110 protein-coding genes, 1 tRNA gene, 1 riboswitch and 2 other annotated features (2 of these 114 cut by a window edge) are annotated in these 115,343 nt (G+C 35.9%); of the genes, 8 read left to right on the forward strand and 103 right to left on the reverse strand.

All coding sequences use genetic code 11. From position 1 onward, the window contains the following. From xseA to miaA, 13 genes are all read right to left on the reverse strand, one after another. Positions 1–1,044, reverse strand: partial view of an exodeoxyribonuclease VII large subunit gene (xseA, locus tag RZ78_RS03715; protein ID WP_054608172.1) — the 5' portion only. The gene continues 297 nt to the left of window position 1, outside the view; 1,044 of the gene's 1,341 nt are visible here — the first part of the coding sequence; the start codon lies at positions 1,042–1,044; its stop codon lies off the left edge, out of view. Then, positions 1,037–1,894, reverse strand: a complete 858-nt coding sequence (locus tag RZ78_RS03720) for a bifunctional 5,10-methylenetetrahydrofolate dehydrogenase/5,10-methenyltetrahydrofolate cyclohydrolase (RefSeq protein ID WP_053791772.1) — start codon at positions 1,892–1,894, stop codon at positions 1,037–1,039. Before RZ78_RS03720 ends, xseA begins: the two co-directional genes overlap by 8 nt. A 100-nt stretch (positions 1,895–1,994) precedes the next feature. Beyond that, positions 1,995–2,396: a transcription antitermination factor NusB gene (gene nusB / locus RZ78_RS03725; protein ID WP_034531062.1), complete on the reverse strand. Its 402-nt coding sequence runs from the start codon at positions 2,394–2,396 to the stop codon at positions 1,995–1,997. After that, a complete protein-coding gene (locus RZ78_RS03730; protein ID WP_034531061.1) occupies positions 2,396–2,833 on the reverse strand; it encodes an Asp23/Gls24 family envelope stress response protein in 438 nt (145 codons plus the stop codon). The genes nusB and RZ78_RS03730 overlap by 1 nt, the downstream gene beginning before the upstream one ends. Before the next feature lie 45 nt (positions 2,834–2,878). Beyond that, positions 2,879–3,442, reverse strand: coding sequence for an elongation factor P (gene efp, locus RZ78_RS03735; RefSeq protein ID WP_034531060.1), 564 nt, complete (start codon positions 3,440–3,442; stop codon positions 2,879–2,881). 172 nt (positions 3,443–3,614) lie between these two features. Further along, positions 3,615–3,911, reverse strand: coding sequence for a 50S ribosomal protein L27 (gene rpmA / locus RZ78_RS03740; RefSeq protein WP_034531059.1), 297 nt, complete (start codon positions 3,909–3,911; stop codon positions 3,615–3,617). Between the two features lie 21 nt (positions 3,912–3,932). Further along, positions 3,933–4,277, reverse strand: a complete 345-nt coding sequence (locus RZ78_RS03745) for a ribosomal-processing cysteine protease Prp (RefSeq protein WP_053791773.1) — start codon at positions 4,275–4,277, stop codon at positions 3,933–3,935. Between the two features lie 14 nt (positions 4,278–4,291). Continuing rightward, positions 4,292–4,600: a 50S ribosomal protein L21 gene (rplU, locus tag RZ78_RS03750; protein ID WP_034531057.1), complete on the reverse strand. Its 309-nt coding sequence runs from the start codon at positions 4,598–4,600 to the stop codon at positions 4,292–4,294. 18 nt (positions 4,601–4,618) lie between these two features. Next, positions 4,619–4,695: a sequence feature (ribosomal protein L21 leader region), on the reverse strand. A gap of 98 nt (positions 4,696–4,793) precedes the next feature. After that, positions 4,794–4,867: transfer RNA gene (locus tag RZ78_RS03755), tRNA-Arg, on the reverse strand. Positions 4,868–4,942: 75 nt separating this feature from the next. Beyond that, entirely contained in the window at positions 4,943–5,455 is a 513-nt protein-coding gene (locus RZ78_RS03760) for a hypothetical protein (RefSeq protein ID WP_054608173.1), read from the reverse strand. 91 nt (positions 5,456–5,546) lie between these two features. After that, positions 5,547–6,890 carry a type I glutamate--ammonia ligase gene (gene glnA / locus RZ78_RS03765; RefSeq protein WP_034531055.1) on the reverse strand — a complete coding sequence of 448 codons (1,344 nt, stop codon included), beginning with the start codon at positions 6,888–6,890 and terminating at the stop codon, positions 5,547–5,549. A 36-nt stretch (positions 6,891–6,926) separates the two neighbouring features. After that, positions 6,927–7,295: a MerR family transcriptional regulator gene (locus RZ78_RS03770; RefSeq protein WP_053791775.1), complete on the reverse strand. Its 369-nt coding sequence runs from the start codon at positions 7,293–7,295 to the stop codon at positions 6,927–6,929. Positions 7,296–7,372: 77 nt separating this feature from the next. After that, a complete protein-coding gene (gene miaA, locus RZ78_RS03775; RefSeq protein ID WP_054608174.1) occupies positions 7,373–8,302 on the reverse strand; it encodes a tRNA (adenosine(37)-N6)-dimethylallyltransferase MiaA in 930 nt (309 codons plus the stop codon). A 135-nt stretch (positions 8,303–8,437) separates the two neighbouring features. Here miaA and RZ78_RS07440 point away from each other — a divergent pair, with 135 nt between their 5' ends. Then, on the forward strand, positions 8,438–8,614 hold the full coding sequence (locus RZ78_RS07440; RefSeq protein ID WP_034531052.1) for a DUF3042 family protein: 177 nt from the start codon (positions 8,438–8,440) through the stop codon (positions 8,612–8,614). 50 nt (positions 8,615–8,664) lie between these two features. On the opposite strand, the gene RZ78_RS03780 is transcribed toward RZ78_RS07440, so the two are convergent. From RZ78_RS03780 to RZ78_RS03810, 7 genes are all read right to left on the reverse strand, one after another. Next, positions 8,665–9,045, reverse strand: a complete 381-nt coding sequence (locus RZ78_RS03780; RefSeq protein WP_054608175.1) for a rhodanese-like domain-containing protein — start codon at positions 9,043–9,045, stop codon at positions 8,665–8,667. A gap of 20 nt (positions 9,046–9,065) precedes the next feature. Next, positions 9,066–10,034, reverse strand: a complete 969-nt coding sequence (locus RZ78_RS03785; protein ID WP_034530854.1) for an ROK family glucokinase — start codon at positions 10,032–10,034, stop codon at positions 9,066–9,068. A 24-nt stretch (positions 10,035–10,058) separates the two neighbouring features. Next, positions 10,059–10,256: a YqgQ family protein gene (locus tag RZ78_RS03790; protein ID WP_034530853.1), complete on the reverse strand. Its 198-nt coding sequence runs from the start codon at positions 10,254–10,256 to the stop codon at positions 10,059–10,061. Between the two features lie 30 nt (positions 10,257–10,286). Continuing rightward, positions 10,287–10,913, reverse strand: a complete 627-nt coding sequence (locus RZ78_RS03795; protein ID WP_054608283.1) for a rhomboid family intramembrane serine protease — start codon at positions 10,911–10,913, stop codon at positions 10,287–10,289. A 34-nt stretch (positions 10,914–10,947) separates the two neighbouring features. Next, on the reverse strand, positions 10,948–11,490 hold the full coding sequence (locus RZ78_RS03800) for a 5-formyltetrahydrofolate cyclo-ligase (RefSeq protein WP_081006894.1): 543 nt from the start codon (positions 11,488–11,490) through the stop codon (positions 10,948–10,950). Positions 11,491–11,543: 53 nt separating this feature from the next. Next, positions 11,544–11,693, reverse strand: a complete 150-nt coding sequence (gene rpmG, locus RZ78_RS03805; protein ID WP_034530852.1) for a 50S ribosomal protein L33 — start codon at positions 11,691–11,693, stop codon at positions 11,544–11,546. 135 nt (positions 11,694–11,828) lie between these two features. After that, positions 11,829–13,892 carry a peptidoglycan D,D-transpeptidase FtsI family protein gene (locus tag RZ78_RS03810; RefSeq protein WP_054608176.1) on the reverse strand — a complete coding sequence of 688 codons (2,064 nt, stop codon included), beginning with the start codon at positions 13,890–13,892 and terminating at the stop codon, positions 11,829–11,831. 113 nt (positions 13,893–14,005) lie between these two features. On the opposite strand from RZ78_RS03810, the gene RZ78_RS03815 reads away from it, so the two are divergent. Next, a complete protein-coding gene (locus RZ78_RS03815) occupies positions 14,006–16,603 on the forward strand; it encodes a YfhO family protein (protein ID WP_054608177.1) in 2,598 nt (865 codons plus the stop codon). Positions 16,604–16,646: 43 nt separating this feature from the next. Here the strand turns inward: RZ78_RS03815 and greA are convergent, their stop codons facing one another. The 8 genes from greA to RZ78_RS03855 all read right to left on the reverse strand — a co-directional run bounded on the left by greA (position 16,647) and on the right by RZ78_RS03855 (position 24,395). Continuing rightward, on the reverse strand, positions 16,647–17,123 hold the full coding sequence (gene greA / locus RZ78_RS03820; protein ID WP_034530847.1) for a transcription elongation factor GreA: 477 nt from the start codon (positions 17,121–17,123) through the stop codon (positions 16,647–16,649). 22 nt (positions 17,124–17,145) lie between these two features. Next, positions 17,146–17,820 carry a uridine kinase gene (gene udk, locus RZ78_RS03825; protein WP_034530846.1) on the reverse strand — a complete coding sequence of 225 codons (675 nt, stop codon included), beginning with the start codon at positions 17,818–17,820 and terminating at the stop codon, positions 17,146–17,148. A gap of 21 nt (positions 17,821–17,841) precedes the next feature. Then, positions 17,842–18,966 (reverse strand): endolytic transglycosylase MltG, encoded by a 1,125-nt coding sequence (gene mltG, locus RZ78_RS03830; protein ID WP_054608178.1) that lies wholly within the window; start codon positions 18,964–18,966, stop codon positions 17,842–17,844. A 22-nt stretch (positions 18,967–18,988) separates the two neighbouring features. Next, a complete protein-coding gene (pheT, locus tag RZ78_RS03835) occupies positions 18,989–21,400 on the reverse strand; it encodes a phenylalanine--tRNA ligase subunit beta (RefSeq protein ID WP_054608179.1) in 2,412 nt (803 codons plus the stop codon). A gap of 12 nt (positions 21,401–21,412) precedes the next feature. Beyond that, positions 21,413–22,453, reverse strand: a complete 1,041-nt coding sequence (gene pheS / locus RZ78_RS03840; protein ID WP_054608180.1) for a phenylalanine--tRNA ligase subunit alpha — start codon at positions 22,451–22,453, stop codon at positions 21,413–21,415. 39 nt (positions 22,454–22,492) lie between these two features. Continuing rightward, positions 22,493–22,711: a binding site (T-box leader), on the reverse strand. 35 nt (positions 22,712–22,746) lie between these two features. Next, positions 22,747–23,094, reverse strand: a complete 348-nt coding sequence (locus RZ78_RS03845) for a winged helix-turn-helix transcriptional regulator (RefSeq protein WP_034530839.1) — start codon at positions 23,092–23,094, stop codon at positions 22,747–22,749. Continuing rightward, a complete protein-coding gene (locus tag RZ78_RS03850; RefSeq protein WP_034535299.1) occupies positions 23,073–23,600 on the reverse strand; it encodes a hypothetical protein in 528 nt (175 codons plus the stop codon). The genes RZ78_RS03845 and RZ78_RS03850 overlap by 22 nt, the downstream gene beginning before the upstream one ends. 24 nt (positions 23,601–23,624) lie before the next feature. Further along, positions 23,625–24,395 carry a TrmH family RNA methyltransferase gene (locus RZ78_RS03855; protein ID WP_054608181.1) on the reverse strand — a complete coding sequence of 257 codons (771 nt, stop codon included), beginning with the start codon at positions 24,393–24,395 and terminating at the stop codon, positions 23,625–23,627. A 102-nt stretch (positions 24,396–24,497) separates the two neighbouring features. On the opposite strand from RZ78_RS03855, the gene RZ78_RS03860 reads away from it, so the two are divergent. Together RZ78_RS03860 and yidC are read left to right on the forward strand one after the other, a co-directional pair. Continuing rightward, positions 24,498–24,773, forward strand: coding sequence for an acylphosphatase (locus tag RZ78_RS03860; protein ID WP_054608182.1), 276 nt, complete (start codon positions 24,498–24,500; stop codon positions 24,771–24,773). A 75-nt stretch (positions 24,774–24,848) separates the two neighbouring features. Continuing rightward, the gene (yidC, locus tag RZ78_RS03865) at positions 24,849–25,778 is read left to right on the forward strand and encodes a membrane protein insertase YidC (protein ID WP_054608183.1); all 930 of its coding nucleotides are present in this window, start codon (positions 24,849–24,851) and stop codon (positions 25,776–25,778) included. A gap of 45 nt (positions 25,779–25,823) precedes the next feature. On the opposite strand, the gene RZ78_RS03870 is transcribed toward yidC, so the two are convergent. The 13 genes from RZ78_RS03870 to RZ78_RS03930 all read right to left on the reverse strand — a co-directional run bounded on the left by RZ78_RS03870 (position 25,824) and on the right by RZ78_RS03930 (position 38,895). Continuing rightward, on the reverse strand, positions 25,824–26,699 hold the full coding sequence (locus tag RZ78_RS03870) for an aldose 1-epimerase family protein (protein ID WP_237756980.1): 876 nt from the start codon (positions 26,697–26,699) through the stop codon (positions 25,824–25,826). Positions 26,700–26,766: 67 nt separating this feature from the next. Beyond that, positions 26,767–27,678 carry a tyrosine recombinase XerC gene (xerC, locus tag RZ78_RS03875; protein WP_054608184.1) on the reverse strand — a complete coding sequence of 304 codons (912 nt, stop codon included), beginning with the start codon at positions 27,676–27,678 and terminating at the stop codon, positions 26,767–26,769. Positions 27,679–27,744: 66 nt separating this feature from the next. Further along, on the reverse strand, positions 27,745–29,853 hold the full coding sequence (gene topA, locus RZ78_RS03880) for a type I DNA topoisomerase (protein ID WP_054608185.1): 2,109 nt from the start codon (positions 29,851–29,853) through the stop codon (positions 27,745–27,747). A gap of 52 nt (positions 29,854–29,905) precedes the next feature. After that, positions 29,906–30,784: a DNA-processing protein DprA gene (gene dprA, locus RZ78_RS03885; protein ID WP_054608186.1), complete on the reverse strand. Its 879-nt coding sequence runs from the start codon at positions 30,782–30,784 to the stop codon at positions 29,906–29,908. 40 nt (positions 30,785–30,824) lie between these two features. Continuing rightward, a complete protein-coding gene (locus RZ78_RS03890) occupies positions 30,825–31,589 on the reverse strand; it encodes a ribonuclease HII (protein ID WP_054608187.1) in 765 nt (254 codons plus the stop codon). Positions 31,590–31,591: 2 nt separating this feature from the next. Beyond that, positions 31,592–32,449, reverse strand: coding sequence for a ribosome biogenesis GTPase YlqF (ylqF, locus tag RZ78_RS03895; protein ID WP_054605602.1), 858 nt, complete (start codon positions 32,447–32,449; stop codon positions 31,592–31,594). An 82-nt stretch (positions 32,450–32,531) separates the two neighbouring features. Next, on the reverse strand, positions 32,532–32,750 hold the full coding sequence (locus RZ78_RS03900; protein ID WP_034530821.1) for a YozE family protein: 219 nt from the start codon (positions 32,748–32,750) through the stop codon (positions 32,532–32,534). Positions 32,751–32,760: 10 nt separating this feature from the next. Beyond that, on the reverse strand, positions 32,761–33,351 hold the full coding sequence (locus RZ78_RS03905) for a YpmS family protein (protein WP_053792735.1): 591 nt from the start codon (positions 33,349–33,351) through the stop codon (positions 32,761–32,763). Positions 33,352–33,362: 11 nt separating this feature from the next. Continuing rightward, on the reverse strand, positions 33,363–34,217 hold the full coding sequence (locus RZ78_RS03910; RefSeq protein ID WP_191978838.1) for a GDSL-type esterase/lipase family protein: 855 nt from the start codon (positions 34,215–34,217) through the stop codon (positions 33,363–33,365). Positions 34,218–34,303: 86 nt separating this feature from the next. Next, the gene (locus RZ78_RS03915) at positions 34,304–34,795 is read right to left on the reverse strand and encodes a dihydrofolate reductase (RefSeq protein WP_053791792.1); all 492 of its coding nucleotides are present in this window, start codon (positions 34,793–34,795) and stop codon (positions 34,304–34,306) included. 21 nt (positions 34,796–34,816) lie between these two features. Then, complete coding sequence (locus RZ78_RS03920) at positions 34,817–35,767, reverse strand: thymidylate synthase (RefSeq protein WP_054608189.1); 951 nt, start codon at positions 35,765–35,767, stop codon at positions 34,817–34,819. Positions 35,768–35,777: 10 nt separating this feature from the next. Next, positions 35,778–37,682 carry an ABC-F family ATP-binding cassette domain-containing protein gene (locus RZ78_RS03925; protein ID WP_054608190.1) on the reverse strand — a complete coding sequence of 635 codons (1,905 nt, stop codon included), beginning with the start codon at positions 37,680–37,682 and terminating at the stop codon, positions 35,778–35,780. 4 nt (positions 37,683–37,686) lie between these two features. After that, positions 37,687–38,895 (reverse strand): CCA tRNA nucleotidyltransferase, encoded by a 1,209-nt coding sequence (locus tag RZ78_RS03930; RefSeq protein ID WP_054608191.1) that lies wholly within the window; start codon positions 38,893–38,895, stop codon positions 37,687–37,689. Between the two features lie 128 nt (positions 38,896–39,023). On the opposite strand from RZ78_RS03930, the gene RZ78_RS03935 reads away from it, so the two are divergent. Then, the gene (locus RZ78_RS03935) at positions 39,024–39,845 is read left to right on the forward strand and encodes a phage integrase N-terminal SAM-like domain-containing protein (RefSeq protein ID WP_054608192.1); all 822 of its coding nucleotides are present in this window, start codon (positions 39,024–39,026) and stop codon (positions 39,843–39,845) included. Here RZ78_RS03935 and RZ78_RS03940 read toward each other — a convergent pair. The 17 genes from RZ78_RS03940 to dnaE form a co-directional block, all read right to left on the reverse strand. Further along, positions 39,842–41,104 carry a tetratricopeptide repeat protein gene (locus tag RZ78_RS03940; RefSeq protein ID WP_054608193.1) on the reverse strand — a complete coding sequence of 421 codons (1,263 nt, stop codon included), beginning with the start codon at positions 41,102–41,104 and terminating at the stop codon, positions 39,842–39,844. The two genes, RZ78_RS03935 and RZ78_RS03940, sit on opposite strands and share 4 nt — an antisense overlap. 80 nt (positions 41,105–41,184) lie before the next feature. Then, a complete protein-coding gene (locus RZ78_RS03945; protein ID WP_034530808.1) occupies positions 41,185–41,460 on the reverse strand; it encodes an HU family DNA-binding protein in 276 nt (91 codons plus the stop codon). 173 nt (positions 41,461–41,633) lie between these two features. Next, positions 41,634–42,941 (reverse strand): ribosome biogenesis GTPase Der, encoded by a 1,308-nt coding sequence (gene der, locus RZ78_RS03950; RefSeq protein WP_034530806.1) that lies wholly within the window; start codon positions 42,939–42,941, stop codon positions 41,634–41,636. A gap of 80 nt (positions 42,942–43,021) precedes the next feature. Next, a complete protein-coding gene (gene rpsA / locus RZ78_RS03955; protein ID WP_054608194.1) occupies positions 43,022–44,239 on the reverse strand; it encodes a 30S ribosomal protein S1 in 1,218 nt (405 codons plus the stop codon). Between the two features lie 77 nt (positions 44,240–44,316). Continuing rightward, on the reverse strand, positions 44,317–44,997 hold the full coding sequence (gene cmk, locus RZ78_RS03960) for a (d)CMP kinase (RefSeq protein WP_034530802.1): 681 nt from the start codon (positions 44,995–44,997) through the stop codon (positions 44,317–44,319). Positions 44,998–45,018: 21 nt separating this feature from the next. Beyond that, on the reverse strand, positions 45,019–45,585 hold the full coding sequence (locus RZ78_RS03965; RefSeq protein ID WP_054608195.1) for a LysM peptidoglycan-binding domain-containing protein: 567 nt from the start codon (positions 45,583–45,585) through the stop codon (positions 45,019–45,021). Positions 45,586–45,635: 50 nt separating this feature from the next. Continuing rightward, positions 45,636–47,081: a RecQ family ATP-dependent DNA helicase gene (locus tag RZ78_RS03970; protein ID WP_054608196.1), complete on the reverse strand. Its 1,446-nt coding sequence runs from the start codon at positions 47,079–47,081 to the stop codon at positions 45,636–45,638. Beyond that, entirely contained in the window at positions 47,071–48,108 is a 1,038-nt protein-coding gene (locus tag RZ78_RS03975) for a helix-turn-helix domain-containing protein (protein WP_054608197.1), read from the reverse strand. The genes RZ78_RS03970 and RZ78_RS03975 overlap by 11 nt, the downstream gene beginning before the upstream one ends. Before the next feature lie 3 nt (positions 48,109–48,111). Then, positions 48,112–48,693, reverse strand: a complete 582-nt coding sequence (locus tag RZ78_RS03980; RefSeq protein WP_054608198.1) for an ECF transporter S component — start codon at positions 48,691–48,693, stop codon at positions 48,112–48,114. Between the two features lie 82 nt (positions 48,694–48,775). Then, a riboswitch (FMN riboswitch) is annotated at positions 48,776–48,896 on the reverse strand. 58 nt (positions 48,897–48,954) lie between these two features. After that, positions 48,955–49,680, reverse strand: a complete 726-nt coding sequence (locus tag RZ78_RS03985) for a pseudouridine synthase (RefSeq protein ID WP_034530795.1) — start codon at positions 49,678–49,680, stop codon at positions 48,955–48,957. After that, on the reverse strand, positions 49,649–50,209 hold the full coding sequence (gene scpB, locus RZ78_RS03990) for an SMC-Scp complex subunit ScpB (protein ID WP_034530792.1): 561 nt from the start codon (positions 50,207–50,209) through the stop codon (positions 49,649–49,651). The genes RZ78_RS03985 and scpB overlap by 32 nt, the downstream gene beginning before the upstream one ends. Then, positions 50,210–50,965 (reverse strand): segregation and condensation protein A, encoded by a 756-nt coding sequence (locus RZ78_RS03995; RefSeq protein WP_054608199.1) that lies wholly within the window; start codon positions 50,963–50,965, stop codon positions 50,210–50,212. Further along, a complete protein-coding gene (locus tag RZ78_RS04000; RefSeq protein ID WP_034530791.1) occupies positions 50,946–51,314 on the reverse strand; it encodes a hypothetical protein in 369 nt (122 codons plus the stop codon). Before RZ78_RS04000 ends, RZ78_RS03995 begins: the two co-directional genes overlap by 20 nt. A gap of 23 nt (positions 51,315–51,337) precedes the next feature. After that, positions 51,338–52,225 (reverse strand): site-specific tyrosine recombinase XerD, encoded by an 888-nt coding sequence (gene xerD / locus RZ78_RS04005; protein ID WP_054608200.1) that lies wholly within the window; start codon positions 52,223–52,225, stop codon positions 51,338–51,340. Between the two features lie 14 nt (positions 52,226–52,239). Further along, positions 52,240–53,124 carry a CvfB family protein gene (locus tag RZ78_RS04010; protein WP_054608201.1) on the reverse strand — a complete coding sequence of 295 codons (885 nt, stop codon included), beginning with the start codon at positions 53,122–53,124 and terminating at the stop codon, positions 52,240–52,242. A gap of 108 nt (positions 53,125–53,232) precedes the next feature. After that, positions 53,233–54,993 carry a pyruvate kinase gene (pyk, locus tag RZ78_RS04015; protein WP_053796641.1) on the reverse strand — a complete coding sequence of 587 codons (1,761 nt, stop codon included), beginning with the start codon at positions 54,991–54,993 and terminating at the stop codon, positions 53,233–53,235. A gap of 142 nt (positions 54,994–55,135) precedes the next feature. Next, a complete protein-coding gene (dnaE, locus tag RZ78_RS04020) occupies positions 55,136–58,513 on the reverse strand; it encodes a DNA polymerase III subunit alpha (protein WP_081006897.1) in 3,378 nt (1,125 codons plus the stop codon). Between the two features lie 105 nt (positions 58,514–58,618). On the opposite strand from dnaE, the gene RZ78_RS04025 reads away from it, so the two are divergent. Further along, a complete protein-coding gene (locus tag RZ78_RS04025; protein ID WP_225349239.1) occupies positions 58,619–58,810 on the forward strand; it encodes a DUF2929 family protein in 192 nt (63 codons plus the stop codon). Between the two features lie 36 nt (positions 58,811–58,846). On the opposite strand, the gene clpB is transcribed toward RZ78_RS04025, so the two are convergent. The 15 genes from clpB to rpsU all read right to left on the reverse strand — a co-directional run bounded on the left by clpB (position 58,847) and on the right by rpsU (position 75,143). Beyond that, entirely contained in the window at positions 58,847–61,429 is a 2,583-nt protein-coding gene (gene clpB / locus RZ78_RS04030) for an ATP-dependent chaperone ClpB (RefSeq protein ID WP_054608203.1), read from the reverse strand. A 105-nt stretch (positions 61,430–61,534) separates the two neighbouring features. After that, a complete protein-coding gene (pepT, locus tag RZ78_RS04035) occupies positions 61,535–62,770 on the reverse strand; it encodes a peptidase T (protein WP_054608204.1) in 1,236 nt (411 codons plus the stop codon). A gap of 11 nt (positions 62,771–62,781) precedes the next feature. Continuing rightward, complete coding sequence (locus RZ78_RS04040; RefSeq protein WP_054608205.1) at positions 62,782–63,585, reverse strand: Nif3-like dinuclear metal center hexameric protein; 804 nt, start codon at positions 63,583–63,585, stop codon at positions 62,782–62,784. Beyond that, a complete protein-coding gene (locus RZ78_RS04045; RefSeq protein WP_034533938.1) occupies positions 63,586–64,281 on the reverse strand; it encodes a tRNA (adenine(22)-N(1))-methyltransferase in 696 nt (231 codons plus the stop codon). It abuts the gene before it with no gap. 88 nt (positions 64,282–64,369) lie between these two features. Further along, a complete protein-coding gene (gene rpoD, locus RZ78_RS04050) occupies positions 64,370–65,482 on the reverse strand; it encodes an RNA polymerase sigma factor RpoD (RefSeq protein WP_034530776.1) in 1,113 nt (370 codons plus the stop codon). 16 nt (positions 65,483–65,498) lie between these two features. After that, positions 65,499–67,340: a DNA primase gene (gene dnaG, locus RZ78_RS04055; RefSeq protein WP_237756981.1), complete on the reverse strand. Its 1,842-nt coding sequence runs from the start codon at positions 67,338–67,340 to the stop codon at positions 65,499–65,501. Positions 67,341–67,451: 111 nt separating this feature from the next. Continuing rightward, a complete protein-coding gene (gene glyS, locus RZ78_RS04060) occupies positions 67,452–69,530 on the reverse strand; it encodes a glycine--tRNA ligase subunit beta (RefSeq protein WP_054608206.1) in 2,079 nt (692 codons plus the stop codon). Next, a complete protein-coding gene (gene glyQ, locus RZ78_RS04065) occupies positions 69,530–70,462 on the reverse strand; it encodes a glycine--tRNA ligase subunit alpha (RefSeq protein WP_034530772.1) in 933 nt (310 codons plus the stop codon). Before glyQ ends, glyS begins: the two co-directional genes overlap by 1 nt. A gap of 280 nt (positions 70,463–70,742) precedes the next feature. Beyond that, entirely contained in the window at positions 70,743–71,504 is a 762-nt protein-coding gene (gene recO / locus RZ78_RS04070) for a DNA repair protein RecO (RefSeq protein WP_034533945.1), read from the reverse strand. Positions 71,505–71,531: 27 nt separating this feature from the next. Continuing rightward, complete coding sequence (era, locus tag RZ78_RS04075) at positions 71,532–72,443, reverse strand: GTPase Era (protein WP_371416538.1); 912 nt, start codon at positions 72,441–72,443, stop codon at positions 71,532–71,534. A gap of 15 nt (positions 72,444–72,458) precedes the next feature. Next, positions 72,459–72,854: a diacylglycerol kinase family protein gene (locus RZ78_RS04080; protein ID WP_081006898.1), complete on the reverse strand. Its 396-nt coding sequence runs from the start codon at positions 72,852–72,854 to the stop codon at positions 72,459–72,461. Continuing rightward, positions 72,832–73,311, reverse strand: a complete 480-nt coding sequence (ybeY, locus tag RZ78_RS04085) for an rRNA maturation RNase YbeY (RefSeq protein WP_053791815.1) — start codon at positions 73,309–73,311, stop codon at positions 72,832–72,834. The genes RZ78_RS04080 and ybeY overlap by 23 nt, the downstream gene beginning before the upstream one ends. Positions 73,312–73,335: 24 nt before the next feature. Further along, positions 73,336–74,304 (reverse strand): PhoH family protein, encoded by a 969-nt coding sequence (locus RZ78_RS04090; RefSeq protein WP_034530763.1) that lies wholly within the window; start codon positions 74,302–74,304, stop codon positions 73,336–73,338. A 120-nt stretch (positions 74,305–74,424) separates the two neighbouring features. Continuing rightward, positions 74,425–74,868, reverse strand: coding sequence for a GatB/YqeY domain-containing protein (locus RZ78_RS04095; protein ID WP_054608207.1), 444 nt, complete (start codon positions 74,866–74,868; stop codon positions 74,425–74,427). Positions 74,869–74,948: 80 nt separating this feature from the next. Continuing rightward, a complete protein-coding gene (rpsU, locus tag RZ78_RS04100; RefSeq protein WP_034530758.1) occupies positions 74,949–75,143 on the reverse strand; it encodes a 30S ribosomal protein S21 in 195 nt (64 codons plus the stop codon). 177 nt (positions 75,144–75,320) lie between these two features. On the opposite strand from rpsU, the gene RZ78_RS04105 reads away from it, so the two are divergent. Further along, complete coding sequence (locus RZ78_RS04105) at positions 75,321–76,133, forward strand: pyruvate, water dikinase regulatory protein (protein ID WP_054608208.1); 813 nt, start codon at positions 75,321–75,323, stop codon at positions 76,131–76,133. A 30-nt stretch (positions 76,134–76,163) separates the two neighbouring features. On the opposite strand, the gene RZ78_RS04110 is transcribed toward RZ78_RS04105, so the two are convergent. The 7 genes from RZ78_RS04110 to hisS form a co-directional block, all read right to left on the reverse strand. Next, positions 76,164–77,069, reverse strand: coding sequence for a deoxyribonuclease IV (locus RZ78_RS04110; RefSeq protein WP_081006899.1), 906 nt, complete (start codon positions 77,067–77,069; stop codon positions 76,164–76,166). Beyond that, positions 77,059–78,273: a CDP-glycerol glycerophosphotransferase family protein gene (locus tag RZ78_RS04115; RefSeq protein WP_054608288.1), complete on the reverse strand. Its 1,215-nt coding sequence runs from the start codon at positions 78,271–78,273 to the stop codon at positions 77,059–77,061. Before RZ78_RS04115 ends, RZ78_RS04110 begins: the two co-directional genes overlap by 11 nt. 38 nt (positions 78,274–78,311) lie before the next feature. Next, complete coding sequence (locus RZ78_RS04120) at positions 78,312–79,121, reverse strand: ABC transporter permease (RefSeq protein ID WP_034530755.1); 810 nt, start codon at positions 79,119–79,121, stop codon at positions 78,312–78,314. Between the two features lie 16 nt (positions 79,122–79,137). Further along, positions 79,138–80,304, reverse strand: coding sequence for a CDP-glycerol glycerophosphotransferase family protein (locus RZ78_RS04125; RefSeq protein ID WP_191978839.1), 1,167 nt, complete (start codon positions 80,302–80,304; stop codon positions 79,138–79,140). 65 nt (positions 80,305–80,369) lie between these two features. Continuing rightward, positions 80,370–81,248 (reverse strand): YitT family protein, encoded by an 879-nt coding sequence (locus RZ78_RS04130; protein ID WP_034530752.1) that lies wholly within the window; start codon positions 81,246–81,248, stop codon positions 80,370–80,372. Between the two features lie 90 nt (positions 81,249–81,338). Next, positions 81,339–83,120 (reverse strand): aspartate--tRNA ligase, encoded by a 1,782-nt coding sequence (gene aspS, locus RZ78_RS04135; RefSeq protein WP_054608209.1) that lies wholly within the window; start codon positions 83,118–83,120, stop codon positions 81,339–81,341. Positions 83,121–83,143: 23 nt separating this feature from the next. Continuing rightward, positions 83,144–84,433, reverse strand: a complete 1,290-nt coding sequence (hisS, locus tag RZ78_RS04140) for a histidine--tRNA ligase (RefSeq protein WP_054608210.1) — start codon at positions 84,431–84,433, stop codon at positions 83,144–83,146. A 348-nt stretch (positions 84,434–84,781) separates the two neighbouring features. On the opposite strand from hisS, the gene RZ78_RS04145 reads away from it, so the two are divergent. Continuing rightward, positions 84,782–85,630 carry a fructosamine kinase family protein gene (locus RZ78_RS04145; RefSeq protein WP_054608211.1) on the forward strand — a complete coding sequence of 283 codons (849 nt, stop codon included), beginning with the start codon at positions 84,782–84,784 and terminating at the stop codon, positions 85,628–85,630. On the opposite strand, the gene RZ78_RS04150 is transcribed toward RZ78_RS04145, so the two are convergent. The 23 genes from RZ78_RS04150 to RZ78_RS04265 form a co-directional block, all read right to left on the reverse strand. Next, on the reverse strand, positions 85,627–86,256 hold the full coding sequence (locus RZ78_RS04150; protein ID WP_054608212.1) for an HAD-IA family hydrolase: 630 nt from the start codon (positions 86,254–86,256) through the stop codon (positions 85,627–85,629). The genes RZ78_RS04145 and RZ78_RS04150 overlap by 4 nt on opposite strands. Before the next feature lie 42 nt (positions 86,257–86,298). Then, complete coding sequence (gene dtd / locus RZ78_RS04155) at positions 86,299–86,745, reverse strand: D-aminoacyl-tRNA deacylase (protein WP_054608213.1); 447 nt, start codon at positions 86,743–86,745, stop codon at positions 86,299–86,301. 10 nt (positions 86,746–86,755) lie between these two features. Then, a complete protein-coding gene (locus RZ78_RS04160; protein ID WP_054608214.1) occupies positions 86,756–88,984 on the reverse strand; it encodes a RelA/SpoT family protein in 2,229 nt (742 codons plus the stop codon). 43 nt (positions 88,985–89,027) lie between these two features. Continuing rightward, positions 89,028–89,771, reverse strand: coding sequence for an RsmE family RNA methyltransferase (locus tag RZ78_RS04165; RefSeq protein WP_054608215.1), 744 nt, complete (start codon positions 89,769–89,771; stop codon positions 89,028–89,030). Further along, positions 89,772–90,656, reverse strand: a complete 885-nt coding sequence (gene prmA, locus RZ78_RS04170) for a 50S ribosomal protein L11 methyltransferase (protein ID WP_054608216.1) — start codon at positions 90,654–90,656, stop codon at positions 89,772–89,774. It abuts the gene before it with no gap. A 75-nt stretch (positions 90,657–90,731) separates the two neighbouring features. Next, positions 90,732–91,061 carry a hypothetical protein gene (locus RZ78_RS04175; RefSeq protein WP_034531650.1) on the reverse strand — a complete coding sequence of 110 codons (330 nt, stop codon included), beginning with the start codon at positions 91,059–91,061 and terminating at the stop codon, positions 90,732–90,734. A 178-nt stretch (positions 91,062–91,239) separates the two neighbouring features. After that, complete coding sequence (locus tag RZ78_RS04180) at positions 91,240–91,980, reverse strand: hypothetical protein (protein WP_054608217.1); 741 nt, start codon at positions 91,978–91,980, stop codon at positions 91,240–91,242. Between the two features lie 359 nt (positions 91,981–92,339). Continuing rightward, positions 92,340–97,379 carry a bifunctional glycosyltransferase/CDP-glycerol:glycerophosphate glycerophosphotransferase gene (locus tag RZ78_RS04190; RefSeq protein WP_054608219.1) on the reverse strand — a complete coding sequence of 1,680 codons (5,040 nt, stop codon included), beginning with the start codon at positions 97,377–97,379 and terminating at the stop codon, positions 92,340–92,342. A gap of 151 nt (positions 97,380–97,530) precedes the next feature. Further along, positions 97,531–98,781, reverse strand: coding sequence for a uracil-xanthine permease family protein (locus RZ78_RS04195; protein ID WP_054608220.1), 1,251 nt, complete (start codon positions 98,779–98,781; stop codon positions 97,531–97,533). Between the two features lie 176 nt (positions 98,782–98,957). Next, positions 98,958–100,796: a translation elongation factor 4 gene (lepA, locus tag RZ78_RS04200; protein ID WP_054605632.1), complete on the reverse strand. Its 1,839-nt coding sequence runs from the start codon at positions 100,794–100,796 to the stop codon at positions 98,958–98,960. Positions 100,797–100,923: 127 nt separating this feature from the next. Next, positions 100,924–102,081: a molecular chaperone DnaJ gene (dnaJ, locus tag RZ78_RS04205; protein ID WP_054608221.1), complete on the reverse strand. Its 1,158-nt coding sequence runs from the start codon at positions 102,079–102,081 to the stop codon at positions 100,924–100,926. Between the two features lie 81 nt (positions 102,082–102,162). Further along, positions 102,163–104,022, reverse strand: coding sequence for a molecular chaperone DnaK (gene dnaK, locus RZ78_RS04210; protein WP_054608222.1), 1,860 nt, complete (start codon positions 104,020–104,022; stop codon positions 102,163–102,165). A 26-nt stretch (positions 104,023–104,048) separates the two neighbouring features. Next, positions 104,049–104,621, reverse strand: a complete 573-nt coding sequence (gene grpE, locus RZ78_RS04215; RefSeq protein WP_171819660.1) for a nucleotide exchange factor GrpE — start codon at positions 104,619–104,621, stop codon at positions 104,049–104,051. Between the two features lie 14 nt (positions 104,622–104,635). Further along, positions 104,636–105,676: a heat-inducible transcriptional repressor HrcA gene (gene hrcA, locus RZ78_RS04220; RefSeq protein WP_054608223.1), complete on the reverse strand. Its 1,041-nt coding sequence runs from the start codon at positions 105,674–105,676 to the stop codon at positions 104,636–104,638. Positions 105,677–105,780: 104 nt separating this feature from the next. Beyond that, the gene (gene ribF, locus RZ78_RS04225) at positions 105,781–106,719 is read right to left on the reverse strand and encodes a riboflavin biosynthesis protein RibF (protein ID WP_054608224.1); all 939 of its coding nucleotides are present in this window, start codon (positions 106,717–106,719) and stop codon (positions 105,781–105,783) included. Positions 106,720–106,736: 17 nt separating this feature from the next. Further along, positions 106,737–107,648 carry a tRNA pseudouridine(55) synthase TruB gene (gene truB, locus RZ78_RS04230; RefSeq protein WP_054608225.1) on the reverse strand — a complete coding sequence of 304 codons (912 nt, stop codon included), beginning with the start codon at positions 107,646–107,648 and terminating at the stop codon, positions 106,737–106,739. Between the two features lie 115 nt (positions 107,649–107,763). Further along, positions 107,764–108,117, reverse strand: coding sequence for a 30S ribosome-binding factor RbfA (rbfA, locus tag RZ78_RS04235; protein WP_041152352.1), 354 nt, complete (start codon positions 108,115–108,117; stop codon positions 107,764–107,766). A 14-nt stretch (positions 108,118–108,131) separates the two neighbouring features. After that, entirely contained in the window at positions 108,132–110,372 is a 2,241-nt protein-coding gene (gene infB, locus RZ78_RS04240) for a translation initiation factor IF-2 (protein WP_054608226.1), read from the reverse strand. A gap of 20 nt (positions 110,373–110,392) precedes the next feature. Next, positions 110,393–110,695 carry a L7Ae/L30e/S12e/Gadd45 family ribosomal protein gene (locus tag RZ78_RS04245; protein ID WP_054608227.1) on the reverse strand — a complete coding sequence of 101 codons (303 nt, stop codon included), beginning with the start codon at positions 110,693–110,695 and terminating at the stop codon, positions 110,393–110,395. Further along, complete coding sequence (gene rnpM, locus RZ78_RS04250) at positions 110,685–110,984, reverse strand: RNase P modulator RnpM (protein WP_034531674.1); 300 nt, start codon at positions 110,982–110,984, stop codon at positions 110,685–110,687. Before rnpM ends, RZ78_RS04245 begins: the two co-directional genes overlap by 11 nt. 26 nt (positions 110,985–111,010) lie before the next feature. Further along, a complete protein-coding gene (nusA, locus tag RZ78_RS04255) occupies positions 111,011–112,099 on the reverse strand; it encodes a transcription termination factor NusA (RefSeq protein ID WP_053792782.1) in 1,089 nt (362 codons plus the stop codon). Positions 112,100–112,118: 19 nt separating this feature from the next. Continuing rightward, positions 112,119–112,592, reverse strand: a complete 474-nt coding sequence (gene rimP, locus RZ78_RS04260; RefSeq protein WP_054608228.1) for a ribosome maturation factor RimP — start codon at positions 112,590–112,592, stop codon at positions 112,119–112,121. 115 nt (positions 112,593–112,707) lie between these two features. Further along, positions 112,708–115,343, reverse strand: the 3' portion of a protein-coding gene (locus RZ78_RS04265; protein WP_054608229.1) for a PolC-type DNA polymerase III. The gene runs 1,690 nt beyond the window's last position; the window shows 2,636 of its 4,326 coding nt (coding positions 1,691–4,326); its start codon lies beyond the right edge, outside the window; its stop codon occupies positions 112,708–112,710.

The following is a 115,343-nucleotide window of genomic DNA, read 5'->3' on the forward strand; positions in this document are numbered from 1 at the left end:
TGAATTGATTTTTAGATTATATACTAAGTCATTTAGCTTTCTATCGGACTGGTTGATTGTTTCCTTTAGGGCGTTCATCAATCTTTCGTTTAGCATGTCAATCTTTTGGACGTATGAATCATACAAGCGTTCAGGTTGCTTGAAAATGTATGATTGTTGGATTTTAGCTAAACGTTGTTGTAATTGATTTAATTTGTTTCTAAAAGCATTAAAAATTCGTACTTGGTCATTTTTAATATCAGTCATGACATCAGTCAATACTGGTACCGCTAGTTCGGCAGCGGCAGTTGGTGTCGCTGCTCTTACATCCGCTACTAAATCAGCAATTGTTGTGTCGGTTTCGTGTCCCACTGAAGAAATCACTGGAATCTTACTATCAAAAATTGCTCTGGCAACGATTTCTTCGTTAAATGGCCAAAGGTCTTCAATCGAACCTCCACCACGTCCGATAATTAATGTGTCAAAATCACCGCGTTCATTAACACGGTTAATTTGTCTAACAATATCACCAGCTGCTGCATCACCTTGCACGACGGCAGGATATAAAACGATTTGAGCAATTGGATATCTTCTTCTAGTGGTTGTAATAATATCTCTAATAACAGCTCCACTAGGTGAAGTAACTACCGCAATTCTCTTTGGATACTTTTCCAAGGCCTTTTTAGGAGCATTGAATAATCCTTCAGCAGATAGTTTTTTCTTTAATTGTTCATAAGCTTGATACAAGGCACCAACACCATCTGGTTCCATGTGATCAATATAAATTTGGTAGTTACCGGTTGCTTCATAGACTGAAATTCTACCAGTAACTAATACTTTCATTCCTTCTTCGGGTTTAAACTTAACCTTATCGAAAGCGGATTTAAACATGATAGCGCTAATCTTGGCGTTATCATCTTTCAAGCTAAAGTATTGATGTGCCGGTCTCAATCTAAAGTTAGAAATTTCACCAGTTAAATAAACCTTATCTAAATAAGGATCACGATCAAACTTTTTCTTAATATAGCTTGTTAAATCGCTAACACTTAGGTAATCATTACCCATTAATATCACTCCACTTTGATAGTTCTACGGTTTGTCTCATCAATGTAGCGATGGTCATTGGACCAACACCACCAGGTACAGGAGTTATGTATGAGGCTTTTTTAGCAATACCATCATAATCAACGTCTCCAACTAATTTACCTTCATCATTCACGTTTTGACCAACGTCAATTACAACTACGCCATCTTTTACATCACTTTCTGTTACTGTATTAACCTTACCAGTAGCAGATACGATAATATCCGCGTCTAATGTGTATTCTTTAATATTTGCATAATGATTTAACACTGTTACTTCTGCACCAGCATTGATTAATAAAGCTGCCATTGGTCTACCAACGATGGTACTTCTACCAATTACAACTGCTTTTTTACCCTTCAAATCAATACCATATTCTTCAAACATAGTCATGACACCCTTTGGTGTACATGCCACGGGATAATTACTTTGTTCATTTAAGAATAATTTACCAGAATTAATCACTTGGAATCCATCCACGTCTTTATCTGGGTTAATTTGACTCATAACGTATTTTTCGTTGATGTGTTTTGGTAGTGGTGATTGAATCAAAATAGCATCAATATCATCGTCATGGTTGTAGTCGTTCAATATGTTCAATAATTCGTCTTCAGTGGTTTCTGCAGGAAGAGCCTTAACGATTGACTTAATTCCTAATTGTTGAGCTTTCTTATGCTTGCTTCTCACATAGCGGTGGCTAGCTTGATCATCGCCGACGATAATCACAGCTAGACAAGGGTTCTTACCTTGTTCGTTTAATTCTGAGACCATATCTGCAGTCTCTTGATTAACTTTCTTTGCTAAAGATCTTCCATCAATAATATTGCTCATCGTAAAACCTCCAAAGGATTATTTAATTCTCTTTTATTTTAGCATATAAAAAAATGTTTATGTAATAAAAAAAGACTCGCTTTTACGCGAATCATTTTTCTTAAGCAATTGTGTTTGATAAAACTCCATTAACAAATTTTCTCGAGTGATCATCACTGTATTTCTTTGTTAATTCCAACGCTTCATTGATTGCCACCTTTGTAGGGACATCGTCAACGTATTTAATTTCAAAAAACGCAAGTCTTAGAATTGCAAGGTCTGTCTTAGCAATTCTGTTAATGGACCAACCGGAAACAAGATATGAGATTATACTATCGTCTAAGCTATCCTTATTTTCGATAACTCCATCTACTAAAGTGTTGTAGTATGATGGAATTTCTGTTTCTTCATCGGTTCTTGAGATAGCATGAAAAAATAGTTCTTTATCGGTTGTATCATTTGCATTGATAGCAAACAATGTTTGAAATGCATACTCTCTTATTTTATGTCTAGTAAATTCCACTATTTTTCACCCTTATCGCTACTATTGCCGTTTAATAAACTTTTTGAATTAGCTCTTTTATCTTGTTTTTCATGAACGACACCTTCTACATGAACATTAACTTCACCTAAATCAAGTTCGGTCATGAATAGAAGTTGTTGTTTTACTTGTTCTTGAATTTCTAGAGCAACTTTAGGAACAGAAACCCCGTAATTTAGATATACGTAAACATCAACGATTAATTTTTCATCTTTAAAATTAAGTCTAATGCCCTTACCCATTTCTTTACGACCGAATAGTTCATTAACACTTGTTGCCAATGAGCCACGCATGCGCTTTACGCCCTTTACTTGGACAGAGGCAATACTTGCGATTACTTCCAATACGTTTGGTGAGATTTGAATATCCCCAAACTTTGAACTAGCCTTTGGTAAAGAAATATTTGTTTGTTCTGCCATAAAAATTACCCTCCAATCAAAATAAAAGCATCAATTATTTATTAATTAAGCTCTTGAGATGTATGTTGCATCATTGGTGTTAATAACTAGCTTGTCACCAGCGTTAACAAAGAATGGTACTTGTACAATTAAACCAGTAGTCATAGTAGCTGGCTTGCTTCCACCTGAAGCAGTGTTACCTTTGATACTTGGTTCAGTTTCTGCAACTTCTAGAGTAACAGTGTTTGGTACTTCGATACCGATAACTTCATTTTCGTATTGAACGATACTTACGTCCATGTTTTCTTGTAAGTAGTTTAAAGCATCCTTGATCTTATCACCAGGTACAGTAATTTGTTCGTATGAATCCATATCCATGAATACGTAACCTGCACCATCTTCGTATAGGTATTGCATGTTTCTAGTGTCAATTTGTGCTTGTTCCATCTTAGCACCGGCACGGAAAGTCTTGTCTTGAACAGCACCTGTTCTTAGGTTCTTAAGTTTAGTACGTACGAACGCACCACCCTTACCTGGCTTTACGTGTTGGAAGTTGATGATACGCCAAATTGCGTTATCTACTTCAATAGTTAATCCTGTTTTAAATTGGGCAGTTGAAATTGTTGCCATGATTAAAACTCCTCCTAGTATTACTAATATGTTTTATATGATAGCAATGTTAGTGCAGCGATTGCAATCGTAATCGTTACTACCATTGTATCATGTTAGCTTTATTTAAATAAGTCTTTGGTAATAAAAAAAGCCTGAAAATAAATCAGGCTTTTTCTACATTATTCACTAATTACTTAGCAACTGCTTCAGATACTGGGTATACTGAAACTTGGCGCTTGCTGCGGCCCATACGTTCGAAACGTACAACACCATCAACTAAAGCAAATAAAGTATCATCACCGGCACGCTTAACGTTTTTACCTGGGTAAATGTGAGTACCACGTTGACGGTAAATGATTGAACCAGTAGTAACTTTTGATCCATCAGCAGCCTTTGTACCTAGACGACGACCTGCAGAGTCACGACCATTGGCTGTTGAACCTCCCCCTTTATGGTGAGAGAAGAATTGTAAATTCATTTCTAACATTGGATTACACCTCCGTACAATTTAATCTATTGTAATATCTAATTTAATATAATCAGCATAACTTTGAGAAATATCCCGCATTCCATTTTGGAATGTTGATAAAATTGCTTGAGCAGCAATCTCATCTTCGGAAGAATTAGCCTCAGGAACTGTAACTTCCATAAAACCACCTTCGATGTCATCACTGACAACTTTAGGTTCTAGGTTAGCAACTTCGGTTAACCCATTTACAGTAGAAATGGATAAAACAGAAACCGCAGCGCATACAATGTCCTTACCATACTCACCTGAATCAGCATGACCGGATAAACTAAAACTAGTAATTCGATCACTTTGCTTATCATGAATAATATTTGCTAATATCATTTTTAATCCTCTAATTAAGCCTTGATTGAGTCAATCATAACCTTAGTGTATGGTTGTCTATGACCCTTCTTAGAACGAGAACCCTTCTTAGGCTTGTAACGAAGAATAGTAATCTTCTTACCACGGCCTTGCTTTTCAACAGTACCTTCAACTGAAGCACCGTCTACAAGTGGAGTACCAACCTTAGCTGAGTCACCACCAACGAAAACTACTTGATCAAAAGTAACCTTTTCACCTTCGTTTGCGTTTAGCTTTTCAACGTAGATTGCTTCACCTTCAGCAACTTTGTATTGCTTTCCGCCTGTTACGATAATTGCGTACATAATGTGCACCTCCTTGAATAATATGCTTAGACTCGCCGAACATAAGCGCTTCAATAAGAAGACTTAATACTCAGTCCGTGCGGTTGTAGCTGTGAAAGTCCACAAATACAACAAAGTAAGTATACATATTTTGAATAATTTAGTCAAGAAAAAAAGCATATCATAAGTGATATGCTTCAACAATTTATTCAAATGTCGCGAGAGAGATTCGAACTCTCGACCTACGGTTTAGAAGACCGTTGCTCTATCCAGCTGAGCTATCGCGACATCAAAACTCAACAAAAAACATTATATCGGATAATCGACATGGTGTCAATATCATTTTTAAATCAATTAAAATTTTTATAATGAATTAATTTCACTAAATTGAGCTGACAATGATTTATCATCAACGCCAAGGTCTACTATACCAAATTTTAGGAACATTTTCCAGGAAAATTGGAAATCTTTTTTAGAATGATTATAAAAACCGTTAAACATCATTCGTTTAATTGATAAATATACTTGGTTAAAGTCACGATCAGCATCAATGTTTGTGATTTTGTTGTAATCTTCTTCATCAATAACGATTACGTCCAACCAGTTATGAACGCTAGCAAACAACAAGTAATACTTCATTACGTTGGCAACGTCTTTAGTAATCATTTCCTTATAGTTTTTTACATCAATATTTTCTTGATCTTTTTTGTATACAGAGAAACGCTTTGAATCCTCTGCTAATTTAGCTAAAGATAAATCCAATTGGATAAATAGCTTTTGTTGCTTATTATTGCCGTTTAAGAGCAATTGTTGCTTTTGCCCCATGTTATTGAACTTGGCAACAGCTTGTTGAATCATTTCGTCAAATTTTAGCAATCTAAACACCTCACATTCTATTTTATCATTATGACAAACGTTTGAAAAATAAAAAAGAGCCGGCAAAAAGCCGACTCTTTTTAAATTGTTATTAGTATTTTTCCATGTATTGGTTACGTTCCCAATCAGAAACTTGAGCACGGTAAGCATCGTATTCTAAATGCTTAGCAGCTAAGTAACTGTTGAAGATCTTTGAACCTAATGCATGTTTCATTGTTTCATCAGCAGATAATTCTTCTAGAGCATCTAGTAAGTCATCTGGTAAGTTAACAATTTCGTTTTCTTTTCTTTCTTGAGCATCCATTCTGTAGATGTTACGGTCAACACTCTTAGGAGGTACGATACCGTTCTTCAAACCATCTAGACCAGCTTCTAGAACAGAAGCAATTGCTAGATATGGGTTTGCTGAAGCATCAGCACTTCTTAATTCAAGACGTGTAGCTTGTCCACGAGCATTTGGTACTCGGATAAGTGGAGATCTGTTTGAACCAGACCAAGCAACGTAAACTGGTGCTTCGTATCCAGGAACAAGACGTTTGTATGAGTTTACTAATGGGTTACAAATTGCAGTGTAACTCTTCGCATGTTTGATTAAACCACCTAAGAAGTGGTAAGCAGTTTCTGATAACTTCAAGTCACCATTTTCGTCGTAGAATACATCACCACTGTCGTCAAATAATGACATGTTTAAATGCATTCCAGAACCATTGATACCACTTAGTGGTTTTGGCATAAATGTAGCGTATAAGCCGTATTTTCTTGCGATTGTTTTAACAACTAATTTAAATGTTTGAATATTATCAGCAGCGTTTAGAGCATCTGCATATTCGAAATCAATTTCATGTTGACCAGGAGCAACTTCGTGGTGAGCTGCTTCAACGTCAAATCCCATTTCTTCCAAAGTTAGAACGATTTCACGACGACAGTTACCACCTAAGTCAAGTGGTGCCATATCAAAGTAGCTACCTTCGTCATTTAATTTAACAGTTGGTTTGCCATCTTCATCCATCTTGAATAGGAAGAATTCAGGTTCAGGTCCAATGTTAAATGATGTAAATCCAGCATCCTTCATGTCCTTTAGAACACGGATTAAGTTATTTCTTGGATCACCTTCAAATGGTGTTCCATCAGTCTTGTAAACTTCACAAATAACTCGAGCAATCTTACCGCGTTCTGAACTCCATGGGAAAATCATCCAAGTTGATAAATCAGGATGTAAATACATGTCACTTTCTTCGATTCTTACGAATCCTTCGATTGATGATCCATCAAACATAATCTTGTCATTTAATAAATCATCTAATTGACTGATTGGAACTTCAACATTCTTTAAAGTTCCTAAAACATCAGTAAACATTAAACGTAAGAATTTTACGTCCTCTTCTTTAACAATACGACGAATGTCGTCTTTTGAATAATCATGCTTTGTAGCCATATACACCTACTCCTAACGTATTCAACATTAAATTAGTTAAAAAGAATTATTTGCAGCATCATGTGAATTTAATCCACCGATGTTCAAAAGTTCATCAGATAAAATTTTACGTGCTTCTTGATCAGTTAATTCCTTCGTATCGTTATTCTTGTTATCTTCTTTACGCTTCTTGTAGATTTCTTGAATCTTAGCAATATTTAAACCTTCGTCTAAATAATCCTTAATTTCTAAAATCACATCGATATCATTCAAAGAATACATACGGCGGTTACCATCATTTCTTTCAGGTGAAACCAATCCCTGTTCTTCGTAATATCTAATTTGTCTTGCGGTCAAGCTAGTTAACTTCATAACAGTTCCGATTGGAAGTACTGAAAGCGAACGTCTTAAATCCTTTTCTTTCATATCTAACTCCTTCTAACAACATTATAATAACATTATATTTTAATATGTCAACATTTAATGTAACAACTTCTAACATATTATGGCACTTTTTTATCATTTAGCCAATTAAATACATCTTTTTCGATGTTTTTTACAACTTCCATGTTAGATATTATGTCATACCAGTTAACTTTCATCTTATTTCTAAACCAAGTTAGCTGTCTTTTAGCATAATGTCTAGAATCTTTCTTAATTAATTCGGAAACATCCTCTAAGTCTAAATCACCATGGAAATAGTTGATGAATTCCCGGTAACCAATTCCCTTATATGCTGGTAAGGATATGTCACCTTTTTGATTCAACCATTTCGCTTCGTCGATTAAACCTTCTTTAAACATAATATCAACACGTTTATTGATGCGATCATACAATACCTTTCTATCGGTATTAAGTGCAATAATATATGGATCAATTGATACGGCATTATTGGTTTGTTCTGAGAATTTAATACCTGTGTTGTGATAAACTTCTAGAGCTCTAATTACTCGGCGTTCATTTTCTTCACCAATCTTTTTGGCGGATACTTCATCAACGCTCTTTAATTTAAGCCACAATGCATGCTTGCCGTTTTCTTCGGCAAACGCATGCATTTGATTTCGATAGGCTTCATTATCATAGTGATCACCGCCAAGGTTCAATCCATCGACAAGTGATTGAATATAAAATCCAGTTCCTCCCACAATAATTGGAAGTTTTCCCCGTTTATGAATATCATCAATTAATTTATTAGCCGATTCAACAAAATCAGCCGCTGAATATCTTTTGTCGACATCAATAATATCGATTAAATGATGAACAATTCCCTCTGATTCTTCTTTTGTCACTTTGGCTGTTCCAATGTCTAAGTGTTTGTAAACCTGCATAGAATCACCAGAAATAACTTCACCATTTAATTTCTTAGCCAACTTAATTGATAAACTTGTTTTTCCGACCGCTGTTGGTCCGACAATTATTAGCACTTTTTGCATATTATCCCACCATTTCTGCCTATATAAGTTTAGCATATAAAATATTGAATTAAAATATACTTAAGACTGGATAAATAAATAAAAAAACATCATAATGGTAAGTGTAAAGCAAATTATTATATAGGAGGACTTAAAATGAAAAAATTCGCTAAAGGATTCTTTGTTGGTGCATTAGCAACTTCAAGCGCAGTTGCTGGAGCATTATTCTCTTTCAAGAAAAAAGTTGTAGACCCTGTTGAAGGTCAAGCTGATAAACTAGAAGAAAACAGAAAAAGAGTTGTTCGTAAACAACGTTCCGCTCATTTAAACTAATATGAAATAATAAAAAAAGCACTTTACGAATTGTAAAGTGCTTTTTTTATTTACTTCTTAGTCTTTCCATTCCAGTTTCTAAAACCTGATTTTAGGATATAAATATCTTTGTATCCATTCTTACCAAGTAAAATAGCTGTCTTAATACTCAAAGTCTTACCTTGGTCGTATAAGTACACTGGCATGTCTTTTCGAATGTTCTTATAAAACATCTTGATTGTTGAGTAAGGAATACTTCTGGCACCTAAAATGTGACCAGATTCAAAGTCTCTGTTTTCTCTTAAGTCAACAATTTGTCCCCTGTGACTACCTTGCTTGAATTCTTCTTCATCAACAAAAGTAGCAACACGGTTTGCTCTCATTCTAGTAATGCTGTTATAGATTAGGATTGCTAATAGAATAACAACAATTAAAAGCATGGATGGAATCATGTGTTATTACACCCCTAATGTTATTTGTTAATGTTTCTTAAAGCTAATGAACCAGCACCAATTACCCCAGCATCGTTACCTAATTGAGCTAGACGAATCTTGGTAGAATCTCTAACAGGTCTAAATGCATTTTCTTGGAAGTACTTAGTTGTTGGTTGTAATAATGTGTTTCCAGCGTTTGAAACACCACCACCGATAACAATGTTGTCAGGGTTCAATGTGTTACCAACGTTAGCTAATGCGAGACCTAAGTAGTAACATACGTGATCTACGACTTGGTTTGCAAAAATATCACCGTTGTCAGCTAGGAAGAAGACAACCTTTGAAGTTACTTCTTCACCTGAATTAATCATTTCCTTTAGTCTTGATTGACCAGTGAATTCGCTTGAAAGGTTCTTAGCAACCTTAACAACACCAGTAGCTGAAGCGTATTGTTCTAGACAACCGCGCTTACCACAAGTACATTCGAATCCACCTGGTTCAACAGTAATGTGACCAATTTCACCAGCACCACCGTTAACACCGTGAGCTAATTCACCGTTAACGATAACACCTCCACCAACACCAGTTCCTAGTGTTACGAATACAACGTCTGAGTCCTTACTTCCGGCACCCTTCCAGTATTCACCTAGTGAAGCAACGTTAGCATCGTTATCTAAAGCAAATGGTAGGCCTAATGCTTTTTCGATTTGATCCTTAATATGTTGGGTAGTCTTCCAGTTTAGGTTGTAAGCCCCAATTACAGTACCTTCCTCACGGTTTACTGAACCTGGAGTTCCCATTCCAATTCCAATAAAGTCGTCAATTTTATGATCAGAGTCCTCCATCTTTTTTGCGATAGAGTTAATGATATTTGGAACAATATTTTCTCCGTTAGCGCTTACATCGGTGGTAATAGCCCACTTATCTAAGATTTCACCGCTATCAGTTAGGAATGCCAACTTAGTTGTTGTACCTCCTAAATCGATTCCAATTAACTTACGTACCATTTTAGTTTCCTCCTAAAAATTGTATTATTTCTTTTCTTCGATTCCATGTTCATGTTTTAATACAAGCTTTGCCTGTATGAACTCTTCTTTAGTTACGAGTCCAGCATCATGTAGATGATCAAGCTCTAATGCCATAACCTCTATATCCCACAATCTTTTGCCAACGTAAACATAGATTCCAAATTTTTTTAAAAGTTGTTGAACATCGTACAACGTCTTCATTTTCCCACATCCTAACGAAAAATGCACTAATTAATTTGCAAAATAACCAGTTTTTAAGCAAAAATATGCAAATACTAGCAATACAATTAATGCCAATATTTTCTTTACCATTGGAATTTTAAACTCTGATGGTAGTCCTACTACGTAAGGCAATAAGAACCCAGCAATTAAACCACCAATATGACCTATTATATCAATATCTGGTGACATTAAGTCGAATCCAATGTTCAAGACGATTAGTAATAGAAAACTTTGTGACATTCTTCTGACATACATATTATCATGAAATGTTTCACCTAACATCAAAAATACACCGAACAATCCAAAGATAGCGGTACTTGCACCAGCACTTGCTCCATTTGAGAATGCAAATCCGGCAATGTTACCAAATATTCCTGACAACATGAAAATCACAAGAAATCTAATGTGTCCAAAAATCTTTTCAAGCTGAATCCCTACATAGTATAAACTAATTCCGTTCATTAAAATATGTAGAAATGATAGATGAATAAATATTGGTGTGATGAATCTCCACCATTGACCAAATTGGACTAGTGGACGATACATAGCACCATAATTAATAATTGCATCCGTTGAATTTGTAACGATACCAAATAAATATACGAATATAATTATTGCTAAAATTCCTTCAGTCATAAAAGGAACATCATCTATTTTTCGATATAAACGATTATTTGAAATTTGAGTGAATAATTGTTTCAACTTGTTGATCAAACTCATCTACTTTCCATATTGATTTTTCATACATTCTAATTCTATCAGCAAGTGCAATAGTATTTCCAGGATAATCAACTAAAACTCGGTCATAGTATCCACCACCATAGCCAAGTCGATTATTATTAGACATATCAAAAGCCATTCCCGGAACAATCAACAAATCAATATCATTGACGTCGACGCCTTGACCATCAACTGGTTCAGAAATCCCCATTTTATTAACAAACAACTTGGTTTCATGGTTGTACTCAATGAAATCCATATCGCTCTTATTAATCACCTTGGGAACATATACTCTTTTGTTATCACTTAGTGCTTTTTCAATGATTGGATCAGTATCAATCTCGATATCAGTACTAAGGGTTACTCCAATTGAAGTTGCCGCAATCCACTCATTAGTTTCAAACAACTGATTATATAAATATTGTACATCTTCTCTATTATCTAAATTTTTAAGTTTATTTAAAATTTCACTTCGAGCTGCTGATTTATCCATCTATTCACTTCCCAGAATATAAAAAAAGGATTTGGGCCTTTAAACCCGAATCCTTATTTTGTTTCACGATGTAATGTAACTTTTCTTTCACGTGGACAGTATTTCTTTAATTCCAAACGATCAGGGTTGTTACGACGACTCTTAGTTGATAAGTAATTACGTTCGTGACATTCTGTACATTCTAAAGTAATGTGTACTCTCATCTTAGTTACACCTCCAAGTTAGTTGTATTTTTAATTTTTATATAAACAACTTTCAACTCTTAATATATTATCATTTTTTCTTTGATTTGACCAGAGTTTATATAAATATTGTTAAGGAAAATTACTTAACAGCAATTATTTCAAGCCACTGTCGGATTGAACGTACTTCCAGTATGCTTGATAAATCTTTTGAGCTAAGTCAATATTATTGCTTTCTGCGTTACTTGGCAAGTTTGGAATTGCAACTACAACTACCACTTGTGGATTATCTGAAGGAGCAAATGATCCCAAACTCAAAGTAACAGTTTCAACTGGTTTTGAACCCTTCTTTCCACTTGAGTAGAATGTTTGGGCAGTACCAGTCTTAGCTGAAATTGAAGGTTTAACAGTATTTAAAGTAATACCGGTTCTGTATTCGTTAGTACCATGAACCACCTTGTAGAAACCATCAGTAACAACTTTTCTTTGTGCAGCTGTCATATCAATCTTGTTTAGTACAGTTGGTGTAACAGTGTATTTAACTCGACCTAACTTACCACTCTTATTTGAAGCACGGATGCTTTGAACGATGTGAGGTTCAATTCTGTATCCACCATTAGCAATTGTAGAAATGTATTGAGCAACTTGCATTGGTGTGTAAGCATCATAGTTACCGTAAGATAAATCAAGTGCCTTACCAATGTTTGCTGAACCACTAGGACCTTGAATACCCTTTGTTTCACCAGGTAAATCAATTCCAGTGTATACACCTAAACCAAATTGGTTGAAGTAACCTCTCATAATATTGAAGACATCTGGATTCATTGTTAATGCTCCACCTTCAACGTAGTTGAACTTAGCTTCTTTCATTGCTAATTGCATCATGTAAGAGTTAGATGAAACTTCAAGCGCTGTTGAAGCATCGAGTGCAATATCATGATTACCATTTTGGTTAAACCATGATGCCTTTCTGATTCCACCAGTTAAAATTGGCTTATCAGTTAAAGTAGAGTTAGTTGGTGTAATAACCTTGTCCATTAAAGCACCAGAAATCATGGCACCTTTAACAACAGAACCCATAACGATTGAACTGTTAATTGTTCCAAGAGCATTTGGAGTTTCTTTTCCAGTTTCTGGATCACGACTAACCCCAGCTAAACCGATAATTCCACCAGTATTAGGGTTCATAACAACTGCGTATGCACCTGTTGAATTACCAGTACCTTGATCAGCTTCTTCAACTAGTGATTGAATCTTCTTTTCGAATTCAGAGTTAATGGTTAATTGAAGGTTATCACCCTTTTGACCACCATATTGTTTAACAGCTTTATCTAAGCTACCACCCTTGATTAAGGTTTGTGATTTTGAACCACGTAAAGTAGCTTCGTATTTTTCTTCTAGGTAACTTTGACCAACACTATCATTTCTGGAGTAACCTTCTGCTAATAGTGTATTGATTCTGTCACTTGGCAAACCAACCTTTTCAGAAGAAACAGTTCCAACAATACTTTGAATGGCGTTACCGTTTGGATATTCTCTTGTCCAACTATCACCAATTTGAACACCAGGCATTTCATCTAAATGTTCACCAATTTCGGCAATTTCCTTATTAGTAACATTGGTTGTCTTGATGTATGTAGTTGATAATTGGTAAGAACCACTCATCTTTTGGAAGATTGATGCAGCATTCTTAGTTGCTTTATCTGTGCTGTATAGCTTGTCATTCATAACTTTTTGAAGTTCTAGAGCGTATTCTTCACTAGTACTTGCGCCCTTAGGAAAAGTAATACTAGAGCTTACTTTCTTAAGGTTATCGGCATTAGCTAAGTAAAAATCAGCTTCTTGTCTAGGAGTTAATGCTGAAGTGTCAACAGTTAAGTATTTGCCTAATGTGTTGGCAATCTTATATAAGTCAGCACTAGTTACTGATAATCCCTTAGTGTATTGAATAGCTTGGTGGGCTTTATTTCCAACAAGTACACGACCGGTAGAATCGTAAATCATCCCTCTTTGCACATTTCCATACTTAACGGAATTATCAGATCGGCTAACTTCAGCCTTATATTGGTTTCCATTAATAACTTGTAAATAACCCAACTGGATTATTAGAATGGCAAATAAAACTCCGACAACTGTCAGAATAATATTTAATCTAAATGGTACCTTTGAATTTTCCCCACGATCACTGTGGTGGAATATTTTTTGCAAAAAACTATTCAAAACAATCTAACTCCTTAATTATTATATGTTAATCAGTCATTTAGTCTGGTTTATTGTATACTATAGTTGGTTACTTTATAAGTAACAATCAAAATACATAGGAAGTATTAACTATGATTAATTCAATTAAAAAAATCATAAAAAAACACCGCTTATACTTATTAAGCTTTTTTATTCCATTTATTATTATGTCATGTTATTTTGCTTACCGCAATATGTTTCCATTTGGAAATAGTAGCATTTTAACTGTGGATCTAGGTCAACAATATGTAGATTTATTCGCATATTTCCGTCGAACAATTCTATCTTTAGACCTACATAGCATATTATACTCATTTTCAAACGGATATGGTGGAGAAATGATTGGAATTTGGGGATATTACCTATTAAGTCCGCTTAATATCATTTTATTAATCATCCCTGCTAAGTTTATCAACTTTTCAATTCTTTTGATAACACTATTTAAATACGGTTTATCAGGATTAACTTTCAGCATTTTTCTAAAACATAAAGGTATCAAAAAAGACCTAATTATTTTATCAATGGCAATTACCTATGCTCTTAATGGATGGATGATTGCTAACCAATTAAATGTAATGTGGTTGGATGGTGTTATCCTACTACCAATTATCATTATGGGTATTGATCGAATTTTTAAACACAACAAATATAGTCTATTCATTATTAGTTACACGGCAATGTTAGTCATTAACTACTACATTGCATACATGATTACGATTTTTTCTGTTATCTATGTAATTGGCAAGTTAATCAATGATGACCATTCGTTAAAAATGCGTCTTGGTAGATTAATCTCGATTGGTGTTAGCTATTTCGTATCATTACTGCTTTCAGCATTCATCTTTTTACCAAACCTAATCGAACTTAAAAACGGTAAAGGTGCATATACTCTATCAACATTTAAGTGGAAGGTTGAATATAGCCCATTGAAAATGATAAGTAAACTTTTTGATGGTAGCTTCAACTTTTCTCAAATGCCAAGCGGTTACCCTAACATCTTTATTGGTGCGATTGCCGTAATTGGTTTCATAATATTCTTCTGCAATAAACAAATTCAGTTAAAACGAAAAATCACTGCACTTGCCATCACAGTTATCCTAATTGTTTCGATGTTCTTTGAACCATTAGATTTACTATGGCACGCAATGCAATTTCCAATTTGGTATCCTTACCGTTTTTCATTTATTTTTTGCTTTTGGATTATATATATCGCTGCAATTGGTTTGGATAAGCAAGCTGGACACATTAACATCAAAGAAATTATCATCTCCGGGGTTATTTTAATTGCTGGTTTAATTTATACAGCTTTAAACATCAATAGCTTTAACTACTTATCACTAACCAAGTATTTAATTTCATTGGCATTTGTTGCCATTAGTTTTATCGTTATCCATGTATCAAACAAGTACAATAAGTACTACCTACTTTGCTTGGTAGTTATTGCAATTGGTGATACGGGACTGAACGCGTTTAATTCCTTAAACGCCATTAGTTATGTATCAAATGATGATTATATGAAGTACACAGCAACATTAAATCGTCACGTGAATGATATTAAACAAAAGGATAATAGTTTCTATCGAATCAGTAAAGATTTCTATCGAACTAGAGATGATCCAATCGAATCAAACTTTTACGGTGGTTCGACATTCTCATCGACACTTAGAAAATCAACACCGGATTTCAACCAAAAGATTGGTAATGCATATACTACCGGATCAATTGATTATTCAAACGGAACCATCGTAACTGACTCATTACTTTCATTTAAGTACTTCATTAATACGATTAACTACAATAAGACATATCCGATGATTCAAAAGAGTAGCAATCGTTATGATATCGTCAATAATGATGTGCAAAAGATAGATATCTTCCAAACCTTTAAATCAAACAATGCATTCCCACTTGTTTACACAGCATCTGATAATGTATTTTCAAAAATCATTGCATCAGATCCTATTAAGTACCAAAACTCGATGGTTAAACAAGTCACTGGTAATAATAGCGACGTGTTCAATGAAAACATGCACTACACTATTCTTTCTGAAAACACTAATGCATTAACTGGCTTAAACAACCAAGTAATCGCTAAAAACAATCTTCTAAAAGATGGCGAAATCGTAATCAAGTATAAGCACCAAAATAACAAGGTACCTTACATGATAGTTCCAGCTTCAATGAATCAACAAAAATGTAGCATTAAGGTTAATGGTGAAGAATTAAACCTTCCAAGCGAATTTCAAAGTACTTTCGTTGTAAGCTTGCCAAACAACAAGGATAATAAAATTACCATCAAGCTATTAAACGGCAAAGTATACACTAACGAGTTTAATATCGCTTCCTTAAACCTACCTAAATTCCTAAGTGAAACAAAGGCAATTAGAAAACAAAACAACAATATTAAACTTAACGGTAATACCGTTTCTGCTGATATTAACGTATCTACAAAGCGTCAAGCCGTTGCAACCTCAATTCCATACTCCAATGGATGGACGTTGACTGTCGATGGTAAGAAACACCCTATTAAGGTGATCAATGATGAATTCATTGGTTTTAATAATCTTTCAGTCGGCAAACACAAAATCAAGTTATCATTCTATCCTTCAGGATTAAACGCTGGAATAACAATCTCAGTACTAACCTTGCTGTTTGTAGTTGGATTTTATATTTACAAGAAAAAAAGATAATAAAAAAGGACTCGTCTAAACGAGTCCTTTTTATTTTATAAAGTTATTCAACAGAAATAATCTTAACTTTCATGTCACCGGCAGGAATTTCGATAACTACTTCATCGTTAACCTTGTGGCCTAATAGCCCTTTAGCAATTGGTGAATCGTTTGAAATTTTACCTTCCAATGGATCTGCTTCAGCAGCACCAACGATTTGGTAAGTTTCTGGGTCTTCATCTGGTAGTTCTTTAAAAGTAACCTTCTTACCAACGTTTACCATATCACTTTCAACGTCATCGTTATCAACAACGTCAGCGTATTGTAGCATGTGTTCTACAGTTGTAATACGGCTTTCTAGCATACTTTGTTCGTTCTTAGCTGATTCATATTCAGAATTTTCTGATAAATCACCATAACTTCTGGCAATCTTGATTCTTTCAATGATTTGTGGACGTTGATTTAATCTTAAATCTTCCAATTCAGCTTCAAGTTTTTGTTTACCTTCGACTGTCATTGGGTAGCTTTCATCTTTAGCCATTATAAACTCTCCTTTAAATTAATTAGATTGTTGTATCAATATTATTGAAAACCTTGTTGTTACCGTGTTTTACCAAGATTGATTGAATCTTAGTTGTTAATAAATCAATCGCAACTTGGTTCTTACCACCTTCTGGAACGATGATATCTGCGTAACGCTTACTTGGTTCAACAAATTGGTTGTACATTGGGCGAACAGTTTCCAAGTATTGTTGGATAACTTCATCCAATGTTCTGCCACGTTCCTTGGTATCTCTTTGAATTCTTCTTAAAATACGAATGTCGTCGTCAGTATCAACGAACACCTTAATGTCCATTAAATCTCTAAGACGCTTGTCGTCTAGGATTAAGATTCCTTCTAGGATGATAACATCACGTGGTTCTTGAGTAACTGTTTCAGTACTACGATTTAATTTAGTGTAGTCATAAACCGGTTTTTCAATTGCTTCATAGTTTAGAAGCTTATTCAAATGTTCTAGTAATAAGTCACTATCAAAAGCTAATGGATGATCGTAGTTAGTTTCTTCTCTTTCAGCCATTGTCTTATGTGATTGATCCTTGTAGTAAGAATCTTGTTGCAAAATCATAATTGAATGACCCAATAGTTGGTTAAAGATGGCACGACTAACAGTAGTTTTACCACTACCTGAACCACCAGTAACACCAATAACAACGGGACGCTTTTTCTTTTCTACCATAATAATCTCTCCATAACCGATTTATCTCATAACACTATCATTGCCGATTAAGTCATCGACATCTTTATCTGAATTATAATACTTAACCTTCTTATCATTCATATTAACACTATATGCTAAATAAAAAGTAGTCATATCCTTTGGATTCAAAATTGAATCTAGTGACTTAACCGTTGGGTTATTAATTGCACTAGGTGGGAATCCAATATTCTTATATAAATTATAAGGGGTATTAGCATCATAATCTTTCTTTGAAAGTTTTTGTCCAGAAACTTTACCATTAGCATACCTAATAGAAGATTGCACTTCAAGAGGTAAATTACTATTTAGACGATTATATAATATTCCCGCAATCTTTTCTTGATCTTTTTTATCAACATGATTGTGTTCAATAAATGAAGCCAAAGTAATTGCTTCATCGACTGTTAGGTTTTGTTTCTTTATTTCCTTGAAATATGGACTAAATTCATAATTAGTCTTTGCAACCATTTGGTTAACAATTTGTTTCAAGGTGACGTTCTTTTGTGAATTGTATGTGGCTGGATATAGGTATCCTTCTAACACATACTTTCTATTCTTAGCCTTAAATGCTGAATCTAAAAGCTTAGGATATTTTTTCTTCAATTGATTCAAGAAATCAGTATCCTTCATTAGCTTTTTGAAGTCAGCACTTGAATATTGACTGCTTTGTTCTACTGATTGGGCAATTTCATCGATGTTATCACCTTCACGAACAAGCAAGCGACCATATTTACCTTGTAGCGGTTGAGCTGTTCCACCCTTTTTCAACTTGTCAGCAATCTTTTGTAAACTCATTGAAGGTGAAAGTTCATAATAACCCGCCTTTAGACCAGAATAGTTATGACTATTAACAAAATAGTCGAATACTAAACCACTTTTGACAATTTTACTTTCTTGTAAGATTGATCCAATTTTCTTATCGGAAGCACCCATTGGGATTTGAACTTGAATTAATTCTTTATCCTTAGGATTCAATGGTTTTAGTGATTCTTTAACGTATTGATGTCCAAGAATAAATATAAAAATCCCCAAAACTATTAAGATGGCGATAATACTTAGTGAAATCTTTTTGCCTAAATTAGTGTGCTTCTTTTCGAAATCATTGGAGTTCTTTTCTTCATTCAAATCCATTTCCTCCATTTAAAAATTAACGTATTTCTACATTGAATTCTTTTTCAAGATTTCTTTGCACTTTGTCCATTGCATTATTTACATCATCATCAACCAAAGTATCATGCTTGTTTTGGAATGTTAATGAATATGCTAATGACTTCTTGTCTTCAGGAACATGTTCACCTTCGTATAAGTCAAACAACTTAACATCTACTAAGTATGCTCCACCACGTTTTTCAATTACCTTAACGATTGAATCGTTTTCAACATCCTTATCGATTAACATTGCGATATCACGCTTGATTGAAGGATATTTTGAAACTAATTCGTAGCTTTGTTCTTTCTTAGGTAAGTCAATGATTGTTTGTAGGTTTAGGTCAAAGACATAAGTCTCATTAATCTTAAATTGCTTTGCAATCTTTGGATGAACTTGTCCCACAAAACCAACATAGTGACCGTGAACAAAGATATCAGCAGTTCTACCTGGGTGCATTTCTGGGTAAGATTCGTTAGCAACATAGCTAATTTCACCGTTTAGACCAATTGTTTCCAAGTATTCGTTAACAATTCCCTTAATTTGGAAGAAATCAACGTTCTTTGCAGGTTGGTTCCATGAATTATCAACTAGTGAACCAGTCATTGCACCAGCTAAATGTTCAATTTCATCTGGTTTAACAACATCTGCATTTTCCTTATGGAAAACACGGCCTTGTTCGTATAAGGCAACGTTATCAACTTTTCTAGCCTTGTTGTAAGCAATGTCATCTAAAAGTCCTGAAACTAGGTTCATTCTTAATGTAGTGTGATCACTGCTCATTGGGTAACTTAAATCAGTTTGTGCTGATTCACCCATCATGAACATCTTAGCTTTTTCTTCAGTAGTTAAAGCATATGAGATGGCATGAGTTAAACCTAAACCTTCTAGAATATGACGACTGTCTCTGATTAATTGTTGTTCAGCATTTAAACCACCAGTTGTCATAGTAGTTGTTGGTAAGGTGCTTGGTAGGTTATCGTATCCGTAAATTCTAGCAACTTCTTCAATTAAGTCAGCTTGAATATGGATATCACCACGTCTAGTTGGAATTGTAACAACTAAATCATCACCATTAGCCTTAACTTCGAAACCAAGTCTTTCAAAAATATCTGTCACATCAGCGGCACTTAATTCCATACCTAGGACATGGTTAATACGAGAAACTGAGATTTCAATAACAGCCTTCTTGGCATCGTACTTGCTACCAACTAAAACATCACTTGTAACTGAACCGTTGGCAATTTCTCTTGCCATTTCACTAGCTGAAGATAAAACATCTTCAACAGCCATTGGATCTACACCACGTTCGAAACGTTGAGATGCTTCAGTATGAATAACGTGTTTTCTAGCCATTTTTCTAACTTTAATTGGGTCAAAGATAGCACATTCGAACAATACGTTCTTAGTATCAGCAGTAATTGAACTATCCATACCACCAATTACACCAGCCATTGCGATTGGGCCGTTGTCATCAGCAACTACTAAATCGTTTGAATCTAATTCAACTTCGTTTTCATCTAAAGTAGTAATCTTTTCACCATCATTAGCGTATCTAACTGATACATTTCCTGAAAGTTTATCTAAATCATATGCGTGCATTGGTTGACCAAATTTAAGCATTGAGTAGTTTGTGATATCAACAATGTTATTTACTGGTTTAATTCCGGCATTCCAAAGTCTAACTTGCATCCATAGTGGACTTGGTTTTACTTCAACATCATTAACAACACGGTTTAGGTATGTCCAAGCAATTTCTTCGTTAACATCACTTTGAACTTGATCAGATGTCAATTTATCTGAAGTTTCGCTAACCTTATCTAAATCAAACTTAGCTGACTTATTGTAGATAGCAGCTAAATCATGAACAGTACCGTAAATGCTTAGCATGTCACCACGGTTAGGAGTTACATCTAAATCAATTAGTGCGTCATCCATACCAAGATACTTGTAAACATCGTCACCTAAGGTAGCATCTTCTGGTAAGAAGTAAATACCGTCGGCCCATTCCTTTGGCACAACATCTTTAGGGTAACCAATTTCATCTAGTGCACAAAGCATCCCATTGGATTGAACTCCACGCATCTTTGATTTTTTAATCTTCATGTTATCAGCAACTCTGGCACCAGATAATGCTGTAATAACATTCTTGCCTACTTGAGCATTTGGAGCTCCACAGACAATTTGAACTGGTTCGTCTTCACCAACATCAACTTGGCAAATGTGTAAGTGATCTGAATCTGGATGGTTTTCCATTTCCACAATCTTACCTACAACGATTTTTTTAAGTCCATCGCTAGGTTTGATAACAGAGTCAACTTCGACTGATGAACGTTCAATTTTTTCGGCTAATTCGTCAGCAGGAATATCTAAGTCAATGTATTCCTTTAGCCAATTGTATGAAATTTTCATTAGTATCTCTCCTTAATTAAATTGCGATAAAAATCTAACATCGTTTAGGTAGAAATCACGAATATCTTCTACACCGTATTTCAACATTGCAAAACGATCTGGACCTAGTCCAAATGCGAAACCACCGTATACGTCAGCATCTACACCGGCCATCTTCAATACGTTTGGATGTACCATTCCGGCACCTAGGACTTCAATCCATCCTGAGTGCTTACATACATCACAACCCTTACCATCACACTTGAAACAAGTAACGTCTGCTTCAACTGATGGTTCAGTGAATGGGAAGTAACTTGGTCTCAAACGAATATCGTACTTGTTACCAAATAATTGGTGTAGTAAGTATTCAAGAGTTCCTTTTAAGTCACCCATTGTAATGTTCTTATCAATCACGATTCCTTCTACTTGGTGGAATTGGTGTGAATGAGTAGGATCATCTGTATCACGTCTGTATACGACACCTGGTGAAATCATCTTCAATGGACCATTACTGAAGTCGTGTTTTTCAAGAGTTCTTGCTTGCATAGGAGAGGTTTGAGTTCTCATCAAGATTTCTTTAGTAATGTAGAAAGTATCTTGCATATCTCTGGCTGGATGATCCTTTGGTAGGTTCATCATTTCAAAGTTATACTTGTCTTCTTCTACTTCTGGACCACTTTTAACTTCGTAACCCATACCGATGAACATGTCACAAATTTCATCAATAATTGATTGGATAACATGTGGATGTCCCTTAGCCACTGGAGTACTTGGAAGAGTAACATCGATTTTTTCAGCAACTAGTTGTGCTTCTAAGGCCTTGTTTTCTAATTCTGTTAACTTTGCATCCAAGGCATTTTGAATTTCATCTCTGATTTCGTTGGCATAACTACCAACTTCAGGTCTTTTTTCAACTGGTAAGTCCTTAATACCTCTTAGTGCCTGAGTAATTGGACCTTTTTTACCAAGTAAATTAACTTTAATTTCTTTAGTAATTTCGTTAACGTCGGTTGCTTGATTTATTTGAGCAATTCCATCATCACGCAACTTGGTTAAATCATCTTTTAATGACATAGTATTCTCCTCTCATTTCAACAAAAAAAGCCTCATCCCAAAAGGGACGAAGCTTCGCGGTACCACCCTAGTTTATAAATTGCGGTTCGCAATTCATACACTCTAAATCCATAACGGTGGAATACCGGATTATTTTTCGTTAATTGTAACTCCCAATATCAGTTCAGAAAATGAATTCAGCTGACTTGTGACTACTCTCATCAAATGCAGTCTTTCTGTATTGTTTGTCGCCTACTAATTTTTCTTCAACACATTTAATTAAATAATATCTTAAAAACATTAGTCGGTCAAGATTAATCGTTAATATCACACCATTGATCTGACCAGTCATGAATTTGTTCCATGATTGGACCCAATGCTTCTCCTTTTTCAGTTAATTCATATTGAATTAATGAAGAATCGCAAAATGTTTTACGAGTAATGATACCGTCTTCTTCAAGTTCCTTTAGTCTTTCAACTAATACACGATCACTGCACTTAGAAACTACGTTTGCGATACATTTGAAACGTTGTGGTCCATTGACCAATAGTGTTTCAATAATTAAACCATTCCATTTCTTACCTAGCATTTGAAAAGTTTGTTCAAACTTAGGACACAAATGAAAATCGATTGTGGTGCTCATTTGACTTTCTTTTGCCATGAACTAACCTCCTTTTTATAGTGTCTATTTTTAATTTTGTTTTTTAAATTTTGGTATTTTGGTGCGAAATATTCTCGAATAGCATCGTAATCATCGATAAGTGAAACGACCACACTCTCAGCATACTTGGGCTTGGTTAAAGTCAATCCCCACATATGCTTAGTGATAATATCTCTTTCCTTATCGTTTAGCTTAGTTATTTTTTCAGCATTTCTAAGCGCCACTCTTGGGTGCATATAAGCATGGGAACCCAAGCGGAACTTGCTTACTCGCCAATCGTAGAAAAACAGGTCATGCAGTAATCCTCCACGGGCTGTGGCTTTAGCATCTAAACCGAATTTCTTAGCGATTAAATAACTTTCATATGACACATGAATACAATGTTGTAAACGAGTTGATGAATGATGTTGGATATAGTTATCTAGTCTCAAGACTTCTGGACTGCTTAGTAAATCAGAAACATAGCTAACATATTCTTTATCATTTCGCCATGCATCTTCTTTCAATATACTATCTCCTAACTCAATAATTTATTTTTTAAGATGGAACATTGCGATTCCAGCAGCAATCGCTACATTAAGTGATTCTGCCTTTCCCTTGATAGGAATATATAAATTTTTAGTGGTTTGGTCAAGTATTTTATCTTGCATACCACTACCTTCATTTCCCATTACTAAGGCAAAAGCATCCTGTTTTTCAATCTGATCATAACTCACTGCTTGAGGATTTAATTCTGTTCCATAAACCGGCACATTGTTTTCCTTAAACTTGCCAATCCAATCAAGTAGGTCACCTTCCAGTAACTTCAAATGGAATTGACTGCCTTGCATTGAACGTAATACCTTTGGATTAAATTGACTGGATGTTCCTTCACCAAAGATAACGCCGTCGAAACCGGCAGCATCTGCAGTTCTAACCATTGTTCCGATGTTACCTGGATCTTGAATTTGGTCTAGCAATAGCCAAGAACCAAACATGTCTAATGAATCAAAATGATCCTCTTTTGGTAATTCAACAATTCCAAAGATTCCTTGTGGAGTTGATGTTGAACCCAATGCCTTTGAAACATCGTCGGTAATTTCAATTACTTCACCGTTAAAAGCATCAATTTCAGCTTGATGTAGTTCGTATTGCTTGTTTGTAGTTAATACAACTTCAACGTTTTGGTTAGCATTAATCGCTTCAGATACTAGATGCCAACTTTCCAAAATGTATTGGTTACTATTTAAACGGCCCTTTTTAGTTTTTAACTTTGACCATTTTTTTACTCGTTCATTTTTTGCAGAAACAATTTTTTCCATTACTGGATATGACCCCTTTAAATTATTTATCTTTCCTATTATTTTAGCATAATAATCGAATAAAACATATATGTTACTATTGTTTAGTAAGGAGGAATCAATATGACCAATAAAAATATTGAAATCATTGTTTTAGGAAGAGTTCAAGGTGTTGGTTTTAGATACAGTACCAAGAAAGTCGCAGATAGAATGAATCTAAATGGTTTTGTCCAAAACTTAAGAGATGGAAGCGTCTTGATTCACGTTAACGGCGAAACATCCATAGTTGATGAATTCGTTTCTAAAATTAAAGATTCACCTACACCTTATGGACGAGTAGATAATATGAAAATAACTAATATCAATGAAATTCACGATAAAGGGTTTATAATAAAATAATTCGGGTTTTTATCTGATATAATTCCAATTTTCTGGTATTATTGTAAATGAAATTTACAGGAAAGGTTTTTTGTAATGAAAAAATTAAAGAGATTCAGTGCCCTATCTTTGATTGGAGTAATGGCTTTAGTCTTATCAGGATGTGTACGTGTGGATTCAAACGGTAAACCATATGGTCTTACATATGAATACCTTGCTCTACCAGGTCAACACATTCTAGACTTTATTGCTAGATTCTTCGGTGGATATGGTTGGGCGATTATCATTTTAACTATCATTGTTAGAATGATCTTGCTTCCTGCAATGATTAGTCAAACTAAGAAGTCTACTATCATGCAAGAAAAAATGAGCTTCATCAAGCCTAAGATGCAAGAAATTCAAGAAAGACAAAAAAATGCTTCTTCAAAAGAAGAACAAATGAAGATTCAACAAGAAATGATGCAACTATATAAGGATAACAACATTAGCATGGCCGGTGGTATTGGTTGTCTACCATTAATCATTCAAATGCCAATTTACCTTGCCTTATATAACGGAATTCGTTTCTCACCAGAAGTTTCACACACTATGTTCTTAGGTGTAAAACTTGGTGACAAGAGTTTAATCTTGGTTGTATTGTCATTCTTAGCATACGTTCTTCAAGGATACTTGATGACTTTAGGTCTTCCAGAAGATCAAAAGAAACAAATGAAGATGATGGCATACTTCACACCAATCATGATTGTATTGGTAACATTCAGTGCTCCTGCCGGATTAGGTATTTACTTCTTCATTAGTGGTTTGTTTGCTTGTTTACAAACATTAATCATTAACATGTACCGTCCAAAGATTAGAGCAGAAGTTGCAGCACAAGCAGCTGCTCAAGCGCAAAGCGATGAAAAAGTCATTCTACACGATGTAGAAGAAGAAGATTCATCAGATGAACCTGAACAAATCGAAACAGTTGATGAACATGATACTCATGACGATTTGAGAAAACGTAATTCAGGAAAACAAAATAGATAAAACAAAAAACACCTTTTAAAAAGGTGTTTTTTTGTTACATATTTTTTAGAAGAATAATAAATCATACTTAGCAGTGAACTTTTTGTCTGGGCTAATCTTATTAATGCCGACTTTATGTTCAATCTTTCCATCTGTATGAACATCGTCTGCAATTCCCCACCATGGTTCAAGACAAACGAATGGTGCGTCTTTTGCAGACCATAATCCACCGTATTCAATATCGTAGGCAGTCATAGATACTCCATGATCTGAAACGTCGTTAGATAGAATAGTGGTAAACTCTTTATTCTTAATTTCAACCACTTTAGCATCATCATAAAACAATTCATGCGATAGTTTAATTGGTTGATCTAATTGAATTTTTTCGACTTTTTCAAGGTTGGCATATGGAACATCAAATTGAATTTGATCATATGTTCCTTTGTTAGCGAACTTAACTGAATAATCGTCATATTGTTCACTTCCATCCTTCACCAATGGCACGTTGAATGCTGGATGGGCACCGACTGAAAAGTACATTTCTTTAGTGTCGGTATTAAACACGTTAATGTTAGTAGACAACTTATGATCATCCAATTGATAGTGAATAACTAATTTGAAAGCAAATGGATACATCTTCTTAGTTTCTTCGTTACTAACAAGTTGCAAGTCAATCCAATCACTACCTTGGTCTAAAACATCAAATTCCATATCCCTTGCGAATCCATGTTGACCCATTTCATAAGTCTTGCCGTCATATGTGTATTGATTATCCTTTAGACGTCCAACAATTGGAAACAAAATTGGCGCATGACGAGCCCAATACTTTTTTTCACCGGACCAAATGTATTCTAATCCATGAGTACTTTTAACGCTGTTAATTTCAGCACCATGCGTATTAATTTTCACTTTTAGGTATTCATTACTAATTGTTTTAATCATAGTCTCCCCCCTAACAAATTTATAACTATATTTTACAATAAAGCGCTTTCATTATGCAATTATTATGTTAAGATCTTGGAAAAAACTTATTATAATCACGCAATAAATGTTCATTAGAAACGTGAGTATAGATTTGTGTCGTTGACAAACTGCTATGTCCTAATAATTCTTGGACTGTTCTTAAATCAGCACCATTATTAAGCATTTCGGTAGCAAAAGTATGTCTTAACATATGCGGATGAATATTGGTTGTTAAAGATGTTTGTTTAACAATCTCATCTAAGATGTATTCTACTCCACGACTCGTTAATTCGTCTCCGTATTGGTTTACAAAAACATAATCATGGTGTTTGTGATACTTATTAACTAACAAATCACGACAGTTAGTTTGATATTGCTTTAACGCTTTAATCAAATAGCTACCAAATGGTAAGTATCTTTGTTTATTTCCTTTACCAATTACCTTAATAATCCGATTATCAAAGTCGATATCGCTAAACTGTAAGTTCACACATTCGCTTACACGCATCCCCGTATCGTATAGGATTTCAATAATTGCATAGTTTCTGTAACTAAGCATCTCATTTTTACCATGCTTCGCTGCTTCAAATAGCTCATATAGTTCCTTTTGATAAAAGAAACGAGGCAAATGATTAGGATGCTTTTTTAAGTTCACCTGATCAAACGGATTTTGTGAGACGACATCATTTCGTTCCAAAAAATGGAAGAAAGAACGAAGTGATGAAATCTTTCTGATGACAGTATTTCTACTTTCATCGCGTTTCTTCAAAATCGTAAGATAATTACTAACATCCAAATCATCGGTTTGCTGTAGGCTACGATCTTCTTCCTCTAATGTTTTTACAAATTCATTGATATCAGATTGATAAGCAATTGCTGTATTATCAGAATATTGACGTTCATTGATTAAATATTCCATGTACCATTCAATTAATTCTTCATCTTGATATTTTTTCATTGGCTATCTCTCTTATCTTATTAAACTAATAGCCCCTAAGAGTTTTAAATCTTTAGGGGCTATTAACTATTTTTGTACGGCTTCTTCGTAATCACCGTTAGGACATACCACTTGGGTACCACCTTTAATCTTCTTTTCTACCAAGAAGTTTCCATCCTTAGGACAGTCTCTTCCGATTGGTTTATCCCATGTAACAAAATCACATTCAGGGTATCTTGAACAACCATAGAAGATTCGATTCTTCTTTGATTTACGTTCAATAACATCGCCCTTCTTACATTTTGGACATGTAACGCCAATCTTTTTAACGATAGCTTGTGTGTTTCGACAATCTGGGAATCTGGAACAAGCATAGAACTTACCATATCTTCCCATCTTGATAACCATTGGAGCACCACAGACTTCACAGTTGTAACCAGCTGGTTCGTCTTTAATTTGAACATCTTCCATGTTCTTTTCGGCGTTCTTAACTTCTTTTTCAAATGGTCTGAAGTACTTATCGACCACTTCAACCCAGTTTTGCTTAGCTTCTTCGATTTCATCTAAGTTATTTTCAAGGTCGGCAGTAAATTCAATGTTAACGATGTCAGGGAAGTATTCTTCGATGATGTTATTAACGATTTCACCTAATTCAGTAGGTTCGAATCTTCTACCAACTAACTTAACATAGTATCTCTTTTGGATCGTACTCAAAGTTGGAGCGAAGGTAGATGGTCTACCTACACCGTTTTCTTCAAGTGTTCTGATTAGCTTAGCTTCACTGTATCTGGCAGGTGGTTGAGTGAAGTGTTGATCTGGATTGTTCTTAGCCATCTTCACTTCGTCACCCTTGGCTAGGTCAGGTAAGATATTGTCTTTTTCTTTTCCCTTGTTGTAAACCTTTAGGAAACCTTCGAACTTAAGCTTTGAACCGTTCGCTCTGAAATCAACACCGTTTTGTTCCATGTCTACTGTCATGGTGTCCATGATAGCAGGTGTCATTTGACTAGCCATGAATCTTGACCAAATCAAGTTGTATAACTTGTATTGATCATTAGTTAAGTATTGCTTTAAGCTCGCCGGTGTTCTCTTAACAGAAGTTGGACGAATTGCTTCATGGGCATCTTGGGCACCTTCTGGTAACTTACCCTTAACTGGCTTAGTTGCAGCAAACTCTGCACCGTACTTATCATGAATAAATTCGGATGCTTCGTGCTTAGCTAAAGCAGAAATTCTAGTTGAATCAGTTCTCATGTAAGTAATCAAACCTTGGTTACCATCTTTACCAATATTGATACCTTCATACAATTGTTGAGCCGCCATCATTGTCTTACCTGTCTTGAAGTTCAACTTAACGTTGGCGTCTTGTTGCATTGTACTGGTAGTAAATGGTGGTTGAGGTTGTCTCTTACGTTCCTTTTTAACAACGTTTTGAACCTCAAATGGTTTGCTCTTATCGAATTTAGCTAACACAGCTTTAACTTCATCATTACTGTTTAGTTCAGCCTTCTTAGCGTTCACTCCGTAAAAACTAGCCTTGAATGCTTCTCGACCCTTCTTCATGTCGGCGTCAATGGTCCAGTATTCCTTTGGAACGAATTCTTTGATTTCACGTTCTCTTTGGATGATCAACCATAAAGCGATTGATTGAACACGTCCAGCACTTAGACCCTTTTTAACCTTTTTCCATAGTAATGGAGAAATGGAATAACCAACTAAACGGTCTAAAACACGACGAGCTTGTTGAGCATCAACTAAGTTCATGTCAATTTCTCGAGGGTTCTTAAATGCTTCCTTAACGGCATCCTTGGTAATTTCATGGAAAGCAACACGATTCTTATCGTCTTCTTTCAAGCCAAGTAAGTGTGATAGATGCCATGCGATAGATTCTCCTTCTCTATCCGGGTCAGATGCAAGGTAAACATTTTTGGCTTTTTTAGCTTCAGCCTTTAGTTCCTTGATTGTTTCACCCTTACCACGAATAGAGATGTAGTGAGGTTCAAAATCGTTGTCGACGTCTACACCCATCTTACTCTTTGGTAAATCTCTAACGTGACCCTTACTAGCAATAACACGGTAGGTTCTACCTAGGTATTTTTGAATGGTTTTAGCCTTGGTTGGAGATTCGACAATCACTAGTTTCTTTTTTGCCGACTGTCTTTTTTTCTTTGTTGTTGATTTTGTAGTAGTCGCCATTTACATCCCTCGTCATTTTATTTCTTTTTTAATATCTCCCAAAGGCTAATTATTAATATTTATATTCTTCTAATATGTCTTTGGCAGTAATTACTGGTTTGGCACCAGCTTGAATTAAATCATTACAACCAACCGATAACGGACTATCAATCCTCCCTGGGACTGCTAAGACGTTTCGGTTATTTTGTAGTGCTAAATTAGCGGTGATTAAACTACCGGATCTATACTTGGCTTCCGTTACCAGTATAGAACGTACCAATCCAGCTATAATTCGATTTCTTTCCGGAAAATGGTATCTAGCTGGTCGACAGCCAACTGGATATTCGCTTATCAACAAATGATTTTTGGCAATTGTTCGTTGTAGCGATTCATTTTCTCTTGGATAATATTGATCTAAACCGGTTCCAATCACAGCAATCGTTTTACCATGATTGGCAATTGCTGCCAAGTGAGCAAGTCTATCAACCCCCTTGGCTAGTCCAGAAACAATCGTGATTCTGTTATTAATAATATCAGGCATTAAGCGCTTAATTACCTTAACAGAATATTCAGTATTATTTCTAGAACCAACAATTGCTAATGCTTTATTTTCTAAAAGCCTTAAATCACCAAAGTAAAATAACACAATTGGTGGCAAATATGCTTCTTTTAAATTCTCCGGATATAAGTCATCTATAATGGTTATCCATTTAACATGATTTATATGATGATCAAGTTCACTATTTAATTTATCACTATTATAGAAATTAATAAATGTTTTTGATTTATTTTTAGATAACATTAATGTTTCTGCAATCTCTTCAGCAGTCATATTTAACTCGTCAGGAATTACGTCGTAAGCGCTTTTTAACCATCGATAAAATCGATATTCAGATTTAATACCGATGCCCTTAGCTAATTTTAGTTTTAATAATAATTCTCTTGTTTTCATATATACCTCCACTTTTACAAGGTATATACGATAAAAGTGACTACAATAAATCAGAAACTGGTTTAAAACTTCTTCGATGAATTGGGGTTGCGCCGTACTTGTGTAAAGCGTCTAAGTGCTTCTTGGTACCATAACCGGCATTGTTAGCAAAATCGTATTCTGGATATTGCTGATCATATTCTTTCATTAAGTCATCACGATAGGTCTTAGCTAAGATGCTGGCAGCAGAAACACTAGCACTCTTTGCATCCCCCTTGATCAATTTAAGTTGATGGATATCAACATCAATTTGCATCGCATCAACGATGATTTCCTGTGGTAATTCCTTTAATCCTAATACCGCTTCTTTCATCGCTACCCTAGTTGCTTCATAGATATTAATATCATCAATTAACTTGTTATCAGCAATTCCATATGAATAATCAATGGCCTTAGCTTTAATTTGGTCAGCTAATTCATATCTTTTCTTTTCAGAAAGTTGCTTTGAATCATTAACTTCGTAGACATCAAAGTCATGGGGTAATACCACTGCACATGTAACAACCGGTCCAGCGAGTGGTCCTCTTCCAACTTCATCAACTCCCGCAATGACATTAATTCCTTCATTCCAAAATTCATGTTCATACTTTAATCGTTGGTGAAATTCCTCTATTTCATGATTTCTTTTCTCAATCTGTTTAACACGCTGTTTGATTAATTTTTGAACGCCGACTCTACTATCATCTTGATATTTTTGCAGTAGTTTGGATTTTACATCATCAACAGATTTTAAAATTTCTTTGATATCTTTGATTGATTCAGCCATTTTTATTCTTCCTCTTCTGTAGATAGGTCGTTAACATCATCTAGAGTAAAACGGCCAATTTTACCTTTTCTGGAATCTAAAATAATTCTCATTGAAGCTCTTTCGTAATCATCTTGCATGCCGACTTTTTTAGTAATCTTTAGTAGTAAATCAACATCAGATAATTCCATATCATCTTCTGATAGATGGTAACGATCGATTAACTCTTTTGGATTAGTGGTTCTAAAGAAATGAAGAGCAAACAAACCAACATCATCACTGTGGTAAATGCTGTCCTTAATTGCTCCTGTCATCGCTAGCTTGTTAGCAATGTCATCATTTTGGAACTTAGGCCATAAGATACCTGGTGTATCCAATAGTTCTAGTTCATCACTAGATTTTAACCATTGTTGACCCTTAGTAACACCGGCACGGTTACCAACTTGAGCAGCACGTCTCTTAACGATTTGGTTCAATAATGTTGACTTACCAACGTTTGGAACACCAACACAAATTGCACGAATGACCTTCTTATCGAATCCTCTTTCCTTAGCATCATCAATCTTATCAGCTAAGAGGTCCTTAACTACCTTAGTGATGTATTTACCTGTGGTGTTTTTCTTTGAATCAATTGCAATTGCCGCATATCCTTGGTTCTTAAAGTATGATAACCATTGGTTGGTAATGTTTGGGTTTGCCAAATCTGCCTTTGTAAGAATCATTAATCTAGGCTTACCTTGACTAATTCTTGCTACTTCCGGGTTGATTGAACTAAATGGGCATCTTGCATCCACTAGTTCAAATACAATATCTACTAAATGAATATTTTCTTCAAATTGACGAATTGCTTTCGCCATATGTCCTGGAAACCATTGAATCATATTTTATCCGCTCCTAACTTATATATATTAATTGTACTATATTAATCACCAAAAAATGAACCTAAATTCATAGGTTCATTTTTTAGTGTTTACTATTTTGAAAATCCATCCAAGCATCATCGAAAATTGTCATACTTGGTAAATAACTAGCATTTTCTTCCAAGTATTCTGAAATTTCATCATAATCAGTTGATTGCTTGGGAAATGATTGATCGTAAAATGCGTTGTTTGCAAATTGAGCAACCGCTTCGGTACTCTTAGGATTACGTTCAGTCATTAAATACTGGTAAAAACTTTTCATAGTTGCTCCTTTATTGATTAGGAATTAAGACTTTAAATTCAAAGTCACCGTCACCATTCATATCAATCTTATTAGCTTGGTATGAAAGTTCTTTCTTACCACCTAATTTGTTGACATGTAAGATAATGCGACTGTTCTTACTATCTAATTCAACCCACTTTGGAATGTTGTAATGCTTACCAACGTAACCAATTACAAAACGAGGTGGTACGTTTAGCTTACCAACTTCAAGCTTACTTGCGGTTAGTTCCACATCACCATTACTTAATAGATGTGGATCCAAACTTAATAGGTAGCCAACTTTGGAACCTAAGATGGTAATCTTACCATAAACGTAGGCTTGTTTGTCTACCCAGAACTTGTAGTCCATGTTTTTTTCTTTCTTTTCGAACTTTTCTAGGTAGTAACTTGATAATGCGTTAATTTGTTTTTTATTCAAACTAACACTAATTGGTGTATTGTTTTTTGACGCTGTTCCCATTTGTGGATTTACGGTTTCACTATTCATTTGTTTCCAAGCATAGAATGCACCACCAAGTAGTACGATGACTAATAAAATGAATAGGTACTTAAATAGTTTTTTCTCTTTTGCTTTTTCCATTACAATTGCCTCTAATTCCAGTCATTAAATCTAAATAATTGTGATACAAGTCTGTCGGTCATGTAGTTATATCCCTTATCATTTGGATGGAAATGATCATCTGGGGAAATATAATTATTTAACTCACCCTTAGTATCGTCTAATTTTAATATGTCCAATGGATTAAAAGTTACTTCGTCACTTGATTCAACTAACTTTTCTTTTTGAGCCTTACTCTTATATTGTCCATATGATAACGGTGTGATGTCAACAAAATGTGCTTTTTTATTTCTTAGCACAACACCAGAAGTAATTTGATTATACTTCTTAACGTATTGATTAATCACATCAACGTTTGCAAAGTATACATAGATTGGATTATAGATACCAAACACATAGATTGGTGCTTTTTTATTTTCTTTTCGAATATCATTCATTAATCTATTCACTTTGGCTTGATAAGTGATAGAAGCTTGCTTCATCCTGCTATTAAACTTAGTTTTACCATCAACTAAAGCGTTACTTTGTAAGCTTTGTAGTAAGTCATTACCACCAACGGTTAGAACAATAATGTTGGCCTTTTTCAAACTACTTGAAAGACCTTTAACATTGTTTTGAACACGCTTATCGATTTGATCACTACGTTGTCCCGCAATTCCATAGTTAACTGTTGTGACGTGCTTATAACCCTTTGTATTCAATGCCTGTTTAGTTCTTGAGACATACCCACCGGCCTTTTTAGGGTCACCAACTCCTTGTGTTAATGAATCACCTAAAGCAACGATTGATACTTTTTTGTTCTTGCTAACATTCGTAATTTTGGCCTTATGTCTAACGTTTGAATAGACCTGGTAGCTCACACCGGCAATTCCAAATACTACGATCAAAAATAGTATGAATTTAAATATTTTTTTCATAATAATCACCCCATAAAAAAAGGTTATGTAGCAATCCATAACCTTTCTTTATTATTTTATTTACGTTCAAATATTTCAAAACGGTATGGATAAATGTTCTTATCATCAATGATTCCTTCTTTGGTTGATACCAAATCAAATTGACTGTAATCAATTTCTGGCATTTGGGTATCACCTTCAAAGTCGTGGTCGATTACTGTCTTGTATAAACGATCAACGTATGGAAGTAATTCAGCAAAAATCTTAGCACCACCAACAACGAAAATTTCCTTATCGCTAAACTTTTTAGCAAAAGCAAGGAACTCATCTAGAGTGTTAAAGACAACAACGTCGTTGGGATATTCACTTTTATCATGACTAGTCAATACGGTGTTTAAACGGTTTGGTAGTGGGCGCTTAAAGCTTTCGTATGTTGTTCTTCCTGCCATGATAATTTGATGTGTGGTAGTTTCCTTAAAGTACTTCATATCAGCTGGTAGATGCCATGGCAATCCACCATTTAAACCAATAATATGATGATCTGATTCAGCCCATAAAAATGAAATCATTAGTAATATCCCCTTTATTATTTATACAGCAACTGGTGCCTTGATTGGATCATGGTGCTTATAATCGATTACCTTAATGTCGTCCATATCGTAATCAAAAATACTTTCCTTATCAGGGTTTAACCATAACTTAGGAGCTTCGTATGGTTCTCTACTCAATTGTTCTTCAATTTGAGAAACGTGGTTTGAGTAAATATGAGCATCCCCTAAAGTATGGATAAATTCACCAGGTTCTAATCCACATTCCTTAGCGATTAGTGAAGTTAACAATGCGTAACTTGCAATATTAAATGGTACTCCTAAGAAGATGTCACCAGAACGTTGGTATAATTGGCAGCTTAACTTACCGTCGTTCACGTAGAATTGGAACATTGTGTGGCAAGGTGGTAACGCTACAAATGGAATGTCTTCTGGATTCCATGCTGAAACAATTAATCTTCTTGAATCAGGATTTGTCTTGATTTGATCAATTACGTTTTGAATTTGGTCGATGGTGCCACCAGTAGTGGTCTTCCATTTACGCCATTGGCTACCGTAAACAAGTCCTAAATCACCGTATTTCTTGGCAAAGTCATCATCTTCAACGATTCTTTGACAGAATTTTTTCTTTTCAGCTAGGTATTGTTTCTTAAATTCTGCATTCTTTTCAGCTCTCAAACCGAAATCGGTCATGTCTGGGCCAGTGTATTCATCTGATTCAACCCAGTTTTTAAAAGCCCATTCATCCCAGATATGGTTCTTGTGCTTTAGTAAGAATTGAATATTAGTGTACCCGCGTAAGAACCATAATAATTCACTCTTGATTAATCCAAAAGGAACCTTCTTGGTAGTTAATAAAGGAAAACCTTCTGATAGATCAAAACGCATTTGGTAGCCAAATGTACTAATTGTCCCTGTTCCTGTTCTATCTTCCTTACGATGGCCATTTTCTAAAACGTACTTGGCAAGATTTAAATAAGCATCTTCTAACATGTCATTACCCCTATTCAACATATTCGCTTAAATATTCCCAGCGACTAATCTTTTCGTCGGACTGTTTATTTAAGTCGTCAATCTTTAATTGTGTTTCAGCTAGTTTATCATAATCATTTCCCAAATGGGTCATTTCTTCTTTTAATTGACTGATTTGTTGATCTAAATCATCAATGTCTTTTTCTAACTGATCGTATTCCATTTGTTCAGCATAAGTTAGTTTCTTCTTGGTAGTCTTTTCTTCTGCTGGTTTTTGTTCTTCTTTTTTCTTTGCAGCATGTTCAACATGTGCTTGTTTCTTCTCTGTCTTGTTTTGTTCGGCTGCTTGCTTCAAGTAGTCAGTGAACAATCCGACATGACTTTCGATATCACCATCACCGTTAAAGATTAATAGACGGTTTGCAACCTTATCTAAGAAGTATCGGTCATGAGAAACAGTAATTACAGTTCCACTAAAGTGTGAAATATAGTCTTCTAGAACCGTTAATGTGGAAATATCCAAGTCATTGGTTGGTTCATCAAGTAGTAAAACGTTTGGTTGTTGCATCAATAATTTTAATAAATACAAACGACGTTTTTCACCACCAGACAACTTACGAATCAATGTTCCGTGCATGAACTTTGGAAATAGGAATTGTTCCAATAAGTCGGTAACACTAATCTTATTTCCAGTGTTATCTGTAACGTGTTCACCAACATCTGTTAAATAGTTAATTACACGCTTGTCTTCTGGAATTGGTTCGGTTTGTTGTGTATAGTAAGCCATCTTAACGGTTTCACCAATTTCAATGGTTCCACTGTCTAGTGGTAACTTCCCGGTAATTACGTTTAGTAGTGATGATTTACCAGCACCATTTTCACCTGAAATACCGATTCTTTCGTTTCGTTGAACCAAATCACTGAAGTTCTTCAAAATCGTCTTATTGTTTAGGGTTAGGTTAGCATCCTTAATTTCGATAACCTTTTTCCCTAGTCGTTGTTGGCCTAGGTTGATGTCGATATCTTCTTCTGTTTGTAGGTTACCAACATTTTCCTTTAGGTCATTAAAACGATTAATTCTGGCTTGTTGCTTGGTGGTTCTGGCCTTAGCACCCTTTTTCATCCAAGCTAATTCTTGTTTGTAAAGCTTTTGCTTTTTGTGTTCGGCAGCAACTTCTAGGTCAACTCGTTCGGCCTTTTGTTCCAAGTAATCTTGGTAGTTACCTGTGTATTCGTAAAGACTTCCAAATGATAGTTCCCAAATCTTGTTAGCAATTTGATCTAAGAAGTATCTATCATGGGTTACGAATAGTAAAGCACCCTTATACTTAGCTAGGTATTCTTGTAACCATTCGATTGAGTCAAAATCTAAATGGTTGGTAGGTTCGTCTAAGATTAACAAATCAGGTGATTGAATTAATACTTGGGCTAAACCAACACGTCTCTTTTGACCCCCTGATAGTGTGCTAACCACTTGGTTAACGTCATCAATCTTTAGTTGGGTCAAGATGGTCTTAACGTCGTTTTCAGCATTCCATGCATCTTCTTCGTTCATCTTGGCTTCGGCATCAAGATATTGTCTTTCTGCCTTTGGATCATCTGGATGATTGGAATAGTTTTGTAAGGTTTGTTCATATCTTCTGATGGTGTTAAAAATATCCTGACTTCCGGCAAACACAGCTTCTAAAATGGTTAATGATTCGTCCAACCTAGGTTGTTGTTTTAAGTAACCAATTGTGTATGTCTTTGAGGTAATAATTTCACCAGTAGAATCAATATCTTCCTGTGATAAAACATTTAAAAGTGATGACTTACCACTACCATTGGTCCCAATTAAACCAATTCGATCTTGTTCGTTGATGATGAAATCTAGATCCTTGAATAAGGTCTTTTCACCATATGTTTTAGTTAAGCCTTCCGCTCTTAACGTTTGCATGTAATCACTCTTTCACAATTTTTTTCGCAGCTTCAATTAATTCAGCTTTTTCGTTTTGGAATTCTCCGTTCACGATTCCAGTTTCAATTGCATATAATATTTTACCCAATGCTGGACCCGGTTTGACAATACCGTTCTTAATTAAGTCGCCACCATTGACTGCAATTTCTTTTTTGTTTTTGATTGGTAAAGCATCGTATTGAGATACTAAATCTTCTTCGGATTCGGAAAAACCATACATTTTAGCAATGTGGTTAGCCAAAACTAGAAGTTCCTTACCAGTTTCATACATCGCCCATTTGTCTAAAGAATCATCCCTTAGCTTTTCTACGGCCTTTGTACAAATTTCTGTATTCTTAATGATGTCATTAGAAGCCTTCCATGACTTTAGAAAACTGGTAATACCAGTTCTATCAAGGCCAAATTCAAAAGATAGCAATGACCATACTGAAACTTCATCGGATAAGTCTAAATCATCAATCTTAGCAATTGCTTCTAATTCGTTTTGATGACTAGCAAATCCGGGAACGTATTTATACATGTCTGTATTAAGCATGTCTGAGATACCTTGCTTAGGTCTTTTGGCCATCATCATCTTAACAAATTCGGTATAAATTCGTTCTACCGCAATTTTTTCTAACAACGCACTGTTTGATTTGATTGCCGCTAGCGTTTCTGACTCGATATCAAAATCTAGTTTGCTGGCAAATCTCACCGCACGCATCATTCTTAATGCATCTTCATGGAAACGTTCATTGGGGTTGCCAACCGCTCTAATTAGATGATTTTTTAAGTCGGTTAAACCATCGAATAAATCAGTAACATCCCCGTTTTCTCTCATCGCGAATGCATTAATTGTAAAGTCACGACGCTTTAAGTCTTCCGCTAGTGATCTTACAAATTCAACTTTGTCCGGGCGTCTATAGTCTTGGTATCCTGACTCAGTTCTAAAGGTTGTAATTTCATAACCATTTTTTTCATGAATTACCATTACAGTACCATGTTCAATTCCGGTATCCACAGTTTTTTTGAATATCTTTTTAATTTCTTCTGGGTAAGCACTCGTTGCGATATCAACATCATGAATGTCTAGTCCTAATATTGTGTCACGAACACTTCCGCCAACAAAATAAGCTTCAAAACCAGAATCTTCAATTTTTTGCATCACTGGACGAGCTTTTTCAAATTCGTTCGGTAAGTTTTCTATCTTCATCTTTATACCTACTCTCAATACAATCTATATTAAATATTAACAGATTAGCATTACAATTTACAGATTGAAGTTTGCTAACTTTAGTGCTGTAATAGGAATAAATAACTATTAGGAGTTGAACTAGCCAAATGTTTAATGATTATCCATATCAAGATACTTTTGAGATTGATTTACAGAATAAAGGATTAGCAAAAGTAACTATTAACGAATACACCAAAATCCTTTCTGACATGTTTGACTACCTATCCGATTTCAATAAGGGCTATCAAGAAAATCATAAAGTTAGTAACTTGTTTAATCGTGATATTGAAGAATACCTTCAAATGCTTTTAGACGAACGCAAAATCAACCATAACACTTATAACAAGGTCCTATCACACATTAATGTCTATTTTAACTACCTGTTCACCCATCAATTGAATAATAATTTACCGACAATTGATATTAAGGGCTTAAAACACGAACCTAAGAGTGAATTAGATACTTCCTGGTTAGATAAGCTAAATGACATTCTAACTGACGCAAACGTCCATTTTTACGCTAGAATGACCGTTTTATTAATTAGTAAGGGATTCAAATCTGAGGAGTTCCTCCAACCTGGTTTTTATCGATTATTTAATCAGATTACATTCTCTGATGAAGAAAAAGTGTTCATCAACTTATTTGATAAGTTCATTGAGCCAATTCAGTTAAAGCAAAACAGTCAAGATATCTTTTTAAAACAACGACTTACTAAGGATCCACACATCACTTCTGCTGGATTGCATAAATACCTAACCCCTAGTGAACAATATCTAGGATTTTCACTTAGCCCATCTGAACTATTCAAGAGTTATGTCGTTGATTTTATCAAAAAAAATCCAGACCTAAGTGACTCAAAACTATCAAGTCAATTAAATCTGGATTTATCATCGATTAATTACTACAAAGGATTAATCAAAAAAGACTAATCATCCATGTATTCATCAAGCATAAATGCAGCTTCATCATCATTTGGTTGAAGTTGAACATACTTTTTAAGAAGTTCATACGAATTATCGCGATCACCGTATTCACGGAAGAATAATGCTGCTTGTTTTAAGAAACTAGCATTATCAGAGAAATATGGCTTGGCTGCTAGGTAATTCTTGTGAGCTTCTTTTAGTTTATCTAACTTGTCGTATGAAACGGCTAGGTTCCAGTAGAATTGTGGATCCAATTCGTGGTTTTCAATGTAACTATTCAACAATTTAATGTTTTCTTCATAGTCTTCCTTGGCAACCAATAGGTTAGACATTTCCAAGACAATTTCAATATCGTCTGGATCAATTTCGTTTCCTTGTTGTAGGTATCCCAATGCTTCATCGTTTTCGGAAAGCTTAAGTGCTTCACGGGCTGTCGCTAAGAATAGCTTTTCGTTGTATTGGTCAACGCTTAGCCCTTCTTGCAATACACGATATGCTTCTTCTTGTTTATTTACGGCATCTAATGCTTGTCCCAAGTATGGGTAAAGTGTTGCGTATTGAGGATCTGAATCACGAAGTTCTTCAAATAAATCAATTGCTTCGTCGTATTCCTTTAGTTGTAGGTAAGTGAACGCTGTTTCGAACTTAACGTCTGAAGACATATCAATTGTCTTAATTTGCTTTAGGTATCCAATTGCATTTTCAAAGTTACTGTCATTAGCGTATGAAATCCCAATTCTTTCAACAATGTTAACAGCTGATAGATTGGTAATTCCCTCTTTGATCAAACTTAAATACAAAGGAATAGCCTTATTGTATTCACCCATTGTGTAATACAATTCCGCCAACGCAAATGTGATTACTTCCTCGTCAGGTGCTAATTTTTTAGCTTCTAGCAGCTTTTCACGGCTAACTTCAAATAACTCCTGAGTTTGGTATAAGTCGGCTTGAACCATCAAAGATTTAAGATAAGCAGGTGAATCTTTGCTAATCTTGCTTAATTGTTCCAAAGCTTCATCAGTATTACCTTCACTGATTAAAATATCAGCGATGTCGGTTCTTAGTTCGTCTTCATCAGGGAACTTCTTCAATAGCTTTTCATATAGTTCCTTGGCTTGGTTGGTGAAACCATATGAGTATAGTTCTTCAGCAAGTGAGTACACCATTTCATCGCTATCATGGTGTAATGCTAGATTATATTGTTTATTAAATTCATCGATTTTTCCTTCTTCAAGGAATTCTAGTGCTTTTTGTGAGTAGCTCAAAAATCTCGCTCCTATCATTTAAAACATATAAAAAAAGGCCAGCCCGTAAAACGGACTAGCCTAATTATAGCATACTGTTATTATTTAACAGCATCCTTTAAAGCCTTACCTGGTTTGAATGCAGGTACTTTGCTTGCAGGAATTTGAATTTCTGCACCAGTTTGAGGGTTACGACCCTTACGAGCAGCACGTTCACGTACTTCGAAGTTACCGAAGCCGATTAATTGTACCTTTTCGCCCTTAGCCAAACTACCTTGGATTGAATCAAATACAGCATCAACTGCTGCAGTTGCATCCTTCTTAGTTAAACCAGTTTTAGTAGCAACACTACTTACTAATTCTGCCTTGTTAGCCATGTGTGTTTCACCTCCCACAATGTTCGGAAAACAATCTATGCTTTTCGACTTATGTAATCACAACAAATTAATGTCATTACAGTTATTCAAGATATCACATAAATGCCCGCAATTCAACGATTTTTAATATTTTTTAGCATAAAACATTAAAATTTTTTGCTAAATAACCTTTATTACTTACGTTTTCTAGAAATGATTTTAATCGGAGTCCCAGAAAAGTCAAAGTGTTCTCTAATTTGATTTTCGATATATCTTCTATATGAGAAATGCATTAGTTCTTCATCATTTACAAAGATAACAATGGTAGGTGGTTCACTAGTAACTTGGGTTGCGTAGTAAATACGTAACTTTCTACCATTGATACTTGGTGTTGGTGTCATGGCAATTGCATCCATCAATACATCATTTAGCATTGATGATGAAATACGCTTAGCGTGGTTGTCATAGACACGTTTGATCAAGTCAGGAATTTGGCTTAGACGTTGCTTAGTCTTAGCTGAAACAAACAAGATTGGAGCATATGATAGGTATTGGAATTGACTTCTAATCCCTGCTTCAAATTCTTGTTGCGTCTTACTGGTCTTCTTCAAAGTATCCCATTTGTTAACAATGATAATGACACCTTTCCCACCTTCGTGGGCATAACCAGCAATACGCTTGTCTTGTTCACGAATACCTTCTTCAGCATTTAAAACGATTAAGGCAACATCACTATTATCGATGGCTTTCATCGCTCTCATTACTGAGTATCTTTCAGTATTTTCGTAAACCTTACCACGTTTTCTTAATCCGGCAGTATCCACCATGGTGAATTCTTGACCGTCTTGTTCAAATTCAGTATTAATGGCATCTCTAGTTGTTCCGGCAACGTTTGAAACGATTACTCTATCTTCACCTAAAATGGCGTTAACAAGTGAAGATTTACCAACATTAGGACGTCCAATCAAACTAAACTTGATGTTGTCGTCATTTTCTTCTTCTGTTTTTTCATCGAAGTTCTTAATAACTTCGTCCAATAAGTCACCTAGACCTAATCCATGGGCACCAGAAATTGGATATGGATCGCCAAATCCTAAGGAATAGAAGTCATAGATGTTAGCGCGACTTTCAAAGTTATCAACTTTGTTAACTGCTAAAACGATTGGCTTATTGGTTCTGTATAAAATTCTGGCAATATTATCATCAGCGTTAGTAATTCCTTCTTTTCCATTAACCATGAAGATAATTACATCAGCTTCATCAATTGCGATTTCTGCTTGTGCAGTGATTTGTTTAACGAATGGTTGATCACCGATTTCAATACCACCGGTATCAATCATACTAAATTCGTGTCCTAACCATTCACCGTGAGAATAAATTCTATCTCTGGTAACACCAGGAGTATCTTCAACGATAGAGATTCGTTCCCCAGCAATACGGTTAAAAATTGTTGACTTTCCAACGTTTGGTTTTCCAACAATTGCAACTGTAGGTAAACTCATTTAATATTCACCCTTTCTTTCATAATGAAAAAAATATCCTTCACAAAAAAATGAAGGATATTTTTAAAGATTATAATATATTATTGATTATCTTCGTCTAATCCTTTACCAACAATGTCACCTAAAGTGAATCCATTTTCTTCTTCAGGAGCATTTTCAGTAGCATTATCAGTAGCTTCGACATGTTCACTTGAATCTTGAGCATTTTCTGGTTCAGGTTCAAGAGCACGTAATGATAAAGCTAAACGATGTTCACTTGGGTTAACATCTAAAACTTTAGCATCAACAGTTTGACCAACCTTTAATACATCAGAAGGTGTATTAACATGTTTGTGTGAAATTTGAGAAATGTGAATTAACCCTTCAACACCAGGAATTACTTCAGCAAAAGCACCAAAATCAACTAATCTCTTGATAGTTGCCTTTACAGTACTACCTTGAGGAGCTTTTTCTTCAATTTCATCCCATGGTTGTGGCTTAGTTTGCTTGATTGAAAGTGAAATTCTTCCACGTTCCTCGTCCATAGCAATAACCTTAACTTTAACGTCTTGGCCATTTTCTAGAACGTCAGCAGGCTTGTTTACACGTTCGTATGAAATTTCTGAAACGTGAACTAGTCCGTCGATACCACCAAGGTCAACGAAAGCACCGAAATCAGTCATACGTGCAACTTTACCTTCAACAACATCACCAACATTTAGCTTGTCCATAACTTCTGAACGAGCTTCTTCTTGGTTCTTAGCTACAACATCACTGTGTGAAAGAACTAATCGGTTCTTTTCAGGAACGATTTCAACAATCTTACATTCGAATTGTTGACCGTTGTATTGGTTTAAGTTTCTTACAAAGTGGTTAGTGATCATTGATGCAGGGATAAATCCACGTACACCAGCGTCTACTACTAAACCACCACGTACTGCGTTTTGAACAGTAACAGTAATAGTTTCATTGTTTTCAGCTTTTGCCTTTAATTCGTCCCAAACCTTACGTTCTTCTAAACGACGAATTGATAGAAGGAAGCTTCCACCTTCTTTATCATCACCGATACGTGAAATTACACCAAATTTACCTTTGTCGCCAACTTTAAATTTGCTTTCAACGTCATCAACAGGTTGTGAGGATAGTTCACGACGAGGAACAACTCCTTCAACCCCGGTGTTGTCAATACCAATAATTAATTGATGATCCTTGTCAAAGGCCAAAATTTCACCACTGACAACATCGTTAATATTAACTTGGTCCACACTATCCAAGGCTTCTAATAAATCTTTGTTTGTTTGTTCATCTGATTCACTCATCTGATATTTCCTCCTTGAGACTACTATAACTTACATTCTAGACTATGTTATTAATAAAATCTAGTTTAATGATTAAATTATAGTGTTTGTTTTTTTGTTATTTCATCAGAGATGGCATCAACCACTTGATCAATTGACATCGAAGTAGTGTCAATTTCCTTTGCATCAGCAGCTTTTGTCAATGGAGACACGGCTCTATGAGAGTCTTTGTAGTCTCTTTCTTCAATTTCTTTTTTCAATTGTTCTAGTGGAACATGAATACCCTTTTCGGCATTATCTTTAAAACGACGATCAGCTCTTTCATCAACACTAGCAATCAAGAAAATTTTAACTTCAGCATCTGGTAAAACTGTTGTTCCGATATCTCTACCGTCCATAACAATACCACCCTTAGCTGCAATATCTTGTTGTCTTTGAACAAGTTCTTTTCTAACTGCACCTAGACTAGCAACAGTTGATACGTTATTAGTAACATCTTCTTGTCTAATATCGTTAGTAACTTCTTGTCCATCAAGGAAAACCTTTTGTTGTTTTTCCCCAGGTTCAAAAGTAATTTCAGTATCATTTAACATGTCTAAAATCACTTTTTCGTCATCCAAAGGATATCCTAATCGTAAGGCCTTTAGAGTAGTTGATCTATACATTGCACCAGTATCACAGTAAATGTATGAAAATCTTGCTGCAACTAATTTGGCAACTGTACTTTTTCCAGCAGATGCTGGTCCGTCAATCGCTACTTGTAACTTACTATTATTCATAAACTTAAACACCACTTAATTTTATTTTACTAGAATCTTTTGGCCGTTTCTAACCTTGTTAGAATCAGCAATACCGTTAATTCTCATTAGACTTTGAACACTTGTACCGTACTTCTTAGCAACACGGTATAAATCAGTCATACCATCTTGGCCAATAACAGCGTATCCACTGTTGTTAGCAGTTGTTGATTGGTTGGTAGTTGTTGTTTGGTTTTGTGTGTTATTGCCATTAGTTTGACCTTGAGTATTATTGTTTGAGTTATTCATTGTGTTGTTCATGCTTGATGAACTGCTCATTGCTGAAGAACTACTCATTGAACTTGAGCTAGACATCATTGAACTTGAACTTTCTTTATCATTATCACTTGATTTCTTCTTTGAAGACATTGAAGAAGATGATGAAGAATTAGTTGTTGTAGAGTCAACATTGTTGCTACCACTTGGACTACTAATCATTCCGTATACTAGAGCAAATAATCCAATTACTACTAGGATTGTGATTAAAACGATTGCAACTGTCTTATGTCCTCTATGTTTTCTTCTACTTTCTACTCTTGAAAAATTACTGTAATCGTCGTTATTATTCAAAATAATGACCTCCTAATAATATCTTATGTCTTAATTATACATGAATTTTACTATTTAGAAAAAAGAGTTTGAATAATACTTTGCCATTTGACATTCTGTGGCCGCGAATTCAAGCTTTTGCTTTCTTGAACTAAATCCATCTGTTCTAATTGTAATTGGGTGTCTTCTCCATTACAACAATTTTCATCGTGTTCAGAAAAAATTTCGTTAAAGTATCTAAGTAAAAATGCACGCTTACATCCCTTTGTTTTCACATAACCCAACATTTGGTTTAAGGATGTTACTAATTCGTTTCTTCTTCCCTCAAATATATTAATTACTTCGTTTTTCGTAAAACCACTTTGAAAATAATAGTTAATGAGATTGGCTTTTTCGTCCAATTCATTGTTTTTCAGTTGTTGATAATGATCATAAAAGAAGTTAATCATATCCTCACTTGGAATTGTGTCATCAATAAATCGATATTGTAAAATTTCGTCTTTTTCTTTATACAAAATAACTGAGATGCTTTGTTTACCATCCCTACCAGCTCTTCCCATCTCTTGGACGTATGATTCCAAATTAGCGGGCATGTGGTAATGAATGACAAATCTGATGTTATCCTTATCGATTCCCATTCCAAATGCACTTGTGGCACAAATTATATCAATTTGGTCACTAATAAACTGATGTTGAATTCGATATCGACTATCAGCATCTAAATCAGCATGGTAAACCTCAACGTTTAATTTGGTTTTTTCTTTTAACCACTCACAAACTGCGTTAGCAACCTTCTTACTAGAGAAGTAAATAATCCCTGGCTTCATCAATTTATTCACTAGGTATAGCAAGTGATCATTTTTATCCTCATTACTAGTAAACGTATCAACGGCCAATGCAATGTTAGGTCGATTCGTCGAGTACTTAATCGTTTCTACGTTTGGTAAACCAATTTTTTCTTTAATGTCTGAAACGACATCATTAGATGCGGTAGCAGTCAGCATTAAGGCAGTCGGATGATTTAAACTGATGATTATCTCCTTTAAGTTTAGATACTCAGGTCTAAAATCTGGTCCCCATTGATTAATACAGTGCGCCTCATCTACCACAAATAAAGAAATTTTGTGCTGCTTAAAAGCATCTAATACATCTGAATTAGACAACATCTCTGGTGAAACGTAAACGTACTTGTAGTTATTTAAATTATTGATGACTCTTTTGCGATCAACCCAAGAAAGATTAGATGTTATCGCGACCGTTTGTTTTTCACCCAGGTACCTCATTCTATCAACTTGATCTTGCATTAATGAAATAAGCGGAGATACCACGATTACCATCCCATTAACCATCTTACCAACGTATTGATAAATAAGGGTCTTACCCGTACCTGTTGGCAACACGCCTAATGTATCCTTACCATCTAGGATTGATTGGATAACCTCTTTTTGCCCAGAACGAAAGTCATCAAAGCCAAACCATTTCTTTAGATGTTTCTTTAATTCTTCATCACTTAACATCTTGTTTGCTCCTTAATATTTGATAGATTCTGAACTCAAAAAAATTGATATCTGTGCTTTCACTGATCTGACGATATTGCCAATCATCAATTGGCAGGTTATCAAAAGATCGGCGTAATGTTCTTTCATCTTCAGCACTAACGATTTTAGTGTAAGGAAACTTACTTTCCGGTAACCAAATTGCCATCTCTAATAGATGTTCTCTCACAGTTGATAACTTTACGCTTAGGTTATTAGCGATTTGATCTAGCGTATTACCACTAACAAATTGTTTATACGTTTGAATCGCATGATGGTTCATCTTTAAAGTTCGCACGTCGTTTATCAATGGTAATAATAACTGATCATCATCATTAATAATATAGTTAATAAAATCGACCCAACCATCGTATTCCATGAAGAATGCTTCAACATTTGAAATGCCCAGGCTATCCGCCAATTGACAGTTTGTCATTCCATAAACATCATGGCCAATCATTTGTTGAGCAATGATATTAGCCTTCTTCTCATCGACTTGTGATAAGTACTTGGTTAAATAATCTTCTAGTCGACTTACGATTTCTGCCTTATTTTGAATAAACCATCTTTTAACAATCATCGCGCTCTTCATATCTGTTTTAACTGGATAATAGTTCTTATTTTGATAGCTATATTCTGAAACAGATTGAATGGCCAATAATATTCTTGCCTTAAACTCATTTACATCATAATCATATTGATACGATGTGTTCTGTAATATGTAAAAGGATTCCTTTACAGAATCCTTTTTAATTTGACCCTTTGTGGTCAATTGATACTGAAATTCATCAACTTGTTTTGCTAGACCGTCAATGATTAACTTTTTGAGTGATCCGTTGATAGAATTTAGATCATATGTTTTTAGAATTGCTGAGTATTGTAAGATACCGTAACGCATTGCCCAGAAAAGTGTTGAAACGGTTCTTTTCCCGTTTAGCAAGTTTTGAATTAGTTTAATTCTTCTTGGTTGCGTCGATGATAGAAGCAATAACAGCAAATCTTTGTTCATTGTTTATCTCTTTTCTTTATATTTTTCCCATGCATTGCTTCTGTTATATACAATCACGAAGACAATACCAATGAATAATCCCTTGATAATGTTAAATGGTGCGACTGTGTATAACACAGAATCCAATAGGCTAAAGCTCAATTTAAACCCAGTTAAATTGATGTATAGTGGTGTAATCACAAAATAGTTCAATACACTCATAACTAGAGCTAACATGACTGTTTCAAACAGAACCATAATAACGTATTTAGCGTGGTTTTGAACTAATTTATTAACCAATGTAACTGATAACACGATTGTTAAACTAGCGACTAATAACGCTGAAATTCCAATCAGATTAATCAAAGAAACACCGGTAAAGACGAAGTATAGTACCGCTCTTAGCAATGCTACGATCAAACCACTACGAGTTGATAATAACACAGTTGCTAAAAGAATTGGGATATCACCAAAATCTAACTTCATGTATGGTGCCATTGGTAAGATAGGCACTGAAAGATAGGTCAATAGATATGCCAATCCTCCTAAAATAGAAACCTGAACCAGGTTCTTCAAACTAAAACGACTACTTGTACTACTTAACATAATAAATCCTCCATATGAGGAATATCTTCAAAAAAAGCCCATTGATCCATCGAAGACCAATGAGCTTTTTGCGTACTCAAAAAGAGATCTTCTTTATACCAGACTGTACTGTCGGCTTTGGAATTTCACCAAATCAACTATCAAACGATAGGTAGCGGGCTGTAACCGCCGGTCGGGAATCTAACCCTGCCCTGAAGATAAACCAATTTTTATTTTTTCAAGAACGATTATAGCAAAAAAGGCCTGTTTTAAACAAGCCTTTTATCTCTTTTCAGTCATTTCGTATAGCTTTTCAACTTCGAATTTCTTTAATGGACGGTAATCACCTGGTTGTAATCCCTTTAAGTTTAGGAAAGCAAATGATTCACGTTTCAACTTTTTAACCGGATGACCGATTGCCTTGAACATGTTCTTAACCTCATGGTTTTTACCTTCATGAATTGTTAATTGTACAACAGCGGTCTTCTTACCATTATCGGTTTCTAAGACGTTTGTCTTGGCAGGTGCGGTCTTCTTACCGTTAATCTTAACACCTAGTCTTAGTTGCTTTAATTCGTCGTTAGTTGGAATTCCTTCAACCTTAGCTACATAAGTCTTTTCAACTTCGTACTTAGGATGAGTTAAACGGTTATCCAAGTCCCCATCATTAGTCATTAGTAAAAGACCGGATGTATCGTAGTCCAATCGACCAACTGGATAAATTCTTTGTTCAACATCTTCGAAAAAGTCTAGAACAGTCTTTCGATCCTTTTCATCAGACACTGAAGTGATAATTCTTCTTGGTTTGTATAACAAGTAATATACCGGTGCTTCCTTGTTGATTGGCAAACCATCAACTTGCACTTCATCAGAAACTTTAACCTTTGTTCCTAGCTCAGTAACAACTTGACCGTTTACCTTTACGCGACCGGCTAAAATAATTTCTTCTGATTTACGTCTTGAAGCTACCCCGGCTTTAGCCATTATCTTCTGTAGTCGTTCCGCCATTTTCTTCCTCCTGAAGTAAAATTTCATTATCAATTTTTGGTAATTCGTTTAAGCTCTTAATTCCAAACAACTTCAAAAAGTTATCAGTTGTTGTATAAAGCTTTGGATGACCCGGTACCTTCTTGTAACCGGCAGTGGCAATTAGACTTTGTCTCAACAATCTTTGGACTGTCTTACTGCTGTTCACACCTCTAATGTCATCCACTTCAACCCTCGTAATTGGTTGATTATAAGCAATAATCGTAAGTGTTTCTAGCGCTGTTTGAGTTAAAGAAATGCTTTCATCACTTTGTAAATATCCCTTAATTAGATCGTTTAGTTCTTCCTTTGTGGCAAGTTGAACCTTATCAGAATATTCCATCAACGTAAATGGTGAGTCTTCGTGTTCAAAAGACTCCTTTAGTTGATTCATTAATGTTTCTAGCTCACTAGTACTTAGTTTCAATAATGTGCTTAGATTGTCGTATGTTATTCCATCTTCACCAGATATATATATTAGGCTCTCTAGCTGCGCTAACTTACTAACCAATTACTCTTCACCTTGCTTTACGATTTTTTCTAAATATAGTTTGTCGTCGATTTGTCCGACCTTGACCTTTTGTTCCTTAACAAGTTCTAGTAGTGATAAAAATGTAGTAACTACAAATTCAACGTTACTAGTCTTATCAAATAAGGAATCAAACTCAACTGATTGCTGTTTGGATAATCTATCCATAACATATGTTGATTGGCCTTTGACAGTGTATTCCCATTCAATCACTGAGTGTACATATGGTTCATTTGATTTAATCTTTTCGATAATTCGATCAAACGCTTGTTGAATTAAATCGATACTGAATTTTTCGTTATCGTTAAAATCAATCATCTCATCGACACTTGGTAAAACGGGATCAACGCTGTGATATTGACTAGTCTTAGTCTCCATCTTTTTCAACACTTTTGATACTTCTTTATATTCTTGATAAATCAAAAGTTGATTTACTAATTCATCCCTTGGATCTTCGTAATCATCATCTTCGTTAATTTCATCATTTCTAGGCAACAATAGCTTAGACTTGATTGCCATCAAATTGGATGCCATTACAAAGTATTCACCTGCGATATTAACATTTAGGTTTTTCATCTCAGTCAAATATTCAACGTATTGTCTGGTAATCTTTTCAATTTGGATGTCATATATGTCCATTTCAGATTGCTTGATCAGATGTAATAGTAATTCTAAGGGGCCATCAAAATCATCAATGTGAATATTTATGTTGTTAGAGTTATTGAACTCTGGTTCCATTACGTTTCTCCCAAATTTCACAGATTGAAGTGGTATCCATTGTTCCGACAATCTTTTTACCCATGTATAGGTTATTTAAATCATCAATCATTGAACAGCAGTTATTAATGTTCCAAGAATCGGGTGTTAGGACTACTCTTCTTAGAACTAATAAATCATTTTTTTGTTCAATTGCGACTAATCCAGCCCAATTGTCATCTTGATTTTTCCATAAGTAAATAACACGGTTATCACTATCTTCATACCAGTTCATTTCATCTTCTAAATGATTACCCTTATTCATGTCTGGTAATAAAGAAAGCATATCCATAGCGATTTTTTTATATTCTGTTCTATATTTTAGTAGCATCCCAAATTCCTCCAATCTGTGCTTTAGGCGTGTGGATGAAAATCATCAAACGCCTTATTTAGATGTTCATGGGAAACATGTGTATAGATTTGAGTCGTCGATATATCCGAGTGCCCCAATAGCTCTTGTACAACTCTCAAATCCGCTCCATTTTCTAGTATATGAGTAGCAAATGAATGACGTAAAGTATGTGGCGTAACCTTTTTCTTAATACCAGCTAAACCAACATAACGTTTAAGCTTTTGCCAAATACTTTGTCTACTTAAACCAGATCCATGAGCATTTAAGAATAGATAATCACAATGTCTTCTTTTTAGCAAAAGATTGCGACTGTTTTCCATATAAGTATATATCCACTTGATGGCCTGAGAGCCAATCGGAATAATTCTTTCCTTGTCTCCCTTACCAATCGTTTGAATAATTCCCATATCCAAATGTAAATTATCCATCTTCAAATTAACTACTTCGCTAACACGCAATCCTGTGGCATACATAACTTCTAATATCGCCCTATCTCTAATGCCATATTTGTCGTTTGTATCAGGAACTGCCAGCAACTTATCAATTTCCTTCATCGTCAATACATCTGGTAAATGATTGGCCGATTTAGGAGTATCTACATTGACCATCGGATCTTCGATGATGAAGTGATATCTTTGTAGGTACTTAAAAAACTTTTTCATCGTTGAAACAAAACGGATTATGGAATTTCTTGCCTTTCCACAATCCTTCATGTACTTCATATAATCTAAAATTATCTTTGAATCGACTTTTTTAAATTCACTAATATGATTGTCTTTTAAGTAATTGATAAATCCTTTAATGTCTTGATGATAGCTCTTAATCGTATTATCTGATAATCCGCGTTCAATCACCAAATAATGTAAGTAGTCCTTAACTTCGGAGTCCATAATATCACCCGATTTTATTCAATATCAGTTTCTTTACCCTTTTCAGTTAACAACATTTCGCCATCTTTTTGTTCAATCAGACGGTTCTTCAAAAGATTACCTACCGCACGTTTGAATTGTCCCTTACTGATACCAAAGAAAGCCTTGATGTCTTCAGGAGTACTCTTGTCGGTATAAGCAATCTTTCCATCTTCTGCTCGCTTCAAAACAGCAAAAATCATTTTTGAATCGTCACTAATTGCTTCGTATGCACGAGGCTTCATTGAAAGGTTCAATGTTCCATCTCGTAAAATTCCGATTACTCTTACGTCAACTTGTTGACCTAAGCGTGGTTCCATTTCACGTTCGCTCGGATGGATAAATCCTAGTCGATAGTCATCTGTGATAACACGAGTTCCGGCTAGCTTTAATCTGTAAGTTGTCGCCTTCATGTTACGGTTCTTTAGCTTGGGATTAGCTGGGATCGAAATACTCTTGAAGATTTCTTCGTCAGCTAATTCACCCCAAATTCGATCTTTTTTATCGATTTTCAAGGCAATCATGACTTTATCACCATGTTGAGGCCATAACTTTGTTAATTCAGGAAGATCATCGATTGATACGGCGATGTCCTTGTTAGGTAATCCGATATCAACAAAAATTCCCAATCCATACTTGCTTTGGACAACCGTTCCAAATGCATAGTGATCCACTTGGACATCTGGAATGTTTCTTGTTATTTGCATCTTGTGATTTTCATTTTCATATGCAAATCCCTTAAAGTTACTACCAATCTTTAGTGGCTTTAATATTTCGTCCTTATCCAATAGGAATGTTGTTCCTTCAATTTGAACAAAATAGTTTTTGTCATTTTCGTCAGTTACTTTACCAGAAACAACACGGCCTAAAAAGTTATTCATTAATATTCCTCATTTCGAATCGTTATATGTCAATTCTACACTAATTTACATAATATTTCGATAAAAAAAGAGGATGCATTTAAAATGCACCCTCTTTTCGAGTAAATATTATAGTGAGTTAGCAGCGCCTGCGTAAACAATTCCGCGACGTGCATCTACTGTAATAGTTTGACCGTCTGAGATGTTTTCAGTAGCACCCTTAGCGCTAACAATAACAGGAATTCCTAGTGAAATACCTAATACTGCAGCATGTGATGTCATACCACCATCTTCAACGATAATTGCGCTTGCCTTCTTAATAGCTGGCAAGAAGTCTTTGTTGGTATTCTTAGCTACCAACACGCCACCGTCAACAGCCTTGCTGTTTGCATCGGCAGCGTTACTTGCTAAAAAAGCTTTACCGATAACAGTCTTGTCGCCAACACCTTGTCCTTGAGCAAGTTCTGAACCGATCAACTTAACGCTCATTACGTTAGTTGTACCCTTTTCGCCAACAGGTAAACCTGCAACTACAAGGATTAAGTCGCCTTCCTTAGCTAAGCCAGTTTCAACTGCCTTCTTAGCTGCAAAGTCGAACATACCATCACTGTTTTCTGGCTTGTCAACAACGATTGGTTGAACACCCCAGTTAACCATTAGACCACGACGTACACGGTCATCAAAAGTTAATGCTAAGATATCAGCATTTGGATGGTACTTAGAAATCATACGAGCTGAGTAACCAGTTGAAGTAGTAGTTACGATAGTCTTGATGTCAAGATCCTTAACCATTTCAGCAACTTGCTTACCGAATGCTTCAGTAACGTCACCGTTGTTGAATGCAGGACGAGCGTCACCGTATTCAGCGTAGTGGTTTTCAGCCTTAACGTCTAACTTAGCCATAGTAGCAACTGCTTCTGCTGGGTAGTCACCGTTAGCACTTTCACCTGAAAGCATAGTAGCATCAGTACCGCTTAATACAGCGTATTCAACGTCTGAAGCTTCAGCACGTGTAGGACGTGGGTTTTCAATCATTGAGTCCAACATTTGAGTTGCAGTAATAACTGGTTTACCCATTTCGTTACATCTGTGGATTAAGTGTTTTTGAACGATTGGAACATTTTCTGCTGGAATTTCAACAGCCATGTCACCACGAGCAATCATCAAACCATCAGAAACCTTCATGATTTCTTCAAAGTTGTCGATACCTTCTTGTGATTCAATCTTAGGGAAGATTTGAACGTCTTCTTTATGTTCGTCTTCAAGTAATTTACGGATGTCTAAAACATCTTCTGGTTTTCTTACAAATGAAGCGGCGATGAAGTTAATGTGCATTTCTGAAAGGCCAAAACGAATGTCGCTTGAATCCTTTTCAGTAATACCTGGTAAGTTAATTGAAACACCAGGTGCAGTAACAGTTTTACGTGAACCTAGAGTAGCGTTGTTTTGAGCAACAACAACTAGTTCTTTGTTAGCTTCATCGATTTCTTTGATAACTGAGTCTAGGATACCGTCATCAAATAAGATGTGGCCACCAACGTGAACGTCAGCTAATAAGCCAGGGTAAGTAACGGCGATCTTTTCTTTAGTACCTTCAATAGATTCGTCCATTGAAATTCTAAATTCGTCGTTAGTGTGGAATTCAATCTTACCATCTTTTTGGATAGTAGTACGGATTTCAGCACCCTTAGTATCAAGCATAAGACCAACAGTCTTACCAGTTCTCTTTTCGGCTTCATGAACTTTGTTTAAACGATCAAAGTGTTCTTCATGGTCACCATGTGAGAAGTTAAATCTGAAAACATTAGCGCCAGATTCGATTAATTTGACAATAGTGTCAACATCGGTACTAGCAGGTCCTAATGTACTTACGATTTTTGTTTTCTTCATAAGTAAAAATCTCTCCTTTTATTTTGTATGATAAATCATCCCTAAAAGATGACTATCATGCATAACTAGGTTTCATCTAGAATTGTATCACTTTTTAAAATTTATGTCTTTTATTTTTGCGCAATTTTTTAATAATTCAAAATTATTTATAAACTACATTGCCATTGCCTAATAATTGAATAAGTTTATCGTGCAATTCCTTGCTATTATTCAAATTATTGTCCGTACTTAACAGCTTTTTGGTACCGTTTTGTGAATTATATATAACGACTTGATGATTTCCATGATTTTGTTTCATCAATGCATAAACATTTCTCAATACTTGATTGGAATTGTGGGCCTCATCAATCTTCAAATACCATTTTTCACTAGGCATTTGCTTTTTGATTTTACTCAAAACGTTTGCTGCAGGATACATCTTATCGGCAATCAGTTGATACTGACCGTTTCTCTTTTCGGGTTTACCACTTACCATAATTACCATGGATGTTCTAATCCAATTAGCAATAAGTTTGTAAGTTGATGGGAAGACTGTCACGTTAATATCTCCGGCAACATCTGTTCCATCAACGAACGCCATATTGTCACCCTTTTTGGTCCTAATGGTCTTAACTCTTTGCACAAACAATAGACAGTTAATTGGTTCATCATAACTACCCAATTCGTCTGAAGAAACAATCTTCATTGCACTTTGTAGTCTTTGATATTGTTCTACTGGATGTCCTGATAAATAAACACCAACGTATTTATTTTCCAATTCCAGTTTATCAACTAGACTAAGTTCTTCGGCAACTCGCTTTTTAGGCTTTAGTGTCTTGAATAAGTCCTGAGATCCGCCGCTTAAGTTAACTGATTCAACGTATTCATCAATCGAATTAGCTAATTCGGAGCGATTATCACTAAAACTATCAAAAGCACCCACGTAAATAAGTGGTTTTAATAAGTCGTTTTTTCTAAACTGTGGTGAAATTCTGGAAATGAACTCTTCTAGTCCCTTGTATGGACCATTTTGTTCACGTTCTTCAACAATTTCACGAATAAAATCACTACGTATTCCCTTGATGCATCTTAGACCAAAGATAATGTTTTGCCCGTCATCAATAAACTCTTCAAATGACTTATTGATATCAGGTGCCAATACATTAATATTACGTTTCTTAGCCTCCACAACATAAACATTAATCTTGTCGTGATTTCCCATTACGGAGTTCAACAATCCGGTAAAGAATTGACGACTAAAATGGGCTTTCAAATAAGCTAATTCAAATGCCATCTTACTGTAAGCCACAGCATGAGACTTATTGAAACCGTAACTAGCAAATCGTTCAATATATTCGAAGGTTTGACTAGCAGATTGCTTTGAGTAACCCTTCTTTTCGGCTCCAGTAATAAACTTATCTCTCATTGATTCCATTACGCCTTGCTTTTTCTTACTCATTGCACGACGTAACAAGTCGGCTTCACCAAGTGTGAAGCCACCCATGATTGATGCCACTTGCATTACCTGTTCTTGATAAACAATGATTCCATACGTTGGCCCTAACACATCAACAAGGGTTGCATCGATTCCTTCAACCTTTTCCTTGCCCTTCTTTCGAGCAATGAAGGTGTCGATATTTTCCATTGGACCAGGACGGTACAAGGCATCAACGGCCGCAACCTCATTGAAGTTATCCGGATGTAATGATTTCAAAACACGTTTAATCCCGTCAGATTCAAATTGGAAGATTCCATTTGTATCACCCTGTTGGAATAATTCCAATGTTTTGGGATCGTTTAAATTAATCTTTCTGATATCAAAATTACTGTTAACATCTTTTCTAACTAGTTGAATGATGTCGTTTAAAATTGAAAGGTTCTTTAAACCAAGAAAATCAATCTTCAACAAACCGATTTCTTCTACGTAGTTCTTAGAATATTGAGTAATCAATAGCTCTTCATTTCCTGATTGAAGCGGTGAAGTCTCAACAATTTTGTTTTGACTTAACACCAATCCGGCAGCATGCGTCGATGAATGTCTAGGGTTACCTTCTAGTTTAGTAGCCGTTTCATACATCAACTTATTCAAGGCATTGTCGTTAACGAGGTTCCTAAGTTTTAGTGAGTTATCGTAAGATTCCTTAAGCGTAATCTTTAACTTGTTTGGAATGGCTTTACTCCACTCGTCTTGTTCAAACTTAGATAAACCAAATGTTCTACCCACATCCCTTAATACTTGTTTGGTCGACATTGTATCAAAAGTAACGATTTGAGCAACGTTTTGATGCCCATACTTATCATGGACATAGTTTAAAATCACTTCACGTTTATCGTCTGGAATATCCAAATCAATATCCGGCATTTGAGCACGTTGGTCATTTAAGAAACGTTCAAACAATAGGTCGTATTCAATCGGATCAACATCTGTAATGTACAAACAAAACGAAACAAGTGATCCGGCTGCTGAACCACGTCCGGGTCCAGTCATGATATTTTGTTGATGAGCGTAGTTAATAACGTCCCACACGATTAGGAAATAATCGTTGAAGCCCATGCCATCAATCACTTGTAACTCATGTCTTAAACGGTCACGATAAACTAGCCATTTACCTTTCGGAACTGCTAATTCCACTAAACGGTGCTTTAAACCAGTTATACATAACTCGGCTAGGAAATCCTTGGATGACATGTTCTTACCATTATCATAATGTGGTAAAACCGGTTGTTTTTTACTAATTTCGACATGACAGCTTTTTGCTACCTTTTCGTTATTAGTTAAGCATTCTTCAAGTCCCTTTAGCTGGTAGTCATTAATTACGTCAGAACTTGATTTTAACCAGTTCTGGGTTTCTTCGTGACTTTCACCCAGTGGATTGGTTAGACGGCGATTATCATCTCGAATGCATTGCATTACTTTTAGAGCGAATGCATCATCGCTATTTAGATTTTGGACTCTAGATGATGCAATTAGGCCAACCCCTAATTGTTCTGATAATGGTTTTACTTGTTCAATGTAGTCATTATCTTCTAGTTTTTCTTCACTAATCGCCAAGAAGATATCTCCACCTTCATGACCATTCTTTAGATCACCTATAAAATCGCTCACTGTATCGACTTGGTGTTGTTTAATCAACGCTGCTACCTCGCCATAATCAGGAACAATGATAAAAGTATCTTTGGTAAAACTAAGTACATCATCTATCGAAAGATTTTCGTTTTCCCTTGTTTTAGCTAGAGTTGATAATTTCATGATGTTTTTGTATCCATCATTATTCTTTGCTAAAACAATCAATTGATTTGACTCCTCATCCGCTGAGACATTCTCAACGGAAAAAGTAAGTCCGATAATTGGATGAATATTATTTTTTATACACTTATCATAGAATTCAACTGCACCATACATAACTTTGTCATCAGTCAACGCCAGGTTAGTATACCCACGTTTAATTGCTGTTGAAATTAATTCATCTATTGAGATTGTACTATTCAACAAACTGTATGAACTCATTACGTTTAACGGTGTATAATCCATAAAAATCATCCCTTTCCTTCAACAATTATAACAAAAATATCAATTGGTTGGATTATTTATAACTGTTTTTTACTTCTTAACTGTGGTAAAATTTCTATGAAATGTGAGGTGGATATGATGAAATTCATTATTTCAAATCTATTAGTTATTTTCTGGGCTGTTATCTTCGGTGAAATCATCGGATACATTGCCAGTCAATTAACTGGACTAACCTATAACTTAACTGAAATTGGTGTCGTATCAGCCGTTGTTGTATTAATCGCTGTTAACGCTTTAACACTTATTTCAAAACACTCAGTCAAATAATAAAAGCTCAAGTTAATCAACTTGAGCTTTTTTTGTTTATTCAAATGTTAATTCGTTGTTTGCTAATCCAATCTTAACTGTAGACTTGGCTTTTACCTTATCTGCAATGATTAACTTAGCTAATGGGGTTTCGACATTTCTTGTCACAAATCTTTGTAATGGTCTTCCACCATATTGTGGGTCGTATCCATTATCAGTAATCCAGTCTAGTGCTTCATCACTGACTTCAATCTTGATTTGTTGATCATTTAAACGTTGACCTAATTGGTCGATTAAATGTTTAACAATTTGTCTTACATCCTTCTTGGATAGTGGCTTGAATGTGATGATGTCATCAATTCGGTTTAGGAATTCTGGTTTGAAGCTCTTCTTCAACAAGTCATTGACTTGTTTCTTAGCCTTATCAGAAATGTTTCCGTCCTTATCCAAACCATTCAATAAGATATCAGAACCTAGATTTGATGTCATAATCAATAGCGTATTCTTGAAATCAACTGTGTGGCCTTGGCCATCGGTTAATCTTCCATCGTCTAATACTTGTAGTAAGACGTTGAAGACATCAGGATGCGCTTTTTCTATTTCATCAAACAAAACAATGGTGTATGGATCTCTTCTAACGGCTTCAGTTAATTGGCCACCTTCTTCGTAACCAACGTATCCTGGAGCAGCACCGACAAGTCTAGAAACGGATTCTTTTTCCATGTATTCTGACATGTCAATTCTTACCATGTGTTCTTCTGAATCGAATAGGTTTTCAGCTAATGATTTGGCAAGTTCGGTCTTACCAACACCGGTAGGTCCTAGGAATAGGAATGATCCTAGCGGTTTACTTGGGTCTTGTAGACCAGCTCTAGAACGTAGTACCGCATCGGAAACAGCTTCAACGGCTTCATCTTGACCAACTACTCGCTTATGCAAGTTGTCGTCTAAATGAAGTAGTTTTTCTCTTTCACCTTGCATCAAACGGGCAACAGGAATCTTAGTTTCACGACTTAATACTTCTGCAATACCGTCTTCTGTAACTGATTCACTAACCAACCAGTCGTCTTCATGATCTTGATTTTCCATCTTAGCAAGTTCTTCTTCCAGCTTTGGAATCGTACCATGTTTTAGAATGGCAGCCTTATTTAAATCGTATGAGCTTTCGGCTTGTTGCAAGTCATTCTTAGCTTGGTCCAGTTCAGCCTTCTTGTCACCTAATGTCTTAATGGATGACTTTTCTTGTTGCCATCTAGCGTTTAACTTATTAACAGTTTCCTTTAAGTTAGCTAGTTCTGGTTCTAGTTTGGCCAAACGAGCCTTTGATTCGTCATCTTCTTCGTTCTTTAATGCGGCCTCTTCGACTTCGGCACGCATTAACTTACGGTTGGCTTGATCCAATTCAGTTGGATTGGAGTTCATTTCAACTTCGATTGTTGAAGATGCTTCATCAACTAAATCAATCGCCTTATCAGGTAAGAAACGGTCTGGAATATAACGGTCCGCCAACTTGGCAGCTGCAACTAAGGCGTTATCATGAATTCTTACTCCGTGGTGAATTTCTAGTCGTTCTTTAATTCCACGAAGAATTGTGATGGTATCGTCAACACTTGGTTCATCAACGCTAACCTTTTGGAAACGTCTTTCAAGCGCCTTATCCTTTTGCATGTACTTTCTGTATTCGTCAACAGTAGTTGCACCAATCAAATGCAGTTCACCACGAGCTAACATTGGTTTTAAGATATTTCCGGCATCCATACTACCTTCTGATTTACCAGCACCAACGATGTTGTGAATTTCATCAATGAACATGATAATTTGGCCTTCAGACTTTTTAACAGCCTTTAAAACCGCCTTCAAACGTTCTTCGAATTCACCACGGTACTTGGCACCAGCAATCAATGAACTCATGTCTAATTCAAACAATGACTTGTCCTTTAGGTTTTCAGGAACATCGTTTACGGCAATACGTTTGGCTAAGCCTTCCACGATTGCGGTCTTACCAACACCGGGATCACCAATCAAAACAGGGTTGTTCTTAGTCATTCTGGAAAGAATTCTAATTACATCTAGAATTTCTTCGTCTCTACCGATAATAGGGCCTAACTTACCTGCTCTGGCTTCGGCAACCAAGTCGACACCATATTTCTTAAGTGCTTGATAATTATCTTCTTGATTCTTTGAAGTCACCTTTTCGCCCCCTCTGATATTTTGTACTACTTCTTCAATCTTTTGTTTTGTAATTCCTTGGCCTTTTACATAGTCGACAACTTTGTTCCCTGTTGTATCCATTAATGCGATTACTAATGTATCAACGGCAACATAGCCATCACCCAAGTTTGTTTTTTCTTTTTCTGCGTTTTGTAATAGTTCTAGCATACTGGATGAAATATTTTGTCCATAGGCCACGCCTTGGCCATCTACTGTTGCAATTTCATCTAGTTGTTGATCCAATTGCTTTTCGAAATCATCAACGTTCATCCCTGCTTCAGCAAAAATTTGTCTTGCTAATTCACCTGGTTGAACCAATACCTTGAATAAATGGGTAATTGTGATTTCTTGATGTTTGCGATTAGCAGCCACCTTTTGTGCTTCAGCTAACGCTTGTGATACTGCTTCTGTTAATTCATCTGGATTCAATTATTTCACCTACTTAATAAAAAATACCTATGAGAAATCCATCTCATAGGTAAATTTTACCAAAAGGTCACATTAAATCAAATTATTTTGACCTTTTTTGACTAATTATTTTTCTGCGTTTAACTTAGCGATTTCAATGATGACATCACATGCTTTTTCCATTGTTTGAACAGATACATATTCAAAACGACCGTGCATGTTTTCACCACCGGCAAACAAGTTTGGTGTTGGTAATCCCTTAAATGAGATTGTTGAACCATCAGTTCCCCCACGAACTGGGAAAATGTCTGGTTTAACGTCAACATTATTCATTGCTTCCTTGGCTAAATCAACGACTTCCATGTTCTTTTCGATCACTTCGGCCATGTTGTAGTATTGGTCTTTAACTTCAACGTGAACACGGTCATAATCAAAGCGTTTGTTCATTTCATCAGCAATCTTTTTGAAGTATTCTTTTCTTTCTTCAAAACGGTTTCTGTCATGATCTCTGATGATGTAAGACATCTTGGTGTTGTCCGGAGTACCATTAATTTCAAGTAAGAAGTAGAATCCTTCCTTGCCATCAGTGTATTCAGGTCTTTCGTATACAGGTAGTTTAGCATTGAACTCCATTGCTAATAGAGCGGCATTGACCATGACATCCTTGGCTTCACCAGGATGGACATCGGTTCCTTTAATTTCAACGGTTGCACCAGCGGCATTAAAGGTTTCGTATTGTAGTTGACCTTTAGCTCCGCCATCAACGGTGTATGCCATGTCAGCACCGAAATCTTTAACATCAAACTTCAATGAACCAGTTCCGATTTCTTCGTCCGGACCAAAACCAACTTCAATTTCACCGTGCTTAATTTCAGGATGGTCAATTAAGTACTTCATGGATGAAATGATTTCGGAAACTCCTGACTTGTCGTCAGCTCCTAATAAAGTGGTTCCATCAGTTGTGATAAGAGTATCACCAGAATACTTATGTAGACTTTCAAATACGTTTGGATCTAAGTTGTATTCACCGTCACCTAATTTGATGTTTGATTTTCCATCATAGTTTTCTACAAATTGTGGGTTCACATTTCCTGAATTAAAATCAGCAGTATCAATATGTGAAATGAAACCAATCTTCTTAACATCTTTGTCGATGTTTGAAGGTAGGGTTGCAAATACATATACACTTTCTTCATTTGTTCTTACGTTAGATAAACCAATTTCTTTTAGTTCTTCCTTTAATTGGTTTAAAAATACTGTTTCACGGTTTGCTGATGGAATGGTAGTGCTGCTTTCATCAGAACGCGTGTTAATCTTAACGTATCTCAAAAAACGAGGTACTAAGTCTTCATACTTACTCATGGTGTTTCCCCCTAAATAAATTGATATGGATCAGTGTTTATAGAAGATTCTATCACATCTATTGGCCAATCATAATCTTTTGCCCACTCTTTGAACATTTCTGCCAAATATGGTTTGCAAATGCTTTCGATGTGATGGCCGGGATCAACAACTGACATATGGTCAGCAATCATATCATGCCCGACGTGATAATAAACATCCCCGGTAACATAAACGTCTGCACCTTTATCCTTAGCAATGTTATAGAACTTACCACCATCGCCACCTAGAACGGCAACTTTTTTAACTGGCTTATTCAATTCATGACTAATTAGGCGAAGACCGGAGACATTGAAGTATTGCTTACAATTATGCGCAAACTGTTCGACTGTTGTGGTTTCCTTTAGTTCACCAATTCGACCCATGAAGTATTCAACTCCATTATAATCTCCTTGACTTACTAGTCCTTCAACGTTTCTTAGGTCCATTGCTTCAGCTAACCAATCGTTCATACCACCATCAGCGTTATCCAAATTGGTGTGTGCAGAATAAACAACGATGTTGTTCTTAATGATGTCGGCATACATCTTATTTTGTGGGACATCTAAGTCCATGTTTTTAACAGGTCTAAACATCGCTGGATGATGAGAAAAAATCATATCACAGTCGTTTTCAATCGCTTCTTCAACCACTTCTGGTCTAACGTCTAAGGTTACTAACACCTTATGAATTTCTTGATTAATCGATCCAATTTGCAAACCGATTGGGTCTTGTTCAACCGCAATCTCCTTTGGTGCAAATTTTTCAAACTGGTTAATTAAGTCGAATGCTTTCATTTATAACACCTCTTTAATTTCCTCAATTTCCTTCTTCATTGAATTAATCTTATCAACTGGTTTATCATGCTTGGCCAAGTTCATTTGGTCAATTACCATTTCAATTCTTTCAATTTCGTTTTCCCACTTCTCAACGAAAACATCTGAGTGTTGTTTTAGTAAAAATGGGCCAAACTTAATTTCTTGTTCTGTGTATTTTACTGGTTCGTCGGTCTTTTTCGCAACGATAATTTCATAGGTGTGACCGTCTTCTCTTAAGATGGTTTCATCACTAATTTCATATTGGTTATTCATTAACCATGTTCTCAAACGATCTTCACCAACGTTTGGTTGAAGAATCAATAGTTCGTCGCCTGATAAGTGTGACTTACCGTTTTCTAGGATATTCTTGATTAAAGTTCCACCCATTCCGGCAATGGTAACACAATCAATTTTATCCTCTGGTTGTACTGATAATAATCCATCTGCTAGTCTAGTGTCGATTCGATCACTTAAACCTTCAGCTTTAATTTCTTGAATTGCGTTGTCTAGAGGTCCCTTAGCAACCTCACTAGCAATTCCAAATTCAATTTGTTTTTGTTTCATCAAATAAACTGGCAAGTATGCATGATCAGATCCGATGTCTGCTACTCGACTATTTTGCGGAACAAAATCTGCAACTACTTTCAATCTTTGAGATAACTTATTTGCGTCCATAAAAACACCTTTTCTACTTTGTTATTAGTTATATTATAACCGCTATAGAAAATAAAAAACAGATAGCAAATGCTATCTGTTTTAATTATTATTCAAGGAAATCCTTTAGTTGTTTACTTCTGGATGGGTGGCGTAACTTTCTCAAAGCCTTAGCTTCAATTTGTCTAATTCTTTCACGAGTAACACCAAAAACCTTACCAACTTCTTCAAGGGTTCTAGTACGACCATCGTCTAGACCGAAACGTAATCTTAAAACGTTTTCTTCACGGTCAGTTAGAGTATCTAAGACACCTTCAAGTTGTTCCTTTAGTAATTCGTATGCAGCGTGGTCGGCTGGACTAGTTGCATCTTGGTCTTCGATAAAGTCACCTAAGTGAGAGTCATCTTCTTCACCAATTGGTGTTTCTAGAGAAACTGGTTCTTGAGAAATCTTTAGAATGCTTCTAACCTTTTGAGTTGGCATATCCATTTCAGCACCAATTTCTTCGGGTGTAGGTTCACGACCTAAATCTTGAAGTAATTGTCTTTGAATACGGATTAATTTGTTGATTGTTTCAACCATGTGAACTGGAATTCTGATAGTTCTAGCTTGGTCAGCAATCGCACGTGTAATAGCTTGTCTAATCCACCAAGTAGCGTAAGTTGAGAACTTGAAACCTTTTCTGTAATCAAACTTTTCTACAGCCTTCATTAGACCCATGTTACCTTCTTGGATTAAGTCCAAGAATTGCATACCACGACCAACGTAACGCTTAGCAATTGAAACAACCAAACGAAGGTTAGCTTCAGCTAGTTCTTGTTTAGCTTCTTCGTCGCCTTCTTCGATACGAAGAGCCAAGTCAACTTCTTGGTCAGCAGTTAGAAGTGGAACACGTCCAATTTCTTTTAGGTACATTCTAACTGGGTCGTTAATCTTAACACCAGTAGGAGCTGAAGCTGAGTTCTTCAATTCAGCTTGAGTAACCTTTTTAGCTGCTTCTAGGGCACGTGGATCTGGATCACCATTTTTATCAACAACACTAATACCAGCGTCTTCAATTTTTTCTAGTAATTCGTACATTTCCGTCTTAGTTAGCTTGAATGGCACAGCAATTGTGTCATTAACATCGTCATAAGTAACGTGTCCAACTTTCTTTTGCTTCTTAATTAAAGCATTGGTTGATTCTTTTAGTTCTTTCTTGTTTAACTTCTTTTCAGCCATTAAAGTGCCTCCTAAATTACGATCTGTCGTTCAACTGTTTTTGTCTTTGTAACTTGATGATTTCCATCGCTAGTTCAGTTTGTTTATCAACATCCCCTAGCTTCTTGGCATCATTCAATTCAGCCTGTTTGTTCTTAAGCTGAACATCGATCGGCGCCTCATTCATTATTATATTAACATAATCGTCAACCTCTTCTTTATTTGGCGCATCGCTTAACGGTAACATTTCGATATTAATCAACATATTTTGTAACTTTTCTTCTTTAATGAAGTCTTGAAACTCTGCTGACTTATATTCGTCATGTGTTGCCATATAGCCTTGTGCCAATGTGTATAGAAGTTGAAAATCATCATCCACAAATGAAAAACCATCTTTACTCATCAAATGTTGCCACATTTCACGTGACATCAAAATGCGATTAAATAGATATAATTCCGCCAATTCAACCTTGCTATGTGATCTGACGTTATCAATTGGTTGGATGACTGGATGACCTTGTTGTGGTTCATCCCTTGATTTTTGAATCGACTTGTTAACGTTGTTCTTTTGAATATAGGTATTCATTCGATTAGTTAAATCTAACTTGTTCAAGTTAAATTGATCAGATAATTGGTTAACATAAATGTCTCTTTCCAATGGATCGGAAATCTTAGCAACTTCCTGTAAGACATCGTTAATATAACTAATCTGGTCAGTTTCATTATCCAAGTTACGGTTCAACTTGAAGTATCGCATCTTAAACGAAAGTGGTGATTCGTAGGCGGAATGCATATAACTAGCAAACTTTTCCTCACCATATTGTTTACGATATTCATCGGGATCAATTCCCTCAGGCATTTGAATAACACCTAGAGATAAATCTGTATTACCTAATAATGACAATGCTCGATTAATCGCATTTTGTCCCGGTGCATCACCATCATAACAAACACTAACGCTTGGTGTTAAACGTTTAATCGTAGCAATTTGTTCGGTGGTAAGACTAGTTCCCATTGAAGCAATTCCGTTGGTCACACCTGATTGATAAGCGGAAATAACATCCATGAATCCTTCAAACAAGATAACGTTTTTTTGCTTTTGAATGGTTGTCTTGGCATCAGATAGGTTGAATAAGACTTTTCGTTTGTTGAAAATATCAGTTTCAGGACTGTTTAGGTATTTTGCCGTTGAGGCATTTTTATCCATTACACGTCCTGAGAAACCAATCAGATTACCAAACTCGTTTTTAATTGGGAACATGATACGGTCAAAGAAACGATCACGAAGTTTACCATCATCAGTTTCAATAAATAAACCAGATTTTCTCATGTCATCATATTGAACTTTCTTGTTTTCCAAAAACTTATTTAAGATTTGTTCCTTAGGTGCAAACCCCAAACGGTAGAACTTGATGGTGTCATCGGTCAATCCACGTTCGTGCAAGTAATCTAATGCCGGTTGTCCCACTTCTGTATTCATCAAAATATGACTATACAATTCAGTGGCTAGCTCATGCATATCGATTAATTTTTTCTCAACCGGATTGATGTTTGATTTAGCTTTATTGGAATGCTTATATTGATCAGGAATTTCAATTCCTTGCATGTCAGCAACTCTCATTACCGCTTCCGGATATGAAAGATTTTCCAATTCCATCATGAACTTAAAGACATTTCCACCTCTTCCACAACTGAAACAGTGAAAGATTTGTTTTTGTTCATTAACAGAAAATGATGCAGTGTTTTCATTATGAAATGGACATATACCAAATAGATTACTACCAGATTTTTTCAATGAAACAAACTGACCAACCACATCGGCAATGTTGGTTTCATTTCTAATCTGATCAATTACTTCTTCAGGAATCATTGTCAGCATATCTCCTTTCACTGATAAAAGTCGCACCGATTTTTAGTGCGACTTTTGTTAAAAATACGAATAAATATTATACAGTATTTTATCAACCCATCATAGGTTTGTCTATCAATTCTATTTTACGATTAGTTGGTTTAAATCAGCAAACCAGTTAATCATGTTTGATAACTTAGTTAATTCACGTAAGTGATTGTTCTTAACGTTTTCTTCTTTAGCCATAACCATTGTTTGGTCAAAGTAGTCGTTAATTGAATCTTTCAAGTCGAATAACTTGTTGTATTCATCGTTTGCACTTAGTGAGAAGAAATCACCTGAGATTGCATCAACATTTGAATGAAGCTTCTTTTCAGAATCGTTTTCAAATAATGATTCATCAACATTTAAGTCGTCTGCGGCAAAGTCTTGCTTTTCTGAAATTCTTAGAACACGAGTTAATGCTTCAACAGATTCCTTGAAGTTATCATCTTCCTTGTGTTCGTTTAGAATATCGGCAACGTTAAAGATAAATTCAATATTATCGTTGTTTGAGTTACCTGCAGCATCGATAATATCATGTCTAATCTTGTCAGCCTTTAGTTGCTTAACAATTCTATCCTTGATGAATGAAACGATTTCGCTAATTTCCTTGTTTTGATCCAAGTCAGGAGCAACGTTTGCATCCTTTTCAGCGTTGATAAATGCTTCCATCATTTCAGTTAAGTTGAAGTTTAATTCTTCGTTCTTAACAATTCTAACGATACCGTTAGCTTGTCTTCTCAATGCGTATGGGTCATTTGAACCGCTTGGAATCATACCAGCGGCAAAGAAAGTTAGGATACTGTCAAACTTATCAGCTAGGGAAAGAACTGAACCAACCTTGGTTGCTGGTAGTTCACCTGTTGCTGAGATTGGCATGTAGTGTTCACGAATAGCAGTAGCAACAGCTTCATTTTCACCCTTTAATAGAGCGTACTTTTCACCCATTACACCTTGTAGTTCTGAGAATTCACCAACCATACCGGTTACTAAATCGAACTTGTAAATTTGAGCAGCACGTTTAACATCTTTTAGTTCTTGGTCGCTTAGTTTAGCATGTTGACCAATTACTTCGGCAATCTTTTCAACACGTTGCATCTTTTCAAACATAGTTGAAATCTTGTCGTGGAAGCTTACCTTCTTTAGCTTGTTTACGTAGAAGTCGATATCCTTAGCTTGATCTTCTTGGTAGAAGAACATTGCATCTTCTAGACGTGCAGTAAGCACTTTTTCGTTACCAGCAATCACGTTTTCGATGTATTCGCTGTTACCGTTTCTAACTGAGATAAAGAATGGTAAGATGTTACCATTTTGATCGTTAACGTAGAAGAATCTTTGGTTATCCTTCATTGAAGTAATTAGAACTTCTGAAGGTAGTTGTAGGTATTTTTCATCGAACTTACCAAAGAATGCAGTTGGCCATTCAACCAAGTTGTTAACTTCTTCAAGTAGACCTGGGTTGATGTTAATTACCCAGTTGTTTTCATCTTGAATTTCTTTAATTTGTTTTACGATTAAGTCTTTACGTTTTTGAGCATCAACAATTACAAATTGTTCTTTTAGCTTTTCTTCGTATTCATCAGCTGAGTTAATGGTTGTGTCTTGACCTAAGAATCTGTGGCCACGACTAACGTTTGAAGCAGTAACGTCTAGAATTTGAATTGGTAATACTTCGTCATCTAATAGAGCTACCATCCATCTAATTGGACGAATGAAGTCTAAACGGTAAACGTTCCACTTCATTAGTGTTGGGAATGTCATGCTTGTGATAACATCCTTTAGTCCCATTAGAACTTCTTTAACAGGCTTTCCGGCGATGTGTTTTTCAACAAAAACATATTCAGTACCCTTAACTTCTTTAAAGGTAATATCGTCTGTGCTTAAGCCTTGTCCCTTAGTGAAACCAATGGCTGCTTTTGACCAGTTGCCTTCGTCATCTAAAGCAATCTTCTTAGCAGGACCCTTTACAGTTTCGTTTACGTCAGGTTGTTTGTCAGCTAAACCTTCAATTTGGATAGTTAAACGACGAGGAGTTGAGAATGGCTTAACAGCATCAAAATCGATTCTTTGATCTTTTAAGTAATCTTCAGTCTTCTTAACTAATTGTTTGATACTAGGAGTTACCACATGAGCTGGCATTTCTTCTAGTCCAATTTCAAGTAAAAATGTGTGAGCCATTATTTTTCCTCCTTGTTTTCATCATCTTTTAGAAGAGATTGTCTTAATTTTTCATCTTTGATAAGTGGGAAACCACGTTTTTTTCTTTCAGCAATGAAGGCCTTAGCGATTTCTCTAGCCATTCTTCTGATTCTTGAAAGATATCCGGCACGTTCAGTAACTGAAACGGCACCTCTAGCATCTAATAAGTTAAATGTGTGGCTACATTTTAGAACGTAGTCGTATGCGGGGTGAACTAAGCCGTTTGCGATTTGTTTTTTAGCTTCTGTTTCGAAGTCATCAAACATCTTTAATAACATTTCTTGGTTACTTTCTTCGAAACTGTATTTTGAGTGTTCGTATTCTGGTTCCTTAAAGATATCACCGTACTTAACACCATCACTCCATTCTAGTTCAAAAACGTTGTTAACGTCTTGAACATATGAAGCAAGTCTTTCTAGACCGTAAGTAATTTCTGAAGCAACAGGGTTCATTTCTTGACCACCAACGATTTGGAAGTAAGTAAATTGAGTAACTTCCATTCCGTCTAGCCAGATTTCCCAACCAACACCGGCACAACCCATTGATGGGTTTTCCCAGTTATCTTCAACGAAACGAATATCGTGTTCTTCTGGGTTAATGCCAAGTTCTTTTAAACTATCCAAGTATAGTTCTTGGATGTTTTCAGGAGATGGTTTCATGATTACTTGGAATTGGTGATGTTGGTATAAACGGTTAGGGTTTTCACCATATCTACCATCAGCAGGTCTTCTAGAAGGTTCAACGTATGCTGCGTTCCATGGTTCAGGTCCAATTGCACGTAAGAATGTGTATGGACTCATAGTTCCGGCACCCTTTTCAGTATCGTATGCTTGCATTAACATACAACCTTGTGATGACCAGTATTGTTGTAATTTTAAAATGATGTCTTGCATTGACAACTTTTCTGTCATGTTACTTCCTCCTAATAAACGAATGGCATAAAAAAAACCTATGCAAAAAGTATACTTAAATACAGTTTACATAGGGACGATTATTCGCGGTTCCACCCTACTTCTGACTTTCGTCAGCAGCTTGATTTCTTTGGTTCAAAAAGTGCCAATCATTGAAAATGCAAGTAGCTCACACTGTCCTACTATCGCTGGATATCATTTTATTCAATGACCCTCTTTTGTCATTACCATTCGTATTTATTTAACTTAATTATAGTTTACAATTGCTAAAAAATCAATTCTATAATCTTAGGTCATTCATTTGATCTAAGAAACTTTTACTCTTTAAATGAATTCCTACAGAATCCGAGTAAATCTTATCGAGTAACATTCTTAAATTTTGCTTTGTATTGTCATTTACGTTAACGTTACCCAATTTATTTAAATCAATAATTGAAAAACGACGTAAATAATAAATGGTCTTTTGATCTAAGTGCAAACGATTAGCATCTAAATGAAAGTGATTTTGGCAAATCAATCCACCATAGGCTTCAGAATAGTCAAAGTTAAGATCAGTACGACCACAAATGGCGCATCCCCTTAGTTCAGGTTGTACCCCAAACTCACCTAAAAGTTGGATTTCACAGATGTTGGTAATCACCTCAGGGTCAACCCCGTTATCGATTAATCGTAACGCTGCAAACAACTGGTTGAACCAATGCGGAATTGGTGTTGAGTCAGGAAATGCAACGTCGACTAAAGACATAATGTAAGTAGCATAGGCATTTAAGAAAATATCCTCGCTAATGTTTTCATAATGGTCAGTATCTAATCCACTATAAATATAAGATAAGTTTTCAGCATTTATCTTTCCAGAATACGTACCATAGGTAAAAGGCAAGATATCCGCCATCATCTTAAAGCCCCTTTTTCGAGCGCCTCGAATGAAAAACATCTTCTTGCCTGCCTCGGCCGTTAAAAACTTAACTAACATATCATTTTCTTTAAAGTTCTTTCGGTATAGTAAAATACCGTGAAAATTCATATATGTTTGTGAATCCATTTTTATTCACCGACCATTTTTAAAATTTTAGTAATTATCTTTCTTGTATCCTAATGACTTAAGAACGGATGATTCATTACGCCATCCAGGATGAACCTTAACCCAAAGTTTTAGATAAACCTTGCTACCTAATAAGTCTTCGATATCTTGTCTTGCAAGTGTTCCAATCTTCTTTAGCATTGATCCTTGCTTACCAATTAAGATTCCCTTTTGTCCAGGACGGTCTACTAAGATATCAGCTTGGATATCTACATTGCCGTTTTCCTTGGTCTTCATGCTTAAGATATCAATCGCAATTGAGTAAGGGATTTCGTCTCTTGCTAACATTAAGATTTTTTCTCTGATTAATTCAGCAACGATAAAACGTTCTGGGTGATCAGTTACTTCGTCTTCTGGGTAGTATTGTGGACCCGCTGGTAATAATTGTTTTAAGTTGTCCATCAATTCATCAACGTTGTTACCTTGTAGTGCTGAAATTGGGAAAACTTCTTTCCAATCAAGCGCTTTCTTGTAAATATCCATGATACTTAGAAGTTTATTTGGATTAATTTCATCAATCTTGTTGATGATTAAGTAAACTGGTTTATCAATATCCTTTAAACGGTTAATGATAAAGTTATCTCCCGCACCTCTTGTTTCAGTGGCACTTACCATGAATAAAACAGCATCAACTTCTTTTAAAGCTGAAAAAGCTGATTTTTCCATGAAATCATCTAATTTATTATTTGGTTTGTGAATTCCTGGGGTATCCAAGAAGACAATTTGTGATTCATCATCGGTGTATACACCTTGAATCTTGTTTCTAGTTGTTTGTGCTTTATCACTCATAATGGCAATTTTTTGACCGATAATACGGTTCAAGAATGTTGATTTACCAACATTTGGTCTACCAACGATTGCCACAAATCCTGAATGAAAGTTTGGATCAAATTCCATAATAATTCCTCCGTGCTGTTAAAGTCCAAATATAATTGGAACATATACCAATAATCCGATGATTGCTGCAAAGATTGACGCAATGACCACACCTGCGGCAGCGACGTCTTTGGCCTTCTTGGCAATTTCATCGTACTTATTACCAACAATTAAATTAACAATTGATTCACATAACGTATTTACAACTTCAGCGATTAAAACAATAAATATTGCTAACAAAATCCAAACCCATTGGCTCAAATCAATCTTAAGAATAAAAGAAATAATCACTACGACTAAAGATGCAATTAGATGAAATCTAAAGTTACGTTCTGTCTTGCATAATATTACTAAACCATCAAAAGCGTGCTTAAAGGATTCAGCAAAACTACGATTTTTTCTGACTACTTTTTTATCTCTTAAGCCCATAGTCATCCATAATCTTTCTTTGCAATGGGAACATAACATCTTCATCTTCTTGCTTCATGTGATCATAACCATTTAAGTGTAGGAATCCATGAACAACAAGGAAACCTAATTCACGTTCATATGAGTGGTCTAAAAATTCTGCTTGTTCAGCAACCTTATCGATTGAAACAAAGATGTCACCAATGTTTTCTGGGATTTCTGCGGCCATTTCATCATCCATAATTAATGGAAAATCGTCATCACCGTCTTCAATCGCAAAACTAATAACATCAGTTGCGCGGTCAACACCACGATACTTACTGTTAATCTCCTTAATTTCGTCATTATTAACGAATGTTACTGACATTTCAGTATTATCCTTAAGGTCTAATGCCTTGCTAGCAAATTGCAATACATCTTCCACTAAATCGATGTGTTTTTGGTCTACACCGTCTTTTGTCTTATCGTAAATTTCTAAATCCATTCTGGTACTCCTGTTATAAAATTTCTAGTTTTGTTGATATTCTTCGTAGGCATCGATAATTCTAGCAACCACTGGATGTCTAACAACATCCTTAGAATCAAACTTAACAAAACGAATTTTTTCAACATTTTGTAAGATTGATTGGGCTTGAACTAGTCCACTACTTGCATGTTTAGGCAAATCAATTTGAGAAATATCACCGTTAACAATCATCTTTGAACCAAAGCCAAGACGAGTTAAAAACATCTTCATTTGAGCAGTTGTGGTGTTTTGGGCTTCGTCTAAGATAACGAAAGCAGAGTCCAATGTTCTACCACGCATATATGCTAATGGAGCAATTTCAATAACTCCTCTTTCCATCAATCTAGCAGTGTGTTCACGACCTAGAATTGAATGAAGTGCATCGTAAATTGGTCTCAAGTATGGATCAACTTTTTCTTTTAAATCACCTGGTAGAAAACCTAGGCTTTCACCGGCTTCAACGGCAGGTCTTGTCAAAATAATCTTTTCGACATCACCGTGCTTTAATGCTGCGATTGCCATAACCACAGCTAAGTATGTTTTACCAGTACCGGCTGGTCCAATTCCGAAAGTAATATCATTACGTTTTACGGATTGAACGTATTGGCGTTGACCAAAGTTCTTAACACGGACTGGTTTACCCTTAAAGTCTTTGATTAATATTTGATTGTATAGCTCTTTAAAATAACTTAACGTATCATTTTTGGCCATATTCATAGCAGAAACAAAGTCACTGCTATTCAATGTGACACCATTTTGAATTAAGTCCATTAAGTTCTTAAAAATTGAAATAACTTTATTAACATTATCTTCACTTCCGGATACCTTTACATTGGTTCCAAAAGCATTAATTGATACTTCCATACCCTCTTCAAGAATTGTAACGTATTTATTTTGTGCCCCTAACAACTTAGGTTCAAAATCTAAATTATGAATAATAAATTCTTTGGTTACTTCAGTTTGTTCTGTCAATATAGCGACCCCTTTTTTATTGATAATCAAATATTAGCACAGATTTAGACTTTAAAAAAGTTATTAATATGTACTAACAAAGCATGATTGTGGCATAACACGATCATACTTTATAAATAATTAGCTTAATTGAGCTTTTACAGATTGGTTAACTTCGTTTCCGTCAGCTTTACCCTTAACCTTAGGCATGATAGCACCCATTACTTTACCAAAATCAGACATTGCTGAAGCACCAACTTCACTGATAGTTTCTTCAACTACCTTGTCAATTTCTTCTTTTGACATTTGTTTTGGAGCGTACTTGCTTAGCACAGCCAATTGTTCTTCTTGTTCGGCAACTAAATCATCTCTACCACCATCTTTGAATTCAGCAATAGATTCCTTAACTTGCTTAACTTCACGACTGATAACAGTTAGTTCTTCGTCATCACTTAAATCATGACCTAAAGCAACTTTTTCGTTAGTTAGGGCTGATTTTAGAGAACGAATAACGTTCAAAGCAGTTTTGTTGTGTTCCTTCATTGCATTTTTAAGATCTTCATTAAGACTTGTAGCGATACTCATTATAGTTTCCCTCTTTCAAAATATTCATCTTAGTTTTAGCAAAAAAAACGTCCCTGAAATAACAGGAACGTTTTTAGTAATTAAAAGCGACGGCTTTTTTTCTTGTTGTTGCGCTTTCTTGCTGCTTCAGATTTTAATTTACGTTTAACACTTGGTTTTTCGTAGAATTCTCGTTTACGGTATTCACGTAAAGTACCGTTCTTGGAAACTGTACGTTTGAAACGACGAAGAGCATCATCAAGAGATTCGTTTTTACGAACGACTGTTTTTGACATATGAAAATTCCCTCCCTCCGAGCTCGAAATACAACAGTTACTTTTTTTATTTATTAAAACTGTTCTTAATAATTATACAAAACAATATTTATAACGTCAATATTACATTTCAATTTAAAACTACTTTTATGACAGTTTTTTAGATATAATAAAGTCGTAAAAAAAGGAGTGATTTTGATGAAACATATTAATATCTTTGCCATCTCAGATTCTAGTGGTGAAACAGCGATGCAAGTAGCTAAAACCGCTGGTGCACAATTTGAAAGTGCTGATATTTCATACGAACGATACCCATTTATCACTACCGAATCAATGTTAAGTGGTATCTTAAAAATTGCTAAACAAAAAGAAGCTGTCATTTTTCATACCCTAGTGAACGCCGATTTAAGTAAACTAATTGAAGATTTTGCAATGGCCAATAATTTACAAAACGTTGACTGTGTTCAAAAACCCATGAAGGCCATTAGTAACCAATTAGGTTTTAACCCTGAACGTGTCAGCGGTCTTGTTCATGACTTAAATGACGACTACTTTAAGCGCATTGAAGCGATGGAATTTTCCGTTGAAAATGATGATGGAAGCAATCCTCAAAACCTAACAAAAGCAGATGTCGTGATCCTAGGAATTTCTCGAACATCAAAGACACCGCTATCACTTTACCTTGCAAACAAGCAAGTGAAGGTTTCAAACGTACCAATTGGTCCTACCATCCAATTACCTAAAGAAGTCTTTGATGTAGATCCAAAGAAGATTATTGGTCTTACCAGCGTAACTAAAGATATTCAAAAAATTAGAAAAGCCAGAATGGCATCATATGGTATCGATGAAGATACACCATATTCAAACTCAAAGAACATTGACGAAGAATTAGAATATGCTAACAACTTATACCATAAACTGGGTTGTCTCATTATCGACGTCCACGATAAATCAATCGAAGAAACTGCTACCGTAATTATGGAAAGTCTTGATTTAGATTCATACCAATAAAAAAAAGAGCTTAACAGCTCTTTTTTATTTTTATTGATTTAAAATATCATCCATCAAATTGTTATTGAATTGTTGTTCCTTTAACATTTTAACTTCGAAGTAATGTGGAGACAACTTCTTCTTGGTTCCTTCAACAGCAACAGCTGGTGTTTCCATAATCTTTGGAACATCAACTAAAGATTCGTGGTGAGCAATGTAGTTCAAAGCATCGAACCCGATTGTTCCCAGACCGATAATTTCGTGTCTATCCTTGTGACTACCGAAATCATTCTTAGAATCATTTAAATGAACAACTTTTAATCGATCTAAACCAATTACATGGTCAAATTCATTTAAAACGCCGTCAACGTCTTCTTTAACGTTGTAACCAGCATCATTAGTATGACAAGTGTCAAAAGTAACGGATACTTTATCGTTATCCTTAACACCATCAATGATTTGAGCAATTTCTTCGAAGGTACGACCAACTTCTGTTCCCTTACCTGCCATGGTTTCCAAAGCAATTTGAACCTTTTGATCTGGTTCAATGACTTCGTTTAAACCTTTGGCAATTTGAGCAATTGCTTTATCTGCACCTTCACCAACATGAGAACCAGGATGTAACACAATTTGTGTTGCTCCAATGGCTTCAGCACGTTTAACTTCTTCGTGTAAGAAATCAACACCAAACTTAAAGTTTTGTGGCTTGGTAACATTTCCTAAATTAATGATGTATGGAGCATGAACAACGGTTTCCAAAATACCATGTTCTTTCATGTATTCCTTACCGTCTTCGGCTCTTAATTCATCAATTGGCTTTCTTCTGGTGTTTTGAGGAGCACCAGTGTAAACCATAAATGCATTTTCACCATAGCTGTCAGCTTCTTTAGCAGAACCCAAAAACATGGTTGAGCCATTCATGCTAACGTGAGATCCGATTAAAAGCTTACTTGTCATTACTAATCATCCTCATTTCATCAACAAATTTTTCTGAAGAGTCTGCAGATTCCCATCCACAGTACTTTTCATAGAATTCTTCATACTTCTTATCGTAATCAGAATACTTCTTTTCCTTGTTAAATGCATCAATTTGCTTGTAAAAATCATCTTCAACTTCAACAACAGGTCCAGGTAATTCTGTTCTGTAGTCAAAGTAGAAACCACGAATATCATCTTCATAATGTTTTAAATCATATGCATAGAACAACATTGGTCGTTTCAAGTTAGCATAGTCAAACATTACTGATGAGTAGTCTGTGATTAATAGATCAGACATTAGGTATAAATCACTGATGTCTTCTTCAACCATGATGTAAACACGGTCTTCAAAGCCATTAATATCAATGAAGTCTTTTACAAGGTAATGTGGTCTGATAATTAATACAGTGTTGTCGTCAACTTGTTCAAAGAAAGTCTTTAAACTAAATGGCAATTCAAAGTTGTAAACACCCTTACGTTTGTAATTATCATCACGCCAAGTTGGTGCATAGGTGATTACGTTTAAATCATCTCTACCAAGGTATTTTTTCTTAAGTCTACTAATGTTATCTTGATTGTCACCATAGTATAAGACGTCATTTCTTGGGTATCCAATATCTAAGAAGTGGTTATTAAAATCAAATGCTCTAGCAAAGATATCCTTAGAGTATTGATTTGGTGCAATTAAGTAATCCCAACGATGGGCTTCATTAGTAAAGTTTTGCTTGTACTTTTCAGTATTAGTACCTGGCATCATAACGTTTTCGATATCAGTACCTAGTTTTTTCAAAGGAGTACCATGCCATGTTTGCATGTATACAGTACCCTTATTCTTATTCCACCATTTTGGTGTTCTAGAATTAAATACCCAGAAGTTAGCTCTGGCCATCACCCATACCCATTTAGGCATGAACTTTCTGACCATCTTAATATTAGGATATAATTCCTTGAAAGTATTATATTGAGCCTTTCTAACAGTAAAGTATGCTTTTGATTTATCTTCTGGATACTTTTCAATCCATTTTTCGTAAATAGCTGCCGGGTTATCATTGATATCCTTACCCTGAAAACTTTCAAAAACAACTAAATTCTTCTTTACTGGTAAAGTAATCAAAACATTATTAAGCATAATCAATACGCGACGAATTGACTTCTTAATAAATCTAATTACTTTTTTCTTCAATTTCATCATACGACAATTTCAATCCTTTTAACTTTTAACTAAATGTAATCCACGAAACGAGCTCTGAACTTGTAGTGTAGATGTGAACCAACCAATAGGAAGAATAGCACTGTTAGCCAGAAGATTAACATCAACATTGGTTTTTGCCAGAACCAAGCTTCACCTAACATTGATTCTCTAAATCCAGAAACAATGTAGAAGAATGGGTTCAATTGTAAGAATCTTACAAAGAATGCTGGGAAAGCATTTGTTTCAAAGTTAAATAGAACTCCAGACATGTAGAACAATACTCTCATGATTGATTGTAAGAAGATACGGTAATCACGAACAAGAATTGTTACAGTTGAGTTGAAAATACCGAATGCTAATAGCCAACAAATCATTGCAAAGAAGTAGTATAGCCATTGAATCCAGTATAGGTTAGGTAGTACTCCACCCTTTAGGTAACCTAAGATAATTGAACATGCTAGCATAGCCCAGAATGAACTTAAGTTAGTTAGAATCTTAATTGATGGTAGAACACTAACTGGGAACTTCATTTTTGAAACCATACCAACTTGTTGGTAGATACTCTTTGAAGCATCTAAAGTAACACTGTTCATGTAGAACCATGGTGTGATACCGATAACCATCCAAGTTAGGTAATCAACACTTCCAGATGTACCCTTCTTCAAACCAACACCGAATACTAACCAGTAAATTAAGATTTGAATAATTGGGTATAGGTATGCCCAAACAATACCTAGATAATGACTTTGATAATCTGACTTATCTTGGTACTTTGAGACTCTAAACATTATTGGTAAATTTTGAATTTGCTCTTTGATTAATGTAATGACTTCCTTCAAGTCGATCACACTTCCTTTACTTTAAAGTTTTAATATATCTGTCGATTACTCGACTTGTTGCAAAACCATCATTGTACTTGTTCCAATGGTGATTGAAATTGGTAAAATCTGTTTGTTTATCTTCACTAATTGCTTTTCTTAAATCATCCAAGGATGTAATTGGGTTTGTAGGTAACCAATTCAATAAATCATCTTGAATCCCTGGATTTTGTTTATATTGGTCTAAATCAAACATAAAGAACAATAGAGAATGTGCATTAGGCAGTAGTGAATAATCAAAAGCAACTGATGAATAGTCAGTTACCAAGGTATCAGTTACAGCCAACAAATCTGTGGTTGATAATTGATTTGAAAACATCACGTTTGGATTCTTTGATTCCTTTTGCAATTTTTCTTCTAAGTCCTTTAGAAGTGGGTGTAGTTTTACGACTACCATTGCATTAGGATCATTTGATAAGGCCTTAATAACACCCTTAGGTGGATTAAATGACCTTCCCTCATCACGATATGTTGGTGCGTATAGGATTACTCGTTTGTCCTTTAATTGGGGAGCAAAACTATAAACACGTCTTCTGGCAATATTCTGCCATTTTTCCTTAAATAATCTATCAGATCTTGGATAACCAATCATCTTCATTTTATCAAAGGAAACATGATAACTGTTCTCAAACACATGCCCCATTGTTTCGGAAGCAACAACGTATTCATCAAAGCTGTTATAAACCTTTTGAAAACGACGTTTGTCGGAAGCACTTCTATCCTTAGTAGAAGCATCTTCCCAGCCAAACTTCTTAATTGCTCCGTTGGCATGCCATAATTGAACAACCTTTAAATCCTTTGGATGGGCAATGCCCCCCATGAATGGAAAGTAATTGTCACAAAAGACAACGTTACTTGCCATTATCTTTGGAATTAAATCAAATATTAATTTGAAACCATCCCTAAATAAGACGGTCTTAATTCCATATGCAGCTAAATCAGTCGCAGCTGCTTCGCTTGATGATTCATAATATACATATAGCCTTTTATTTTTTGGCAATCGACGAGCCATCGATTTAATTAATCCAAGATTATTATCAAAGCTCATTATGTAAATTACATTCTCTTTTTTTCTGAAATAAAATAGTAAAGATACTATCTTAATTAAAAATATATACATAACCTTCAAAACAGATCCCACCATATTTAAAAACTATCACACAATCCAGTATTATATCACACTTAATGTATAAAAATTATTACATTTAACTATTCAACCTTGTGTTCATAGAAATGCCCCATAATAGTAGATGCTTCAGTCACACTTGCAAATGCGTGTTCATCCGATTCATCTAAAGCTTCCTGTAACTCAGATAGTTCATATCTTGAAATGGTCGTAAATAGAATTGTTTTTTCATCATGCTTGTACGCACCCTCAGCACCGTGAATGATGGTAATTCCACGTGGAATGTGGTTTTGAATACTATCAATCACCGTCTTTGGATGATCGGTTACAACCAACACCTGCATTCTTTGTTGACGGGTGTAGGCAAAGTCGATTGCCTTAGCATTTACCACGATACCAATTGCTGAGTAGAATGCATATGGCCATCCATACGTAAATCCAGCCGCGGTAATAATGAAGATATTGAAAGCAATGTTAATCGTTCCAATACTCCTCCCCGTCTTTCTTCTGATAACGATTCCTAAAATGTCCAATCCACCTGTAGAAATCTCGTTTTTCAAACTCATCCCAGTTCCAAAACCATTAACTACACCACCAAAGATGGCACAAATCATTGGATCATTGGTTAAATACACCGGATGCAATGACTTAATCATAAAACTGGCTAGAAAGACAGTTAAGATGGTAAAGCAAGTAAATTGATGACCGATTTGTTTCCAGGCCAGTATAAAAAATGGAATATTTAATACAAATAAACCAATCGAAGGAGAAATGGAGAATGGTAAAAATCTCCCGGATAAAGTATTAATCAACTGTGATAAACCAGTGAATCCAGATGAGTAGATTTTACCTGGTGTCCAGAAAAAATTCATGGCAATTGATACCATGATTCCGTACATAAAAGCAGTTGATGCTTTCGCTAAGTATTGATGTCGTCTTAAAATCCTTTGAACATCGTCCATAAGTTTCATAACCTCTCATTTAATATGAAAATAGTATAACATAAATACGGATTAAAAAAAGACTTCCATAATGGAAGTCTTTCTTTATTATTAAGCTTCTGGTTCGTCTTCAGCTTCTAGTCCTAAGTCATCTAATTGTTTCATAGAAACAGGTGCTGGAGCGTTAGTCATTGGTTCAGTAGCCTTTGAATTCTTAGGGAATGCAATAACATCTCTAATGTTTTCAGTTTGTGCTAATAATCTAGCAAAACGGTCTAAACCGATAGCTAAACCACCATGAGGTGGGAAACCGTAGTCTAAGGCGTCTAGGAAGTAACCAAATTGTTCTTGGGCACTTTCTCTAGTAAAGCCTAAGGCCTTTAACATCTTTAATTGTAGTTCCTTAGTATGGATACGGATTGATCCACCACCAAGTTCAAGACCATTCAAGATAATGTCGTAACTTTGAGCGTGAGCCTTGTGAGGATCTTCGCCGTCGTTTAGGTAATGTTCATCACCTTCGTTAGGCATTGTGAATGGATGGTGAGCTGGAACCCATCTGTCGATACCTTCGTCGTAGTCAAATAATGGCCAGTCAACAACCCATAAGAAGTCAAAGACGTCAGATGGAATCATGTCTTGTTCCTTAGCGATTGCACATCTTAGGTACCCTAATGTGTCAGCAACAACCTTGTCTCTGTCAGCAGCGAATAGTAATAAGTCGCCTGACTTAGCTTCAGTAGCTGCAAGCATTTGGTCAACAACATTTTGGTCATCAAAGAACTTAGCGATTGGTCCAGTTAAACCATCATCAGTAACCTTCATCCAAGCAAGGCCCTTGGCACCAAATCTTTCTACGTATTCAGCATACTTATCAATGTCTTTTCTTGAGTACTTGTCAGCACCGCCAGGAACGGCAATTGCTTTTACCTTACCGCCGTTTTCGATTGCGCCACTAAATACCTTGAAGTTAACATCTTTAACTATGTCTGATAGATCCTTTAGCTCCATACCAAATCTAACATCTGGTTGGTCGGTACCAAAGCGATCCATTGATTCTTGCCAAGTAATGCGCTTGAATGGAGCCTTGATATCGATGTTTAAAGTATCCTTCATTACCTTAACGATTAAACCTTCAGTTAGGTCTTGGATATCTTCAGCATTTAAGAATGAAGTTTCCATATCGATTTGGGTAAATTCTGGTTGTCTGTCACCACGTAGGTCTTCATCACGGAAACAACGAGCAATTTGGTAGTAACGGTCAAAACCTGAACCCATCAATAATTGCTTAAATAATTGTGGTGATTGTGGTAGTGCGTAGAATGAACCATGGTAAAGTCTTGAAGGAACAAGGTAATCACGAGCACCTTCTGGAGTTGAAACTGTTAAGTTAGGAGTTTCAATGTCGATAAAGCCATTGTTGTTAAAGTATTCGTGAACTGCTTGAGTAATCTTACTTCTTAAGATAATTCCACGTTGTACTTCTGGACGTCTTAAGTCTAAGTATCTGTACTTCAACTTAGTTTCTTCTGAAGCTGTGATGTTGTCCTTAATATCGAATGGAGGGTTTTCAGACTTATTTAAGATTTTTACTTCTGAAACAGCAATTTCAATCTTACCAGTGTTAATGTCTGGGTTAACTTCCTTTTCACTTCTGGCAACTACAGTTCCCTTTACTTCGATTACATATTCATTTCTTAATTGATCAGCGATTGCCAATGCATCAGCACTGTTCTTGTCACTAAATACTAGTTGGACAATTCCTTTACGGTCTCTTAAGTCAACGAAGATTAATTTACCTAAGTCACGACGTTTGGCAACCCATCCGTCTAAGCATACTTCTTGGTTTAAGTAGCTTTCGTCTACTAAACCACAATAAGTTGTTCGGTTCATAATATCTCTCCTAATCTTATTCTTTATTTAAAGTTCTTTGAAATTAATTCTGCAAAGTTATCTTTTACTTCATTAATATCTACAGTAACTTCGTTTCCATCAGCCATGTTCTTAACATGAATGGTGCTTGATTCTAGTTCTTTATCACCTAATGTTAAGGTAAACTTAGCATCAAGCTTATCGGCACTCTTGAATTGTGCCTTTGGCTTACGTGCTAAGTAATCTTTATCAGCCTTAAAGTCTTGCTTTCTTAAAGCTTGAACAACCTTAAGTGCTTCAACACTAGCATCGTCACCAATTCCAACTACATAGGCGTCTAAACCAAATGTATCTGGGAATTGGAAGTTCTTTGAATCCATAAGTAGTAGTAATCTTTCTACCCCTAGACCAAATCCAACACCTGGCATTTGAGGACCACCTAGTTCTTCAACTAAGCCATCGTATCTACCACCGGCACAAATTGTAGTGTAGCCTTCACCTAATTCCTTAGCGTTGGCCATGATTTCAAAGATTGTGTGGTTGTAGTAGTCCAATCCACGAACCATAGTGTGATCAACATCGTATTTGATGCCTAAATCATCCAATAGTCTAGTTACCTTATCGAAATGCTTTTGAGCATCATCAGTTAGGTAATCTAGAATTGATGGAGCACCATCAACGATTAGTTGGTCTTCTGGTGCCTTACTATCTAGAACACGTAATGGATTCTTGTGTAGACGTTCCTTAGAATCATCACTTAGTTCTTCAAAGTGTGGTTCCAAGTAGTCAATCAATGCTTGACGGTAGTCAGCACGAGTTTGCTTATCACCTAAAGTGTTAATAGCCACTCTTAAGTCATCAATTCCTAGATTTTGTAGGTAGTTAACGGCCATTGAAATAACTTCAACATCTAATTCTGGTGATTCACTACCGAATGCTTCAACACCGATTTGGTGGAATTGACGTTGACGACCAGATTGAGGACGTTCGTATCTAAACATAGGTCCCATGTAATACATCTTAACTGGCTTAGGTGTGTCTGGACCGTATAGTTTATTTTCAACAAACGCTCTAACTACCCCAGCAGTTCCTTCTGGTCTTAATGTAATATGACGATCTCCCTTATCGTGAAAGTCATACATTTCTTTTGTAACAATATCTGAAGTTTCTCCTGATGTTCTTGAGAAAACATCGAAGCTTTCAAACATTGGTGTTCTTATTTCTTGATAACGATAAGCCGCAAACAACTTTCTAGCTGTTTCTTCAACAAATTGCCATTTTTCAGAAGTTCCTGGCAAAATATCTGCGGTTCCTTTTGGACGTTGATATCGCATGATAATCCCTCCGCAAACTTTAATAACTGAATAAAAAAGCCCCTGTCTAAATAAAATCATTTAGACAAGGGCGCAAAAAGCACGGTACCACCTTTTTTTAACTCTTATGTAACGTATAATTACGAATGGCTTAGCCATTAGCCTCAAAAGTGTCTTTCCAGGATTTCTTTCGTCGTTATTTCACCAAACTAACGCTCTCTTATACCTAAGAAAATTCCGTACTCTTCTTTTTTCATCAGCGAGTATTCTATTCATGTTTTAGATTAATGTAATTTACTTAAAAAGTCAAGAACTCACATATTTTGCTTCATTCTAAATCCATTGTAGAATGGAATCGAGGTGATATATATGAAGCAATTAACACAAGATTGGCTTGAACAATTACCAATTAAAAACGTAACTAAACTAACCCCTGTCTCGGGTGGTGATATCAATGATTCATATGAAATCATTGCTGATAACAAAAAATACTTTATGAAAGTCCAACCCAATAAAGGAAAGGAATTCTTCGAACACGAAGTCGAAGGAATCAAACTGATTGGTCAATACGCGACCGTTCCAACCATTATTGACTATGGTGAAATTGATGGTGATGGCTTTCTAATTCAAAAATGGATGAACCTATCACCATTTGGTGATCAATATCAATTAGGTCAAATGTTGGCTAACGTTCATAAGCACCACAATGACCGTTTTGGTCTAGACAAGGACTTTAAACTAGGTCGTGTGCCAAAGACGAACACATGGCAAGATAATTGGACCGACTTCTTCATCAAACAACGTTTGAATCCTTTAATGGATATGGCCATTAAAAGCCGTGAAATTTCCAAAGAAGATTTAAACCACTTCGATAATCTAAAAGAATCTTTCAAAAAGGATATGGATATCCATCATAGTGATGCATCCCTTCTTCATGGTGACCTATGGAGTGGGAACTTCTCATTTCTAGAAGACGGCAATCCAATCTTGATTGACCCGGATGTATACTATGGTGACCGTGAATTCGACATTGGTGTGACTACCGTATTTGGTGGCTTCAATGCCGACTTCTACGAAGGTTACAACGATACCTATCCACTAGACACCGGATGGAAGAGAAGAATTCAATACTATCAATTCTTCTACCTACTTGCCCACTACGTCATGTTTGGTGGCGGATATGGATTAGAAGTAAAGAGTATTCTAAGCCAATACTAGTCATTACGATGTAAGAAATCATAATAGTTGTTGATTGTCATTTCGGGGTTCCCAGTGGAATTAATCATTCCATCTGGATCAAATAAACAGGCTTTGATTCCAGCATTATGAGCGGCGTCAACGTCTAGCTTTCTGTCACCCATGAACATGCAATCATCACGATTAATATCATTATTTTTAATTAAATAATTAGCCGCTTCTGGATCAGGTTTTCTCTTGAAAGCCTGATTTTTTGTCACCATTTCGGTGAAGTAATCCTTTAATCCGGCATCTGCCAACATTGCAATGGAATCATCATCACGGTGAGTTAGTAAAAAGTTTCTCCCGCCATCGTCGACATTTTGCGCTAACACCTTATCTACATTCATAAAGATGTTGGCGTCTTTGACATTTTGTTTTTCGTATTGGCGATACTTGTCATTAATTGTGTCTGCATCAATATTGAAATGAGCAGCGTACTTTTGCACACATGTGGCTAGTGAGTGGCGACGCATCACCTGATTGATTTCATAATCGTCAATTTCAAACTCGTCAATTCTCATATCAATTAAGGCATCAACAAATGCTTCTACCATAATTGGATATGTATCCATAATTGTTCCATCAAAATCCCAAATTAAATCCATGTCTTTCTCCCCTAATTAAAAAAGAGCTTTCACAAGCTCTTTTTATTTGTTTTCTGTATCAAAAATAATTGTAAACGGACCGTCGTTTTGCAAATCAACTTGCATGTCTGCGCCAAAACGTCCAGTTTCAACATGATTACCAGCATCCCTTAAAGCTTGGTTAAACTGGTCATACATATCAGATGCAAAATCTGGTTTGCCCGCCTTGGTGAATGAAGGACGATTACCCTTCTTGGTATCAGCATACAAAGTAAATTGGGATACTGATAATATTTCACCATTAATTGATTGTAAGCTCAAGTTAGTCTTACCGTCTTCGTCAGCGAAAATGCGTAAGTTACTAATCTTTCGCACTAAATAATCAATATCGTCTTTGGTGTCGCCATCTTTAATACCAACTAATAGCAAGTAACCTTGGTTAATTTTACCAACTGGTTCGTTATCAATTGATACGCTCGCATGACTGACTCTTTGAAGTACAACTCGCATAATTAGCTCCTTACATAAATGGTCTTTTTACTACGTAAACATCAGGAATATTCTTCAAGTGGTCAATAATCATATCCAATTGTTCTAGATTACGAACACCTACCTTCAATGAAATAACGGCAGTCTTATCGTGATCCACTTTTCCTTCAATTGAATTGATTTGTTTGCAAATGGTGCTGACCTTCTTGATAACATCATTTAACAAGTTATTACGGTTGTATCCTTGCACTTCGATGTTAGCACTGAATGAAGCATGATTATCTGAAGCGATGTTCCAAGTAACGCTTACCAAACGTTCGTCGTTATCGTTGATGTTTGGACAGTCTTTACGGTGAACAGATACCCCACGTCCTTTAGTGATGTATCCAACCACTTCATCACCAGGAACAGGTGAACAACAGTGACTTAGTCGAACTAATAGGTTGTCAACACCTTCGATTACAATTCCATCAGAAGGTTTCTTGTTCTTATTAGTCTTGTTGACCTCGTCGGTTGTCTTTTCAATTGTTTGGTGGTTTTCCAAAATATCTTTTTGTTGTTGTTCAATTCTCTTCTTTTCAGCTTCATCTCTGATGCTGGCGGTTAGAATATTAACAATTCCGTTTGGTTGTTTATTACCAAACCCGATTTCAGCAAACATATCATTAACTTGGTTGTAATATGTTCCCTTGATTGCATCTTCAAGATGTTCTTTGGTCATGATTTCATTAACATCATAACCGGCATCCTTAACCGCTTTGGTCAAGATTTCTCTTCCGGCGTTGACGTTTTTTTCACGATCGCGAGTCTTGAAGTATTGACGAATCTTGTGCTTAGCACGACTTGTCGATACCAAGCTAATCCAGTCTTGGCTAGGTCCAGCAGAACTGGATGAGGTCATGATTTCAACGATATCACCGGTTTGGATTTGGTAATCCAATGGTTCGATTTTACCGTTAACACGGGAACCAACTGTGTGATTACCAATATCAGTATGAATTAAGTATGCCATATCCAGTGGACCGGCACCCTTTGGCAATTCCAAAACATCCCCTTGTGGAGTGAATGCATACACGTGATCACCAAATAGGTCACCCTTTACGCCATCCATAAAATCAGAAGCACTATCGGTATCTTCTTGTAGTTCAATAATGCGCTTAAACCAGTTCAAACGATTATTGTCTGAAGATTCCTTAACTTCATCTGTGGCTCCTTCTTTGTAAGCCCAGTGAGCAGCAACCCCATATTCAGCGATTTGATGCATTTCCTTGGTTCTGATTTGAACTTCCAATGGACGTCCACCAGGTCCAACAACAGTGGTATGCAAGGATTGGTACATATTAGCCTTAGGCATCGCAATGTAGTCCTTAAAACGACCCGGCATTGGTGACCACTTAGTATGAATAGCACCTAGGACTGCATAACAGTCCTTGATGGAATCAACAATGCATCTAACGGCCAATAAGTCATAGATTTGTTCGAATTGTTTCTTCTTAATAACCATCTTGTGGTATACGGAGTATAAGTGCTTAGGTCTACCATAGACTTCCACATTCTTAAGCCCCATTTGTTTAACTTGTTGGTTCACTTCTTTAACGGCTTCATTAATATATGAAACACGTTCGTCTCGCTTAGAGTTCATTAAGTGAACAATGCGGTAATATTGTTGTGGGTTAAGGTATCTAAGTGAGATATCTTCTAGTTCCCACTTAATTGTCCCAATCCCCAAACGATCGGCAAGTGGTGCGTAAATTTCCAATGTTTCATTAGAAATACGACGTTGCTTTTCTGGTTTTAAATGCTTTAGTGTACGCATGTTATGCAAACGGTCAGCCAATTTAACAATCATGACACGAATATCCTTACACATTGCTAATAATAGCTTACGGTGGTTTTCGGCCAATTGTTCTTGGTTCGATTTGTACTTAATCTTACCAAGCTTGGTAACTCCATCTACAATTAGTTCGATATCGTTACCGAATAATTCAGCGATATCTGATAATTCTGCTCCGGTATCTTCAACAACATCGTGCAATAGGCCCGCACTAACGGTTTCTGGGTCCATTTTTAATGTTGCTAGAATACTAGCTACTTGAATTGGATGAACAATATAAGGTTCTCCGGATTGTCTAAATTGGTCTTTATGACAAATTGACGCAAATTCGTATGCTTTTTTAACAATTCCTACATGTTGTTCATTCATGTAACTGGAAATTTCTTTAAATAAGTCTTCTTTAGACCAAATCTTATGTTCAGACATTTCCAAAACCTTCTTCCAATCATTTATTTTCTATATTCTATCATTAATTTAATGAGTTTAATTCCATATGAACTGATAAAGCTGATAAAAAGTAAAATGGTGCTGTTTCAGTTCTTAAAATTCTAGGGCCTAGTCCACAGGTCAAATATCCCATTGACTGCAAAGTTTCTACTTCTTTGGGAGATATTCCTCCTTCAGGTCCAAAGAACATTGCGACACTTTCAGCCGGTTTGGTTTGATCTAGTGTCTTAATTAAATCTGATTTTTCACCATGCTTAGCTGATTCTTCGTAAGCAATTAAACGGTGATCAAAGTCGTAGTTGTCTAGTTCTTTGATTGAGTTAATATATTCAACTTCTGGAATCACATTTCGATGCGATTGTTCAGCTGCACTTCTAGCGATTTTTCTAAAACGTTGTAATTTCTTTTCGGCCTTATTATTCCATTTAGCAATAGCCCAATCCGTTGGGGTAAAGATAATCTTTTTCACCCCTAATTCGGTGGCTTTTTGCACCACTAGTTCGGCCTTTTCCTTCTTTGGTAAACCACAAATAATAACCGCATCAGCTGGTAGTTCAACATTCTTATCAGATACTTCAACTACTTTAGCTAGATTGTTCTCATTATCGATTAATTCGGCAACAAATAATTGGTGGTTACCGTCAACGATTTCAAAACGATTCCCCTCTGTGGAACGTAAAACACCCATGAAGTGATGAGCGATATCAGCACTAACCTCAAACTCAGTATCATTACTCAATATTTGGTCTGTAAAGTAGTGTTGCATCTATTCATCATCCCTTCTTAAATGTGCTGTAATTCCACACCAATCACCTAACATTGATACTTGATCAATCACGAAATCATTGTCATTAAGTGTTTGATTGGTAATATCTAGTTTTTCCTTAATAATACCGGAAATGATAATTTGTCCGCCAGGATTTAGATTATTAACTGCTTGTGGAATTAAAGGTAATACCGCTTCTGGAAGCATGTTAGCAAAAATAATATCTACCTTCTTAGTAATGCCATCCAATAAACTGTTCTTACCAACTTTAATGTCGTCAGCAAAGCCGTTTAAGGCCACGTTTTGTTTAGCAGATGTAACGGCATCGTCATCATAGTCATAGGCTTCAATATCAGCAGCACCTAGTAGTTTGGCACCGATACTTAAAACCCCAGAACCAGTTCCAATATCTAGAATGCTTTGACCTTCTCTAATGATGTTTTCAATTGCTTGAAGACATAAAACAGTGGTTGGATGTACCCCAGTACCAAATGCCTTCTTTGGATCTAGTTTGATTACCAACTCATCATCTGATTCTTTCTTATAATCTTCCCATACTGGTGAGATTGTTAAGAACTTGGTAATGCGTTTGGCATGGTAGTACTTTTCCCATTCAGTGTTCCACTTGTCATCATTTAAATCCTTGGTAACAACCTTACCCATTCCAGGGTTTAGGCCAAAGCTCTTTAATTGATCCACTCTTTCTTGGATTGCTGGCACCTTTGACTTAATGTCAAAGTCTTCTGGGAAATATGAGTTAATACTCAATACTCCATCGTTTCTTGAATCTAATTCCACACCTAGAGATCCAAATTCCATCAAGATGTTAATAACTGCATCTTGAGATTCATCATTTGTTAATACTGATATTTCAGTCCATTCCATTTCAAACACCCCTGTTAACTTTTACAAAAAAGGTGCATCCCTCTTATAGGACACACCCCCGATTAATTTAGCGTACTATTTCGATTCTGTCTTTTCTTTTTCTTGAATCTTTAGCTGCTTAAGTTTTTCCTCATGTTGTTGCAAGTGAGATTCCAAATAAAGCATCAATGAATTTTCATCCTTAAAAATTCGTGGATGTTTTTGTTTATGAAGTCTTAAATCAATTTCATTAATTTTTTGTCTACCTGTCCATTTATGACCGTATCTGATGATTAAACGGTTATCTAAATGTTTCTTTCCGAATCTAAACACGTAAACGTTATCTGGAGTAAGCAATGGTCTAATGTAAGTCTTTTTGTAGTAGTATCCATTATCTCTTAAAAACTTTTTAGTTCGATTAAGCATTGTTTGTACACCTCCATTTTTTAATATTTTGCAATTGCTTTTTAATAAAGCATAATCTGTCCATAAATCATTCTATATAAATTTTATATTAAGTTTGCTAAATTGTCTACCTATATTATATATAAATAAAAACGCCAAATGTCTGCTGTTTACACAGAAATTAGGCGTTTAAGATTTATTATTTTACTTCTCCAACATCAAGAGCTTGATGCTTTAGTTTGGTAAAGACATGCTTATCAGCGATCCCTGTAATTCCTCCTTGGAAGAAGAATGCGAACAAGGTTCCTAATCCGAAGTTATTAAATTGGTGAGTAATTACAATAGCGATAATTGCCATGATAGTTGGTGGAATGTATGAGAACCACATTGCCTTTGAGGCATTTCCATCACAGTATTTAAATCTTAAAATTTGCATTAAATCATCAGCAGGATGTAGTGCAATGTTAACTCTTTGGTAAATTGAAATTGCAATCGCAATAAATGAAACACCAACGAAGTTAAGTAATACATATGCTAATGTCATTCCAATTCCGTGTGCTTCTGGTAACCAGTTACTTACAACACCGTTGAAATAGTTAATCAATAATGAGAATGGTCCTAAGAAAGCAGCGTTACCAATAACTCTGCTCCAGCTCCATTTTCCAACTAGAATTGAGTTAAGAACTGTAATTAACATTCCTAGTCCAAAGAATGCCCAGAATAAAACCCATTTACCATTACCTAAAACGGCGTATCCTAGGTTGTTTTCAGCAGCTGTCCAGTATGCTGATCCTAGAAATGATGGATGAATTTTGGCACTAGTTACTAGTGTTAAAACATTCCCCAATGAGTTAATAACTAGTGAGATTAAAAAGTAAATAATAGAGCTTGTCCAAGAAATGGTTCTTTTTGACTTAGTAGAACTTGCACTAATTTGCATGATAGAAATACCCCTTACCTGTAAAATTTTAATATTATTTTTAATTGTGAAAAATTTATCTAGCATTTGAAAGCTAATCAGCTATCAAAAACTTAGTGCAATAAAGCACAAACTTAATTAACAAGTAAATAATAACACGAAATATTATAAAATCAAGTAAATTACCTCGCATATCAATTGGTTTGATATGTCTTTGTAAATGATTTTTGTAATAATCATCACTTGTTTTTTGTTTGTGAACTTTATAACAAAATAAATTATAAACCATTTTAAAAATAAAATAAACCCCTTTCATAAAAAAGCTCAATCTTTTTTCAATAAAAAAGAAGCATCAACGATAAACCGTTGATGCTTCAATCTTATTTTCTTAATTCTTCTGTATTAATCCAGTAATTATGGTTGTCTAAACTTACTAATGCGTATTTAGGACCTAAGAATTCTTTGAATTCTCTATCACATAATTGAGCTGTCTTAATTATTTTCACTTTTCTATCACCATCTAGATACTTAACAAAATGATTATCACGATAGTTAGCGAAGTCCTTGTCTTTTGCCCAAAGTGTTGCACAGTCTTTAGCAATCATTTGATCACTCAATCCTTGTGTTGATAAATCATCATTGTAGAATGTTTCAAGACTGTGATCACTTAGCATCTTTTCAACAGAACGTTTAGATGCATTGCCATCCATCCAAGCTGAATACTTCTTGTAGAATGATTCATACTTATCATCAGGAGTCCATCCATTGTTGAATATATCATCAAGACTTTCAATTACTTCATCGTTAGTCTTAACGATTGGACCTGGTGCTTCCTTAATGAAGTCAAAGTAGAATCCACGAATGGCATTCGCATAATCTTCTAAGTCATAAGTAAAGAAGATCATTGGACGTTTTAATGTCGCATAATCAAACATTACTGATGAGTAGTCAGTAATCAATACGTCACTGATTAGATACAATTCAGCAATATCAGGATAGTTGCTTACGTTTAGTGCGAAACCTTCGTAATCACTTAAATCTAAATTATTAGAGATTAAGTAATGAGTTCTTACTAATACGTATGCCTTCCCTTCATAGCGTTCACGTAGCTTTTGTAAATCAAGGTGTAACTTGGCAGTGAATTCATCGTTTTTAATATATTCATTATCACGCCAAGTTGGAGCATACAAGATAACCTTCTTGTTATCTTCAATGCCCAAGTCTTCCTTGATTTCTCTGATGTCGTTAGAATTATGGTTTACTAAGATATCATTTCTTGGATATCCATCCAATTGAATTTGGCTAGCTTGCATTCTAAAGCAGCGTTGCATGATTTCTGCTGAATACATGTTAGGCGCAATCAATCTAGTCCATCTTCTGTTATCCTTGAAGACTTCTTCGTGGTACTTAGCAACGTTTACACCAGGCATTGTTACCTTCATAACGTCGGCACCAATGGTCTTTAGTGGTGTTCCATGCCAAGTTTGTAATACGACAGTGTCTTTACTTGGGTGCCATCTGAATGGACGACGTGAATTTGTTACCCAGTACTTAGCTCTTGCTTGTTTTAAGATTCCTCTGAAACCAAATCTAGTTACATAAGGAATTTGATTTAATTCAAAGAATTCACGATCTTCCTTGTTGACGTTCCAGTATAGTTTAAATCCAGGATAGTTGGCTTTCATGTATTCATAAATTGCCTTAGGATTGTCTGAATATTGGGTTCCAAAGAAACTATCGAAAATCACGATATCCTTCTTAGCAAGACGTTTTGATAGTTCATTTAACAACTTTGCTTGAAAGAAGTTAGTATCCCAGAAATGACCAATCTTCTTAAATAGCAAACTCTTAGCTGGTTCTTGGTCTAAATCTTCTCTTTGAGTATTCAATACTGTTTCAACAACTTGTTGAGTGGCATCCCCATTACGACCGTATTGAGCAAACTCATCACAGAATGTTTCCATTTGGTCTGCATAATTGTCAGCAACTGAATCGATATGTCTGATGCGATCAATCAATTCGTCTTCAGTCTTAACAATTGGTCCAGGCATTTGCTTGTAGTAATCCAAGTAGACACCTCGGTTAGCTTCGTCTAAGTACCAATCAGCATCGTATGCGTAGAAAATCATTGGACGTTTTAGATGTGCGTAGTCAAACATTACTGATGAGTAATCGGTGATCATTGCATCACTGATTAGGTACAAATCGTTAATATTATCGTAGTCACTAACGTCGTATACGAATCCAGGATTGTTGTAGAAACTATTTGAATGAGCTACAAAGTAATGCAAACGAACGAGTAGAACGTAACCGTCTGATAGTTTTGCTTGTAGCTTATCTAAATCAAGCTTGAAGTCAAAACCTCCATCCGCTCTAAATGTTGGTGCATATAAAACCACACGCTTATTTAGCGGAATACCCAGTTTGTTCTTAACTAAATTAATGTAATCAGTATTGTTGTGAGTGTATAGCTCATCGTTTCTAGGAAAACCTGATTTAATAACTTTTTGACTGTAGTTAAATGCATGTTTAGCAGTCTTTTCCATGTAATCAGAAGGTACTACTAAATAGTCCCAACGACGGTTCCTCATCGCAAAACGATTTTGTAACTTGTTGGTACCAAACTTAAAGTGAGGTTCATCAAATCCCATGTGCTTTAAGAATGTTCCGTGAAGTGTTTCCACTTCGATTTGACCCTTACGCTTAGCGTAGCGATTAGGCATGTTGGTGTTTTGAATAATGTATCTTGAAACAGCCAAGTAGTACCAGTACTTAAATGTGTTTACGCGAACCTTTTCACCGTCTCCAGTAATATTGGTTTCGATGTTGTTGAAAATCCATACCGGTTTGATTTCAGGATGATTTTCTTCAACGTATTGGTACATCAACTTTTCGTTACTATCAAACTTACTTGACCAATAAGAGTCAAAGACCATCACATTTCTAAGTGGTAATAATCTCATTAATGGATATAAAACGGAGTAAGAAATGGCACGTAAGCCCTTCTTAGCATCCATCGCTCCGAAGAATGGTTGATCTACCTTAAAGATAAGATTCATGCTCTTATCCTTCTTTACCGCATAGAAAATTTGAGATTTGCCATTGAATGGTAATTCAGTAGTCTTGATACGACACTTCTTGGCGTACTTAATGCGGTAAGTATGCGCTTTACCATCAACTTGAAGATAAATCTTAAATTGATAATCACCTTCAAGTAAATCTAGTTGTTCATTGTTGTTCGAAGTTAGTGCAAAGTCAAAGTCGAAGCTATCACCATTAATTTGGAAATGGTTAGATACTGGATCTAATATCTTTCTAGTCGCCTTATCAGCACTAATTAATTCAACGTGGGCTTGCGATACCAAGACGCTGCTTGGGTCGACTGCTTTGTTCATTTTGGCGGAAACATGTAGAACGTTGTTGGCATCAACAGAGACTTTCTTAGCCACGAATGGTGCTTCTTCAATCACTAGTTGCATATTTTTGATATCACCATAGAACAATGAAATAGCATCCCCATCGTCTAGATTAATTTGTTGATTAATCTTGTTTGAAGAGAATGAGTAGTTCATTTCAGCATGGGTAAAGTTATCCAAAATAATTAACTTAAGTTCTTGGTTACGAGCCTTGTCGTTAACTTCCTTAACATTAAACGCAAAACTGTTTTCATTTTGATCAATTGAGTGAATGGCAGTACCATTTGCTGCCATCAAGACGGCATTGTAACCAGATACATCCATGTTATCGACGTTAAAACTTAGTTCTTGCTTATCGTCGCTGACTGTTGGATAACTAACCACTGGCCTTCTATCAGAATCCGAATTTAAATCGATTACTTCAAAAACTAGTGAACCAACACTGTTAAATCTGGTAATCAGTTTTACCCCATTGTATTCAAACGGTAGAATGGCTTTTTGGGTTAACTTTTCAATTGGATCAGTAGCAAAATCCTTTACCATGATGTGGTTATCCACGTTGTTTTTGATTTGTACCTTCCAAGTTCCAACGCCTAAAGTATCGATAGCTTGCTTGATATTAAACTTAACTTCGTAATCAGCGTTGTTGTACTTAGCATTTGGTTTTAAAGTTCTTCTAACAAAAGGACTTTCCACCCTCTTGACTTGAACCTTCACGGTCTTTTTATTTTTAACGTTAATCAAGCTAGCTTGTAGTGATTCGTTCTTGTTTCCGTCACCAAATGTTCGTTTAACAAGGTGAAGCTTAGTAATCTTGAATGCTCCATCAATTCTAATATCACCGTTATCAACATTTGTAAATTCAACATCTCTAATCTTTTGGTTAAAACGACTGTTGTTATCATTTAAATTAACATTATCAACTAGTTGCTTCTTATCACCTAGTTCAGGCGCAATTAGTCGATAGTTTGATCCACCAATTGAATGTTTAAATTCACCAATTTGCTTTTTATAAGAAATGTCATTAATGACATCGACATCGTTATATCTAATTGCTGAATATAGAATTTGTTGTTTGACTGGCAAACGGTAGAAGATTTCTGAATCCCACAAGTGCCAATCTCTTAGGAACTTGTAAACCATTTCTTGAGCTTGGTAAATATAATCACTGCTATTATCACCTAGATTTTGAATAAAGATAAATAAATCTAGGAACAATGCCTTATATTTAAAGTCCTGAACAAATGCGTCTTCTTCACTAAATCCATTGCTTAAAATGATTTGTAGTGTTCTTCTAAGTGAACTTAGTCGACTTTCAAAGTTTGAAAGCGCACTTCTTGTTTGGGTAATGGAATCGGCACTTTCGCGCCATCTCCATTCATAGACATCATCTTCTACAACTGAAGTCTTACGTGACTTCAAATGTGCCTCCATTGAAAATGGAATATCTTCGTAGATGATGCCTTCCACAAACTTGATGCTATTATCAAGTAAGAAAGAACGCTTGTATAGTTTATTCCAACTGGTTGTGTCGTAAATCAAGTCATGGTTGGTTGTAATGTGTGTATTATCGTAATCATCGTGCACAGCAAAAGAATGTAGGTATGAATTTTGATAACGATCTTTATCAAATCGCTTAACAAAACCTACAACTAAGTCTGAGTCGTTTTGACGTGCTTTAAACGCCATTGAAGGATAAGCGTTAGCAGGAACAATATCATCACCATCAACGAAGGCAATGTACTTTCCTCTAGCGTGCTTCATCCCATAATTTCTAGTGTTACTTAAACCACCGTTTTCTTTATGTAGTGCTCTAAAACTATTATATTTATTTGCGAATTCATCAATAATTTTACTTGTATTATCAGTTGATCCATCATCAATCATCAATACTTCAAGGCTTTCCATAGGGAAATTCGTATTAGCAATGGATGACAAACATTTTTCAATGTAATCTTGAACGTTATAGCAGGCCACTATCACGGATAGATATGGTTCATTCATATTTAAGTGCCTCTCTCATAATATTTTCCAATAAAAAATACCAATTAAAACTTGGCATATCAGTCTAATAATGCGGCAAACTCTCTATAATTTACCTATTTGCATTATATCACTAAAAGCACTGTTTTTAATTGGTAATTATTAATCTTTACTAATTTTTAGGTAATACAATATTCAATAAAATTCCTAAGATTACGGATACAGCTAGTCCATTTAATGGCAATGTTCCAATTTTAATAATGAATCCCCCAACTCCAATTACTAAAATAGTTGAAACAATCATTAAATTACGTTTATTCGCTAAATCAATTTGATTTTCAATCATGATTTTAATCCCGCTAGAAGCAATCGTTCCAAACAATAGGAAACTGATACCACCGATTACAGGTAGAGGCATTTGCATAATTAAAACGTTTAACTTGTTCACAAATGAGAATAAAATGGCAAATACTGCAGCACCAATCAATACATAGACACTGTGAATCTTAGTAATTGCCATAACTCCAATGTTTTCACCATAGCTAGTTACTGCCGGACCACCGACTAATCCGGCAAAAATTGAAGCTAAACCGTCACCAGTTAATGTTCTGTTTAATCCAGGATCCTTAAAGTAATTTCTACCTGTTAATTCATCTAGCACCATCAAGTGACCCAGGTGTTCTGTAATGGTGACGAAAGCGATTGGTGCAATTGCAATGATTGCTCCCCATTCAAATTTCACATTATATGAAACGAATGGAATTTCGAATTTAGGCATTGAGAACCATGGAGCATTTGCAATTGTACTTAAGTTAACTAATCCCATCGCAATCGATAAAACATATCCACAAATGATAGCTAGTAGGATTGGCATAAATCCTAAAAATCCCTTCAAGTACATGTTAAAAAATATTGCTAATAGTAGTGTTACTAATGCTACAAAAACGTACTTGTAGTCGTAATTTCCATTTTTTAACATTGCATCATTGGCAGCACTAGATGCTAATGATAAACCAATTACGATTACAACAGGGCCAACCACAACTGCTGGTAGTAACTTATCAATCCATTCTGAACCAATCATGGCAATTAATAATGCCACAATTAAATAAATTACACCAACTGCTATTACCCCTTGAGCAATTCCAGGATAACCAGTTATCTGCATCAAGTACTTCATTGGTACGATGAACGCGAAACTAGAACCCATGTAAGCTGGAATCTTCTTCTGTGTTACTAGAATGTGAATTAAAGTCCCAACTCCAGAAGTAAATAAAGCAATGCTTGGACTTAACCCAACCAATAACGGAACGATTACTGTGCTTCCAAACATTGAAAACATATGTTGTAGAGATAAACCAATCCATAGCCATAATCCTGGTTTATCGTTAACATCTAAAATGGTATCTGAATTTTTATTCATAACCAATCCCCCTAAATAATTTCAGAGCTTTAACCTAGCAAAAAAGGTCTATTCATCCCTAGACGAATAGACCTTCACAAATTTTATTAAATTCGCTAATCTTATCAGCCTCACGGGACTAAATTAAAGACTCTATATTTTTAATATATCATACTGATAATTTCTTATGAAGTCAATTACTTTTTATCGCTTTCTTCTTCATCAGTTTGTAGAACAGCCATGAATGCGGCTTGTGGAATTTCCACTTTACCAACGGCCTTCATACGTTTCTTACCAGCTTTTTGCTTTTCTAATAGCTTCATTCTTCTGGTTCTGTCACCACCATATAGGTGAGCAGTAACATCCTTACGGTATGCCTTGATGTTAGTTCTAGCAATTACCTTAGCACCAATTGCGGCTTGAACAGGAATTTCGAAGTTTTGACGTGGAATAATCTTCTTAAGTTTTTCAACGATTACTCGAGCACGACTAGCTGAGAATTGACGGTGAGAAATGAAACTCAATGCATCAACCTTTTCACCGTTCAATAGGATATCAATCTTAACTAGATCAGAAGGCTTGTAGTCCCCTAATTCGTAATCAAGTGATGCATATCCTCTAGTGGTTGACTTCAACTTATCAAAGAAGTCAAAGATGATTTCTGACAATGGAATTGAGTACATGATGTTGACACGATAATCATCAATATATTCCATTGTTTCGAATTGCCCACGACGTGATTGGCAAAGCTCCATCACGGCACCAACATAATCGTTAGGCACCATTACAGTTGCTTTTACGTATGGTTCTTCAACCGCTTTGATTTCCGAAGCATCTGGCATTTCCGATGGGTTTTCCACATCTTTTCTTTGACCATCGGTGGTAAAGACGTGGTAAGTAACAGATGGAGCAGTGGTGATTAGATCAAGATTGAATTCTCTTTCTAGTCGTTCTTGCACAACATCCATGTGTAACATACCTAAGAATCCACATCTAAAACCAAATCCAAGTGCTTGTGATGATTCAGGTTCGAATTCTAATGCAGCATCATTTAATTTAAGTTTTTCAAGTGATTCTCTTAAGTCACCAAACTTGGCATTGTCAGTTGGGTATAATCCAGAATAAACCATTGGTTCCATTTCACGATAACCTGGTAATGGTTCATCTGCTGGATTATCAGCATTAGTAACTGTATCCCCCACACGAGTTTGGTTGATATCCTTAATACTTGCGGTGATGTATCCAACGTCTCCAGCCATTAGGTATTCTCTTTGAACAGGATGTGGAGAGTTCACACCAACTTCGGTAACTTCGTATTCACTACCACTGTTCATTAAGCGAATTTTATCTCCTGGTTTAACAACACCATCACGTAAACGAACACTCAAAACTACCCCACGATAATCATCGTAAACAGAGTCGAAGACAAGTGCCTTTAGTGGTGCATCCAAATCACCTTGAGGAGCAGGTACTTCTTCTACGATTCTTTCCAATAAGTCTTCAATTCCGATTCCCTTTTTAGCACTAGCTAAAACGGCATTTTCGGCATCGATACCAATGATATCTTCAACTTCTTTTTTAACCATGTCTGGTTGCGCAGAAGGTAAATCAATCTTATTAATTACAGGAACAATTTCCAAGTCATCATCGATCGCCAAGTAAACATTAGCTAAAGTTTGTGCTTCAACACCTTGGGCAGCATCAACAACTAAAACTGCACCTTCACACGCAGCCAAACTTCTTGATACTTCGTATGAGAAATCGACATGTCCTGGTGTATCAATAAGATGAAATTCATAGTCATGACCATCCTTAGAATGGTACTTTAGCTCAACTGCATTCAACTTGATTGTGATTCCACGTTCTCTTTCTAATTCCATGTCATCCAATAATTGGTTTTGCATATCTCTTTTTGCGACAGTATCTGTCATTTCTAAAATTCGATCGGCTAAAGTAGATTTACCATGATCAATATGAGCAACAATCGAAAAGTTACGAATGTATTTTTGATGTTCCTTCATTTTTGCTATGTCCATGTTTATTCCTACTTTCAACGTAATGTATTAATACAATTATAACAACCAAAAAGACAATGCACAAACTAAATCATGCTATCGGAATTCTTTTCGGCAACAAAAAAGAGTCGCATAAGCGACCCTTAATTTATTTCTTGCCGTTCATAGCATCTTTCATCTTTTCGAAGAATCCACCATTCTTGTATTCTTCTTCACCAGATGCTTCAGCAAAAGCTTTTAGAGCTTGTTTTTGTTGTTTGTTTAAACTCTTAGGAGTGACAATCTTAACAGTAACTAGTTCATCACCTTTTGAACTACTGTTAATCTTAGGCATTCCCTTACCTCTAAGTCTGAAGGTAGTATTTGATTGAGTTCCTGCTGGAACCTTCATTTCAACATCACCATATACGGTCTTAACCTTGATGGTGCTACCTAGAGTAGCTTGAGTAAATGAGATGTTTTGTGAGTAATGTAGATCAGAGCCATCACGTTCAAAGTCACGACTAGGTTTTACTCTAAATACGATGAATAAGTCACCGTAAGGTCCACCGTTTTCACCGGCTTCACCTTGACCTTGTAATCTCATTTGTTGTCCATCATCAACACCGGCAGGAATGTTTACTTCTACCTTGTGACTTTCGTGCATGTGACCTGAGCCACCACACTTAGGACATTTGTCCTTAATTTCTTTACCAGTTCCACCACAAGTAGGACATGGATGTTGAGTTTGCATTTGACCTAATGGTGTATTTTGAACTGATGTTACGTAACCACTACCGTTACATTGGTGACAAGTTTCTGGATGAGTTCCTGGTTTTGCACCTGAACCATCACAGGTATCACACTTAGCTTCACGGTCGTATCTGATCGTAGTCTTCTTACCGAAAACGGCATCTTCAAAATTGATTGTCATTTGGTATTGAAGATCACGACCCTTAACAGGAGCATTTGGATCTCTTTGAGCACCTCTTGCTCCACCACCAAAGAATTGGCTGAAGATGTCGTCGAAGCCGCCGCCACCGAAACCAGAGAATCCTCCAGCTCCGCCTCCGAAGCCTCCGGCACCTCCGCCGAAACCACCAGATGGGCCATCAGCGGAGCCAAATTGATCGTAATTACGACGTTTTTGTTCGTCGCTTAGTACTTCGTAAGCTTCGTTAATTTCTTTAAACTTCTTTTCAGCACCGGGTTCTTTGTTGATATCAGGATGATACTTCTTAGACATTTTACGGTAAGCGTGCTTAATGTCATCTTGACTGGCATCTTTTGATAATCCCAGAATTGAATAATAATCCTTATCTGCCATTTTTATCCCCCATAATATTCATTTTGAAATAAAAGGTCAAAGCCCAACAAGTCAGACTTTGACCCTTTTAAAGTAATCTAATTACTTATTGTTTTTGTCATCATCATGAACTTCATGGAAATCGCCGTCAACAGTGTTGTCGTCTTTACCCTTGTTATCTGATGAATCGTTTGCGTTACCTTGTTGATCTGAACCTTGTTCTTGTTGTTGTTGGTATAACTTAACAGCAAGTGCTTGAACTTGTTGACTCAAATCATCCTTCTTAGCCTTCATTTCGTCTAAGTTGTTGTCTTCTTTAGCCTTCTTCAATGCATCTTCAGCTTCTTTAGCCTTCTTGATTTCATCTTCAGAAACCTTACCTTCAACATCTTTTAGAGTCTTGTCAGTTTGGAAGATTAATTGATCTACTTCGTTCTTCAAATCAACTTCTTCTTTACGCTTCTTGTCTTGTTCTTCGTTCTTCTTAGCTTCATCCATCATACGGTTGATTTCATCATCTGATAGACCGTTTGAATCCTTGATGGTAATCTTTTGTTCCTTACCAGTACCTTTATCCTTAGCAGAAACGTTTACGATACCATTCTTATCAATATCAAACTTAACTTCGATTTGAGGAACACCACGAGGTGCAGCAGGAATGTCAGTTAATTGGAATTGACCTAAAGTCTTGTTGTCAGCTGCCATTGGACGTTCACCTTGTAGAACATGGATATCTACGGCTGGTTGATTATCAGCAGCAGTTGAGAATACTTGTGACTTAGAAGTTGGAATAGTTGTGTTTCTATCAATTAACTTAGTGAACACACCACCCATAGTTTCGATACCTAATGATAGTGGAGTAACATCAAGTAATACAACGTCCTTAACATCACCTGTTAGTACACCACCTTGAACAGCGGCACCTAGAGCAACAGCTTCGTCAGGATTGATTGAGTGGTTTGGTTCCTTACCAGTCCAGCTCTTAACAGCTTCTTGAACAGCTGGGATACGAGTTGAACCACCGTTTAAGATAACTTCATCAATATCTGAAGTGCTTAGTCCAGCATCCTTTAGTGCGTTGTCAAAAGCAACCTTAGTCTTATCAACTAAATCAGAAGTTAATTCGTTAAACTTAGCACGTGATAGTGTAGTTTGTAAGTGAAGGGGTCCATTTTCACCTGATGCAATGAATGGAAGACTGATTTCAGTTTCAGTAACACCTGATAGATCCTTCTTAGCCTTTTCAGCAGCATCCTTTAGTCTTTGTAATGCCATCTTGTCTTGTGATAAGTCGATGCCATTTTCGTTCTTAAATTGTTCTACTAGGTAGTCCATAACTCTCTTATCAAAGTCATCCCCACCTAAGTGAGTATCACCATTAGTTGATAGTACTTGGAATACACCGTCACCTAATTCAAGAACGGAAACATCAAAAGTACCACCACCAAGGTCATATACAAGAACTTTTTCGTCTTTGTCTTGCTTGTCTAGACCGTAAGCTAATGATGCAGCAGTTGGTTCGTTGATGATACGTTTTACATCTAAACCAGCAATCTTACCAGCATCCTTAGTTGCTTGTCTTTGTGAGTCATTGAAGTATGCAGGAACAGTGATAACAGCTTCGCTAACAGTGTCACCTAAGTAGTCTTCAGCGAATCCCTTGATGTATTGTAGGATCATTGCTGAGATTTGTTGTGGAGTGTACTTCTTACCATCAACATCTACAGTGTAACCTTCTTCACCCATGTGACTCTTAATTGAAGCAATGGTGTTTGGGTTAGTGATCATTTGACGCTTAGCAACTTCACCAACTTGTGGTTCGCCATCTTTAAATGCAACAACAGATGGAGTTGTACGTGAACCTTCTGGATTAGTAATGATTTTTGGTTCTTTACCTTCAAGAACAGCAACAGCTGAGTTAGTAGTACCTAAATCGATACCGATAATTTTATTACTTGCCATAATTTATTATCTCCTTGATTATTTTTTTATTGAGCAACTACAACCATGCATGGTCGAATAACACGATCAGCTAGTTTGTAGCCTTTTTGTAAAATTTCTACAACAGTGTCTGCTGGATGATCATCATCTGCAGGAACTGTTTGAACCGCTTGACACTCGCTTGGGTCAAATGGTTTGTTTAAGACATCAATTTCTTCAATGCCATTTTCAGATAATGCTTTGTTGAAATGCTTTAGAACAAGTTCAACACCTTGTTTTAATTGCTTTCCACTATCATCTGAAACTTCAACACCCAATGCACGTTCCAAGTTATCCATTGCAGGTAAGATACTAGTTGCTAGTTTTTGACCATCATACTTGTAGATATCTGCACGTTCACGCTTGAATCGTGTTTGCATGTTTTGCATTTCTGCTTCAGCACGAAGATACTTGTCAGAGAAATCTTCAACTTGTTGTTGAAGTTCTTCAACTTGCTTTTCTAATGAATCCTTTTTATCTTTCTTAGCGTCCTTCTTTTTGTCGGCGCCTTTGTCCTTAGCAGCTTCTTTCTTTGAAGTTGCTTTTTCTAGGTCTTTTTCATCATCCTTCTTGCTAGCCAAATGAATGCCTCCTTTTACTGATTATATTTATCATAATAATTTCTCAGTTTCTTTGATAATTCATTTCTAAATCCATCAACGATTCCAATTACTCTAGAATATGGCATCCTAGTAGGACCTAGAACGGCGATAACACCCTTTCCATATGGTCCAACATCATAGGAACCAGTAATAATACTGTAATCCTTTAATAGATCATTGCTTAATTCCGGTCCAATTTGAACGGAAATTGAATTATCTGAACTCTTGATGAACTTCGCAGCATCATCAGTATCATTTAACAATGAGTAAATTGGCTTTAGATAACTGATGTCATTATTATCAGTAAAACTCAATAGATTCAATTCACCACCGATATAAAACTGATTAGTAGAAGCTTGCATCAAAACATCATCAAGAGTTTGAACTAAGCTATCAGGGTTCTTAACGTACTTGAGAATTTCAGGTACGATTTCTGTCTTCAACTTAGTGATAACTTCGTCTAAAGGCTTCCCTGCTAACTTGTCATTGATCATTCTGACAACGGCATCTAACTTGTCACCACCCAAGTCACCATCAATATGGAAAACCTGGTTAACAACTTCATCATTATCAGTGATTAGAATTGCCATCACCTTATGATTACCAAGTGGAACTAAACGAAAGCTCCCCAAAACGGGAGTTGTTTCTTGTTCCGGCTTTAAAGTCAATGCAGTGTAATTTGTTAAGTTAGATAGAATGTCAGCTGATTGTTGAACGATTTCATCAATTTGTCTAAATCTTCCTGATAGTGAATTTTGAATAATCATCATATCACTGTTATCAATTGGATTTGGATTCAACAAGTTATCAACATAGTAGCGATAACCTTCGATTGATGGAACACGTCCCGATGAAGAATGATTTTTGGTAATTAAACCAATCTCTTCTAGAAATGCCATTTCATTTCTAACGGTTGCTGAACTGACATGTATTGGTAATTGACTGGATAATGCCTTTGAACCAACAGGAACACCTGATTTTGTGTAATCATTAACGATGATTTTCAAAATCATTTTTTCTCTTTCAGTAAGCATACCCGATCACTCCTTATCGATTAGCACCTTTAGCAGTCATCTGTGTTAAGTGCTAACCACAATTATTAATTTACCAAAGCCATCTATATAAGTCAAGAAAAAGACTAGTTATTTTCAAAATATTGACGTGTGAAATCTTCGTCAGATTGAAGTTGCTTAATTAGCTTATCAATCCCTTCAAACTTCACTTCACCACGAATACGGTATAGCCAATCTACCTTTAATACTTCACCATATATATTGTCATTAAAGTCTAAAATATTAATTTCTACTGTAATTGGATTCTTATCACCAAAGGTAACGTTACGCCCAATTGAAGCCATCCCATGATACTTTTTTTCACCGATAAACACATCAACTACGTAGACACCGATAGTTGGTAGCCATTGTAGTTCATCGTGTTCGATGTTGGCTGTTGGATAGCCCAATTCACGACCACGGGCAAAGCCATGGACAACAGTTCCACCAGTTTGAAATGGTCTTCCCATTAAATGGTTCACTGTTTGAATGTGACCTTCGTCAAGGTTCTTTCTAATTCTAGTTGAACTGATTTTTTCTAATTGATAATCTGCCAAGTCCACGGCAACTACATCAAATCGATCTTTTGCATAATTTGGTAGTAAGTCCATTGTTGCGTCCTTGGCACCATAAGTATGATCCGTTCCGGCAACTACGGTGTCGGCATTAAATCTAACTAGGTAGTTATCAACAAATTCTTGTGGTGTCTGGTTTTGAAAACTAAAACTATAGTTAACAACGAACACCTTATTAACACCCAATGATTCAAACATTTCATTTTTGCTGTCTGACATAATGATGTTTCTTCTATCATGTGGTGATAATTGTTTATATACTACAGCAGGTTTATGGTCATAAGTTAATACTGCCAAAGGTAGGTTCTTTTGCATGGCAATATCGCGCGCTTTTTCCAATACCTTTTGATGGCCTAAGTGAATTCCATCGAAATAGCCCATTGCTAAAACTAGCTTTTCTGATTGATGAAAATCGGAACTCAATGGATGATGTAATTTGATTATTTCCATAATTTCATGCCTTTCGATTATTGATTGCTAAACATTTTTTCTGGTTTGTAAATTTGTTTGTTTTGATCATAGAAGTACAAAGCCTTAACTTCGTTGTTAAACGTTAACACACATTTATCGTCATTTATACCTAAAACACCTAAATCCAAGAAACCACCATTTTGGACGATCTTCCATTGGCTTTCGTTTAGTTCAACATGCTTAAAGTCGGTCAATGCGTAATCAATTGATTTAACGATGTCATCGATAGTGCCATTTTCTACGGCTGATTTTACTTCGCTAATCTTAAAAGTATCTTCAATTGTAAAACCACCACTCTTAATTCTAGTTAAACTAGACATCACAGCTGGCATATCAATCTTTTTACCAAAGTCAACAGCAAGCGTTCTTACATAGGTTCCCTTACCACAACCAACTTCAAAGAAGATAGTTTGTTGTTTTTTGTCTTTATCATAAATGCTGTCTTTGATTTGTTTAAAGTAATGAATTTGAACATGTCTTTCTGGACGTTCTACTTCCTCACCATTTCTGGCGTATTCATAAAGTCTTTTTCCATTAACCTTCACGGCTGAATACATTGGTGGAATTTGAATTAAATCTTCAGAAACAAAACTGTTAAGTAGTTCATTAATTTCATCGTCTGTTAGTGGCTTTTCTAGTGGTTTAGTACTGACCACTTCACCGTCTAAATCTTCGGTTGTGGTATCAAAACCTAAGGTAATGCTGCCTTGATATACCTTTCCTGAGTTCATTAGGTATTCGACTATTTTGGTACCCTTCCCTAAACAAATTGGTAAAACTCCTTCTACGTTTGGATCTAGTGTTCCACTGTGACCAATTCGTTTCATTTTTAAAATGCCTCGTAATTGACTAACGCAGGCAAAACTGGTCATACCCTTTTCTTTATATAATGGGATAATTCCGTCCATATTACACGACTCCTCAGATGTTATTTATATCTTAAATTATATCATAGACGCCTTTTTTCACTAAATCAGAGCAAACAAAAAGAACCCATAACATCAGTTACGGGTTCTTTTTTTATTAACGATCTTCTCGTTTTAATTTGTTGATTAATTGATCAATCTTACTTCCATATTGAATTGATTCATCTAATTTGAATGTTAATTCAGGTGTACGGTAGATACTCAAACGAGAACCTAATTCACCTCTGATTAATGATGTTGCCTTATCCAAACCTTTTTGGGTAGTTTCTTCATCATTATCGTTATCAGATAAGATGCTGTAGTAAATAGTAGCTTGTTGTAAGTCACCAGTTACGTCAACACCAGTAATGGTTACACCTTGAACTCGTGGATCTCTCACACGTTTTAATAAGATGTCATTAACTTCTTTTTGAATTTCTTGTTCTAGTCTTCCAACTCTGTATTGAGCCATATCAATTCACTCCTTTACTTAGCAGGAACTTCTTTCATTTCGTAGGCTTCTACAACGTCACCTTCCTTGATGTCGTTGTAGTTTTCAATAGTAAGTCCACATTCAAATCCTTGCTTAACTTCCTTAGCATCATCTTTGAAACGCTTCAAACTATTTAGTTCACCGTTGTAGATAACAACGTTATCACGGATTAAACGAATCTTACTGTCACGTTTAATTACACCATCGGTAACCATTCCACCTGCAATTGTACCAATCTTAGAAGCTTTGTAAAGTTGTCTTACTTCAACTTCACCAGTAACTTCTTCTTTGTACTTAGGTGCTAGCATACCCTTCATTGCTGATTCTACTTCATCAATAGCATCGTAGATAACTTGGTGTAGACGAATGTCAACGTTATCAGTTTCAGCTTGAGCCTTAGCTTGTGGAGTAGCACGAACGTTAAATCCAACGATGATAGCGTTACTTGCTTCAGCCAATGCAATATCACTTTCGTTAATTGCACCAACAGAACTGTGGACGATGTTAACCTTAACACCTTCAACATCAATCTTTTGTAGACTTGATGCAAGTGCTTCAACAGAACCTTGAACGTCAGCCTTAATAATTACGGCAACTTCCTTCATTTCTCCTTCTTTTAGAGATTCGAATAAGTTATCCAAAGTAACACTGTTGTTCTTCTTACGTTCTTCCATTTGAGCTTCCTTAGCTCTTTCTTCACCGGCTGCACGGGCAGTTTTTTCATCATCGAATACTACGAAACGGTCCCCAGCTTCTGGAACATCGTTTAAACCAGTAATTTCGATAGGAGTTGATGGTTTAGCACCATCTAAGTCCTTACCCTTTTCGTTAGTCATAGTTCTAACACGACCGAATGTGTCACCAACTACGATTGGATCACCGACATGCATAGTACCTTGTTGAACAAGTAATGTTGCAACTGGACCTCTACCACGATCTAGACGAGCTTCAATAACTGAACCGGCAGCATGTTGCTTAGGGTTAGCCTTTAATTCCATCACGTCTGATTGTAGAAGAATCATGTCTAGTAATTCATCAACGTTGGTACCCATCTTAGCTGATAGTTCAACGAAGATAGTGTCACCACCCCAGTCTTCTGGGATCAATTCGTAACTTGCTAGTTGTTCGATAACGTGGTTAGGGTTTGCACCTGGTTTATCAATCTTGTTAATTGCAACGATAATTGGAGTCTTAGCGGCCTTAGCATGGTCGATAGCTTCAATTGTTTGTGGCATAACACCATCATCTGCGGCAACAACTAGGATTGTGATATCAGTGATATCAGCACCACGAGCACGCATAGCAGTAAAGGCAGCATGTCCTGGAGTATCCAAGAATGTGATAACCTTACCGTTTCTTTCAAGTTGGTAGGCACCGATTGCTTGAGTAATTCCACCAGCTTCACCAGCAGTGATGTGTGAGTTTCTCAAGTAATCCAATAATGTTGTCTTACCATGGTCAACGTGTCCCATGATAGTAACAACTGGTGCACGGTCTTCTAGGTAGTCAGTGTTTTCTGCTTCTTCTTCGAAGATCTTATCGATATCAGAAACGTTTACTTCAACCTTTTCTTCAGCCTTAATACCGTAGTCAGCAGCTAGAAGTTCGATTGTATCCTTATCCAATGAAACGTTTTGGTTAACCATTACTCCTAATAGGAATAACTTCTTAACGATTTCAGCTGGTTCTCTATGGATAATCTTACCGATTTCTTGAGCGTTCATACCAACTGTGTATACCAATGTTTCTGGCAATGGACGTTCTTTTCTTTCTGGCGCTTTGTTGTTCTTGTGGTTCTGTCTGATACGTTGGTTCTTAGTGTACATACCAGCAAACTTGTTGTTACCACGGTTGTTTTTCTTGTTGAATTTCTTCTTGTTCTTCTTAACACCCTTTTTGAAGTTTGAAGAACCATTGTTATTTGGTTTGTTTATGTTGTTACTGTTATTACTGTTGTTATTGTTCATAGATTGCTTTGCCTTATTGTTAGAATTTTTGTTTAAAGTCTTGTGTGGCTTTTCGGCAGGTTTCTTAGAATTATTGTTAGCTGGTTTGGTTGCATTAACCGGCTTTTTCTTTGGAGCAAAGTGGTCTCTGATAGCCTTTTCTTCGTTAGCATCTAGACCTGACATATGATTTTTAACGTCATATCCCTTTTTCTTTGCTTCATCAATAATTGTCTTACTAGCTACATTTATCTCTTTAGATAACTCATAAATTCTTTTCTTACCCATACCATCACGTTCCTTTACAATTAATTTGTCATTTCTTTCAAACGTTTGGCAAATCCATTGTCTGCGATCCCAATAATGTTCCGCGGCATCCCAATTGCATCACTTATCTCTACTTTAGTAAACATTTGATTGGTAGGAATGTTATATGAATTTGCCTTATCTGTAAATTTCTTCAAGCTGGCTTTTCCAGAGTCAGTAGCGATAATCAGAAATTTAATTTTATTCTTCTTGATTGCGTTGAGCAATATGTCTTCACCAGTAGTTATCTTTCCGGCTCGCTTTGCTAAACCAATAAAGTTTAATATTTGTTCTTTATTTGTCATTTTCGAAAAGTTCTTTTCTGGCTTGTTTGTGGTCTACGTAAGCAATTAAATCATCGTAAAATTCATCACTTAAGTCAACTGAAAATACTTCGTTTAGTTTCTTTTCATCCTTGGCTTTTTGTGCGACTTTTACGTCAATTGAAACGTATGCCCCTCTACCTGATTTTTTTCCAGTTTCATCGATAGTAACGTTATTTTCTTTGTCCTTAACGATTCTAACTAAATCTTTCTTGGGAGCCATTTCACCAGTAACAATATCTTTTCTCATTGGAATTTTTCTTGTTCTCATTGAATTAACACTCCTTAAACTTGTTATTATTCGTTATCGATTGCGTCGTCACTATCTTCTTGGACGTCTTCAGTTAGACCATCAGCTTCTGATTCAGACTTGATATCAATCTTGTAACCAGTCAACTTAGCAGCTAGACGTGCGTTTTGTCCACGCTTACCAATTGCTAATGATAGTTGGTAGTCAGGTACGATAACTGTACATGCACGTTCATTTTCTTCATCAAAGATAACATCAACTACTTCTGATGGGTTTAATGAATTAGCAATGAATTCGGCAGGATCTTCAGTCCATTGAACGATGTCCATGTTTTCGCCACCTAATTCATTAACGATAGTTTGAACACGTTGACCTCTTGGTCCAACAGTTGTACCAACTGGGTCGATATCATCGTTGTTAGATCTAACGGCTACCTTAGCACGGTCTCCGGCTTCTCTTGCTATTGATACAACTTCAACAGTTCCGTCGTAAATTTCAGGAACTTCTTCTTCAAATAGTCGTTTTAATAAACCAGGAGCGGTACGACTAACGAAGATTTGAGGACCCTTAGTAGCGTCTTCAACACGGTTAACGTAAACCTTGATTCTGTCTTGTGGTCTGTATGTTTCATTTGGCATTTGGTCGTTCTTAGGCATAACTGCTTCAACCTTACCTAAATCAACATATACAAAACGATCGTCTTGGCGTTCGATTTCACCAGTGATTAGTTCGTCTTGGTACTTGCTGTACTTGTTGTAAACAATTGTTCTTTCAGCTTCTCTAACTCTTTGCATAATAACTTGTTTTGCAGTTTGAGCAGCGATTCTACCAAAGTTCTTAGGAGTAACTTCAAACTTAATTTCGTCACCTAATTCGTAACCACGGTTTAATTGTAATGCATCTGATAGACTGCATTCTAGTCTTGGGTCAACTACATCTTCAACAACAGTCTTAACGGCGTAAACATGGATGTTACCCTTCTTGTCGTCAAAAGCAACTTCAACGTTTTGTGCTTGGTTGTAGTTTCTCTTGTATGCTGAAGTTAATGCAGCTTCTAAAGCATCAATAACAGTTTCTTTAGAAATCCCTTTGTCATTTTCTAGGGCATCTAGTGCACCTAAAAGTTCTTTACTCATTTTTGATTGTCTCCCTTAGCTAAAATTTAATTGCTAATCTTGCTTTGGCAATTGATTTTCTTGGTATTGTTAGATCCTTAATTCGACCTTTTAAATTAACAGTCAAAACTAATTCATCTTCGCTTAATTCTTTTAAAGTCCCTTCATAGACTTTTTCACCGTTAATTGGTGCATACAATGAAACATGAATGTATTCATTAACAGCTTTTTCATAATCTTCTGGTTTCTTTAGAGGTCTTTCAGCTCCTGGAGATGAGACTTCTAGAAAGTAAGCTTGTGGAATTGGATCCGGATCCATTGAATCTAATTTTTCACTTAGTTCGTCAGATACTAACGCACAGTCTTCAATATTGATACCGCCGTCCTTATCGACATAAACCCTTAAATACCAATTCTTGCTTTCTTTTACAAATTCGATGTCATATAAATAAAAGTCATGACTATCTAGAATTGGAGTTACTACTTCTTTTACCATTTCTGTAACTTCGCTCAATGATACGCCTCCTAAAAAAATCCAATAAAAAGAGCGAGCATTTCTGCTCACTCCTTTCTCTCAGATATAAATCATAATGTATCATACCATACTATCTGAGATTGTTCAATACATACTACATCATATCAAATAAACTTAATTGGTTTTCATCAGGTAAGTTATCGATGATATGATTTTCTGTCATAAATTCGATTAACTTCTTAGAAACCTTTCCACGTTTGGATAAGTCTTCTTTAGAGATAAATTCTTTATCTTCACGCGCTGCAACGATTTGTTTAGCAACGTTTAAGCCAAGACCAGGAATGGCTCTAAATGGTGCAATTAACTTGTTACCATCAATTAACCATTGTTCGGCATCGGAACGGTTTAAATCAACCATTTCGAATTCGAAACCTCTTTCAATCATTTCGTTGGCTAATTCAAGAACAGTTAATAGGTTCTTATCCTTGGCAGATGCGTCGTTTCCAAGATCGTTAATTTCTTTCATCTTGGCCTTAACAGCTTCCTTACCATGACACATTGAAACGATATCAAAGTCATCGGCTCTAACTGAGAAGTATGCACAGTAGTATACCAATGGGAAGTACACCTTAAAGTAAGCCACACGTAACGCCATTAAAACATAGGCTGCCGCATGGGCACGTGGGAACATGTACTTAATCTTTAGACATGAATCAATGTACCATTGTGGAATGTTGGCTTCGTGCATTTTCTTTTGCCATTCGTCCTTAATTCCACGACCCTTACGAACATATTCCATGATTTGGAATGATGTTTCTGAATCTAGTCCCCAGTTAATCAAGTCCGTCATGATGTTATCACGACAACCAATAACGTTGGCGATGGTTGCTTTACCTTCCTTGATTAATTCGTCGGCGTTTCCTAACCAAACGTCGGTACCATGGGATAGACCTGAAATTTGTAGTAGTTGTGAGAAGTTTGCCGGATTAGTTTGTTCTAGCATCCCTCTAACGAACTTGGTACCAAACTCAGGAATTCCTAGTGTCCCTGTCTTTGATTGGATTTGATCTTGAGTTACACCAATTGTATCTGTACCGGAAAATAGTCCCATAACTCCCGGGTCATCCATTGGGATTGATTGAGGATCAATTCCTGATAAATCTTGAAGCATTCTGATCATAGTTGGGTCATCATGTCCCAGCACATCCATCTTCAAGATGTTGTCATGGATAGAATGGAAATCAAAGTGGGTAGTTTCCCAAGCCGCGTTTTGATCATCGGCAGGATATTGGATTGGTGTGAAATCAAAGATATCCATATCGTCAGGAACGATAATAATTCCGGCCGGATGTTGTCCGGTCGTTCTCTTAACACCAGTATCACCCTTTGATAGACGATCAATTTCGGCAGAACGAATAGTTTGTTGAGTATCTCTTTCGTATGCCTTTACGTATCCATAAGCGGTCTTATCCGCAACAGTACCGATGGTTCCGGCACGGTATACGTTATTTTCACCGAACAACACCTTTAGGTAGTTATGGGCGATTGGTTGATAGTCACCAGAGAAGTTCAAATCAATATCTGGAACCTTGTTCCCACTAAATCCAAGGAATGTTTCGAACGGAATATTATGACCGTCACCAATCATTAACGTTCCACATTCTGGACAGTTTTCATGTGGTAAATCGTATCCTGAACCATATTCACCCTTAGTAAAGAACTTAGAGTATTTACAGTTCGGACAACGATAGTGTGGTGGCAATGGATTAACTTCAGTAATCCCCGCCATTGTGGCTACCAAACTGGAACCAACGGAACCACGGGAACCTACCAGATATCCATCCTTGTTACTCTTTGCTACAAGACGCTTAGCGATTAAGTAAATAACTGAGAATCCGTTACCAATAATACTCTTCAACTCACGGTCCAAACGTGCCTGAATTAATTCAGGTAGTGGATCACCGTATAGTTTATGGGCCATATCCATTGTTGAGTTTCTAATTTCATCTTCGGCACCCTTCATGTGAGGTGTGTATAGTCGATCTAAGACCGGATGAATTCCATCATCAACCATGTTGGCAATCTTTTGGGTATTATCAACAACGATTTCCTTGCTGACATCTTCACCTAAGTATTCAAAATCACTCAACATTTCGTCTGTGGTTAAGAATGGTACCTTAGGTAATTCTTGTCTATTTAATGGGTTAGCCCCACCTTGTGAATGAATCAAAATCTTACGGTAAATATAGTCTTGTGGATCCATGTAATGAACATCCCCAGTTGCAACAACCGGTTTATTCATTTCATGACCCATATCAACCATGTTTTGTACTAATTCTTGTAGGTGCTTCTTACCATGGATTAATTCTGAATCAATCATTGGTTGATAAGCTGCACTTGGTTGAACTTCTAGATAATCATAGAATTCAGCCTTCTTTTCGGCTTCTTCTTTACCTTTTTGTAGCATTGCGGTGAATACTTCACCGTTTGCACAAGCAGAACCAACTAATATTCCTTCACGGTACTTTTCAAGCACACTTCGTGGAATTCTTGGCACTCTATAGAAGTATTCAACATTGGATAATGAAACCAACTTAAACATGTTCTTTAATCCAGCCTGTGTTTGAGCCATCAAGATAGCGTGGAATGGACGCGCATGTTTATATGCATCATTATCGGACATGTGTTCATTTAGTTGATTTACCTTAGTAATGTTGTAACGTTCTTCGGCATCCTTGATGAACAAGTAATTCAAATGACCTGTTGTTTCTGCATCATATACGGCACGGT

Origin of the sequence: Apilactobacillus kunkeei (genome assembly GCF_001308195.1) — a bacterium.
GTDB lineage: Bacteria > Bacillota > Bacilli > Lactobacillales > Lactobacillaceae > Apilactobacillus > Apilactobacillus kunkeei_C.

Bases quoted from the DNA above. Each gene is read 5' to 3' on its own strand.
- RZ78_RS03930 (WP_054608191.1), bottom strand. From the start codon at position 38,895: ATGAAGATAGAAAACTTACCGAACGAATTTGAAAAAGCTCGTCCAGTG.
- topA (WP_054608185.1), bottom strand. From the start codon at position 29,853: ATGGCGACTACTACAAAATCAACAACAAAGAAAAAAAGACAGTCGGCA.
- RZ78_RS03855 (WP_054608181.1), bottom strand. From the start codon at position 24,395: ATGGAAAAAATTGTTTCTGCAAAAAATGAACGAGTAAAAAAATGGTCA.
- RZ78_RS03905 (WP_053792735.1), bottom strand. From the start codon at position 33,351: ATGGAAAAAGCAAAAGAGAAAAAACTATTTAAGTACCTATTCATTTTA.
- RZ78_RS04045 (WP_034533938.1), bottom strand. From the start codon at position 64,281: ATGGACGCAAATAAGTTATCTCAAAGATTGAAAGTAGTTGCAGATTTT.
- rpmG (WP_034530852.1), bottom strand. From the start codon at position 11,693: ATGAGAGTACACATTACTTTAGAATGTACAGAATGTCACGAACGTAAT.
- nusA (WP_053792782.1), bottom strand. From the start codon at position 112,099: ATGAGTAAAGAACTTTTAGGTGCACTAGATGCCCTAGAAAATGACAAA.
- RZ78_RS03980 (WP_054608198.1), bottom strand. From the start codon at position 48,693: ATGTTAAGTAGTACAAGTAGTCGTTTTAGTTTGAAGAACCTGGTTCAG.
- lepA (WP_054605632.1), bottom strand. From the start codon at position 100,796: ATGGACATAGCAAAAATGAAGGAACATCAAAAATACATTCGTAACTTT.
- RZ78_RS03975 (WP_054608197.1), bottom strand. From the start codon at position 48,108: ATGAACAAAGATTTGCTGTTATTGCTTCTATCATCGACGCAACCAAGA.
- RZ78_RS03845 (WP_034530839.1), bottom strand. From the start codon at position 23,094: ATGGCAAAAGAAAGTCAAATGAGCACCACAATCGATTTTCATTTGTGT.
- RZ78_RS03945 (WP_034530808.1), bottom strand. From the start codon at position 41,460: ATGGCTAACAAGGCAGAATTAGTAAGTAGTGTTGCTACTAAAACTGGT.
- RZ78_RS04040 (WP_054608205.1), bottom strand. From the start codon at position 63,585: ATGAAAGCATTCGACTTAATTAACCAGTTTGAAAAATTTGCACCAAAG.
- der (WP_034530806.1), bottom strand. From the start codon at position 42,941: ATGAGTTTACCTACAGTTGCAATTGTTGGAAAACCAAACGTTGGAAAG.
- RZ78_RS03795 (WP_054608283.1), bottom strand. From the start codon at position 10,913: ATGACTGAAGGAATTTTAGCAATAATTATATTCGTATATTTATTTGGT.
- RZ78_RS04010 (WP_054608201.1), bottom strand. From the start codon at position 53,124: ATGAATAACTTTTTAGGCCGTGTTGTTTCTGGTAAAGTAACTGACGAA.
- rplU (WP_034531057.1), bottom strand. From the start codon at position 4,600: ATGTACGCAATTATCGTAACAGGCGGAAAGCAATACAAAGTTGCTGAA.
- pheT (WP_054608179.1), bottom strand. From the start codon at position 21,400: ATGAAAATTTCATACAATTGGCTAAAGGAATACATTGACTTAGATATT.
- RZ78_RS04175 (WP_034531650.1), bottom strand. From the start codon at position 91,061: ATGCTTAATCGAACTAAAAAGTTTTTAAGAGATAATGGATACTACTAC.
- RZ78_RS04105 (WP_054608208.1), top strand. From the start codon at position 75,321: ATGAAACATATTAATATCTTTGCCATCTCAGATTCTAGTGGTGAAACA.
- RZ78_RS03780 (WP_054608175.1), bottom strand. From the start codon at position 9,045: ATGATTCCATCCATGCTTTTAATTGTTGTTATTCTATTAGCAATCCTA.
- dnaE (WP_081006897.1), bottom strand. From the start codon at position 58,513: ATGATTTTTATGGATTATACACCGTTAAACGTAATGAGTTCATACAGT.
- RZ78_RS03870 (WP_237756980.1), bottom strand. From the start codon at position 26,699: ATGATTAAAACAATTAGTAATGAATACCTAAAAGTGAAAATTAATACG.
- RZ78_RS04150 (WP_054608212.1), bottom strand. From the start codon at position 86,256: ATGGATTTAATTTGGGATTTTGATGGAACAATTATGGATACATATCCA.
- xerD (WP_054608200.1), bottom strand. From the start codon at position 52,225: ATGGACTCCGAAGTTAAGGACTACTTACATTATTTGGTGATTGAACGC.
- RZ78_RS04145 (WP_054608211.1), top strand. From the start codon at position 84,782: ATGAAGCAATTAACACAAGATTGGCTTGAACAATTACCAATTAAAAAC.
- RZ78_RS04025 (WP_225349239.1), top strand. From the start codon at position 58,619: ATGATGAAATTCATTATTTCAAATCTATTAGTTATTTTCTGGGCTGTT.
- RZ78_RS07440 (WP_034531052.1), top strand. From the start codon at position 8,438: ATGAAAAAATTCGCTAAAGGATTCTTTGTTGGTGCATTAGCAACTTCA.
- hrcA (WP_054608223.1), bottom strand. From the start codon at position 105,676: ATGCTTACTGAAAGAGAAAAAATGATTTTGAAAATCATCGTTAATGAT.
- RZ78_RS03970 (WP_054608196.1), bottom strand. From the start codon at position 47,081: ATGTTAAGTGATGAAGAATTAAAGAAACATCTAAAGAAATGGTTTGGC.
- RZ78_RS04095 (WP_054608207.1), bottom strand. From the start codon at position 74,868: ATGAGTATCGCTACAAGTCTTAATGAAGATCTTAAAAATGCAATGAAG.
- glnA (WP_034531055.1), bottom strand. From the start codon at position 6,890: ATGGCTACAAAGCATGATTATTCAAAAGACGACATTCGTCGTATTGTT.
- rbfA (WP_041152352.1), bottom strand. From the start codon at position 108,117: ATGGCTCAATACAGAGTTGGAAGACTAGAACAAGAAATTCAAAAAGAA.
- dnaJ (WP_054608221.1), bottom strand. From the start codon at position 102,081: ATGGCAGATAAGGATTATTATTCAATTCTGGGATTATCAAAAGATGCC.
- RZ78_RS03860 (WP_054608182.1), top strand. From the start codon at position 24,498: ATGACCAATAAAAATATTGAAATCATTGTTTTAGGAAGAGTTCAAGGT.
- glyS (WP_054608206.1), bottom strand. From the start codon at position 69,530: ATGGCTCACACATTTTTACTTGAAATTGGACTAGAAGAAATGCCAGCT.
- dprA (WP_054608186.1), bottom strand. From the start codon at position 30,784: ATGAAAACAAGAGAATTATTATTAAAACTAAAATTAGCTAAGGGCATC.
- RZ78_RS04190 (WP_054608219.1), bottom strand. From the start codon at position 97,379: ATGAATGAACCATATCTATCCGTGATAGTGGCCTGCTATAACGTTCAA.
- RZ78_RS04000 (WP_034530791.1), bottom strand. From the start codon at position 51,314: ATGCTACTAAAATATAGAACAGAATATAAAAAAATCGCTATGGATATG.
- pepT (WP_054608204.1), bottom strand. From the start codon at position 62,770: ATGAGTAAGTATGAAGACTTAGTACCTCGTTTTTTGAGATACGTTAAG.
- pyk (WP_053796641.1), bottom strand. From the start codon at position 54,993: ATGAAGAAAACAAAAATCGTAAGTACATTAGGACCTGCTAGTACCGAT.
- RZ78_RS03720 (WP_053791772.1), bottom strand. From the start codon at position 1,894: ATGAGCAATATTATTGATGGAAGATCTTTAGCAAAGAAAGTTAATCAA.
- infB (WP_054608226.1), bottom strand. From the start codon at position 110,372: ATGGGTAAGAAAAGAATTTATGAGTTATCTAAAGAGATAAATGTAGCT.
- ribF (WP_054608224.1), bottom strand. From the start codon at position 106,719: ATGGAAATAATCAAATTACATCATCCATTGAGTTCCGATTTTCATCAA.
- RZ78_RS03815 (WP_054608177.1), top strand. From the start codon at position 14,006: ATGATTAATTCAATTAAAAAAATCATAAAAAAACACCGCTTATACTTA.
- RZ78_RS04110 (WP_081006899.1), bottom strand. From the start codon at position 77,069: ATGACAAGTAAGCTTTTAATCGGATCTCACGTTAGCATGAATGGCTCA.
- cmk (WP_034530802.1), bottom strand. From the start codon at position 44,997: ATGAATAATAGTAAGTTACAAGTAGCGATTGACGGACCAGCATCTGCT.
- RZ78_RS04165 (WP_054608215.1), bottom strand. From the start codon at position 89,771: ATGCAACACTACTTTACAGACCAAATATTGAGTAATGATACTGAGTTT.
- RZ78_RS03800 (WP_081006894.1), bottom strand. From the start codon at position 11,490: ATGGATAAATCAGCAGCTCGAAGTGAAATTTTAAATAAACTTAAAAAT.
- udk (WP_034530846.1), bottom strand. From the start codon at position 17,820: ATGGTAGAAAAGAAAAAGCGTCCCGTTGTTATTGGTGTTACTGGTGGT.
- rpmA (WP_034531059.1), bottom strand. From the start codon at position 3,911: ATGTTAGAAATGAATTTACAATTCTTCTCTCACCATAAAGGGGGAGGT.
- rpsU (WP_034530758.1), bottom strand. From the start codon at position 75,143: ATGTCAAAAACAGTCGTTCGTAAAAACGAATCTCTTGATGATGCTCTT.
- dnaK (WP_054608222.1), bottom strand. From the start codon at position 104,022: ATGGCAAGTAATAAAATTATCGGTATCGATTTAGGTACTACTAACTCA.
- xerC (WP_054608184.1), bottom strand. From the start codon at position 27,678: ATGAAAAAATATCAAGATGAAGAATTAATTGAATGGTACATGGAATAT.
- RZ78_RS03925 (WP_054608190.1), bottom strand. From the start codon at position 37,682: ATGCAAACGTTAAGAGCGGAAGGCTTAACTAAAACATATGGTGAAAAG.
- RZ78_RS03915 (WP_053791792.1), bottom strand. From the start codon at position 34,795: ATGATTTCATTTTTATGGGCTGAATCAGATCATCATATTATTGGTTTA.
- RZ78_RS04180 (WP_054608217.1), bottom strand. From the start codon at position 91,980: ATGCAAATTAGTGCAAGTTCTACTAAGTCAAAAAGAACCATTTCTTGG.
- RZ78_RS03920 (WP_054608189.1), bottom strand. From the start codon at position 35,767: ATGTTAGAAGATGCTTATTTAAATCTTGCCAAGTACGTTTTAGAAAAT.
- RZ78_RS04125 (WP_191978839.1), bottom strand. From the start codon at position 80,304: ATGGTGGGATCTGTTTTGAAGGTTATGTATATATTTTTAATTAAGATA.
- RZ78_RS03770 (WP_053791775.1), bottom strand. From the start codon at position 7,295: ATGAAAGAAAAGGATTTAAGACGTTCGCTTTCAGTACTTCCAATCGGA.
- RZ78_RS03890 (WP_054608187.1), bottom strand. From the start codon at position 31,589: ATGGCTGAATCAATCAAAGATATCAAAGAAATTTTAAAATCTGTTGAT.
- RZ78_RS03995 (WP_054608199.1), bottom strand. From the start codon at position 50,965: ATGGAACCAGAGTTCAATAACTCTAACAACATAAATATTCACATTGAT.
- hisS (WP_054608210.1), bottom strand. From the start codon at position 84,433: ATGCGATATCAACGTCCAAAAGGAACCGCAGATATTTTGCCAGGAACT.
- ybeY (WP_053791815.1), bottom strand. From the start codon at position 73,311: ATGGATTTAGAAATTTACGATAAGACAAAAGACGGTGTAGACCAAAAA.
- RZ78_RS04245 (WP_054608227.1), bottom strand. From the start codon at position 110,695: ATGACAAATAAAGAACAAATATTAAACTTTATTGGTTTAGCAAAGCGA.
- miaA (WP_054608174.1), bottom strand. From the start codon at position 8,302: ATGCAAAAAGTGCTAATAATTGTCGGACCAACAGCGGTCGGAAAAACA.
- RZ78_RS03745 (WP_053791773.1), bottom strand. From the start codon at position 4,277: ATGATATTAGCAAATATTATTCATGATAAGCAAAGTGATCGAATTACT.
- glyQ (WP_034530772.1), bottom strand. From the start codon at position 70,462: ATGACAGAAAAGTTGTCAATGCAAGACATCATTTTAAAATTACAACAA.
- RZ78_RS03730 (WP_034531061.1), bottom strand. From the start codon at position 2,833: ATGGCAGAACAAACAAATATTTCTTTACCAAAGGCTAGTTCAAAGTTT.
- rpoD (WP_034530776.1), bottom strand. From the start codon at position 65,482: ATGGCTGAAAAGAAGTTAAACAAGAAAGAACTAAAAGAATCAACCAAT.
- RZ78_RS04080 (WP_081006898.1), bottom strand. From the start codon at position 72,854: ATGACTATGGGCTTAAGAGATAAAAAAGTAGTCAGAAAAAATCGTAGT.
- recO (WP_034533945.1), bottom strand. From the start codon at position 71,504: ATGGATTCACAAACATATATGAATTTTCACGGTATTTTACTATACCGA.
- RZ78_RS03790 (WP_034530853.1), bottom strand. From the start codon at position 10,256: ATGAAGACGTTGTACGATGTTCAACAACTTTTAAAAAAATTTGGAATC.
- RZ78_RS03985 (WP_034530795.1), bottom strand. From the start codon at position 49,680: ATGGCGGAACGACTACAGAAGATAATGGCTAAAGCCGGGGTAGCTTCA.
- RZ78_RS03935 (WP_054608192.1), top strand. From the start codon at position 39,024: ATGTTTAATGATTATCCATATCAAGATACTTTTGAGATTGATTTACAG.
- RZ78_RS04195 (WP_054608220.1), bottom strand. From the start codon at position 98,781: ATGAATAAAAATTCAGATACCATTTTAGATGTTAACGATAAACCAGGA.
- dtd (WP_054608213.1), bottom strand. From the start codon at position 86,745: ATGCGAGTTGTACTTCAAAGAGTCAGTCATGCGAGCGTATCAATTGAT.
- RZ78_RS03900 (WP_034530821.1), bottom strand. From the start codon at position 32,750: ATGAAAAGTTTTTACCAGTATTTAATGACTGAACGTAATCCTAAGAGT.
- truB (WP_054608225.1), bottom strand. From the start codon at position 107,648: ATGGACGGAATTATCCCATTATATAAAGAAAAGGGTATGACCAGTTTT.
- dnaG (WP_237756981.1), bottom strand. From the start codon at position 67,340: ATGCTGACAATGATTCCTGAAGAAGTAATTGATCAGATTAGAAATGAA.
- ylqF (WP_054605602.1), bottom strand. From the start codon at position 32,449: ATGATTCAATGGTTTCCAGGACATATGGCGAAAGCAATTCGTCAATTT.
- rpsA (WP_054608194.1), bottom strand. From the start codon at position 44,239: ATGAGTGAATCAGATGAACAAACAAACAAAGATTTATTAGAAGCCTTG.
- RZ78_RS04130 (WP_034530752.1), bottom strand. From the start codon at position 81,248: ATGGACGATGTTCAAAGGATTTTAAGACGACATCAATACTTAGCGAAA.
- rnpM (WP_034531674.1), bottom strand. From the start codon at position 110,984: ATGAGAACAAGAAAAATTCCAATGAGAAAAGATATTGTTACTGGTGAA.
- efp (WP_034531060.1), bottom strand. From the start codon at position 3,442: ATGGCAACAATTTCAACTGCCCAATTTAAAACAGGATTAACTATTGAA.
- greA (WP_034530847.1), bottom strand. From the start codon at position 17,123: ATGGCTAAAGATGAAAGCTACCCAATGACAGTCGAAGGTAAACAAAAA.
- yidC (WP_054608183.1), top strand. From the start codon at position 24,849: ATGAAAAAATTAAAGAGATTCAGTGCCCTATCTTTGATTGGAGTAATG.
- pheS (WP_054608180.1), bottom strand. From the start codon at position 22,453: ATGTCATTAAAAGATGATTTAACCAAGTTGCGTGATGATGGAATTGCT.
- RZ78_RS04160 (WP_054608214.1), bottom strand. From the start codon at position 88,984: ATGTCTGAACATAAGATTTGGTCTAAAGAAGACTTATTTAAAGAAATT.
- RZ78_RS03785 (WP_034530854.1), bottom strand. From the start codon at position 10,034: ATGGTACGTAAGTTAATTGGAATCGATTTAGGAGGTACAACAACTAAG.
- prmA (WP_054608216.1), bottom strand. From the start codon at position 90,656: ATGGAATGGACTGAAATATCAGTATTAACAAATGATGAATCTCAAGAT.
- aspS (WP_054608209.1), bottom strand. From the start codon at position 83,120: ATGAACCGAACAACTTATTGTGGTTTAGTAGACGAAAGCTACTTAAAC.